This window comes from Streptomyces sp. NPDC051913, from assembly GCF_044593635.1.
In the GTDB taxonomy this organism is placed as follows: Bacteria; Actinomycetota; Actinomycetes; order Streptomycetales; family Streptomycetaceae; genus Streptomyces.
Genome location: NZ_JBIUCI010000005.1, coordinates 283,786 through 399,128 on the forward strand (window position 1 = coordinate 283,786; position 115,343 = coordinate 399,128).

Here is a 115,343-nt window from a genome sequence, read left to right on the forward strand (position 1 = left end):
TTCACGCGGATGCCGTCGCCCGCCCACTCGTCGGACAGGGCCTGGGTGAGGTTCACCATCGCGGCCTTGGTCGAGGAGTAGAGGCTGTACTCGGCGCGGCCTCGGGTGTAGCTGCTGGAGGTGTAGAGGAGCAGCTGGCCCTTGGTCTCCGACAGGTACTTGTACGACGAACGGGCGATCTGCACCGGGGCGAGGTAGTTGACCTTGAGGGCTTCCTCGATGGTCGCGTTGTCCGTCTCGGCCAGCTTGCCGATGCGCAGCACGCCGGCGGTGTTGACGACGTAGTCGATGCGCCCGGTCTCGCCGTACGCCTTGGACAGCGCGTCGTCGACCTCCTCGGGGTTCTCGACGTGCGTGCCGGTGGTGGAGCGGCCCAGTGCGTACACCTTCGCGCCGTAGGACTCGGCGAGTTCGGCGATGTCCTTGCCGATGCCGTACGAACCGCCGAAGACGACCATGGTCTTGCCGGTCAGCAGCTCGCGGTAGGCCTCCTCGGAGACCTGCTCGGGCGCGGCGGTGGAGGCCAGCTGGAAGAGCTTGTCGGCGATGAAGACGTCGACGGGCTGGGTGACCTTCATGTTGTACTCGTCGCCCGCGACGACGTGGATCGGCACGTCCGGCAGGTACTTGAGCACGACCGAGCAGTCGTCCGTGGCCTGGAAGTTGGGGTCACCGGCGGCGACCTCGTAGGCCCGCTTGATGGTGGACAGCTTGAAGGCCTGCGGCGTCTGGCCGCGGCGCAGCCGGGAGCGGTCCGGGATCTCGGTGATGAACTCGCCGTCCTCGCCGTGCGTGCGGGTCACGATGATGGTGTCCGCGGACGGGATGGCGACGTCGACGGCCTGGAAGCGCTCCAGGGCGACCACGCAGTCGTCGATGACGCGCTGCGACAGCAGGGGGCGAACGGCGTCGTGGAACAGGACGTTGAGGTCCTCGCCCGCGGCCAGGCCCTCGCCGAGCGCCTCGATGGCACGCTCGGTGGTCTCGTTGCGCGTGGAGCCGCCCTCGATGATCTTCTTGACCTTCGTGAACCCGGCCTTGGCCACGATCTTCTCTATGTCCGGCACATAGCCGGGCGCCATCAGGACGATGATGTCGTCGATCGAGTCGGCGTTCTCGAAGGTGGTCAGGGTGTGCTCGATGACTGCCTTGCCGGCGATCTTCAGCAGCTGCTTGGGGATCGAGAGACCCACGCGCTGACCGGTACCGCCGGCCAGGATCACTGCGGTGGTACGGGGCTTGGCGATGTGCTGGGACACAGGTGACCTACCTCGGGGCGACAGGGAACTTCGAAATGGTCCCACTTGGGGTTACCGCAGTGCAAGGTGAGCGCCGTCCGCCGCATATGTGCGCGCCATCTGTCATTCACCTTGTACTCCTGGTGATTGAGGAGACCGTTGTGGTGAGCACCCTGGAATTGCTGTGAGTAACTCCACAGCGAGTTGTGTATTGCTGTGTGTGACGACCGTACCGCTTCGCGGCGCCCCGGCCGCTTCGGGCTCAGCCGCGTCGCAGCCGCTTCAGACACCGGTGGCCGAGCACCTTCACGAGTTCCCTGGACGAGGTCTGGTGCACCGTCCGCGACTTGACCGGCGCGGTGTTCCGGATCGGCGCGGCGGCGGCCGCGGCCAGCGCGCCGTACAGCGCCTGAGCGGCCACCTCGGGAGCGATCCGCGGTTCCGCGAGGGTCTCGGTGCCGGGCTTCGCCACGGCGGACAGCAGGGCCGGGTCGCCGAGGACGCGCACGCCCGTCGCGCCGATGGACCGCGCCATCTCGGCGCCGATCTCCGCCGCGGCCTCGACGGCCCACTGCGGGGTGCAGATCTTCACGTCGTGCGGTGTCGGGCTGCACGCGTTCTTCATATGCATGACCGCGCCGTGCCGCACCAGCCTGGAATACAGCTCGTCAGGGAGTCCATTGCCGCGGAATTCCTTATTAAGATTCCGCAGCATTTCGGTCTCGGCGAGAGTCAGGGAACGGTTCGCGGTGTCGGGGACCTCCTGGAGCAGGTCTTCCGGGAGACCGAGGAGCCGCTCGAAGGTGCGCATCAGCCCGTCGCGGTCGCGGTCGTCGACCACGACGACGGTGACCCGCTCGGCGCCGACCGCCCGGACCCAGCGCTCGACCAGCCGGTCGTGCCGGTGGCGGCGCCAGAAGCTGGGGTTGGGCTTCTCGTAGGGGGCCTTGCGGAGCATGTGCTCCAGCCACTCCTCGTACCCCATGCGCAGCCCGTTCTGCACGTACTGCTGCCACTGCGAGGGCATGATCCTCGCCAGCGGGCGCAGGGTGACCAGGACGTGCACACGGTCGCCGCCGAGCTGCTCGACGATCCGGGCGATCGTCGCGTCGTCGGGGGCGTCGGCGAAGAACTCGCTGCTGATGACCGAGGTGGTGTGCCGCCCGGCGCCGTCGACCCGGTCCACCAGCTGTAGCCACTGCTTCTCGCTGGGGCCGGCGTCGCCCATCATCCCGGGCCGGGCGCAGGCCGCGAGGACGGCCTCCATCGGATGCCGGGTGGTCGCCGGCCACAGGACGCCGTGCTCGCCGAGCCGGTCCTTGGCCGCGAACATCGCGCCCTGGATCGACGTCGTGCCGGTTTTGTGGGGGCCGATGTGCAGCAGGCGGGTGCCGGCGGGCAGCGGGGCGATCACGCCGTCGTTCGCCCGGCCTTCATCTCTCGTACAGTCCGTCTCCATGGTCAAGGGACGGTAAGAGGGGTTCCTGAGACTGTGCTGAGAGAGACCTGGGACACAGATGAGTCCCAGGCTCCCGTCACACAGACTTCATACGAGGCCCGGTGTTCACGCGAGTTCGACGCCCGGCCGTCCGGCCTCGACCCGCAGGGCGGCCAGCGTGCTCGCGGTCGCCGTCGGCTGCCGGACCGTGTCCACGACCCTCACCCGGGCGTCGATGCCGTGCTTGTCGATGTCGAAGAGGTGGTAGCCGCGGTGGGCGTCGAGCAGCTTCCAGTGCGGGTTGTCCCCCATCAGCGGGTCCCACTGCTTGCGGAAGGCGTCCTGGTCCTGGTCGCCGTTGCTGGAGATGGACGTGCCGACGAACTCGGCGCCGACGACGTCGGAGTCCGGGTCGGCGAAGTCCTCCTTGAGGTCGCTGATCATCGTCAGATGGCGGTCGCCGGTGAACACGACCGGGTTGCGGACGTCGGCGAACTCCTGCATGAGGGCGTTGCGTTCGGCCTGGTAGCCGTCCCAGGCGTCGTAGTACCAGAGCTTGCCCTCGCCGACCTTGAGGTCGGTCTCGGCCATCATGATCTGCGAGGCGATGAGGTTCCAGCGGGCCGGTGAGTCGTGCAGCCCGTCGAGGAGCCACTCCTTCTGCCGGGCACCGAGCATGGTGAGCGAGGGGTCCTGGGCGCCCTCCTGGGTGGTCGCCTGGTCGCTGCGGAACTGCCGGGTGTCCAGCACGTTGAGCCGGGCGAGGCGGCCGAACTCCAGGCGCCGGTACATCTGGATGTGCGGCCCGTTCGGCACCGAGGTCGCACGGACCGGCATGTGCTCGTAGTACGCCTGGTAGGCCGCGGTGAGACGGGCCACGAAGGCGTCGTGCGTCTGCTTGTCGGGGTCCTGCGGGATCTCGCCGGCGAAGTCGTTGTCGACCTCGTGGTCGTCGAAGGTGACAACCCAGGGCGCGTTCGCGTGCATCGCGGCGAGGTCGGGGTCGCTGCGGTACTGGGCGTAGCGGTTGCGGTACTGGACCAGGCTGTACGGCTCGCCGGTGCCCTCGTGCCGGCGGACCCCCGTCGAGGCGGGCGACGACTCGTAGATGTAGTCGCCGACGAAGAGCACGACGTCGGGGTCCTGGGCGAGCATGTCGGCGTACGGGGTGAAGTAGCCGTGCTGGTAGTTCTGGCAGGACGCGAGCGCGACGCGCAGGCTGCCGCCCTTGCTGTGCGGGTGCGGGGCGGTACGGGTACGGCCGGTGGGCGAGAGCTGGCCGCTGGTGCGGAAGCGGTACCAGTACGCGCGGCCCGGGCGCAGACCCCGTACATCCACGTGAACGCTGTGCCCGTACTCGGGCCGGGCCTGGGCGACACCGCGGCGGACGGGCTTTCTGAAGCGCTCGTCCTCGGCGATCTCCCACTCCACCGGCACCACCCGGTCGGGCATCCCGCCGCCGTTCAGCGGGTCCGGGGCGAGCCGCGTCCACAGCACGATGCCGTCGGGCAGCGGGTCGCCGGAGGTCACGCCAAGGCTGAACACCCCTTCGGGCAGCGGGGTCTCGGCGGCCCGCGCGGCCGTCGGCAGCCACAGCTGGGCGGAGGCGGCGGCGCCGAGCACGGCGGCCCCGGCGGTCAGAAAGCGGCGGCGGTCGGGCGAAACTGCTCCGGTCATCGACGAACTCCCTTGCCTCACTGGCCTCATGGACATCGGAAGCTCACGCCTGTGGAAGGTCCGCCCGCTGAACGGCGGGGTTCCCGTGCGTGACAAGAAGGAGGACAACAGAAGACCCGTCACGGCACACGAACTCATCGTGGCCGCAACGGGTCTGAGGGATGATCAGACGATTCCGCTCAGTAGGCGAAGCCGGACCCCAGCCGCGCGCCCGTCGCCGTGGTGCCCAGCAGTGTGGTGCCGAAGGCGGTCGTGCCGTTCGGCGCCACGATCGTCGCCGGCAGCGGTACCCCGCCCGGCTCGACGACGTAGGACTCCGTGGAGCGGAAGCTCCACACGAACCCGGTGTCCGCGTTCTCCCCCGGCGCCCCGACGGCCGCGTCCGCCAGTCCGTCGCCGTTCGCGTCCCCGAGGTGGACGGCCGTGCCGAACGCGTCGCCCTTCTCGGCGGTGCCCGGCACCATGCCGCTCTCCTGCGTGACCACCTGGTGGGAGCCGACGCCGGTCAGCCCGTCGGCCCGGCCGCTCAGCACGACCACGGCACCGGCGTCGGTGACCGACCCGAGGTCCTCGCCGGGCACCCCGGTGAGGACGTCCAGATAGCCGTCGCCGTCGACGTCCCCGAGCTGGACGTCGGTGCCGAACCGGTCACCCTTCTCGGCGGTGCCGGGCACTCCGGGGCTGTCCTGGTTGAGGAACTGCGCCTTCTCCACCCCGTCCGGCCCGTCGGGAGTGCCGGGGATCCAGGCGACACGGCCGCCCTTGGCGAGATAGGCGTCGTGATCGCTGGCGTAGCCGTCGACGGCCCGGCCCACCACGATGTCGTCGTAGCCGTCCCGGTTCACGTCCCCGACGTCGAGGCTCTCGCCGCCCTGGAGCCCGGCGCCGTCGATGTCGTAGACCAGCGTGAAGGGGTTGAGCCCCGTCCCGTTGCCCAGCCAGTACACGACCCGGCGGGAGTCGAAGGTGTCCGCGTTGTTCTCGGCGCCGACGACGTCGGTGCGGCCGTCGCCGTTGACGTCACCGGTGGCCAGGTCCAGGACGCGGCTGTCGTAGCGGTCCGCCACCAGCTGCTCGCCGCCGTTCGCACCGCCGTGTGTGAAGGGGCCCTTGAGGACCCGCAGGTCGTGCTGGTTCGCCACGGTCACCACGTCCGGGGAGCCGTCGTCGCCGATGTCGCCCACGGTCAGCCGGCCCTTGGCGCCGAGCTTGTCGTACGCCTTCCCGCTCGCCAGGGACGCACCGCCCGCGAGCCCCTGCGCCCCGCCCCACACGACCTCGACCAGCCCGGCGTCGGTACCGGCGCCCGTGTCCTCGCCGCCCGCACCGACCACCAGGTCCGCGTAGCCGTCGCCGTCGAGGTCGGCGGTGGTGAGCGCGGAACCGAAGCCGTCACCGGCCTCGACGCTGCCCGGGATCCCGGCGGAGTTCTGCGTGAACACCTTCCGTCCCGTGGTGGTCAGCCCGTTCCTCGACCCGTACAGCACGGCCACGTACCCGGCCTTGGCCTTGCCGCCCACGGTCGCCACGGGCGCGGCCACCGCGAGGTCGGTGTACCCGTCGCCGTTGAAGTCGTCCTGGAGCCGCGCGCCGGCGGTCCCGGAGTCCGCCGCCGCCGGGACCGCCGCCCCGGTGACGGCCAGGACCACGGCGACGGCCAACCCCCAGGCCTTGGTGCGTCTGTTCATCTCACCCTCCCCTGTTCTGTTTCTACGGTCGTGTCGGCGCCCTCAGTCCCCCAGCGACGCCCCGAACCGCGCCCCCGTCGGCGTCACGCCCACCGTGGCCGCGCCGAAGGTGAAGGCGCCGCTCGTGGTGATGCCGCCGGACGTGGCGGACAGGACCCACACGGAACCGTTGTTCGCGTTCTCGGCCGGGTCGCCCACGACCAGGCCGTACTTCTTGTCGCCGTCGGCGTCGACGAGCGCGGTCGCGGTGCCGAAGCGGTCGTTCTTCTCGGCGGTGCCCGGAACCCCGCTGGTGTTCTGGCTGAACGCCTTGGCGCCGGTGCCGGTCAGGCCGTTCGCGCCGCCGCGCAGCACGAGCACGCTGCCCGCGTCGGCGAGGGTGCCGAGGTCCTCGCCGGGCAGGCCGGTCGCGACGTCCTGGTAGCCGTCGCCGTTGGTGTCGCCGATGGACAGACCGGTGCCCATGCCGTCGCCGCGCTCACCGGCGCCGGGGACACCGGGGGTGTCCTGGTTGATCCACACCGGCTTGCGGGTGGTGGAGGCGCCGTTCGGGCCGCCGTAGACGATGCCCAACGCGCCGCCCTTGGTGGGGAGTTCGACGTCGCTGTCGTAGCCGTCGATGGAGTGGCCGATGACGATCTCGGCGTAGCCGTCCTTGTTGAGGTCGCCGACCGCCAGATCCTCGCCGCCGAAGCGGCGCCCGTTCGGGTCCTTGAGCCAGACCGGCGCGCCCGGGCCCTGCGAACTCCCCAGCAGCAGCGCGGTCTTGCGGGAGTCGGGCTCCTCACTGTCCCGGGCGCCGACCGCGAGGTCCGCGATGCCGTCGCCGTTGACGTCACCGGCCGCGATCGTGGTCGCGGTCTGGAAGTCCTCGGTGTCGATCGTGAACGTGCCGGTGCGCGCGGCCGTGCCGTGACGGTCGAACGGGCCGTACAGGATGTCGCCGTAGCCGTCCTGGACGCCGTACTCGTTGGCCAGCGTGATCACGTCGGGGTGGTGGTCGCCGTCGACGTCCCCGACGGTGAAGCCGGTCGTCCAGGCCGAGTCGGGCAGCCGCACGAGGTTGTCCCGGTCGGCCGAAAGGCCCTTGGGGCCACCCCAGTTGACGGTGACCGTGTTGCCCGGGTCGCCGTCGACGGGCGACCAGTGGATGAACGACATCAGGTCGGCGTAGCCGTCGCCGTCGAGGTCGGCGCTCTGCAGGTCGCTGCCGTAGCCGGTGGGGGTCGACTCGTCGTACACCCTGGAGTCGTCCAGAACCTGTCTGCGGGCCGTGGCCAGGCCGTTCGCGGCGCCGTACAGCACGGTGACCGAGCCCGCCTTGAGCGTGCCGGCGCCGCTCGTCGGCGGGGCGCCGATCGCCAGGTCCGCGTAGCCGTCGCCGTTGAAGTCGTCGTGCAGCCGCTTGCTGCTCGGGGTGGCGGCGGTCGTGGCGGCACCGGCGGCCGGAACCGCCACCGCACCGGCGAGCAGGGCGATGCCGGTGGCGAGGGCGAGGCGTCTGGACATGCGAACTCCGGTTGTCGCAAGGGCAGTTGACCACGGAAGAGTCAAGATCCTCTTCCGTGCTGCCCAGTACGACACACCGGAGTCACCGTTGGTTGCCCTGCCATGGCCAGGGCTTTTCCTGCCGTTAACCGTTCTCGAACACCACTGCCCGACGGCTACTTCTCGACGGCTACTTCTCGACGGCTACTTCTCGAACGGGTCGAAGTCGTCGTACTCGCGCTCCGACTCGTCCCGTTCGGCCTGCTTGTCACGGCGGCGCTGGGCGGCCGGGCGCGGGGCCTCGAAACGGTGGTCCTCACCGCGGCGACCCAGCATCTCGGCACCGGCCATGACGGTCGGCTCCCAGTCGAAGACGACCGCGTTGTCCTCGGGGCCGATGGCGACGCCGTCGCCGGAGCGGGCGCCCGCCTTCATCAGCTTCTCCTCGACACCGAGGCGGTTGAGCCGGTCGGCGAGATAGCCGACGGCCTCGTCGTTGCTGAAGTCGGTCTGGCGCACCCAGCGTTCGGGCTTCTCGCCGCGCACCCGGAACAGCCCGTCTTCCTCGCGGGTGACGGTGAAGCCCGCGTCGTCGACGGCCTTGGGCCGGATGACGATCCGCGTCGCCTCCTCCTTCGGCTTCGCGGCACGCGCCGTGGCGACCACCTCGGCCAGCGCGAAGGACAGCTCCTTGAGCCCCATGTGCGCCACGGCGGACACCTCGAAGACGCGGTAGCCGCGGGCCTCCAGGTCCGGGCGGACCATCTCGGCGAGGTCCTTGCCGTCCGGGACGTCGATCTTGTTCAGGACGACCATGCGGGGCCGCTTGTCGAGCCCGGCGCCGTACTGACGCAGCTCCTCCTCGATGATGTCGAGGTCGGAGACGGGGTCGCGGTCGGACTCCAGGGTCGCCGTGTCCAGCACGTGCACCAGCACGCTGCACCGCTCCACGTGCCGCAGGAACTCCAGACCCAGGCCCTTGCCCTGGCTGGCGCCCGGGATCAGACCCGGCACGTCGGCGATGGTGTAGACGGTCGAGCCGGCGGTGACGACACCGAGGTTCGGCACGAGGGTCGTGAAGGGGTAGTCGGCGATCTTCGGCTTGGCCGCGCTCAGCACCGAGATCAGCGAGGACTTGCCCGCGCTCGGGTAGCCGACCAGCGCCACGTCGGCGACGGTCTTCAGCTCCAGGACGATGTCCTGCATGTCCCCGGGCACACCGAGCAGCGCGAAGCCGGGCGCCTTGCGGCGGGCCGAGGCCAGCGCCGCGTTGCCGAGGCCGCCGCGACCGCCCTGGGCGGCGACGTAGGAGGTGCCGTGGCCGACGAGGTCGGCGAGGACGTTGCCGGCCTTGTCCTGGACGACGGTGCCGTCCGGTACGAACAGGACGAGGTCCTGGCCGTCCTTGCCGGAGCGGTTGCCGCCCTCACCGGGCTTGCCGTTGGTGGCCTTGCGGTGCGGGGAGTGGTGGTACTCCAGGAGGGTCGTCACCGACTGGTCGACGGTCAGGATGACGTCGCCGCCCCGCCCGCCGTTGCCACCGTCGGGGCCGCCGAGCGGCTTGAACTTCTCCCGGTGGACGGAGGCACAGCCGTGACCTCCGTTACCCGCGGCGACATGCAGTTCGACGCGGTCCACGAAGGTGGTCATGTGGGGTGCCTCCAGAAACGTACGGGTTGTTTACTTACGTGCTGTGTCTCATTAGAAACACGCGAAAGGCGGACCCGCCTTCCCACCAGGGAAGTGAGGTCCGCCTCGCGCGAAGCTTCCGATCAGTGCCTGATTCAGGCGACCGGAACGATGTTCACGACCTTGCGGCCACGGTGCGTACCGAACTGCACCGCACCGGCGTTCAGCGCGAACAGCGTGTCGTCGCCGCCACGGCCGACGCCCGCACCGGGGTGGAAGTGGGTGCCGCGCTGGCGGACCAGGATCTCACCGGCGGAAACGACCTGACCGCCGTAGCGCTTCACGCCGAGCCGCTGGGCGTTGGAGTCGCGACCGTTCCGGGTGGACGATGCGCCCTTCTTGTGTGCCATGTCTCCTCAGTCCCTTACTTCGCAGCCGCGGGGATCGACGTGACCTTGATCGCCGTGTACTGCTGGCGGTGGCCCTGACGACGGCGGTAGCCGGTCTTGTTCTTGTAGCGAAGGATGTCGATCTTGACGCCCTTGTGGTGGTCCACGACCTCGGCCTGGACCTTGATGCCGGCCAGCACCCACGGGTCGCTGGTCACAGCGTCGCCGTCGACAACGAGCAGGGTCGAGAGCTCGACCGTGTCGCCAACCTTGGCAGTGGAAATCTTGTCAACCTCAACGATGTCGCCGACAGCAACCTTGTGCTGGCGACCACCGCTGCGCACGATGGCGTACACGCGGATCTCACTCTCTCGCTCGGGAACGGCACCCCCGCAGTCCAGCCGCCCGGCAGAACGAGCGGCCTCTCCCGGCCGTGAGGCCCGAGAGGATGAGGTTTACGGGGATGTGGCGCGCCCATATCCAAGGACACGCCGACGGTCAAGGTTACGGGGCCGCTGCCGAACGGGTCAAACCGGCCCCGTCCAGGTCACCCGCCGAGGCCGGTCCGGTACGCCACGCACTCCTCGTACGAGGGCAGCATCCCCTGCTCACGGGCGTCCGCCAGGCTCGGCGCCTGCTCGTCCTTGGCGGACAGCAGCGGGGCGAGGTCGGCCGGCCACTCGATGGCGAGGTCCGGGTCGAGCGGGTGGATGCCGTGCTCGCGCTCGGGGGCGTACCCCTCGGAGCACAGGTAGACCACGGTGGCGTCGTCGGTCAGCGCCATGAATCCGTGGCCGAGCCCCTCGGAGAGATAGACGGCGTGGTGGTCCTGGTCGTCGAGGCGGACGATCTCCCACTGGCCGAAGGTGGGGGAGCCGACCCGGATGTCCACGATCACGTCGAGGACCGCGCCGCGCACACACTTGACGTACTTGGCCTGGCCGGGCGGCACGTCCGCGAAGTGGATGCCGCGCAGGGTGCCCCGGCTGGAGACGGACATGTTGGCCTGGGCAAGGGTGAGGGGGTGGCCGGCCGCCTCGGTGAAGAGGGGGGCCTTGAACCACTCGTGGAAGCTGCCCCGGCCGTCGGGGAAGACCTTCGGCTCGTGCACCCAGGCGCCGGAAATCGAAAGAGGTCGCATCACAGTCCTCAGCTCTTCTTCTGCACAGGTCGCGTCACAAGCATCGCAACGCGCCCTCAGCTCTTCTTCTGCGGGTTCGTCAGGGCCCGCTTGACGCGTCCGGCGACCCGGCGCCACAGCGGGCGCGGCGGGGCGGGCTGCTTCTTCGGCGCCGGCTTCGGGGCGGGCTCGGCCGACGGGATGTGCCGGTCGATGACCTTGGCGGTACCGTCTGCCGCGACGACCACGTCAACCGGGAGCCGGGTCCACCTCGGCTCGCCCCGGTCGGCGGACGGCAGCCCGATCCGGACCGCCCAGCGCGCCCCGACGAGCCACTCCACCGGCAGCACGGCGGTCACCGCACGACCATCCGCCATCGCCTCGGCGGCGACCTTGCCCGCGTCCTTGCGCTCGAAGCGCAGCTGCACGGCCTCCTCACCGCCCACCGCGAGCGGCAGCGGCAGCGTGACGGCCGTGCCCTCCACGGCCGCCCCGGCCGGATCCACCAGCACCACGGCCTCGCGCTCCAGCTTGCTGGTGTGCTGGTCGACGTCCAGGGACAGATTCCCCGGCCCGTCCGTCCAGTACGGCAGCACCAGCCGGCGCGGCTCACCGGTGAGCGCGGCCAGCCGCCCCGGCTCCACGCCCTCCCCGTGCACGGCACCGATCCGGCACTCCCTGCTCCAGCCGCCGGCCTTGATGCGCAGGTAGAAGTCCCAGATGCCCTTGGCCAGGGGCGCACCCGCGGCGGCGGTCTCCGGGTCGAGCACGGCGGTGGCCGTGATCCGCTGCCGGAAGGCACCTTCCTCTTCGGCGTCCTCGACATCGACCTCGTGCCGCTCGCTCTTCAGCGGCAGATAGAACTGGGTGGCGTCGTCCCGGTTCCGGACCACCAGGTCCACGTCGCTGTCACCCGTCCGCGCGTCCAGCGTGATGCCCTGCCCGGCCAGTGCCTCGCGCGCCTTCTCGGTGAGCGGCAGGTCGAGCACGTCACGTCCGTCGTCGCCGCGGCGGAAGACCAGAGGGCCGCCACCGGACTCGTACTCCGCCCCGAAGCCGATGCTCAGCCGGCCGTTCTCCCAGGTCAGGGAGGTCAGCTCGCCGGTGGGCCGGATCGCGGCCTCCCAGTGGGCGAGCTCGCGGAGGTCGTCGTAGAGGTCGGCGGCGACGAGGCCCGCGACGACCCGCTGCATCGGGGCGACATGGGTGAGGACACCGGGTCCGAAGCGTTCGTTGACGACGCCGCGGATCTCGCGGTAGAGCTGCTCGGCGTAGTCCTCGGGGAGCTTCAGGAACCGCTTGCCGCGCAGCCGCTCGACCATCTCGTTGCGCAGCCAGCGGCTGAACAGCCGGTCGCGCAGGGGGCCGGGCTCGGTCAGCTCCTCGACGACGTCGAGGGCCTCGCGGAGGTTGCCGAAGTAGCCGGCCGGGTCGAAGCGCTGGAAGCCGGCGTTGGAGCCGTCGTCGCGGGCGATGTGGTAGTAGCAGAGGTAGTCGCCGAGGACGGCGACGCTCTTGGCCCGCAGATAGGCCTCGACGACGAAGACATGGTCCTCCAGCCGTCGACGCCCCTCCTTGAAGCGGATGCCGTGCTCGGCCAGGAACTCCCGCCGGAACATCTTGTGCGGGGTGAGGCTGTCGATCAGCGGCGCGTTCCCGACCGTCACCCGCGGCCGGTTGACCCGGAACAGCTCCTGCGGCACCGGCCGTCCGATGCCCGCCATCTTGCCCACGACGACATCGGCGTCGTTCGCCGTGCCGTACGCGTACATCCGCTCCAGCGCCTCGTCGCCGAGCCAGTCGTCGTGGTCGACGAACATGACGTACTCGCCGCGAGCCGCGTCGATGCCGGTGTTGCGGGGCTTGCCCGACCAGCCGGAGGACTCCTGGTGGACGACGTGGAAGTGCGGATGCTCGGCGGCCAGCCGGTCCAGCCGGGCCGGGGTCTCGTCGGTGGAGCCGTCGTCGACGAAGAAGACCTCGAACTCCTCCGGGGGCAGGCTCTGCCGGAGCAGTCCGCCGAGGCAGTCGTCGAAGTACTTGCCGGGGTTGTGCACCGCGATGACGACGCTGACCTTGACGGTCACGCGGGGTTCTCCTTCGTCTGGACCCGGTGGATCTCCGGGAAGGCCTCGGTCAGCGCCGTACGCCAGTCCCGCAGGGGCGTGAGGCCGGCCGCCGCGAAGCGGTCGTGGCCGAGGACGCTGTAGGCCGGGCGGGGCGCGGGGCGGACGAAGGCCTCGCTGGTGGTGGGGCGGACCCGGTCCGGGTCGGCGCCGAGCAGCCGGAAGATCTCCCGGGTGAGGCCGTACCAGGTCGTCTCGCCGGAGCTGGTGCCGTGGTAGACGCCGGCCGGGGCGGTGCCGGCCAGGGCGCCGCGGCCCAGGTCGTACAGCAGCCCGGCGAGGTCGGCGCTCCAGGTGGGCTGGCCGCGCTGGTCGTCGACGACGTCCAGGGTGTCCTTGACGCCCTCCAGCTTGATCATCGTGCGGACGAAGTTGGGGCCGCCCGTGCCGTACAGCCAGGCGGTGCGCACCACGTATCCGCGCTCGATGCCGAGCACGGCCCGCTCCCCGGCGAGCTTGGTGCGGCCGTAGGCGCTGCGCGGGCCGGTGGGGGCGTCCTCGGCGTACGGGGTCGTCGCGTCGCCCGGGAAGACGTAGTCCGTGGAGACGTGCAGGAGAACGGCGCCGGTGGCGGCGCAGGCGGCGGCGAGATGGGCCGGGCCGTCGCCGTTGATCCGCAGGGCGTCCTTCTCCTGGCTCTCGGCGTCGTCCACGGCGGTCCAGGCCGCGCAGTTGACGACGACGGCGGGCAGGTGGGTCTTCAGGGCGCCGCGCACGGCGTCGGCGTCGGTGAGGTCGAGGGCGGCCCGGTCGAGGGCGACGGTCCGCTCCCCCGCCTCGGCGAGCCGGGCCAGGACGTCCTGGCCGAGCATGCCACCGGCGCCGGTGACCAGCCAGATGCGGTTGTCGGTCACAGCGCGGCCCGCTCCTTCAGCGGCTCCCACCAGGCGCGGTTGTCTCTGTACCACTGCACGGTCTCCGCGAGGCCCTGCCGGAAGCTCTTGCGGGGTTCGTACCCGAGCTCCTCGCGGATCTTCGTGCAGTCCACCGAGTAGCGGCGGTCGTGGCCCTTGCGGTCCTCGACGTACTCGACGCTGGTGTCCCAGTCGGCGCCGCAGGCTTCCAGGAGCAGCCCGGTGAGCTCCTTGTTGGAGAGCTCGGTGCCGCCGCCGATGTTGTAGACCTCGCCGGCCCGGCCCTTGGTGCGCACCAGCTCGATGCCCTGCACGTGGTCGTCGATGTGCAGCCAGTCGCGGACGTTGCCGCCGTCGCCGTAGAGCGGGACCTTCTTGCCGTCGAGGAGGTTGGTCACGAAGAGCGGGATGACCTTCTCGGGGAAGTGGTGGTGCCCGTAGTTGTTGGAGCAGCGGGTGACCCGCACGTCCAGGCCGTGGGTGCGGTGGTACGACAGCGCGATCAGGTCGCTGGAGGCCTTCGCGGAGGAGTACGGCGAGTTGGGCTGGAGCGGGTGCGTCTCCGGCCAGGAGCCCTCGTCGATGGAGCCGTAGACCTCGTCGGTGGAGATGTGCACGAAGGTCCTGACACCCGCGCGGTGGGCGGCGTCGATGAGCGTGTGCGTGCCGACGACGTTGGTGCGGACGAACTCGGCGCCGCCGTCGATGGACCGGTCGACGTGCGACTCGGCGGCGAAGTGCACCACCTGGTCGTGCTCGGCCATCAGCTTGCCGACCAGCTCGGGGTCGCAGATGTCGCCCTGCACGAACGAGAACCCGGGGTGCGCGCGGACCTCGTCCAGGTTGGCCGGGTTGCCCGCGTACGTCAGCTTGTCGAGGACGGTGATCTCGACGTCACCGGGGCCCTCGGGGCCGAGCACGGTACGGACGTAGTGCGAGCCGATGAAACCGGCGCCGCCGGTCACCAGGATTCTGGTGGTTGTCATGAGGAGATCTGCACCTTGCTGTGATCACCGAGCACGAGCCGGTGGGCCGACGGGTTACGGGGGGCGGGCGTGACCTCGACGTCACGTCCGATGAGCGAGGCCTCCACCCGGCGCACACCGGTCACGGACGAGCCGCGCAGCACGATGGAGTACTCGATTTCGCTGTCCTCGATACGGCAGTCCTCGGAGACCGAGGTGAACGGGCCGATGTAGGCGTCGTTGACCACCGATCCGGCCCCGATGATCGCGGGCCCGACGATCCGGCTGCCGCTGATCCGGGCGCCCGCCTCGATGCGGACCCGGCCGATGATCTCGCTGTCCGCGTCGACCGTGCCCTCGTTCACCGCGGGGACGGTTTCCAGGACCGAGCGGTTGACCTCCAGCATGTCGGCGACGTTGCCGGTGTCCTTCCAGTAGCCGGAGATCGTGGTGGAACGGACGTCGCGCTTCTCGTCGATCAGCCACTGGATGGCGTGCGTGATCTCCAACTCGCCGCGCCAGGACGGCTCGATGGAGCGCACGGCCTCGTGTATCGCCGGGGTGAAGAGGTAGACGCCGACGAGCGCGAGGTCGCTCTTGGGCTGCTTCGGCTTCTCCTCCAGGCCCACCACCCGCCCCCCGGCGTCGAGTTCGGCGACACCGAAGGAGGTCGGGTTGGGCACCTGGGTCAGCAGGATCTGCGCCTCGGGCCGCTCGGCCCGGAACTCCTCCACCAGACCGGTGATACCGCCGACGATGAAGTTGTCGCCGAGATACATGACGAAGTCGTCGTCACCGAGGAACTCCCGTGCGATCAGCACCGCGTGGGCCAGGCCCAGCGGCGCGTCCTGCGGGATGTAGGTGACCGCGATGCCGAACTGCGAGCCGTCGCCGACCGCTTCGCGGATCTCGTCCGCGGTGTCGCCGACCACGATGCCGACTTCGGTGATCCCGGCGTCGGCGATCGCTTCCAGGCCGTAGAAGAGCACGGGCTTGTTGGCGACCGGCACGAGCTGTTTGGCCGAGGTGTGGGTGATCGGGCGGAGGCGAGTGCCCGCTCCCCCGGAGAGCACGAGTGCCTTCACGTATTGAGCCCCAATGACTGTGCCGAGAGGGGATGAAACCCCAACTGTCAGGATTTGTCGTCGATCTCGGTTTACATCGTAACCATGCCACTTGTAGGACGGCTCGCACTCCATAGGGGTTGCCCATTTGGAGGGAAAAACATGAGCCGCCCCCCGGTCGAAAGACCGGGGGGCGGCTTCATGTGCGCGCGGGTGGCGGAGCGTCAGCCCTCGTCCGCCGCCGTGGAGACGGACGGGACGGACTGCTGCTCGGCCGCCGCCGTCTTCTTCGACGCCGCCTTCTTGGCGGTCGTCTTCTTCGCGGCGGTCTTCTTCGCCACCGTCTTCTTGGCCGCCGTCTTCTTGGTGGCGGCCTTCTTCGCCGTCGCCTTCTTGGCCGTCTTACGGGCCGTCTTCTTGGCGGGGACCTCGGCCTCTTCCGCGGCCACGGTCTCCGTCGCCGTCGGCACGACCACGACGGCCGCTTCCTCGGACGCGGTCGGCGCGGTGGCCTTGCGCACGGCGCGGCGCCGCGGGCGGGCCGGTGCGGCGCTCTCGGCGACCGGCTCGGCCGGCGTCTCGGGCTGCGCGGCCGGCGCCTCCTCCGCCACGGGGGCGGTCTCGGCGACCGTCACCACGGCGGCCTCGGCACCCGCGGGCGACCCGGCCGGCGCGGACACCTTGCGGGTGGCGCGGCGACGGGTACGGCCCTTGGGCGCGGCCTCCTCGACGATCGGGTCCTCGACGGCGACCGGCTCGGCGTGCGCCTCGGCGGCCGGCTCCGGCTGCACCGGACGCTCGACCTCCTGCTCGACGGTGACGTCCTGCGCGGTCGGGGCGGCCGGGACGGTCTCCTCGACCTGCTCCGCCCGCTCGTTCCGCTCGGCCCGCTCGGACCTGTCCGCCCGCTCACGGCGCGGCGCACCGGCAGGCGCCGACGCCCGCCGGCTCGTCCGGCGCCGCGAACGGCCCCGACCGGCCGCGGCCTCCGCCTCGGCGGCGCTGCTGTACAGCTCCTCGTCCGGCTCGAAGACGGGCGCGGGCAGCGCGACCGGCTCGGCGACCTCGGCGACGAGCTCGGCCTCGGTCTCCACGTCGGCGTCGTGGTCGTGGTCGTGGTCCACGGCCTCCGCCGCCACCGCGGCCTCGTGCACGTGCTCGATGCCGCCACGCCCGCGCTTCTTGCGCTTGCCGCCGCCCCCGACGGAGGTCGGCTGCTCCATGTGGACGATGACACCGCGGCCGTTGCAGTGGACGCAGGTCTCGGAGAACGACTCAAGCAGGCCCTGGCCGACCCGCTTACGGGTCATCTGGACCAGGCCCAGCGAGGTGACCTCCGCGACCTGGTGCTTGGTCCGGTCCCGGCCCAGACACTCCAGGAGGCGCCGCAGCACCAGGTCCCGGTTGGACTCAAGGACCATGTCGATGAAGTCGATGACGATGATGCCGCCGAGGTCGCGCAGCCGCAGCTGGCGCACGATCTCCTCGGCCGCCTCCAGGTTGTTCCTGGTGACGGTCTCTTCCAGGTTGCCGCCCTGACCGGTGAACTTGCCGGTGTTGACGTCGACGACGACCATCGCCTCGGTCCGGTCGATCACCAGCGAACCGCCGCTGGGCAGCCAGACCTTGCGGTCCAGCGCCTTGGACAGCTGCTCGTCGATCCGGTAGGTGGCGAAGACGTCGACCTCGGAGGTCCACTTCGACAGCCGGTCGGCCAGGTCGGGCGCGACGTGCGAGACGTATCCGTGGATGGTCTCCCACGCCTCGTCGCCGCTGACGACGACCTTGGTGAAGTCCTCGTTGAAGATGTCGCGGACGACCCGGACGGTCATGTCCGGCTCGCCGTACAGCAGCGTCGGGGCGTTGCCGTTCTTCGACTTCTTCTGGATGTCCTCCCACTGCGCCTGGAGCCGCTCGACGTCGCGGCGCAGCTCGTCCTCGCTGGCGCCCTCGGCGGCGGTGCGCACGATGACGCCCGCGTCCTCGGGGACGATCTTCTTGAGGATCGTCTTCAGCCGGGCCCGCTCGGTGTCGGGCAGCTTGCGGCTGATGCCGGTCATCGAGCCCTCGGGGACGTACACGAGGTAGCGGCCCGGGAGAGAGACCTGGCTGGTCAGGCGCGCGCCCTTGTGGCCGATCGGGTCCTTCGTCACCTGGACGAGGACCGACTGACCGGACTTCAGGGCGGACTCGATGCGCCGCGGCCCGTTGGCCATGCCCAGCGCCTCGAAGTTGACCTCACCGGCGTACAGGACCGCGTTGCGCCCCTTGCCGATGTCGATGAACGCGGCCTCCATGGACGGCAGCACGTTCTGGACCTTGCCCAGGTACACGTTGCCGACGTACGAGGTGGCCTGCTCCTTGTTGACGTAGTGCTCGACGAGCACGCCGTCCTCCAGGACGCCGATCTGCGTGCGCTCACCGCTCTGCCGGACGACCATCACCCGCTCGACGGCCTCACGGCGGGCCAGGAACTCGGCCTCGGTGATGATCGGGACGCGGCGGCGGCCCTGCTCGCGGCCCTCGCGGCGGCGCTGCTTCTTGGCCTCCAGACGGGTCGAGCCCTTGATGGACTGCACCTCGTCGGACGGCTCGGACTTCGGACGCGGCTCGCGGACCTTCACGACGGTGCGCTCGGGGTCGCCGTCGCCGGGCTCGGCGTCGGTGGCGGAGTCACCTGCGCGACGCCGACGGCGACGGCGGCGACGGCTGCTGGAGGACGAGGAACCGCCCTCGTCGTCGTCCTCGCCGTCCTCCTCGACCTGCTCGGCGGTGTCCGCGCCGTCCTGATCGGCCCGCTCGTCCTGATCGGCGGCGAGCTCGTCGCCGTCCTCGGCGTCCGACTCGGCGGACTCACCGCGGCGACGGCGACGGCCACCACGGCGACGGCGACGGCGGGAGCCGCCCTCGTCCGAGTCGTCCGACTCGGAGTCGACGACGTCCTCGGCCGACTCCTCGGCCTCCTCCGGCTCGTCCTCGGCGGGGGTCTCGACGGCCTGCGGCGCCTCGGCCTCCGCGGGCTCACCCCGGCGGCGGCGACGGCGGCGCGCGGCGACCGGCTCCTCCTGGGGCTCCTCGGCGGCGGGCTCCTCGGGCTCCTCGACCTCCGCCTCGGCGGCGGCCGCGGCGGCGGCGCGCTCGGGCGTCTGGAACTGCGGCTCGGCGAACACGGGCGCCTGGAAGACGGCCACCGCGGGCCGCGCGGGCCGACGCGGAGCGTCCTCCTCGGCGGCCTCGTCGCCCGCGGCCCGCGCGGGCTCGGAGAACCCAGTGGCGGCCCGGCGCACGGAACGCCGACGGGCGCGGCGCGGGGCCTCTTCCGCGGCGGGGGCCTCCTCGGCCGGAGCCTCGGCAGCGGTCTCGGCCGGCTTGGAGTCGGCCGTCTTGGTCTCGGCCGTCTTGGTCTCGGCCGTCTTGGTCTCGTCGTCAGCGCTCACGGGCGCCTCCACGGTCTCGGGCGCCTCGGTGGGCGCGGACACTCGACGCGTGGCACGCCGACGGCCCCGACGGGGGGCCTCTTCCTCGGCAGGGGCGGCTTCCTCGGCGACGCTCGTCTCCGGCTCGACGCTCACCGGAGCCTCGGCCTCGGGGGCGGCGTCGGTGTCGGCGGCGGGGGCCCCGGCGGGCGCGGAGGCCCGACGAGTGGCACGACGCCGCGTACGGGGCGCGGGCGCGGCGGCCTCCTCGGTCCCGGACTCCTCGGCGACCGGAACCACGGCTTCGGGCTCGGCAGCGGCGGCCACGACGGTTTCGGCGGCCTCGGGGGCGGGGGCCCCGGCGGGCGCGGACGCCCGACGAGTGGCACGACGCCGCGTACGGGGCGCGGGGGCTTCTTCGGCCGCCGTCGGCTCTTCGGCGGGCGCGACGGACGCGCTCTCCTCGGCCACCGGCACGACGGTCTCGGCGACCGCGGTGTCGGCGGCGGGAGCCCCGGCGGGCGCGGAGGCCCGACGAGTGGCACGACGGCGCGTACGCGCGGCGGGCGCGGGGGCCTCTTCGATCTGGTCGGCCTCGGCGCTCGCCGTCGGCTCCTCGGCAGCGTCCTCGGCGGCCGGTATGGCCGGCGTCACCTCGTCCGGTGCCTCGGCCGCGGCGGCGACCGGCGAACCCGCCGGTCGGGACGCGGCCCTGCGCCGACGGCGCGGCGGCAGGGTGTCGCTGGGGGTGTTGAGTTCGGAACCCTCGGTGGGTTCGGTCGGCTCGAGCATGCGGGCGTTTCTCCCGTCAGGCTCCCGGGCGCCGCGCCTGGTCCGGCGATGCCGGTGACGTCCGCGGCTCGCGCGATGCGCGGTGCCGCCGTCCGGGGCGCGGGCGCCGCACGGGAGCTCTCTGTGTCCTGTCTCGCCGGTTCCGTACACCCTGTTGGGTACGGCCTGGCGAAAGTCTTCTGGTCGGTGCGCTGCCCGACCCAGGTGGCTCCCGGATACGAGGGCGGCGCTACGACGTCCGTCCTTTCGCGGGACCTTCCCTACGCCGGCGCCTTCGCGGCGGCAGCGGCCGTTGTGGGGGCCTCAGCTGCCTCGCGGTCGGGCGCGAGCGGGTCGGTCACCTCGCCGGTCTCTTCATCGAACAGCCCCTGCGCCAGCCTGGTCACCGCTGCGGGGACCGGCGGCGCCAGGTCGGCCACGGCGCGGAGACCGGACAGGACGTCGTCGGGTCGTACGGCAGGCGTCACGTGCCGAACAACCAGCCGCAGTATCGCACAGGGCTGGTCGCTCGGCCTATCAGCAGCCGAACTGTGCGTTTCAAGATCTACGACCGCCGAACGGGCGTCGAAGGTGCGAACGCCGTTCTTGGTCATGCGCTGGACCTCGACGGCCTCGGCGGCGTTGAACACGGCGACGGCCCGATCGGCCTCCGCCGGCTCGACCCCGTCGAGCCGCAGCTCCCACACCGAGGCGGTCAGCCGGTCGGCGAGCCCGGACGTCCGGGCCTCGACCGCGTCGATGATGTCGAGCCCGACAGGCATCGACTCGTCGAGCAGGACCCTGAGCTTCTCGGGGTCCCGCGCCTCGGTGAGGGCGATCTCCAGATATTCCGCCTCACTGCCCGTGCCGGTGGGTGCGGCATTGGCGTACGACACCTTCGGATGCGGCGTGAACCCCGCCGAGTACGCCATCGGCACCTCGGCACGGCGCAGCGCACGCTCGAAGGCGCGCTGGAAGTCACGGTGGCTGGTGAACCGGAGGCGGCCGCGCTTGGTGTAGCGCAGTCGGATGCGCTGCACCGCGGGTGCGGGCGGCGGGCCTTCGGGCTGTCGCTTGCCCAGTGTCGTCAGTCCTTAGTGAGAACGGTCGTACTTCTACCAAGAGTACGTGTCTCGTGCTCCGTCGGTTCCCGCCGGTCCACCGCGACCGGCTCCCGGGGCTCACCGAGCAGCATCCGCCGGAAGTCGGCCCGCGCCTGCCGCGCGGACTCCCGCACGGAGGCGAGCGCCTCCCGCGTGGCCCGGCCCACACCGCGGGCCACCGCGGCGGCGGGCCGCAGCACCAGATCGCGTACGACATGTCCGACCGGCGTGAGCAGCGTCCGGTACACCCATCGCACCGGCTCCACGAAGATCCACCGGAAGAAGGTCCCGAGGAACCGTCCGACGGCGAGCGAGAGGTGCCCGGCGATCCGCCAGGCGTGCCCGAGCGCGTCCCCCACCTCCCGCCCCACGACGGCGAGGAACCGCCCGACGGGCACGAGCACCCACCGCCACAGGGCGAGCACGGGCAGCACGAGCACCACGCGCGTGCTCCAGTACAGGGCGAGCCCGATCCCCCGGAGGATCCAGCGGATGCCGTGTCCGATCGGCGTGAGGATCCAGGCGTACACCCAGCTGGCGGGGACGAGGACGAGGTACCGCGCGAGCCAGGCCGCGGCGGCGTACAGCCCGAGCCCGACCGCGGCGAGCCCGGCGCCGATCCCCCGCAGGACCCACCTGATGCCGTGCCCGATCGGCGTGAGCACGCGCGCGTACACCCAGGCGAGGCCGTGCCCCACAGGGGTGAGGACGTACCGGTAGAGCCACCCGAGGGGTACGACGACGAGAACGTTTCCCAGCCACGCGAGCCCCTTGCCGAGCGGCACGGCGACGTACCGCCACAACCCGACGAGGGGCCACACGAACACCGCCCGCCCCACCCACAGCAGCGCCCTCCCGAACGGCCTGAGCAGCGTGTCGCCGAGGAACCGCCCGGTCACGACGAGCGCGTCCCACACCATCCGTACCGGCACGACCAGCACCAGCACGACGATCCGCACCGGGATGCGGACGGCCGTCACGAGGCACCCCTCCGGCTGTCGGGGTTCGGGCAGCGGCTTCTGCGGTTCCATACCCGACAGGACGCGACGGCCCGCGGCCCGGATGCACCTCTTGGGTTGCGATGCCGTCACAAGGCTTGTGCGCTAGACCGTTTTACCTATTTGACGGCGCGTCCGCCGAGCGCGCGGCGGTTGTCGTGGGTGATCAGGTCACCCTCGCACCGAGGTCCGGGAACTCCCCCGGGCCCGTTTCGCGCCAAGGAGCATGCCCATGAGTCCTCGACCCACTCCCTCGCTGCTGGGGCCACTGGCCCGGGCGAGGTTCCAGAAGGCCGGGGTGCTGACCTCCCTCGCTCTGGTGATCGCCGGCGGAGTGATCACGCCGGCCGCGGCGGCCGCGCGGGCGGTCTCCGACAAACCGGCCGCGACACCGCGGACGGGCGACAAGTGCAAGCCGCACAAGCCCCATCAGTCGAGGGCGGGCGCGGAGGCGTACACCGGCAAGGACAACTGCAAGGGCGCCACCGGGGCGACGGGTCCGAAGGGCGCCACGGGTCCGAAGGGCGCGACGGGTGCGACGGGTGCCACCGGGGCGACGGGTGCGACCGGAGCCACGGGCACTTCGGGCGAGGACGGCACACCGGGTGCCACGGGAGCGACCGGCGCCACGGGTGCCACCGGGGCGACCGGAGCCACGGGCGCCACCGGGGCGACCGGAGCCACGGGCGCGACGGGAGCCACCGGCGCGGCCGGTCCGTGTGTCGACATCGACGCCACCCGGGACGAGAACAACTTCGAGTTGCGGGCCGTGCTGTCCCCGGCGACCGAGAGCGACCCGATCACCAGGGCCTACGCCGGCATTCGCGATCTCCAGCCGGATCCGGGGCCGTATCTGTGGACCGACCTCAGCGGCCTCGACGACTATCCCTCGAACGCCTGCGGAATCTCCATCGCCCAGCAGGCCCTGGGTGGGGGTACGGAAGGAGACGTCAACATCGACGTCATCACCACGACCGGTGCGATCTGGGAGACCACGTGTGATGTGGACACCGGAAGCTCTCCGACGCTGACCTGCGAAGGCGACTGGACCCTCGTGAACAGACAGCCGGCCCCCGGCGCTGTGAACGGCGGGACCGTCGTGCCGTAGGACCGCCGCAAGGGGCTGTCCGGCAGCATGTCAGGACTGCCGGGCACCCCCTGCCGCGTCGTTGCGCTCCAGCAGACTCACCGTCATCCCCGTCACCTGTGTGCTCGTCGAGATCCTGTACCGGCTCCGCAAGGCCCCCGCCTGCGCCGGATCGATCGCGTTGAAGGGGAAGTCGGTCCCCTGCGTCAGCAGCCAGATCCGGCGCTCGCCCCCGAGGCACAGCTCCGGGACAGGGCACTGGACCGCGTAGAGATCGTCGATCTCGGCCGGGGTCCGCGTCAGGAAGACATCCCGCGGTGTCAGTTCACGCGGCAGGTAGTAGCGCACGCCACCGTCGAGCTGCCAGCTGTCGAAGCGGTCGTAGACCACGGCGTCGCCCGGCCGGTGGAGCCGTTCGATCACCTCCGCCGCGGCCGCGTAGTCGAGGGGCACCGGGGCGTTGTGCTCGAAGGGCTGCCGCACCTGCCGCTGGTCGGGCAGCGTGAGCAGGGCCAGCGCCACGACCACCGATGCCGCCGCCTTCCAGGAACGCCTGGCCGAGGCGAGGCCCGAACCGGCGAGCAGGGCCCAGGCCGGGAGGGTGAACAGGACGTAGACGCCGCGGAAGTAGGAGACCTCGCCGTGGGAGGCGGCCCAGACCAGGGCCGGGGGCAGCAGCGCCCAGGTGCCGCACAGCAGCAGCGGTGCCCTGCGCTCCGAGCGGGCCGCCAGGGCCAGGGCGATCAGGGCTCCGGCACAGACCACGGAGACGAAGACCTCGCCGGGGAGGGAGAGCAGCCCCCAGCCGTCGGGCGCGGGAACCCAGTACAGCTGGCGTCCGGCCTGGGAACGGCCGAGCAGGGCGAACGGGACGACCACCGCGGCGACCGCCGCGAGGGCGAAGCCGGCCCGCCACCACAGGAAGCGGTCGCGGCGGGCGTGGGCGGCGACCAGACAGACGTGGGCGGTCACGACGGACAGCGCGACCAGATGCAGCAGTGCGGTGACGGCGAGCGCGAGCGCGTAAGCGGCCCATCGCCAGGGGCCGCGCGGCCGGTCCAGCGCGCGGAGCAGCAGCAGCGTGGCGAGGGCGACGGCGAGCATCACCAGCGCGTAGGAGCGGGCTTCCTGGCCATAGCGGCTCACCGCCGGGACGAGCGCGAAGAGAATGCCGGCCAGAATTCCGGCCCGATATCCGAAGAGCCGGTTCCCGAGGAGCGCCACGACACCCGCCGCCCCGGCCGCCGCGAACAGGGAGGGCAACCGAAGCGAAAGGACGGAATCCCCGAAGAGCTCCACCCAACCGTGCATCAGCAGGTAATAGGTGCCGTGTACGGCGTCGACGTTGCGCACCGTGGCGAGGATCCGGTCCGTGTCGCGGCCGACCATGTCCCAGGTGACCAGCTCGTCGCGGCTGAGCAGCGAGCCGGTGAGCCCGAAGGCGCCCAGGCCCAGGGCGAGGGCGAGCGGCCCCAGCCAGAGCATCACCCGGCCCCGCGCGGGAGCGTCCGCGACATCGGGCCGGAATTCTTCGCGAGGCGGAGGGAGCTGCGCGGCGATGACCATGGGAATACCTATACCTGCCCTTTCGCCGGTGGCTCCTTGCACGCACCCCCGGGGCCGGATAATTTCACCGGGCGGTCCTTTTCTGCAGAGAAAAGAAAATGCCATGAATAACACAAACGCGGTCTGCCTCAATATGATCGTCAAGAACGAGGCGCATGTGATCGGACGCTGCCTGGAGTCCGTACGGCCCCTCGTCGACAGCTGGGTGATCCTGGACACCGGCTCGACCGACGGCACCCAGGACATCGTCCGCGAGACCCTCGCCGACCTGCCGGGAGCGCTGTACGAGAGCCCCTTCCGCGGCTTCGGCGCGAGCCGCACGGAGGCGATCGAGCGGGCCCGGGAACGGGCGGACCATCTGCTCTTCATCGACGCCGACGACGTGCTGGAGACCGAGCCCGGCTTCACCCTGCCGACGCTCACCCACGACTGCTACGACATGCGGGTGCGCCATGGGCCCGTCGTCCACTGGCGCCCGACGCTGGTGTCGACGCGCCTCCCGTGGCGGTACGTCGGCGTACTGCACGAATACCTGGAATGCGACACGGAGTTCAGCCGGGCATCGCTCGCCGGCGTCCATATGGTGATCATGGGCGGCGGCGGCCGGTCGCAGGGCAGCCCGCGCACGAAGTACCTGCGGGACGCGGCGCTCCTCAAGGACGGCCTCGCCAAGGATCCCGGCAACACCCGGTACGCGTTCTATCTCGCCCAGAGCTGGCGGGACGCCGACGAACCGGCGAAGGCCCTGGCCGCCTACGACCGCCGCGCGGCCATGGACGGCTTCGCCGAGGAGGCGTTCTGCTCCCGGCTCTACGCGGCCCGCCTCGCCCTGACGCTGAAGCGCCGTACGCCCGAGGTCATGTCCCGTTTCCTGGAGGCCCACGAACACCGGCCCACCCGTGCCGAACCGCTGGGCGAACTCGCCCATCTGTGCCGGACACGGGGAGAACGCTGGCCGCTCGCCTATCTGTTCGCGCGGCGCGCCGCGGAACTCGCACCGCCCGACGACATCCTCTTCGTCGAGCACGCCTGGTACGACTGGCGGGCCCTGGACGAGCTGGCGGTGGCCGCGTACTGGATGGGCTCCTACCGCGAGTCGCTGGAGGCCTGCGAGCAGCTCCTGGACGGCGGGAAGCTGCCCGCGCAGCACCGCGAGCGCGTGGCCGCCAACCACGACTTCGCCCGCACCAAACTGGCCGTGGCGGGGGACCCTGGACAGGGACCGAGAGGAAGGTGACCTCCGCCATGGCGGCCAGGCGCCGGCGCATGCCCTGGATGAAGGTGGACAAGGCGTACGAGTTCGAGGGCCCCGACGGCCGTGCGACTCTCCGCGACCTGTTCCGGGGCCGCCGCCAGCTGATCGTCTACCGCGCCTTCTTCGAGCCCGGCGTCAACGGCTGGCCGGAGCACGCCTGCGTCGGCTGCTCCATGGTCGCCGACCACGTGGGCGACCTCGCCCACCTCAACGCCCGCGACACCACCCTCGCCTTCGCCTCACGCGCCCCGCAGGCGGACATCGAGCGGGTGAGGACGAGGATGGGCTGGTCCCCGGAGACCTACCCCCAGTCCGACCCGTACACCTGGTGGCGGCTCAGTTCAGTAGCTGGCAGTGCGGTCGAAGCTGGTGATGTTGAGCTTGATGCCCTTCACGCTCTTGAGCGTCGTGGGGTACTCACCCTTGGCCGTCTGGCCGGGCCGCACCTCCGTCTCCAGCTGCGAGCCGTTCTCCAAGCGAGTGCCGCCGGCGTCGACCGCCTCCCACTCCCAGGAGTAGTCGGACTTCTCGCCACTGCTGTTCTTGATCGTCCAGACGAGCCAGATGTCGGTGATACCGGCTTGCGAGCGGTCGTCGAGCCGGAAGCTGACGAGGTCGTCCCGCTCCGTCTCCGGTCCGGGTGTCTCCCCCTGCCGCGTCGCCGGGGTCGTGGTCGCGCGGGGAGCGGGGGTGGTGCTCTCGTCGCTGCCGCTCGCGAGCGCGATCGCCAACACCACGACGACGATGACGACCACCGCGCCCACAGCGCCGGCGCATCCCCAGAGACAGCCACGGCTGCGCGGCTTCTTCTGAGGCGGCCCGGGCGGCGACGCCCACCCCCCGGGAGGCGGCGAGGCTTGACCCGGACTCCCCCAACCAGGACTGCCCCCAGGCGGCTCGCTCACCGACATGCGGCCTCGTCGGTAGCGGATACCGCCACGCTAGGAAGCCATGAGGCACCTCGCGAACCGAGAGCAGCCACTCAGGCGACAGCCACCAAGCCACCCCGGCGGTCAGAGAGTGCTCGGCCAGGGCCTAAGCGACTCGCCGCGTCGCCTCACTCACGTCAGTGAGAGTGACCACTCGCAGCCGGCGTCGGACCCGCGTTCTTGACCGTAAGCGGCAGCAGCTTCTTGCCCGTCGGGCCGATCTGGATGGACGTGTCCATCTGCGGGCAAAGGCGTATGACGGAGCTGCGTGGTCGCGTCAGACAGCAGCCCCCGGGATCAGCGCCACCAGCCCGGAAATAAAGCTGCCCACCGCCGCGAGGGTCACGAGGGCAGCTTTGCCGTCCGAGAACAACCCGGAGCAGAACTCGCGCACGCGGCGCCGGAGGATCAGCATCTTGAGCTTCTGCCAGCGATGTTGATGAATATGGCAGCCCATGAGGATGCCGGTGGCGTTGTTACGGCAGCCGTCGGTCCGTCCTCGGACCGGGGCTCCGCAGGTCACCGGAGCTTGGAAGAAGGACCACAGCAGGACCGCGGCCGACAGGACGATGATCACCACTGGGCCGGCTGCCGCATTGATCCATGCCGCGATGAGAAGCGCCCCGGCCAGGACGCCCCACCACTGCCCCAAACCACCGAACCGACTGCGTCTCGCCCCCGAGGTCGCCATGCCAGTAATCGTGGCTACAGACTTGGCGAATCATGCACCCAGTAGACGATATGACCGAAAGGAGGCCCCGGGGCTCATACCAACTCCACCAAGGAGGCGATCCGCGACGGACCTCCAGGGCCTGGAAGCGGCGTCCGGCGGGACGCCGACAACGCTGCGGGGCGAGAAGTCGAAGCGCCAGCTGCAACTAGCGCCGCCTGCGACTCGCCCTCCCTCGCCCCTGCCAGCGCCTCAATCACCCGATCGAGTGTCTCGCTCACCTCAGTGCGTGTGGCCGCTCGAAGCGGGCGCCGGACCAGCGTTCTTGACCGTCAAGGGCAGCAACTTCTTACCCGGCCCGATTTGTATCGCCGTGCCCATCTACGGTCGAACGCAGGCTTACAGAAGAGCCCAGAGAGGTCACTCAACGTCGATGCCGTAGTCCTTCACGAGTTGCTCCAAGCCCCCCGTGTAGCCCTTGCCGCCGAGCACGAAGTCCCAGTCCCCACCGGGCCTGCGCCGGAAGGACCCGAGCACCAAGGCAGTCTCCCCAGGGCGCCCGTCGGAGACCTCAAGCCGTCCGAGTTCCGCCATCACCGGGTCGAGCAAACGGATACACGCATCAGTGAACCCGGACAGATCCGCCTGCGGATTGACCTCTGGGTCAACGGCCGCCACCAGGACGAGGCGGTCGGCATTCTCCGGCAGCGAGTCGAAGGAGACTCGGATTGCCGCTTTGTCCGGCGCCGTAGCAGGGAGCGCACACACCGAACGATCTGGCGTCTGCTGGTTGTTGAAGAAGACGAAGTGGTTGTCGCTGAGGACTCGATTGCCGGAGCAGACGAGCGCACAAACGTCGAGCGCAACGCGGCCGGACCAGGACATGCCCAACACGTTGTAGTCGTCGGGCGGGGTCGTAGCGCTCGGAGGCGCCGACTGCGGTGCTGGGGCTGCTCGTCCACCCTCCCCCAAGCGTCCGCGCAGTCCATGCCGGTGGAGCAGGTCAATGAGTTCGCCGCCCGAAATGAGTTCCAACGGTTTGCCGTTGGCGAAGGTGTGCGAGCCCGGACCGAACCCCGCTGTCGTCACCAGGACGCCCTTGTTGGCGCCGGCGTCCTGCACGGTGCCGTACAGGTCGCGGACGGCCGTGGGGGGCACGGTGTTGCGGTAGCGCTTCACCTGAACGACGATCTTGCCGCCCCGGATGGGCGTGGGATCAACGGCATCAACATCCACGCCGCCGTCGTTCGAGCGTTGGGTCGTCACAGCTTGCATCCCCATGGCCCGAAAGAGGTCGGCAACAAGGGACTCGAAGGCGATCGGATCCATTTCGAAGAGATCCGGTTCCTCGTCGCCTCCGTGAGCGGCTACGCGGTTTCCGACTTCCTGCGGTTTGCGGGCAGGCCGCACGGGGCCGAGTTGGTCCGGTCGAGTCGCAAGTTGCCCCCGAAGGGCGTCAGTCAAGCAACTGACCGCGTCCACCTGCTCCAAGTGCAACCCGGTGAATACGGATCGCTGCGCCATCACGGTCGCCAGGTAGATGTGCGCAAGTCGCCCCGTCGCCGGATCATGGTCGTCCACGAACCCGTTCAACGCCACGGACTCCAATGCGTTGAACTCATCCGCCGCGAATAGCTCATGCAACACGAGCAGCATGCACTGCGCGAGAACCTCGCGGTACAACGCTCGACGCTGGCCCGCAGGACGTGGCGTTTCCTTGTCCTGATCAACAGATGCCATGTACCGCACCGACTTCGCCTCAGGGACGATCCCGTATCCCGGCAACTCCCAGTCGAGCACCAGCTGTCGTGCCGCTGAGTCGTAAGCTGCGGCAACCTGGCGGGGGAACCCTTCGGGCCACGCCGTCGACGAGTAGAGGGCCGCCGTGAAGTACTCGACGACCGAACCCGGATCCCTTTGTCGAACCCCTTCGGTCACCTCGGTGATGCCGGCGTTGTACCGACGCACCTCCGACCGCTGCTCTTCCGCCCACTGCTCGTATTGACGCTGCTGGGCGGCTAACTGTTGCTGCCGTTGAGCCTCCGCGGCCTGCGCCGCATTCCAGTCACGCTCAAAACGAGCACGCGCCTCGGCCTCCGCATGGGCACGTCGACTCGCGGTCCACCCACCCTGGGCCTGGTACTGATTCGGGTCGGGCATGGGCACTGGCACTGCCAGCGGCCCCGGCGAGAAGGGTTGAAGCGCTTCGGAGCGCATCAACGAAGCCGCCCTGAAGGCCAGAGCACGGCAACCGGCAGCAAGCACCCCTTGCAGCGAAGCCACCTGCGCGTCCAACTCCTCGGTGCGCTGCCTTGCCTCCGCTTGCCGATACTCGCGATGAGCCTGCGCAGTATGTCGCTGGTAGGCGCGCGCTTGCCTCGCCCGCTCCCGCTGCTGTCTGGCCTCAGCCTCAAGCTGCCGCTGTTGCTGACGTTGCATATCAGCCCAGACGCCAACAAAACCGCTAGAACGACGACTCATGCGCTGCAAGCCCTCCCCAGGACGTCGGCACCGCCGACCAGAGCTCTGGTTGCCCCGACAACCAGGAGTGATGAGACGACTGTATCCAGCAACGGCCGCCTCGCCTATGGACTTGCCAAATGCGACCCACTTCGACTATCAGTGCAGGTCACCACCCTTAGAGCGTATCCAAAGGTTCATCAGTCGGCACTGCGGGATCGAAGCCGAAAGCGCTGAGCCCCCTTCCTCTAACGGAAGGAGGCTCAGCAGCTTGCAGGGCCGCGTACCCGAGGCGCGGTCAGCCCCACTCGACTTCAGAATGGATACCCGAGGACCATCCAGGCCCTGGCAGCGGCAATCTCGACCCGGCTCGCCCCCGACAAAGCTTCAACCACCCGATCAAGCGCCTCGCTCACCTCAGTGCGAGTGACCGCTAGGTGCTGGAGCCGCGTTCTTGACCGTAAGAGGCAGCAGCTTCTTCCCGGTCGGCCCGATTTGTATGGCCGTGTCCATCTGCGGGCACACCCCGCAGTCGAAGCAGGGCGTCCAGCGGCAGTCGTCGACCTCTGTTTCGTCGAGGGCGTCCTGCCAGTCCTCCCAGAGCCAGTCCTTGTCGAGGCCCGAGTCGAGGTGGTCCCAGGGGAGGACCTCCTCGTAGGTGCGCTCGCGGGTGGTGTACCAGTCGACGTCCACGCCGAAGGGGGCGAGGGCCTTGTCGGCGGACTGCATCCAGCGGTCGTAGGAGAAGTGCTCGCGCCAGCCGTCGAAGCGGCCGCCGTCCTCGTAGACCGCGCGGATGACCGCGCCGATGCGGCGGTCGCCGCGGGAGAGGAGGCCTTCGACGATGCCGGGCTTGCCGTCGTGGTAGCGGAAGCCGATGGAGCGGCCGTACTTCTTGTCGCCGCGGATCTTGTCGCGGAGCTTCTCCAGGCGGGCGTCCGTCTCCTCGGCGGAGAGCTGGGGCGCCCACTGGAAGGGGGTGTGGGGCTTGGGGACGAAGCCGCCGATCGAGACCGTGCAGCGGATGTCGTTGGAGCGGGAGACCTCACGGCCCTTGGCGATCACGTTCATCGCCATGTCCGCGATCTGGAGGACGTCGTCGTCGGTCTCCGTCGGCAGGCCGCACATGAAGTACAGCTTCACCTGGCGCCAGCCGTTGCCGTAGGCCGTCGCGACGGTGCGGATGAGGTCTTCCTCCGACACCATCTTGTTGATGACCTTGCGCATGCGCTCGCTGCCGCCCTCGGGGGCGAAGGTCAGGCCCGAGCGGCGGCCGTTGCGCGTCAGCTCGTTCGCCAGGTCCACGTTGAAGGCGTCGACCCGGGTGGAGGGGAGCGAGAGGCCGATCTTGTCTTCCTCGTACCGGTCCGCCAGGCCCTTGGCGATGTCGCCGATCTCCGTGTGGTCGGCGGAGGAGAGGGAGAGGAGGCCGACCTCCTCGAAGCCGGTCGCCTTCAGGCCCTTCTCGACCATCTCGCCGATGCCCGTGATGGAACGCTCGCGCACCGGGCGGGTGATCATGCCCGCCTGGCAGAAGCGGCAGCCACGGGTGCAGCCGCGGAAGATCTCCACCGACATGCGCTCGTGGACCGTCTCGGCGAGCGGGACCAGGGGCTGCTTGGGGTAGGGCCACTCGTCCAGATCCATGACCGTGTGCTTGGACACACGCCACGGGACGCCGGACTTGTTGGGGACCACGCGCGCGATACGGCCGTCGGGGAGGTACTCGACGTCGTAGAACGCGGGGATGTAGACGGAACCCGTCTTCGCGAGGCGGAAGAGGACCTCCTCGCGGCCGCCCGGTTGCCCCTGCGCCTTCCACTCGCGGATGATCCGCGTCATGTCGAGCACGGCCTGCTCGCCGTCGCCGATGATCGCGGCGTCGATGAAGTCCGCGATCGGCTCGGGGTTGAACGCGGCGTGCCCGCCGGCCAGCACGATCGGGTCGTCCAGGCCGCGGTCGCGCGACTCCAGCGGAATGCCCGCCAGGTCCAGCGCGGTCAGCATGTTGGTGTAGCCCAGCTCCGTGGAGAAGGACAGGCCGAAGACGTCGAAGGCCTTCACCGGGCGGTGGCTGTCCACCGTGAACTGCGGGACGGCGTGCTCCCGCATCAGCGCCTCCAGGTCCGGCCACACGCTGTACGTGCGCTCGGCGAGGACGCCCTCCTGTTCGTTCAGCACCTCGTAGAGGATCATGACGCCCTGGTTGGGCAGCCCGACCTCGTAGGCGTCCGGGTACATGAGCGCCCAGTGGACGTCACAGGACTCCCAGGGCTTGACCGTGGAGTTGAGCTCGCCGCCGACGTACTGGATCGGCTTCTGCACATGCGGGAGCAGAGCTTCGAGCTGCGGGAACACCGACTCGGCGGTTTCGGCTGACATCTCGCACTTCCGTGGACTGACAGGGGTGACCATCTAGCGTAACGCGAGCGCGGACCGCCCCTGTCCGTCCGTCCACTCCGGCCCGGCCGTTCAGACCTCCATGTCGCCCTTGATCGTCGGCCAGGTGACGGGCAGATCCAGCTCGACCAGCTCGGCACGCCGCTCCTCGTGCCCGTACAGCACGCCGTACGTGAACGTGCTCTCCCCCGCCCCGTACGCCTGACCCGCGAGATCGCGCAGGGCCGCGCGGGCCATCACGCTGTCCTGGTGGTCGCCGAGCAGCCCCTGGAGACTCTTCATCGACCGGGCGAGATCGACGGCGGGCTCCCCGAGCGCCTTGGCCGCCGCCTCCGCCGAGTACCGCGTGCGCTTGCACTTCTTGCGCGCCTCGTGGATCGCGAGGTCCCGGTCGGTGCCGGACGGCAGCTCGATCGCCTGCTCGACCAGCTCCGTCAGCTTCCCGAAGTCCTTCCGTACGGCCTTGGGGAGCACCTTGGACGGCCTCCCGTCGGCCGCCTTCAGCACCGGCGGATCGGCCACCAGCGTGTCCAGGGCGGCGAGCAGGTCCAGGTACCGCTTTCCGTCCAGTACGGCGATCAGCCGGCGGCGCGATCCGCTGCTGCGGGCGTGCGCCCAGGTGCGCAGCCGGGTGCGCACGGGGCCCGTGAGCAGGGTGCGCGGCAGTTCGTCGAGGCGGGCGGTCAGCCGTTCCGTCAGTACCTCCTGGTCGCGGTCCACGCCCAGTTCGCCGGCGAGCCACTTCAGCTCCTCGCCGATCGGGTCGGTGACCGCACGGTCCAGGACCAGGCCGTACGACCTGAACGCGCTGCGCATCCGGCGGGTGGCGACGCGCATGCGGTGCACGGAGTCGTACACGTCCCGCCGTACGGCCGGGTCGAGCTCGACGATCGCGTCCCGCTGGGCGCGGAGATAGGCGAGGACGTGGTCCCCGGCGGTCTCCGGGGCGGCGGGCCGGCCGGCCTTCCTCCTCCGTTTCCTCTTTCCGTCGGTCTCCGCCAGCGCCCGCGCCAGTTTGGACGCCGACCCCGACGGCCGCACGCCCGCCTTCCGCAGCCGTTTCTCCACCTTGTCGAGGAAACCGGGGTCGCCGCCGTCGGCGAGTTCGACCTCGATCTCGGTCCACTGGACGGCGCCGCCGCCCTCGGTGAGCCGTTCGGCGCGCACGGCGTCCACACTGGCCTCGGCCAGGAGTACGCCCTCGGCGTCGACGAGATGACGGACGTCCCGGTCGGAGCGGAGCCGGACGACGGGCCGCAGCTCGGCATCCCGGACCCGGGAGCGGAGGAGTCCGGCGAGGACGCGGGGCACGGTGTCGGACAGCGGCGCCTGGATCTCGTCCCGTACGCCGGGTGCGACGGGGAACTTCAGGTGCCAGCCGGCGTCGGTGCCACCGGTGCGGCGGCGCAGGGTGATCGAGGACGCGGCGAGGCGCTCGTCGTGGGTGTCGTAGTAGGTGGCGTCCAGGTGAGCGACACCCTTGTCGATGACGGCCGCGACCCCGGCGACGCCGGTGAGGTCGGGCAGTCCGCTGTCGTCGGACTCGTACTTCCGCTCGATCTCGCGCTTTGTGTCCGCCATGACCCGAATCTAGACGGAGTCAGGGCGCGACGGCAGAGGGCGCCGACGCCGAATCCCCGGGAAACTCCGGGGAATCAGGAGGTGAGCAGCGCCCGCATCGCCTCGCTGTCCGAGAACGGCGCGTCTTTCGCCGTGCGGGACAGCAGGAGGACATGGGCGTCCTCGAACTGGTCGTACGACAGCGGCTCGGGGCCCTGTCCGACGATCAGTACGTTGTGCTCCAGGCGCCAGCTGACGTACCGGGTGTGGTGTCTGGGCCGGCGTATGTCGTGGTGCGGCAGGCCGAGGCGGTCGGTGAAGCGCTGGACGACGGTGGCGTGGTGGGCGTCGAACTCCGGCCGCCAGGCGCCCTCCTGGCTGGTCCAGCCGGGGACGGGGCCCCAGATGTCCTCGTCGAGCAGGCCGCCGTCGACGGTGTAGAGGTAGGCGAAGGGCAGACAGAGCGTGCCGTCGCCGTCGGCGGTGACGAAATGGCCGTGCGGGGTGACATGGGTGGCCTCGGGGACGTCGGGTGTCTCCTCGTACGCCGGACCGCTCACCGCCTCCGACCAGTCGGGCCACCCGGCCTCGCCGAGCCGGGCCCCGACCGTGTCGGCGTCGGTCAGGTCCAGCTCGGCCAGGGCCAGCAGCCGGTCGACCAGCTCCTCGTCGACCGGGCACAGGGCCACGTACTCCTCGGACATTCCCACTCCCCCGTAGTAAAAGGCACGCGCCGAAGGACCTGGCCCTACGCCGACATCGGCCGCTGCACCTTGATCGACTGCAACAGGCCCACCGCGACCCACACGGCGAACATGGAGGTTCCGCCGTAGGACACGAACGGCAGCGGCAGGCCGGTGACCGGCATGATGCCCAGGGTCATCCCGATGTTCTCGAAGGACTGGAAGGCGAACCAGGCGACGATTCCCGCGGCCACGATCGTGCCGTACAGCTCCGTCGTCTCCCGGGCGATCCGGCAGGCCCGCCACAGCACCACGCCGAGCAGGATGATGATCAGGCCCGCGCCGACGAAGCCGAGTTCCTCGCCCGCGACCGTGAAGACGAAGTCGGTCTGCTGCTCGGGCACGAACTGGCCGGTGGTCTGCGAGCCGTGGAACAGGCCCGAGCCGGTCAGACCGCCCGAACCGATCGCGATCCGCGCCTGGTTGGTGTTGTAGCCGACGCCGGCCGGGTCGAGGCTGGGGTTGGCGAAGGCGGCGAAGCGGGCGATCTGGTAGTCGTCCAGGATGCCGAGCTGCCAGACCGCGATCGCGCCCATCGCCCCGGTGCCGAGCAGTCCGAAGACCCATCGGTTGGAGGCGCCGGAGGCGAGCAGCACGCCCAGCACGATGATGACCATGACCATGACCGACCCGAGGTCGGGCATCAGCATGACGACCAGCATCGGTACGGCGGCCAGGCCCAGGGCCTGGAGCACGGTCCGGTGGTCCGGGTAGGGCTTGTCGCCCGCGTCGACCCGCGCCGCCAGCAGCATCGCCATGCCCAGGATGATCGTGATCTTCACGAACTCCGAGGGCTGGAGGGAGAAGCCGCCGCCGAGCACGATCCAGGAGTGGGCACCGTTGACGGTGGAGCCCAGCGGGGTGAGCACCATCAGGATCAGGAACACCGAGGCGCCGTAGAGGATCGGCACGGCCGTCCTCAGGGCGCGGTGGCCGAGCCAGACCGTGCCGATCATCAGGGCGAACCCGATGCCGGTGTTCATGATGTGCCGGATCAGGAAGTAGTACTGGTCGCCCTGGTTGATCTCGGTGCGGTTGCGGGTGGCCGAGAAGACCAGCAGTGAGCCGATCCCCGACAGGGCGAGGGCCGCGAACAGTATCGGCCAGTCCAGTCGGCGGGCCAGCGAGTCACGGGCGAACAGCCGCGTCCAGCCCGCGCGCTCGGGGCCGTACCCGGAGACGGAGAAGCTGTTGCCGGTCATGTGCACATCCTCCGGCTTCCGCGCTTCCGGCGCCGCCTGCGGGTGTTGCGGTTGCCAGTGGCCGGCTTCTCGACGGTCGCCGCCAGCGTGGTCTCGTCGGGCTCGGGAGCGCCCTGCTGGTTCACCCGCTGCTCCTTGGCCGGGTCCTTGGCGACCTTCGGCGACTTGATGGTGCCGTCCGTGCGGACCTTCGGCAGGCTCTTCTGCGGGGTGGGCAGCAGCGCGTTCTTCTTGGTGATGGTGCCGTCGTCGGCGACGCCGTACAGCGCGTCGTAGATGTTGCGGACGGCCGGACCCGAGGCGCCGGAGCCCGTACCACCCTGGGAGATCGTCATCACGATCGAGTAGTCCTTGGTGTACGTGGCGAACCAGGACGTCGTCTGCTTGCCGTAGACCTCGGCCGTACCGGTCTTGGCGTGCATCGGGATCTTGTCCTGCGGCCAGCCGACCTGGGCGAAGCGCCAGGCGGCCGTACCGCGGGTGGCCACGCCCGCGAGGGCGTCGTCCATCTTGGCCAGCGTGGTCTTGCTTATCGGCAGCTTGCCGTGGGACTTGGGCGCGATCTCGTCGACGCTCTTGCCGTCGGCGCTGACGACGGCCTTGCCGACCGTCGGGTCGTACAGGGTGCCGCCGTTGGAGATCGCCGCGTAGATCGTGGCCATCTGGATCGGGGTGACCATGGTGTCGCCCTGGCCGATGGAGTAGTTGATCTCGTCACCGGCACGCATTTTGTTGCCTTCGAGGCAGTTCTCGTAGGAGATCTTCTCGACGTACGTGCCGTCCTTCTTGCCGGTCTTGCACCAGGCGTCCTTGTTGGCCTCCCAGTACGCCTGCTTCCACTGGCGGTCGGGGACGCGGCCGGTGACCTCGTTGGGCAGGTCGATGCCGGTGGTCTTGCCGAGGCCGAACTGGTGGGCGGCCTTGAAGAAGTAGTCGTTCGGCTCGCCCTTCTTCGGGTTGATGCCGCCGTCCCGCTGCCACTCCTTGTGGGCGAGGCCGTAGAAGACGGTGTCGCAGGACACCTCCAGCGCGCGGCCGAGGTTGATGGGGCCGAAGTTCTCCGACTCGAAGTTCTTGAAGACCTGGCCGCCCACCGAGTAGGAGCTCGTGCAGGGGTAGCGGCCGTCGAAGTCGTAGCCGGCCTCGACGGCGGCGGCCGTGGAGATCACCTTGAAGGTGGAGCCGGGCGCCGACTGGCCCTGGATGGCCCGGTTGAGCAGCGGGTAGTTGGAGCTCTTGCCCGTCAGCTTCTTGTAGTCCTTGGCGGAGATGCCGCCGACCCAGGCGTTGGGGTCGTAGGTCGGGTTGGACGCCATGGCGACGATGCGGCCGGTCTTGGCCTCCATGACGACGACGGCACCGGAGTCCGCCTTGTAGTTCTCGCCGGTGTTGTCGTCGAACTGCTTGCGGGCTTCCTTCATCGCGTCGTTCAGCTCGTACTCGGCGACGCGCTGGACGCGGGAGTCGATGCTGGTGACGAGGTTGGCGCCGGGCTGGGCCTCGTCCGCCTCGGCCTGGCCGATGACGCGGCCGAGGTTGTCCACCTCGTAGCGGGTGACGCCGGCCTTGCCGCGCAGTTCCTTGTCGTACTCCCGCTCAAGCCCCGAGCGGCCGACCTGGTCGGAGCGCAGATAGGGCGAGTCGGTGTCCTGGGCCTTGGTGATCTCCTCGTCGGTGACCGGGGAGAGATAGCCGAGGACCTGGGCGGTGTTGGCGTTGCCGGGGCTCGGGTAGCGGCGCACGGCCTCGGGTTCGGCGGTGATGCCGGGGAAGTCCTCGGCGCGCTCGCGGATCTGTAGCGCCTGCTTGGCGGTGGCCTCGTCGGTGATGGGGATCGGCTGGTACGGCGAGCCGTTCCAGCAGGGTTGGGGGGTCTTGGCGTCGCACAGGCGAACCTTCTGCATGACCTCCGCGGGCTTCATGCCGAGGACCTTGGCCAGCTTGGTGAGGACGGCCTTGCCGTCGTCCTTCATCTTCAGCAGGTCCGTGCGGGAGGCGGAGACCACCAGCCGGGTCTCGTTGTCCGCGATCGGCACGCCGCGCGCGTCCAGGATCGAGCCGCGCACCGCGGGCTCGACGACCTGCTGGACGTGGTTGCCCGACGCCTCCTTGGCGTATTCGTCGCCCTCGCGGATCTGGAGGTACCACAGGCGCCCGCCGAGGGTGCCGAGGAGGGACAGGACGAGGATCTGGATCACGATGAGCCTGATCTGGACCCGTGGAGTCCGACCGGTCTCGGGGATGTTGGTCACTGCGGCTGCCGCCCCCTCTCAGTGCGCCGAGTTGTGTGCGCGTACGAATGATGAACGGCTGACCTGTGAAAGCTCGTTCCGCCCGGGCGAACCCGTTCGAGTGAACTCGTCCGAGGCCACAGCGGCCACCTGATCCGGCCTCAACACACCCGCCCTCACAGCCGCTTGACCCCCTTGATGCGGCCGACCCGCGCGGTGCGCGTCCGCGCCTTGGTCTTCAGCGAGCCGAGCCCGCCCCGCTGACCGCCGATCTTCAGCCCCGTCCCGGACGACAGCCACCCCGAGGAGATGTCGGTGGTCTTCTTGGCGGAGGAGCTGGTCTCCGCGAGCGGGTCGTTCTCGGCGCGGCGGGCGAGCCACATGATGCCGGGGACGACGAAGGGCGCGAGCAGCAGGTCGTAGAGCGCGGCCGTGAACAGCAGGCTGCCGAGGCCGACATGACGGGCGGCGGTGTCGCCGACGAGGGCGCCGACACCGGCGTAGAGCAGTGTCGTGCCGAGGGCGGCGACGACCACGACGACCATCGGGCCGGTGGCCGACTTCAGACGGCCGTTCTCCGGCTTGGCGAGGCCCGCGAGGTAGCCGATGACGCACAGCACCAGCGCGTAGCGGCCGGCGGCGTGGTCCGCGGGGGGCGCGAGGTCGGCGAGGAGTCCCGCGCCGAACCCCACGAGGGCGCCGCCGACATGGCCGTAGACCATGGCGAGGCCCAGGACGGTCAGCAGCAGGATGTCGGGGACGGCGCCTGGGAGATGGAGTCTGGACAGGACGCTGACCTGGAGGACCAGGGCGACGACGACGAGGGAGGTGGAGAGCAGGATCCGGTTGACACGCAAGGGGAATCAGCTCCTACTGCTCTTGCTCGAACTGGCCGTCGGCATTGGTGTTCGCCGATGGGGTGACCGTGACGGTGACGGTCGGGGTGGGGGTCGGCTTCGGCTTCTTCGGCAGCACCGTGTCCCGCGGGTCCTTCTTCGGGGCCTCGACGACCACACCGACGACGTCGAGCTTGGTGAAGCTGACGTACGGCGTGACGTAGAGGGTGCGGGTCAGGCCGCCGCCCGAGGGGTCGACGCGGGCGACGACACCGACCGGGACGCCGGGCACGAAGGGTTTGTCGGCCTGCGAGCCGAAGGTGACCAGGCGGTCGCCCTTCTTCACCTCGGCCTTGCCGTTGAGGAGTTCGACGCGCAGCGGGCGGTCGCCCTGCCCGGAGGCGAAGCCGAGTTCGTCGCCGGCCTCCATGCGGGTGCCGACGGTGAAGTCGGGGTCGTTGGCGAGGAGCACGGTGGCGGTGTTCGGGCCGACCGTGGTCACGCGGCCGACCAGTCCGTCGCCGTTGAGGACGGTCATGTCGCGCTTGATGCCGTCGTGGGAGCCGACGTCGATGGTGATGGTCCAGGAGAAGCCCTGGGCCGCCCCTATGGCGATGACCTCGGCGCCCTTGATGCCGTACTGGCCCTCGGCCGCGATGCCCATCATCTTGTTGAGCTGCTTGAGGCGGCTGGCGTTGCGGTCGTCGCTGCCGAGCTTCGCCTTGAGGGCCGCGTTCTCCTTCTCCAGGGCGGCGAGCCGGTCGTGCCGCTCACCGGAGTCGCGGACGGAGGAGATCGCGTTGCCGACCGGGTTCACCGCGGCGGAGACGCCGTCCTCGATCGGGCCGAAGACCGTGGCCGCGGCCTGACGGGCACCGTCGACCGGTGAGTCCTCCCCGCCGCGGATGTCCACCGTGATCAGTGCGAACGCGATGGCGATCAGCAGCACCAGGAGCAGCCGGCTCTCTCGTGTGTCCCTCACGTGCGGCGGCCGTGCCTTCCTCATAGGAATGTGCAGGTGTTCAGGTACGCGGGTGTACAAACGCTCGCGGATGCCTATGGGCGAGCTTATGTCTCTATATCAACGATCCGCCGTACGAGAGGAGATCATCTCGTACGGCGGAATCGAAGAGTTACGTCATCTGCGCGGCTGGGCGTCCAGGACCTGCTGGAGCGCCTCGAACTCCTCCACGCACTTGCCGGAGCCGAGCGCCACGCTGTCGAGGGGGTCCTCGGCGATGTGGATCGGCATGCCGGTCTCCCGGCGCAGCCGCTCGTCGAGACCGCGCAGCAGGGCTCCGCCGCCGGTCAGAACGATTCCGCGGTCCATGATGTCGCCGGACAGCTCGGGCGGGCACTTGTCGAGGGTCGTCTTCACCGCGTCCACGATCGCGTTGACGGGTTCCTCGATCGCCTTGCGGACTTCGGCGGCCGAGATGACGACGGTCTTGGGCAGCCCGGAGACGAGGTCCCGGCCGCGGATTTCGGTGTGCTCGTCAGCGTCGAGGTCGTACGCCGAACCGATCGTGATCTTGATCTGCTCGGCCGTCCGCTCACCGAGGAGGAGGGAGTACTCCTTCTTGATGTGCTGGATGATCGCGTTGTCCAGTTCGTCGCCCGCGACGCGGATGGACTGGGCGGTGACGATCCCGCCGAGCGAGATGACCGCGACCTCCGTCGTGCCGCCGCCGATGTCGACCACCATGTTGCCCGTGGCCTCGTGGACCGGCAGGCCGGAGCCGATGGCCGCGGCCATGGGCTCCTCGATGATGTGCACCTGACGGGCGCCGGCCTGGGACGACGCCTCGATGACGGCACGGCGCTCGACGCCGGTGATGCCCGAGGGCACACAGACGACGACCCGCGGACGAGCCAGATACCGCCGCTTGTGGATCTTCAGGATGAAGTAGCGGAGCATCCGCTCGGTGATCTCGAAGTCGGCGATCACGCCGTCCTTCAGCGGACGAACGGCAACGATGTTGCCGGGCGTGCGCCCGATCATCTTCTTCGCTTCGGCGCCGACCGCCAGGATGCCACCGGTGTTGGTGTTGATCGCGACGACGGACGGCTCGTTGAGTACGATCCCGCGACCCCTGACGTACACCAGCGTGTTGGCGGTCCCGAGGTCGACAGCCATGTCACGGCCGATGAACGACATTGAGTTCCCCATCAGGATTCGTCTGGCCTTCCTGGGAGCTTTTGAGGGCTTTTCAGGTCGGCGAAGTGGGTGCTGTGACGTGAAGGCTTCCATCGTAGTGGCGCCCGCACGAACACTGCGTAAGGGTCTCCGCCATTGTCAGCAGATGCCGACGCTGTTCGCTTCTGGAGAGGGGCGTTCGGGGGTGCGCGTTCCCTCGATCGGCACGCATATGCCAAGAAAGTCCGGGGAGCACCTCCCCGGACTTTCACCGCCGGCACACTGCCTAGGCGCGGCCCGGGAAGAAGATCTTCACCTCACGCTCCGCGGACTCCTCGGAGTCGGAGGCGTGGATGAGGTTCTCACGGACGATCACACCGAAGTCACCGCGGATCGAACCGGGCGCGGCGGCGATCGGGTCGGTCGGGCCGGCCAGCGCGCGGACGCCCTCGATGACCCGCTCGCCCTCGACGATCAGCGCCACGACCGGGCCGGACGCCATGAACACCATCAGCGGCTCGTAGAAGGGCTTGCCCTTGTGCTCGCCGTAGTGCTGCTCCAGCGTCTCCTGGTCCAGCGTGCGCAGCTCCAGCGCGGTGATCTGCCAGCCGGCCTTGCGCTCGATACGGCTGATGATCTCGCCGGTCAGGCCACGACGGACGGCGTCGGGCTTGAGGAGGACGAGGGTGCGCTGCGTCACGAGGGGACTCCTTAGTCAAGCGTGTCAAGCGGGTGCGGGAAGACCGAGGTTACAGGGCGTGTCCGGCCGCCTGTCACGCAGCGTCAGGTGTGGGGCCCTCGGCCGGTGCCGCTTGGGCCGCTTGGGCCGCGAACCTGGCCTTCGCCTCGTCGACCTTCCGGCCGTAGTGCACCGAGGCCCACCACAGCGCGGCGAAGATCGCGCCCAGGAAGAACATCGTCGGCACCACGAACCCGGAGGCGATCAGCGCGATCTGCAGGGCCCAGCCGAAGGCGACGCCGCCCGGCCGGGTCAGCACGCCGCACAGCGCCAGGCACAGGAACATCGCGATGCCGCTGACCGTCCACACCGTGGACGAGGACAGGTCGTCGTCCTTCATCGCGACCAGCGCGGCGAAGCCGATGACGAAGAACTCGCCGATCAGGGTCGAAGAACAGAGCGTACGCACGGGTGGTCAGCCCCTCCCCAGAAGCAGTCGGGCCTCGCCGACAGTGATGACGGAACCGGTCACGAGCACACCGCCGCCCGCGAACTCGCCCTCCTCCTCGGCCAGCGTGATCGCGGCCTCCAGGGCGTCGGGCAGCCGCGGCTCGACCTGGACGCGCTCCTCGCCGAACACCTCGACGGCGATCGCGGCCAGCTCGTCGGCGTCCATGGCGCGGTGGCTGGAGTTCTGCGTGATCACGATCTCCGCGAAGATCGGCTCGAAGGCCTCGAGCAGCCCCTGTACGTTCTTGTCGCCGCTCGCCCCGACCACGCCGATCAGCCGGCTGAAGTCGAAGGCCTCACCGACCGCCTCGGCGGTGGCGCGGGCGCCCGCGGGGTTGTGGGCGGCGTCGAGGACGACGGTGGGAGACCGCCGTACGACCTCCAGCCGGCCCGGCGAGGACACGGCCGCGAACGCCTTGCGGACGGTGTCGATGTCGAGCGGCTCGGGCCGCTGCGAGCCGACGCCGAAGAACGCCTCCACGGCGGCGAGCGCGACGGCGGCGTTGTGCGCCTGGTAGGGGCCGTGCAGCGGGAGGTAGACCTCCGTGTACTCCCCGCCGAGCCCGCGCAGCGTCAGCAGCTGTCCGCCGACGGCGACCTGCCGCGAGACGACCCCGAACTCGAGCCCTTCCCGAGCCACCGTGGCGTCGACCTCGACCGCCTTCTTGAGCAGCACCTGAGCGGCGTCGACCGGCTGCTGCGCCAGGATCACCGTGGCGTCCTGCTTGACGATGCCCGCCTTCTCCTTGGCGATCTCGCCGGGCGTCTCACCGAGCCGGTCGGTGTGGTCGAGGTCGATGGGCGTGACGACGGCGACGTCCCCGTCGATCACGTTCGTCGCGTCCCAGGTGCCGCCCATGCCGACCTCGACGACGGCCACGTCCACGGGCGCGTCCGCGAAGGCGGCGTACGCCATGCCGGTCAGCACCTCGAAGAAGGACAGGCGGTACTGCTGCTGCGCGTCCACCATCTCGATGTACGGCTTGATGTCCTCGTACGTCTCGATGAACCGCTCGGCGGAGATCGGCGCCCCGTCGAGGCTGATGCGCTCGGTGACGGACTGCACGTGGGGGCTGGTGTAGCGACCCGTACGCAGCTCGAAGGCGCCGAGCAGGGCCTCGATCATGCGGGCCGTGGAGGTCTTGCCGTTCGTCCCCGTGATGTGGATCGAGGGGTACGACCGCTGCGGCTCGCCCAGCACGTCCATCAGCGCGGCGATGCGGCTGACGGAGGGCTCCAGCTTGGTCTCGCCCCAGCGCGTGGCGAGCTCCGCCTCGACGTCCCTGAGGGCCTTGTCGAGCTCGGGGTCCTCGGGGCGGGCCGGTACCTGTGCCTCCGGCGGGGTGCCTTGGGTGCGCAGGGTGCGGCTGCCGGCCTCGATGACCGCGAGGTCGGGGTCGCGGTCTGTCTCTGCCGAGATGATCTCGTCGAAGGGGTCGTCGCTGTCGCTCACGGGGTCAGTCTACGGAGGAGGGCTGACAGCTCGCCTATGGAGTGGGGTGGCTGGGCTTGGCTGGCGGGTGCGGGTGGTGTGGCCGGTCGCGCAGTTCCCCGCGCCCCTGACGGCGATGAGGGTGCCCGGAGCTGAAAACTCCCGACACCCTCATCCACGTACAACCGCTTACGCCTCCGGCAGCTTGTCCAGCTGGGACTGGATCCGCGCGATGTCCTCGTCGGCCTTTGCCAGGCGGCCGCGGATCTTGTCCACGACGTTGTCCGGGGCCTTGGCCAGGAAGGCCTCGTTGCCGAGCTTGGCCTGGGCCTGGGCCTTCTCCTTCTCCGCCGCCGCGAGGTCCTTGGCGAGGCGCTTGCGCTCCGCCGCGACGTCGATCGTGCCGGAGAGGTCGAGGGCGACCGTGGCACCCGCGACCGGGAGGGTGGCCGTCGCCGAGAAGGCCTCGCCCTCCGGCTGGAGGCGGAGGAGCTGGCGGATGGCCGCCTCGTGCGGGGCCAGGGCAGTGCCGTCCAACGTCAGCCGTGCGGGCACGCGCTGGCCGGGCTGGAGGCCCTGGTCGGCGCGGAAGCGACGGACCTCGGTGATGACGGACTGGAGCGACTCGATCTCGCGCTCGGCAGCCGTGTCACGGAAGCCACTGTCCGTCGGCCAGTCGGCGATGACGACCGACTCGCCGCCCGTGAGGGTGGTCCAGAGGGTCTCCGTGACGAACGGGACCACCGGGTGCAGCAGCTTCAGCGTGACGTCGAGGACCTCGCCGAGGACGCGCTTGCTGACCTCGGCCGGTTCGCCGCCCGCCTGGAACGTCGTCTTGGACAGCTCGACGTACCAGTCGAAGACCTCGTCCCACGCGAAGTGGAAGAGGGCGTCGGAGAGCTTCGCGAACTGGTAGTCCTCGTAGAGGGCGTCGACTTCGGCGACGACCGAGTTGAGGCGGGAGAGGATCCAGCGGTCCGTCGCCGACATCTTGGAGGCGTCGGGCAGCGGGCCGTCCACCGTCGCGCCGTTCATCAGCGCGAAGCGGGTCGCGTTCCAGATCTTGTTGGCGAAGTTGCGGGAGCCCTGGACCCAGTCCTCGCCGATCGGGACGTCGACGCCGGGGTTGGCACCGCGCGCGAGGGTGAAGCGCAGGGCGTCGCTGCCGTACTTGTCCATCCAGTCCAGCGGGTTGACCGCGTTGCCGAAGGACTTCGACATCTTCTTGCCGAACTGGTCGCGGACCATGCCGTGCAGGGCGATGGTGTGGAACGGCGGGGTGCCGTCCATCGCGTACAAGCCGAACATCATCATCCGGGCGACCCAGAAGAAGAGGATGTCGTAGCCGGTGACCAGGACGGAGTTCGGGTAGAACTTCGCGAGTGACTCGGTCTGTTCGGGCCAGCCAAGGGTGGAGAAGGGCCACAGGCCGGAGGAGAACCAGGTGTCGAGGACGTCGGTGTCCTGACGCCAGCCCTCGCCGGTCGGAGGCTGCTCGTCCGGCCCGACGCAGACCACTTCGCCGTTGGGGCCGTACCACACGGGAATCCGATGTCCCCACCACAACTGCCGTGAAATACACCAGTCGTGGAGGTTGTCGACCCAGTCGAAGTAGCGCTTCTCCATCTCCTGCGGATGGATCTTGACGCGCCCGTCACGGACAGCGTCACCCGCGGCCTTGGCCAGCGGACCGACCTTGACCCACCACTGCATGGACAGGCGCGGCTCGATGGTGGTCTTGCAGCGCGAGCAGTGGCCGACGGAGTGGACGTACGGCCGCTTCTCGGCGACGATCCGGCCTTCGGCGCGCAGGGCGGCGACGATCGCGGAACGGGCCTCCAGGCGGTCCAGGCCCTGGAAGGGACCGTGGGCCGTGATGACAGCGTGCTCGTCCATGATCGTGATGGCCGGCAGGTCGTGCCGCTGGCCGATCTCGAAGTCGTTCGGGTCGTGGGCCGGGGTGACCTTGACGGCGCCCGTGCCGAACTCGGGGTCGACGTGGGTGTCGGCGACGACGGGGATGGAACGGTCGGTCAGCGGCAGCTTGATGAGCTTGCCGACCAGGTGCTTGTAGCGCTCGTCGTCGGGGTGAACGGCGACGGCGGTGTCGCCGAGCATGGTCTCGGCACGGGTGGTGGCGACGACGATGGTCTCGTCACCCTCCCCGTACTTCATGCTGACCAGCTCGCCGTCGTCGTCCTGGTACTCGACCTCGATGTCCGAGATGGCGGTGAGGCAGCGCGGGCACCAGTTGATGATGCGCTCGGCGCGGTAGATCAGCTCGTCGTCGTAGAGGCGCTTGAAGATGGTCTGAACGGCCTGCGACAGCCCCTCGTCCATCGTGAACCGCTCACGAGACCAGGCGACACCATCACCCAGGCGCCGCATCTGACCGCTGATCTGCCCGCCGGACTCGCCCTTCCACTGCCAGACGCGCTCGACGAAGGCTTCGCGCCCGAGGTCGTGCCGGGACTTGCCCTCCTTGCCGAGTTCGCGCTCGACGACGTTCTGGGTGGCGATGCCGGCGTGGTCCATGCCGGGCTGCCACAGCGTCTCGAAGCCCTGCATGCGCTTACGGCGGGTCAGGGCGTCGATGAGGGTGTGCTCGAAGGCGTGCCCCAAGTGCAGGCTGCCGGTGACGTTCGGCGGCGGGATGACGATGGTGTACGGCGGCTTGTCGCTCTTCTCGTCCGCCTCGAAGTAACCGCGCTCTACCCAGCGCTCGTACAGCGGCCCCTCTACGTCGGCCGGCGCGTACTGGGTCGGCAGTTCGGTGTTGGGCGCTGGAGGCTGCTGCTGAGCGTTCTCGGTCACGGGGTCAGTTTAGGGGTGTCCCGGGCGTGTCCCGAAACGCGTTTGTTCTGTAACGGTGGGCCCCCCGATGCGGTGGCTGTGCCCGGCCTGCGCAAGGATGTCAGGAACACATAAGTATCTGGAGGGGAACCCAGGAAATGAGCTACAACCAGCCGGGCCCGTACGGCGGGCAGCCCCAGCAGCCCGGACCGTACGGCCAGCCGGGTCCGTACGGCCAGCAGCCGCCGCAGGCCCCCCAGCCCGGCTACGGCTACCCCCAGCAGCCGGCCCAGCCCCAGCCGGGGTACGGCTACCCGCAGCAGCCCCCGCAGGGCGTCCCGCCCCAGGGCCAGCCCCCGTACGGCCAGCAGCCCCCCTACGGCCAGGCCCCGTACGGCGTCCCGCAGCCCCCGGCCCCGGGCGGCGGCAAGAAGAAGCTCGGCATCATCATCGGCGCGGTGGCCGTGGTCGCGGCGATCGCGGTGGGGGCGGCGCTGCTGCTCAAGGGCGGCAGTGACGGTGGGTCGGACATCGCCGACGACGGCACGTACAAGCTGACGACGCCGGCGACGGTCATCGGCAGCGAGTACAAGAAGGGCGACGACGCCGAGGCCGACACGCTCACCGAGAGCGATGTGAAGGACGCGGAGTCGTGGGGCGTCAAGGATGCCAAGGACGTCAGCGCGAGCTACACCGCGGGGACGGGCATGACCGCCAAGAACCTGATGTTCGCGGGCGTCTACGGCAGCATCGACGACCCGGAGAAGGTGGTCGACGCGATGTTCGCCCAGCTGAAGAAGGAGTCCCAGAAGGACAAGGACTCCGGCGTCACGCTCAAGGGCAGCCCGCAGGAGTTCAAGCCCTCCGGGTTCGACAACGGCATCATGAAGTGCCAGGAGATGGAGTCCAAGGAGTCCGGCCAGACCGTCACGATGCCGGTCTGCGTCTGGGGTGACCACAGCACGCTGACGTACGTGGTCTCCTACGACATGGCTCTCCTGGTCACGGGCAAGAGCGCCTCGATGGAGGACGCGGCCGAACTGGCCGCCAAGCTCCGCAGCGACGTGCGGGTCAAGGTCTGAGGTTCCTCAACGGCGAAGGGGCCCCGGTCGGTTGACCGGGGCCCCTTCGTTCGCTTCTGTACGGCCGTTACGCCGTCTTCTGCTCCCCCGACCCCCGCCCGCCCCGCGCATCGCGCGGAATCAGCGTCGGGTTGACGTTGGAGTGGACCACGTCTGCCGTGATGACGACCCGCGCCACGTCCTTGCGGGACGGGATCTCGTACATCACGCCCTGGAGGACTTCCTCCATGATGGCGCGCAGGCCTCGGGCGCCGGTCTGGCGGAGGATGGCCTGGTCGGCGATGGCTTCGAGGGCCTCGCGCTCGAAGTCCAGCTCCACGCCGTCGAGTTCGAAGAGGCGCTGGTACTGCTTCACCAGGGCGTTCCTCGGCTCCACCAGGATCTGCAACAACGCCTCGCGGTCGAGGTTGTGGACCGAGGTGATGACGGGGAGGCGGCCGATGAACTCCGGGATCATGCCGAACTTCACCAGGTCCTCGGGCATGACGTCCTCGAACTGGTCCTTGGCCTCGAGCTCCCGCTTCGAGCGGATCGTCGCGCCGAAGCCGATGCCCTTGGCGCCGGCCCGCGATTCGATGAGCTTCTCCAGGCCCGCGAAGGCGCCGCCCACGATGAACAGGACGTTCGTCGTGTCGATCTGGATGAACTCCTGGTGGGGGTGCTTGCGGCCGCCCTGCGGGGGGACCGACGCCGTCGTGCCTTCCAGGATCTTCAGGAGGGCCTGCTGGACGCCCTCGCCGCTCACGTCCCGCGTGATCGACGGGTTTTCACTCTTCCGCGCGACCTTGTCGATCTCATCGATGTAGATGATCCCGGTCTCGGCCTTCTTGACGTCGTAGTCCGCCGCCTGGATGAGCTTGAGGAGGATGTTCTCGACGTCCTCACCGACGTACCCCGCCTCCGTGAGCGCGGTTGCGTCCGCGATCGCGAAGGGGACGTTCAGCATGCGGGCCAGTGTCTGGGCCAACAGCGTCTTGCCCGAGCCCGTGGGGCCCAGCAGCAGGATGTTGGACTTGGCCAACTCGATCGCGTCGTCACGGCCGTTGGCGCCGCCGTTCTCGCCGGCCTGGACGCGCTTGTAGTGGTTGTAGACCGCTACGGAGAGCGCCTTCTTGGCGGCCTCCTGGCCGACCACGTAGCCCTCGAGGAACTCGTAGATCTCGCGGGGCTTGGGGAGTTCCTCCCAGCGCACCTCGCTGGTCTCCGCGAGTTCTTCCTCGATGATCTCGTTGCAGAGATCGATGCACTCGTCGCAGATGTAGACACCGGGCCCTGCGATGAGCTTCTTGACCTGCTTCTGGCTCTTGCCGCAGAACGAGCACTTGAGCAGATCGCCGCCGTCACCGATGCGTGCCACGGTGTGCTTCCCCTTCGCCTGGGAGACGCCTGGACGCTTTCGAATCCAGCGGCTCCTGGTGCTGCCTTATTCCGACGGTACCTTGCCTGGCCCCCCGTTCGGGCCCCCCTTGGCCCGGTTCACTTTGACGTGCAGCGTGTCAAAGCACACGAACCGTGCCAAGGGGCGGCAGACGATACAGCAGTCGCGTCAGCGGACTGCGGCGTTGTTCATCTTCCGGGTGGAGATGATCTGGTCGACCAGACCGTAGGCGAGCGCCTCCTCGGCCGTGAGGATCTTGTCGCGCTCGATGTCCTCGCGGATCTTCTCGATCGGCGTGGTGGAGTGCTTGGCCAGCATCTCCTCGAGCTGCCCGCGCATCCGCAGGATCTCGTTGGCGGCGATCTCCAGGTCGGAGACCTGACCGCGACCCGTCTCGCTGTACGGCTGGTGGATCAGCACGCGCGCGTTCGGCAGCGCCATGCGCTTGCCCGGCGTACCGGCGGCCAGCAGGATCGCGGCGGCGGAGGCCGCCTGGCCCATGCAGACCGTCTGGATGTCGGGCTTCACGAACTGCATCGTGTCGTAGATCGCCGTGAGGGCGGTGAAGGAGCCGCCCGGGCTGTTGATGTAGACCGAGATGTCCCGGTCGGGGTCCATCGACTCCAGGCACAGCAGCTGCGCCATGACGTCGTTGGCGGAGGCGTCGTCGATCTGGACGCCGAGGAAGATCACGCGCTCCTCGAAGAGCTTCGCGTACGGGTCGTACTCGCGGATGCCCTGCGAGGTGCGCTCGACGAAGCGCGGGATCACGTACCGGGACTCCGCCGAGGGGCCCGTGTACTCGGCGCGCGTGCGGTCGTACAGGCCGCTGCCGGGGAAGTCGTTCACTGTCTGTCTCCTAGGAACTGTGGCGGTCGGCTGGGGGCTCTGCGGGGCCTTCACGGGCCCCGCGGCGGGGCTCAGGCCCCGGTGCCGCCGCCGCCCGGCATGTTGACGGCCGCGGTGATGACGTCGTCGATGAGGCCGTACTCCTTGGCCTCCTCGGGGTCGAACCAGCGGTCGCGGTCGGAGTCACGGGTGACCTGCTCGAACGTCTGACCGGTGTGCTGGGCGGTGAGCTCCGCCATCCGCCGCTTGGTGTGCAGCAGCCGCTCGGCGTGGATCTTGATGTCGGAAGCCGAGCCGGCCAGACCCGCGGAGGGCTGGTGGATCAGGATCTCGGCGTTCGGCAGCGCGAAACGCTTGCCCGGGGTACCAGCGCTGAGCAGGAACTGACCCATGGAAGCGGCGAGGCCCATGGCGATGGTCACCACGTCGTTCTTGATGAACTGCATGGTGTCGTAGATCGCCATGCCGGCCGTGATCGAGCCGCCGGGGCTGTTGATGTAGAGGTTGATGTCCTTGTCGGGGTCCGCGGCGGCAAGGAGCAGCAGCTGTGCGGTGATCTTGTTCGCGATGTCGTCGTCGACCGGCTGGCCGAGGAAGATGATCCGCTCGTTGAGCAGCCGGTTGTAGACCTGGTCGCCGAGGCCACCACCGATGGAAGGCTCGCCGGCGGCGGAGGGCATCAGATTCGTCACGTATCCACCTGCTCGTCTTACGACGGCGCCGGGCCGTCTTCACGTTTCCCTGCGTATCCCTGCGGGGCTTGGAGCCACTCGGGGACTCCACTCCCCTCGTATTCATGGACCCTAACGCGCTGGTCCCTTCGGGGAATCCCGGATACAGGGCTGTTCGCCGGGGGCGTAGCGCGGTAGTGCCAAGAAGGGCTCCTGGGGATGTGCATCCCCAGGAGCCCTTCCTACGACCTACGAGGTGCCGTGGGCTCAGCCCTCGGTCTTCTCCGCCTCGGCGTCCGTGGCGTCGGCCTCGGTGGCCTCGCCGGCGATCTCGGCGGCCTCCTCGACCTCTTCCTCGTCGTCCAGGTCGATGACCTCGCCGTTGGTGTCCTTCACCGTGGCGGCCTCGACCACGACGGCCAGGGCCTTGCCGCGGGCGACCTCGCCGACGAGGAGCGGAACCTGGCCGCCCTCGACGACCGCCTGGGCGAACTGGTCGGGGGACATACCGGAGGAAGCGGCACGGCGCATGAGGTGCTCGGTGAGCTCCTCCTGGTTGACGTTCAGCTTCTCGCGCTTGACCAGGGCGTCCAGGACGAACTGGGTCTTGATGCCCTTGACCGCGGCGTCCTTGGTCTCGGTGTCGAACTCCTCGACCGTCTTGCCCTGGATCTCCAGGTACTTCTCGAGGTCCAGGCCCATCTGGCCGAGCTGGTGGTGCTCCAGGTTGTGCTTGCGGGTGTTGATCTCGTCCTCGAGCAGCTTCTCGGGGACGGGCACCTCGACGAGCTCCAGGAGCTTCTCCAGGACGCGCTCCTGGGCCTGGGTGGCCTGGTCGTACTGCTTCATGTTCTCGAGGCGCTTGCGGCTGTCCGCCTTCAGCTCCTCCAGGGTGTCGAACTCGGAGGCGAGCTGCGCGAACTCGTCGTCCAGCTCGGGCAGTTCGCGGGCGGCGACCTGGGTGACCTTGACGGTGACCTCGGACTCCTTGCCGGCCGCGGAGCCGCCCTTGAGCTCGGAGGTGAAGGTGGCCTCGCCACCGGCCTCCAGGCCCTTCACGGCGTCGTCGATGCCCTCGAGGAGCTCGCCGGAGCCGATGGTGTAGGAGACACCGCTGGCGATGCCGTCCTCCAGCACCTCTCCGTCGACCTTGGCCTCCAGGTCGATCGTGACGACGTCGCCGTCCTCGGCGGCGCGCTCGACCGGGGAGGTCGAGGCGAAGCGCTCGCGGAGCTGCTCGACGGACTTGTCGACGTCCTCTTCGGTGACCTCGACGGCGTCGACCTCGACCTCGATGCCGGAGTAGTCCGGGATCTCCAGGGCGGGGCGGATGTCGACCTCGGCGGTGAAGTTCAGCGTGTCGCCGTCCTTCAGCTCCGTGATGTCGACCTCGGGCTGGCCGAGGACGTCCAGGTCGGCCTCGTTGACCGCCTCGGTGTAGAACTTCGGAAGCGCGTCGTTGACCGCCTCCTCCAGGACCGCACCGCGGCCGAACCGCTGGTCGATGACGCGGGCCGGGATCTTGCCCTTGCGGAAGCCCTTCACCGTGACCTGCTGGTTGATCTTCTTGTACGCCGCGTCGAGGCTGTCCTTGAGCTCCTCGAAGGGCACCTCGACAGTGAGCCGAACCCGCGTCGGGTTCAGGTTCTCAACGGCGCTCTTCACGGTTCGGTCTCCTTGTGGCTGACTTCTTGGATTCTGCCGGGGCCAGAACGGCTCCGGCGGATTCGCCGCCCGGAGGACGTCGTCAGGTCCGACGAGAGACACACGGGCATGCAGCTTGCATAGTAACCGCAGCCACGACACGCCCCAAAAGGCGATCAAGGAAGGTGGTCGGGGTGGCGGGATTTGAACCCACGGCCTTCCGCTCCCAAAGCGGACGCGCTACCAAGCTGCGCCACACCCCGTCTGGTGCGACACGTAGGGTACATGCCCGCAGGCCATGGGACCGCCGCATTTACGGGGTGCGCGGCAACGAAGCCCGGGGTGTGCGGCGAGGGGGGCCGACCCGCTACGATGCCTTCTGTGCCGCGGTCACCTGACCTGCGGCGCGTCCTGTGCGGGCGTAGCTCAATGGTAGAGCCCTAGTCTTCCAAACTAGCTACGCGGGTTCGATTCCCGTCGCCCGCTCTGTACGGCTCAGGGCCAGGTCAGAGGATCTTTCCTCGATCTGGCCCTGAGTGTTTTCACAGAGTGCGTACGTCGACCGTGTAGACGGAGCGCAGGCCGTACGGGACGTAGAGCGCGTCGCCCACAAGAGTGAGGGGGGCGCCGGTCGGGGAGCCGTCCACGGCGCCGTCGTCGCGGCCGTCGAGGGTGCCGTCGACCTTGCCGGTGGTCCGGTTCACCGCGGCGAGGCGGCCGCTGGGGGACGCCAGGTACAGGTGGGTGCGGGAGGCGGTGGGCGGGCCGGAGAGCTCGACGCCGGAGTTGCCTTCCCACAGCTGGCGCCCGGTCTCCGGGACGACCGCGCGGATGCTTCCGTTGGAGAGGGTGAAGTAGAGGGTGCCGCCCGCGAGGGTGGGGGCCGCGCCCTCGGGCTGGGGCTCGGCCAGTTTCACCGCCGTCACGATGTGGGTGTCGGTCCTGATCAGGGTCAGGGTGCGGCGGGTTCCGGTGGTGTTGACCAGTACCAGGCGGCCGTCGTGGCGGCCGACGATGTCGACCTCGCCCTTGACCTTCACCGTCCAGCGGGGCCTTCCGGTGGCCGGGTCCAGTTGGCTGACGCTCGTGCTCTCGATGTCCTCGCTCGTGTACTTCGCGGTGAGCAGGTACGCCTGTCCCCCGGCGCTGCGCAGCAGGCTCATGTACCGGTTCGGGTTGGGCAGGGGGCGCTTCCAGCGGACCTGGCCGGTCTCCGCGTCGAGCAGGGCGTACTGGTTGCCGGATCTGCCGTAGACGGTGACGACGCCCGTGGGGACGGCTGCGGAGGCGCCCTGGTCGCTGCTCGGCTCGGTGCCGTCCTCGCTGTCGGCGGTGACCGTCTTCCAGGCCACCTCGCCGGTCCTGGCGTCCAGGGCCTGGACCGAGTAGCGGGTCGGGTACGACGCCTGGTCGCTGGTGGGCCGGTCGTCGGCGCCGTAGACGTACACGCGGCCGTCGCGGGCGCCGATGATCGTGCCCGCGCCGGAGCTGCTGCTGCCGAAGTCGGAGTCCTCGGCGGTCGGGTCGATGGGCCGGCCCCAGGTGTTGGTGCCGTCGGCGAGGGCGAAGCGGGTGGCCATGATCTCGTCGCCCGCGCAGACCAGGGAGGTGCCGGAGGCGACGCAGCGGTTGAAGAGGGCGGTGGGGCCCATCGGGTCCTTGTCGACGCTCGGGTCCTTCGCCTGCCGGTGCCACTCCTGCCAGCCGGCGGGGAGGTTTCCTTGGTCGGCGGCCTCGTCGTCGGTGAGGGCGAGTGTGGTGGTGGCGACGGCCGCGAGGACGGCGGCCCCCGCCGCGGCGGCCAGCCAGAGGCGGGTACGGCGCCGGCGGGGGCGCGGGGCGTCCAGGAGGGTCGGGGGGCCGGTGGTGGGCAGGGTGCCGTCGCGCAGGAGGCGGAGCAACTCGTCCGCCGTGGCGCGGGACTTGGGCTCCTTCTCCAGACAGAGGCGGATGAACGGGAGCAACTCCGCGGGTACGTCGGCGAGTTCCGGGGTGCCCTCGACCACGCGGATCGCCGTCTCGTAGGGGCTCGGGCTGTCGAAGGGGCCCTTGCCCGAGGCGGCGAAGGCGACCACCGCGCCGAGCGAGAAGATGTCCGCCGCCGGGCCCACCTCGTGCGGGGCGGAGAACTGCTCCGGGGACATGAACGGCGGGGTGCCCATCACCCGGCCGGTCTGGGTGAGGGCGTCGGAGGCGGCGAACTCGGTGGCGCGGGAGATACCGAAGTCGATGACGCGGGGGCCGTCGTCGGCGAGCATCACGTTGGCCGGCTTCAGGTCCCGGTGAACGACGCCGGCGCGATGGATGTCGCGGATGGCCTCGGCGAGGCCGGCGGCCAACTCCCTCACCCGCGGCGGCGGCAGAGGGCCCTGGTCGCGTATGTGCGTGCCGAGGTCGGCGCCCGGTATGTAGAGCGTGGCCATCCAGGGGCGCGGCGCGTCGGCGTCCGCGTCCACGACGGGCGCGGTGAAGGCGCCGCTGACCTGGCGGGCGGCGGCCACCTCGCGGCGGAACCGGGCACGGAACTCGTCGTCGTCCGCGTACTGGGCATGCACGACCTTGACCGCGAGCCGACGGCCCGAGGCGGAGCGGGCGAGGTAGACCACGCCCATGCCCCCGCTGCCCAGCCGGTCCTCGATGCGGTAACCGCCCACCTCCGCCGGGTCCGAGTCGCGCAGCGCCATCCCCGTACGTCCCCCCGTCCGTCCCCGGCCCCCGCGACCGGGCTGGCCAGCCTAGGGCCTGCCGTGGTCCGGCCGAGTCAAGGGGGTCAGAACTGGATCGAGTTGATGGTCTCCGCTATCGAGTTGAGGAAGCGCTGGATGTCGTCGGCCATACCCGTCGAGGCGAGGAAGAAGCCGAACAGCACGGCCACGACTGCGGGTCCGGCCTTGAGGGACCCGCCACGGATCAACACCACCATGATGATCGCCAACAGCAGCACCACTGACAGCGAAATGGCCACAACTGATCACACCCTAGGTCGGTCCGCTCTCCCGGCCCGGGGATGCCAGCCCCGCGCACCCCCGCCAGAACCATCGTGCCACCAACCAAGCCGCTGTATGCGGCTGGTGATGCATCGTTGACCACACCTGTGCCCGAACTGTGCGGCGCCGTACGGGTCCGGCGATCGGCCCGTCATCTTCCGCACAGCAATTCGAGAGTGCGGCGCACAGGGAATTCGACGGGATCGTTTCGGTCTCCACACATCCCGTTCGCAGGTAATTCGAAAATTTGCGGCGCCCTCAACCAGCCCACAGGAAGCGGACATTCCGCCGGAGTCGCCTGCTGGTCTTATGCCCTATTTAGTCAGGATGAATCACACCAATACAACCCTTGCAGTGACGACTGCGACGCCCCGTTCGCTGTGTTCACCGTCACGTGCGGAATGGCGAGGGCTTGCCGAAATACCGGGTACCCGAAGCCGATAACCAGGAATGACGTGGCCGGTTTTACGAAATCGCACAGAGAACGCTAGGGTGCCTCAGATGTTCCACGCTGCCTCGCCCCGAGTGCCGCTCCCGCCGGCACAGTCGTCGGCACCCGGAGTGCCGAGCCCGCGCTCACCGCTCGCTCAGCAGAAGCCTCGGCACCAGCCGCAGAGCAAGCAGCGCGACGCGTTCTTCGACAACGCCAAGTACCTGGCGATCGTGCTCGTCGCCATCGGTCACGCCTGGGAGCCCCTCAAGGGCGACAGCCGCATCCTGGAGGGCGCGTACACGGTCGTGTACTCCTTCCACATGCCGGCGTTCATCATCATCTCCGGCTTCTTCTCGCGCAGTTTCGACATGCGCCCCGACCGGCTCAAGCGGCTGATCACGGGTGTCGCGGTGCCGTACGTGCTCTTCGAGACGGCGTACGTCCTCTTCGACCGGACGGTGGGCGGTGACCCCGGCAAGGACATCAGCCTGCTCGACCCCTGGTATCTGACCTGGTTCCTGTGCGCGTTGTTCGTCTGGCGGCTGTGCACGCCGATCCTGAAGCTGATCCGCTGGCCGCTGCCCTTCGCCCTCGGCGTCGCCATGCTGGCGTCCGTCGCGCCGTCGATCGGCAACGACCTGGACCTCCAGCGGGTGCTCCAGTTCTTGCCCTACTTCGTCCTCGGCCTGTGCATGAAGGCCGAGCACTTCCACCGGGTGCGCACCTGGCGCATGCGGATCCTGGCCGTGCCCGTGTTCGCCACCGCGCTCGTCGTGGGCTGGTGGGCGGTGCCGCGGATGAACACCGCGTGGTTCTACCACCGGGACGCCGCCCAGGACCTGGCCGCGCCGTGGTGGGTCGGCCCGGTGATGGTGCTCGCGATGTTCGGCTGCTCGCTCCTGCTGACCGCCTGCTTCTTCGCCTGGGTGCCGCGCCGGAAGATGTGGTTCACGGCGCTGGGCGCCGGCACGCTCTACGGCTATCTGCTGCACGGCTTCCTGGTGAAGGCCGGTGATTACGAGGGCTGGTTCGACCACGCCTGGCTGCACCGGCCGACCGGTGAGATCTTCGTGAGTCTGGTCGCCGCCGCGGTCGTCACCGCGCTGTGCACCAAGCCGGTGCAGCGGGTGTTCCGGTTCGCGATGGAGCCGAAGATGGAGTGGGCGTTCAGGCGGGATGCGGCGGAGCAGGCGAGGGAGCGGCAGCAGCGGGAGCTTCGCGAGAAGGTGCCGGCGTAGCTGCTTGTCGTTCGGGTGCGGCTTCGTCGTGGCTGGTCGCGCCCACGCGGCGGTAGCCGCACATTGATACAGCCCCGCGCCCCTCAGGGGGTCGCAGGACCGGAGTTGAGATCCAGAAGTCTGCGCATACGTGCGTACTTCTCGGTCAGGCGGTTGCGCGTTGGGGCTTCCAGCATCGCCAGGCGGGATGGGTCGGCGTTGTGGGCCAGGTCCGCCTCCTTCACCAGCAAGGCTCCTGGAGTGGTGAGGATGCGGGCTGCGTACGCCTCGGGGGGTTCTCCCTCGTGCTTGGTCACGGCTCGTACGATCGCCTTTGTACGGCTGCTCAGTGCGGCCTCCGTCAGCCATTGCTCGGAGAGTGCCGCGTCCTCGACGGCGTCGTGCAGCCAGGCCGCCGCGATCTGGTCGGGGTCGCCGCCGCGGGCGCGGACGCCCTCGGCGACGGCCTGGAGGTGCTCGGCGTAGGGTCTGCCCGCCTTGTCGGTCTGGCCCTCGTGGGCGGTGCGGGCGAGGGTCTCGATCTCGGCGAGTGTCAGTGGTTCGGTCACTCGTCCAGTGTGTCCCCGCGGAGGGCCGCCTTGGCGGGGAGGGTCGCCGCGGTCAGGCCGAGGGCGACGATCGTGGCGGCGAACGCGCCGTAGGTGAGCGGGGGGATGTAAGGGCCCTGGCCCGTCAGGCCGTTCATCATCGGGACGAGTGTGGCGAGGGCGATCGCGGTGCCGAGGACGATGCCCGCGAGCGCGACCAGCAGGGCCTCCCAGCGGACCATGCGCAGCACCTGGCGGCGGGTGGAGCCGATGAGGCGGAGCGTGCCCAGTTCGCGGCGGCGGTCGAGGACCGTCATCACCAGGGTGTTGACGGCGGCGACGGCCGCGAAGCCGCCGAGGACGGCCGCCATGAGGTTGTTCGCCCAGGCGTTGAGCTCGCGGTCCACGGACTGGGCCGCGGTGTAGCCGTCACGGCCCTGGACCGTGCCGAGCGCCTCCAGACCGGCCGTCGTGCCGCCCCTGGTCCACAGTTCCGTGTCGTAGGCGGAGGTGACGTGGGTGGCCAGATCGGCACGGCTCAGGGTGACTTGGGCGAGGCCCAGGCCGCGGCCGTACGTCGCCACGACCCGCGGAGCGGCCTTCGTGCCGTCGGGAAGGCGGAGGCGGAGACGGTCGCCGACCTTGACGTCGGCGTTGTCGGCGAGGGAGGCGTCGATCGCGATCTCACCCTGCTTCAGGGACAGTTGGCCTGCCTTGACGTCGAGATCCTGTACGGCGGCCAGGGCGCGGGCGGAGCCGGTGACCCCCTGCGCGGTGGCCGGTTCCAGGGCGCCGCCCGTGGCCGGGACCAGCACGGATGTCTTCAACAGGCCCACGGCGGCGGTGACTTCGGGGGCGTTCTCGGCCCGTCGTACGGCATCGGGAGCGAGGCCAGGGGTGTCGTCCGGGGCCGTGACGATGTGGTCGGCGGTGATGCCGTCGCGCTGCTGCTGGGCGGTGACGTGGTCCTCGCTGGTGTGCAGGAAGACCAGGACCGAGGAGAACGCCATCGCGAGCACGATCGGGGTGATCGCGGAGGCCAGACGGCGGGCGTTGGTACGGGAGTTGGCGGCGGCCAGCACGGCGGAGGCGCTCGCGCCGCGCAGCGGGAGGCCGAACAGGGCCGCGCAGACACGGGCGACCAGGGGACCGAGCAGGCCCACGGCGAGCATGAACAGCACGACGACACCGAGGGCCGCGTTGGCCGCGTCCTCGCCGGTCAGGGAGGCGGAAAGGGCCGCGCAGACGATGCCGCCCGCCGCCGCGGCGAGGCCGAGCGGGGTGCGGATCCAGCCGATGCGCAGCCGCTCCACGCTCGCCTCGTTCAGCGCCTGGCCCGGCTTGATGCGGGAGCTGCGGTGGGCGGCCGTGTAGCCGGAGAGCAGGGCGGTGAGGAGGACGGCGCCGCTCGCGGAGACCAGGGGGATCCAGGAGACGGCCAGGTCGACCTGGGCCGGGACCGCGCCACGGTCGCGGAGCTGGTCCAGCCACCAGGCCGCCAGAGCCATGCCGGGGAGGCAGCCGAGGGCGCCCGCGACGGGGGCGACGAGGAGGGTCTCGGTGGCGATGGTGCGGCGGATCTGACGCGGAGTGGTGCCGATGGCGCGCAGCAGGGCGAACTCGCGGGCACGCTGGCCGACGGCCAGGGCGATGGTGCCGGCCGCGGTGAACATCGCGACGACCGTGGCGATGCCGCCGAAGGAGCCGCCGATGCCGATGAGGGTTTCCTTGGCCCCGTCGAGGGTGGGGTCCGCGACGGTGCCGCGGCCGTCCCCGGTGTGGATCCTGGCCTGGCCGCCCAGGGCGTGTGCCACCTGGGCCGCCAGGGTGTCGGTGGCGACGCCGGGCTTCGGGAGGACGGCGACGGCGTCGATGCGGCCGGGGTGCCCTGAGACGCGTACGGCGTCCGGGTCGGCCAGCCACACGCCGGTTCCCGTGGTCGTGCCGGAGACGCGGTAGGTGTGGGTGCCGTCGGGGGTGGTGAGGGTGACGCGGGTGCCGATCCCGGCGTTGCCCAGGACCACTTCGCCGGGGTGCGGGGCCCGGCCCTTGGTGAGGTGTTCGCCGGTGAAGGCGGTGGCGGACCAGTTGTGGGCGGTGAGGGGGCCGTGCGGGCCGGTGACCGGGAAGGTGACGTCGGGCACGGCGGTGCGGGCGCCGGGGGCGGTGGCCGCCCTGGCCACCAGGGAGGCGTCGAGGCGGGCGCGGTCGGGGACGGGCTCGCTGTCGGCGCTGTCGCCCTCGCCGTAGTGGGCCCGTTGGTCGGCGGCGGCCACGACGGGGGCGCCGGCGTAACGGCCCGGCGGGACCTCGGCGCGGACGCCGGTCTCCAGGAGGATGCCGCAGGCCGAGACGATCGCGGCGGCCATGACGAGGGCGACGAAGGTGCCGACGAACGCGGAGGGGCGGAAGCGGACGGCGGCGCGGGCGAGGCCGTTGGGACGCATCAGGCGGCCGCCTTCACGTCGTCCCGGCGGGCCGTCAGGGTCTTCATGCGGGTGGCGATCTGGTCGGGGGTCGGGCGGTCCAGGTGGGTGGTGAGTTCGCCGTCCGCCAGGAACAGGACCCGGTCGGCCCAGGACGCCGCCGTGGGGTCGTGGGTGACCATGACGACCGTGGCGCGCTCCGTGTCGACGGCGCGGCGCAGGAGGGCCAGGATCTCGGCCGCGGTGGTGGTGTCCAGGGCGCCGGTCGGCTCGTCGGCGAAGACCACGTCGGGGCGGGTGACCAGGGCGCGGGCGATGGCGACGCGCTGCTGCTGGCCGCCGGAGAGCTGGCCGGGGCGGCGGCGGGCCTTGTCGGCGAGGCCGACCTGGGCGAGGACCTCGGCGGTGCGGTGGCGGTCGGGGCGGTGGCCTGCCAGGCGCAGCGGGAGGGCGACGTTCTGCTCGACCGTGAGGGACGGGAGCAGGTTGAAGGCCTGGAAGACGAAGCCGAGGCGGGTGCGGCGCAGGGCGGTGAGCTTGTTCTCCTTCATGCCGGTGATCTCCGTGCCGCCGAGGCGGACCGTGCCGGCGGTGGGGCGGTCGAGGCCGGCCGCGCACTGGAGGAACGTGGACTTGCCGGACCCCGAGGGGCCCATGACCGCGGTGAAGGTGCCCGGGGGGAGGGTGAGGTCGATGCCGCGCAGGGCGTGGACGGGGGTGCGGCCGCGGCCGTAGCGACGGGTCACTCCGTGGAGTTCCACGGCCCACTCGCCAGGGGTGGGGGCCGTGAGGGACTTCTTCTTCCGGTCCGAGGTCATGCACTTGACGCTACGGAGCGGAGGGGGTGGGGGCGATGAGGGGCGCTGGCGGATCGGGGCGGGGGAAAACCCCACCCCGGCGGGGCTACGGCAGGGTCGGCTGGGCCGCCGCCGTTGGGCCCTCTCGGCAGATCAGGAGTAGGGCTCGGTCGTCGTTGACGTCCTTTGCCACTGCCTCGATCAGGTGCCAGGCGGCGCCGTGGAAGCCGCCGGCTACGTAGCGGTCGGCTTCGCCGGTGAGGCGGTCTATGCCTTCCACGATGTCGCGGTCGGAGGTTTCCACCAGGCCGTCCGTGAAGAGCATCAGGACGTCGCCGGGGCGCAGCGAGCCCTTCACGGGGTCGAACTGGGCGCCGTCGTAGACGCCGAGGAGGGGGCCTTCCGCCGCTTTCTCCTCCCAGCGGCCACTTCCCGCGCTGAGTTGGAGGCCCGGGGGGTGGCCCGCGGAGTAGAGCTCGTAGTCGCCGGAGTCCAGGTCCAGGACCAGGTGGATGGAGGTCGCGAAGCCCTCGTCCCAGTCCTGGCGGAGGAGGTAGCCGTTGGCGGCGGGCAGGAACGCGTGCGGGGGCAGGGAGCCGAGGAGGCCGCCGAAGGCGCCGGAGAGGAGCAGGGCGCGGCTGCCCGCGTCCATGCCCTTGCCGGAGACGTCCGTCAGGACGACCTCCATCGTGCGGCCGCCGTTCGTGCGGGCCGCCACCACGAAGTCGCCCGAGAACGACTGGCCGCCGGCCGGGCGCAGGGCCATCTCGCGGTGCCAACCGGGCGGGAGCTTGGGGAGCTTGCTCTGGACGCGGATGCGTTCGCGCAGGTCGAAGAGCATGGTGCCGCCGCGCCGCCAGGGCACGCCGACCCGGCTGCGGAACTGGGCGATGAGCAGGCCGAAGAAGCCGCAGGCGGCGACCACGAGCACGATGCCGGGGGTGACCCGGGAGGGGCCTTCCGTGTACGGGCCCAGCTGCACCGACTCCACGATCAGTGCCGTCGCCGCCGCCGCGTACAGACCCAGCAGGCTCGCCGGGCGCAGCAGCAGCCCGCCCGCGACGATCGGCAGGACCAGCGCGGCCGGTGAACACCACACCGAGTTCATCAGCGTGGTGGCCGCGATCAGCGGGATCGTGAGGAGCAGACCGGCCAGTGCGATCCAGTCCGAGCCGTCCCCGCGGAAGTAGTCGACGGCGCTTCTGCGCAGGCCGACGCGGGCCCGGTGCCACTGCATCTTCAACCGGGCCGTGAACGTATCGGCTTCCGCGCGCCGCTCTCGTCCTGCTGCCATTAGTTCGGGACCCTATCCATCGGACCAGCTGCTTGGCACGGGAGGTCCCACTTGTCCCCCGTCCGAGGTTCAACTTCACAGTGAACTTCACGGAAAGCCACCCTGCGGCCACCAAGGAGAAATCCCCTGGCTCGTCCCGCAATGCCCTGGTAGGCATGGTCCATGGCTTCTGACTTCGCGACCGACCTGCGGGTGCTGCGGCAGGACGAATGGGACGAGTGGTACGACAACCTGATCCGGGCCTTCGGCGGGGTCGCGGAGGCGGCCGAGGAACGGGAGCTGTGGAACGGGCTCACCGAGCTCGACCGTTCCCTCGGCGCCTGGGACGGGGAGGTGTGCGTCGGCACGGCCGGGGCGTTCAGCTTCCGGCTGACCGTGCCGGGCGGCGCCTCGGTGCCGGCCGCCGGCGTGACCATGGTCAGTGTGGCGGCGACGCATCGGCGGCGCGGGGTACTGCGCTCGATGATGCGGCGCCAGCTGGACGACGTACGGGAATGGGGCTGGCCGCTGGCCGTGCTGACGGCGAGCGAGCCGGCGATCTACGGACGGTTCGGTTACGCGCCGGCGACGTTCCATGTCAGCGCCGAGATCGACACGACTCGGGTACGGCTGTCCGTCCCGCCCGGTACCGATGACGTACGGGTGCGGTACGCGCGGCCGGCCGAGGTGCTCGACGCGTGTGAGGCGGTGTACGCGCGGCTGGTGCCGCTGCGGCCGGGCATGGTCGCGCGGATTCCCGGGTGGGAGCGGCTCGGACTGCTCGATCCCGAGAGCAGCCGGGAGGGGGCGTCACCGTTGCAGTGCGTGGTCGCGGAGCGGGAGGGCGAGGTCGTCGGGTACGCCCGCTTCCATGTGAAGCCGGAGTGGGACACCGCCGGGCCCAAGGGGACGGTGGCGCTGCGGGACGTACAGGCGCTGGATCCGGCCGCGCACGGCGCGCTGTGGCGGTTCCTGTTCGGGATCGACCTGACGTCGAAGGTGCAGGTGCGGGGGCGGCCGGCCGACGAGGGCTGGCAGCAGTCGGTCTCCGACATCCGGCGGTGCGAGCTGCGGCTGCGGGACTCGCTGCACGTACGGCTGGTGGATGTGGGGGCCGCGCTGGCGGCGCGGACCTATCAGGCGCCGGTGGACGTGGTGTTCGAGGTCGAGGACGACTTCTGCCCCTGGAACGCGGGGCGTTGGCGGCTGAGTGGGGACGCGAAGGGGGCGTCCTGCGAGCGGACCGAGGACGCGGCCGATCTGGCGCTGTCCGTACGGGAGTTGGGGGCCGCGTATCTCGGCGGGGTGAGCCTCGCCGCGCTGGGGGCCGCGGGGCGGGTGCGGGAGCTGCGGCAGGGGGCGCTGACGGAGGCGGCGGTCGGGTTCGGCTCGGCCGTCGCGCCCTGGCTGCCGCACGGGTTCTGACGCCCGCCCTAACGGGTCTGGCAGCCCGGGCACCAGAAGAGGTTGCGGGCGGCGAGGTCGGCGGTGCGGATCTCGCCGCCACAGATGTGGCAGGGCATGGTGGCCCGGCGGTAGACGTACACCTCGCCGCCGTGGTCGTCGACGCGGGGCGGGCGGCCCATCGCCTCCGGGGTGTGCTCGGGCCGGACGGTGTCGATCCGGTTGTGGCGCACGCCCTCGCGCATGAGGTCGACGAGATCCCGCCAGATCGCGTCCCACTCCCGCGCGGTGACATCCTTCCCCGCGCGGTACGGGTCGATGCCGTGCCGGAAGAGGACCTCGGCGCGGTAGACGTTGCCGACGCCGGCGATGACCTTCTGGTCCATCAGGAGCGCGGCGATCGTCGTACGGCTGCGGGAGATGCGGCGGTACGCAGCCTGCGGGTCGGCGTCCTCGCGGAGCGGGTCGGGGCCGAGGCGGTCGTGTATCGCGTGCTTCTCGGCGTCCGTGATGAGGGCGCAGGTGGTCGGGCCGCGCAGATCGACGTACGACGTGGCGTTCGCGAGCCGCAGCCGGACGGTGTCCGTGGGCGGCGGCGCGGGGGCGTCGCCGAAGTTCACCTTGCCGAAGAGGCCGAGGTGGATGTGGACCCAGTCGGTGTCCCGGCCGGTGTCGCGAAAGCCCAGGAAGAGGTGCTTGCCGTGGGCTTCGGTACGGGTGAGTCCGGCGCCGTGGAGCAGGGCGGCGGCGTCGGAGAACTTGCCCTGGGGGCTGGTGACTCGGGGCGCCGTGCCAAAGAAGCGGTCGGCGTAGTCGGCCGCCAACCGGTGGATCGTGTGCCCCTCTGGCACGGTGCCTGTTCCTTCCAGCCCCCGGACCGGGGCGGTCAGCCCTGCTGCGGGTGGTGGGCCGGGATCGGCGGGAGGTCGCCAGTGGTCTCGTAGTCGGCCAGCATGTCGATGCGGCGGATGTGGCGCTCGTCACCGGAGAACGGCGTGGCGAGGAAGGTCTCGACGAACTTGGTCGCCTCGTCCTGCGTGTGCATCCGGGCGCCGACCGCGACGACGTTGGCGTTGTTGTGCTGGCGGCCGAGCGACGCCGTCTCCTCGCTCCAGGCGAGAGCCGCGCGTACGCCCTTGACCTTGTTGGCCGCGATCTGCTCGCCGTTGCCGGAGCCGCCGATCACGATGCCGAGGGCGTCGGGGTCGGCCGCCGTGCGCTCCGCGGCGCGGAGGCAGAACGGCGGGTAGTCGTCCTGGGCGTCGTAGATGTGGGGGCCGCAGTCGACGGCCTCGTGGCCGGCCGCCTTCAGCCACTCGACGAGGTGGTTCTTGAGTTCGAAGCCCGCATGGTCGGAGCCGAGATACACGCGCATGGGATGAGTGTGACATGGCTGTTTCGGGGCAGCAGCCTCGGGTGTCGGCCAGGAAAACAATGACCTGAACCACGGAAGCTCAAGGAAACCTCAAGTAACAATCTGGATTCGAAGGTTCATTTATTTATTTGCCTCTGATTCATTGAGTCGATCCTTATCGCCCCCCACACCTGGCACCAAAGGAACTACCCGTATGACTGGTCTCCAGGCCGGACTCAAGAACCGGCATCTGTCCATGATCGCCATCGGTGGTGTCATCGGTGCCGGACTGTTCGTCGGCTCCAGCTCCGGCATCGCCACCGCGGGACCCGGCATCCTCCTGTCGTACGCGCTCGTCGGCACGCTCGTGGTGCTGGTGATGCGGATGCTCGGTGAGATGTCCGCCGCGAACCCCACGTCCGGCTCCTTCTCCGCGCACGCCGACCGGGCGCTCGGGCGCTGGGCCGGTTTCTCCATCGGCTGGCTCTACTGGTTCTTCTGGGTCGTCGTGCTCGCGGTGGAGGCCACCGCCGGCGCCAAGATCCTCGAAGGGTGGATACCCGCCGTCCCGCAGTGGGGGTGGGCGCTCATCGTGATGGTGGTGCTGACCGCCACCAACCTGGTCTCCGTGGGCTCCTACGGCGAGTTCGAGTTCTGGTTCGCCGGGATCAAGGTCGTCGCCATCGGCGCGTTCATCATCATCGGCGGGCTCGCGGTCTTCGGTGTGCTGCCGGGGGTCGACGCCGACAAGGCGGGCCTGTCCAACCTCACCGACCACGGTGGCTTCCTGCCCAACGGGCCCGGCGCCATCCTCACCGGTGTGCTGCTCGTCGTCTTCTCCTTCATGGGCAGCGAGATCGCCACGCTGGCCGCCGGCGAGTCCGAGAACCCGCAGCGGGCGGTGACCAAGTCGACCAACAGCATCATCTGGCGGATCGGCGTCTTCTACCTCGGCTCGATCTTCGTCGTCGTGACGCTGCTGCCGTGGGACGACCCGTCCATCAAGGAGTCCGGCTCGTACGTCGCCGCCCTCGACTCCCTCGGGATCGCGCACGCCGGTCAGATCATGAACTTCATCGTGCTGACCTCGGTGCTGTCCTGCCTCAACTCCGGGCTCTACACGGCCTCCCGCATGGCCTTCTCGCTGGGCGAGCGGGGGGACGCGCCGAAGGTGTTCGCCCGCACGAACGCGCGGGGCGTGCCGATGGCCGCGATTCTCGCGTCCGTGCTCTTCGGTTTCGTCGCCGTCTTCTTCAACTACCTCTCCCCCGACACGATCTTCCTCTTCCTCGTCAACTCCTCCGGCGCGGTCGCTCTGTTCGTGTGGCTGGTCATCTGCTTCTCGCAGCTGCGGATGCGGAAGATCATCCAGGCCGAGGCGCCGGAGAAGCTGGTCGTGAAGATGTGGCTGTACCCGTATCTGACCTGGGCCACGGCCGGGTTGATCGTCTTCGTGCTCGGTTACATGCTGACCGACACGGAAGGGGCGAGCAGCGGGCGTACGACCGTGCTGCTGTCGTTGCTCGTCGCGGCGTTCGTGCTCGGTGTCGCCGTGGTCAAGGAGCGGATGCGAGGCCGGCGTTCGGACGTCGTCGGTGGAGCTGACGTGCAGGACGAGATCAAGGTGGGTTGAGGCACCTCGGGGTGCTGCTCGTTTCACGGTGCTGTGGATTCTCTACAGCACCGTGAAGCTGTTCTTGACCTTCTCGTACGTCTTGAGCGCCTGCGTCTCCGTCTGCGGCTGGTACCACGTGTTCACCTGGTACGACTTGCCATCCGCGTTGAAGCCGAGCAGGCGGGCGTGCCAGGGGACGCCCTTGAGCGTGAACGTGTACTCCCAGACCACCGCCGGGTGGCCCTGGAACTCCGTGTCCTCCAAGCGGATCTTCCGGTAGTCCTGCCCCTGGTGGGCGTTCTGTTCCGAGGTCCTCCAGGTGTCCATCAGGTCGCCTCGGGCGAGGGAGGACTTCGCGGCGAGTTCCTGGGTGCCGTCGGGTGAGGTGTAGTGCACCTCCGCCCCCGTCTTCACATCTCTGCGCCAGTCCTTGGGGGTTGCCCAGGCGAAGCCGCCGGCTTCTCGGTGGGCGCCGGGTGGGAGGGACTGGGGCCTGGAGGTGCCCTCGACTGTCGGGGGTGGGGAGGTGGGGGCGGTTGGGGTGGGGGTGCCCTGTGCCTCGTGCTTGGTGCCGGGTGAGTTGGCGTTGAGGAGGATCAGGGTCGTGATCACCGCGGCGGCTGTGGTGAGGGCTGCGGCGGTGAGGAGGCGGGTGCGGCGGTGGGGGTGCGGGCAGGGCCGTGGTGAGGGTCGCGGGGTCGGTCGTTGTTCGGTGACGGCTTCTGAGCGGATGAGGGAGATGCCGCCGTGTGCCTCTGAGGAGGCGTTGTGGGTGGGTACCAGTCCCTCGGCCCGGTCTGGGTTCCCACCCGGGCTGCCCGTGCGGCTCTCGTAGTCGGGTGCGGGTTCCCATGTGGGAGCGGACGTGGGTTCCTGTGCGGGCGTCGGGGTGGGTGGGGGCTGGGGGGTGTTCAGGAAGGGGGGTGTGGGGAGTTCCGGTCTGGGCCAGGGGAAGGCCGGGGTTGCCGGGTCCTGGAGGGGGCGCTCGTCCTCGGGGTGGGGCGGGGGTTCCGCCTCCGGTCCTACCTGGACCGTGGGGGTCGGGGCCGGGAACGCCACCGGATGGAGGGCCTCCTCCACCTCGTCCAGGCCCGGGCGCAGTTCCGGCTCCTTCTCCAGGAGGGCGGCGAGGACGGATCGTAGGGCGCCTGCTGTGGTGGGGAGTTGGGGCTCCTCGTAGAGGACCGCGTGGAGGGTTGCCAGCGTGGTGTCCCGGGAGAAGGGGGAGTGGCCGGCCAGGGCCGCGCAGAGGGTCGCGCCCAGGGACCAGATGTCGGACGGTGGGCCCTGTGGGCGGCCCGCGATGCGCTCGGGGGCCATGTAGTCGGGGGAACCGACCAGCATGCCGACCATGGTGAGCGCCTTGGCGTCCTGGATGGCCGCGATGCCGAAGTCCGTGAGGACGACGCGGTGGCCGTTGGCCTCCACCAACACGTTGCCCGGCTTGATGTCCCTGTGCAGGACGCCGCGTGCGTGCACCTGGCGCAGTGCCGTCACCAGGCCGATGCCGATCCGGGCCGCCTGCTGGGGGCCGAGCGGGCCGTCCTCCATCATCATGCGTTCCAGGGAGCGGCCCGCCACCAACTCCATGACGATCCACAGGCGTTCGCCCTCGTCCACGACGTCGTAGACCCGTACGACGTTGGGATGGTCGATGCGGGCCGTGGCGCGCGCCTCGCGCAGGGTGCGTTCACGGCGGGTGCGGGCGTCCTCGGCGTCGAGGCCGTCTATGCGCATTTCCTTGACCGCGACCAGCCGGTCCAGCATTTCGTCGGCGGCTCGCCACACCCGCCCCATTCCCCCCTGGCCGATACTCTCGACCAGGCGATAACGGCCCGCCACCAGGATCCCTGGCGCTCCGCCGCTCCTCGTGTTTCCCGTGTTACCCGTACTTCCCGTGCTTCCCGTATTCCCCGGCAATCCGTCGCACCCCCTCCACCACGCACCGGCCAACGCCTACTTCAACACAATGGTCACACTTCACGCCGTACCAGCATAGTGCGGAGAAATCTTGTGGTAGCTCTTCAAGTACTGCGAATTCAGGCGCAGCCAAGGGGGGCGAACATGAGTTCTCGTCGTATGACGACCATCACGGGATCGCTGGTCACAGCATCTTTCTCGGCCGTACTGATCCTTTCCGGCACCGCCGGCGCGGATGACCAGGGGCCCGGAAGCAGCAAGGGGGGAAAGGTTGTCGACGAGGCGCCGGACGGCGTGAAGCTGACCACGCTGCTGCCCGAACAGATCTCGGTCGACAACAAGTCCGAGAAAACCGACCTCACCGCCACCGTGAAGAACGAAGGGACCAAGGACAGCGGAAAGATCCAGCTTTTGGTCGTCGGTTTCGACGGCCTCACGGTCAATAGCGTTCAAGGATGCTCCTCGATTGCCGAAAGCGATCTGCCGGAGGGTTCGAACAGCGGTTTCGCCTGCCCGATCGACAATCTCGCGGCCGGTAAGTCGAAGTCGTACGCCGTGGACGCGTCGTTCGATCTCGACAAGACCGGAAAGATCTGTCTGCCGGTGCAGACCGGCGACGGGAAGAAGACGTACTGGCAGCAGGGACCGGTTCCGTTCGGTACGACGAATCCGTCGCCGAACGCCCCGGCCACCCCGCTGCTCCTCGGTACCGACAACAAGCCGGTGGCGCCCGGCGGCGACGCGTTGCCGAAGACCGGTGTCGCGCGTGATCTGCTCCCGGCGGGTGCGGCGGGCGCGGCCCTGATGGCGGCCGGTGTGGCCGGGCTGTGGTGGTCGACGCGTCGACCGCGGCAGGAGATCTGATCCACCGGAGGCATGACCTGACGGTGGCTGTCAGGTCATGCCTCCACCATGAGGTCCATCCCGCGGCCCGTACCGTCCGGGTACAGGCGGGTGTGCGGTGGGGGGAGGGTCCGCGCCGGGATCCGCGTTGTACTGGCGCTGCTCGGCGGCGGTCATCGGCTCGGGGTGGTCACCGAGTTGGAGATCGGGCTCGTCCCCGTGCGCACGCTGTACGGCGGTTCGCTCGCGTTCGACGGGCGCGAGGTCGATCCGGCGGACGCGCTGCGGGCGTAGGAGGCCTGGACGCGGACCGTGCCGGACGGGCTGACCTCGTCCTTCACCGCCGTACCGTACCCGGATCCGCCGGCGCTGCCGCCGCGTCTGCGCGGGCGGTACGTGGTGTCCGTGCGGGGCGCCCACACGGGCGAGGCGGAGAGCAACTCGTCGCCCCGCTGCGGGAGATCGGGCCGGTGCTCGACGACTCGCTGCGGGAGCTGCCCTACGCCGAGAGCCGCACATCCACAGCGACCCGGATTTCCCGCACGCCCACTACGGGGACAGCACGGTGGCGAGTGAGCTGCACGGGGAGGGCGCGGGCGCTGCGCCGAGACACGGAAGAGGCTCGCCGAGGTGAAGTCGACGTACGACCCGGCGAACCTCTTCGGTGAGGGTGACGACTCAGCGCTTGACGAGCTTCCACGCGCTCGGCAGCAGGCCCATCGCCAGGGCCGCCTTGAGGGCGTCGCCGAGCAGGAACGGAGTGAGGCCGGCCGCGACGGCGGCGGAGGCGGACATGCCGAGGTCGAGGGCGAGGTAGGGGACGCCGACGGCGTAGATGATCGCCTCGCCGAGCAGCATCGCGCCCGCCGTGCGCAGCACGGAGCGGTCGGCGCCGCGGCGGGCCAGCGCGCCGACGACGGTGGAGGCGAGGATCATGCCGAGGATGTAGCCGAAGGACGGGGCGGCCGAGCCGGAGGTGGCGCCCGCGAACCACGGCATGCCCGCGACGCCCGCGAGGGCGTACAGCGCGAGGGAGAGGAAGCCGCGCCCCGCGCCCAGCGTGGTGCCGACGAGCAGCGCGGCGAAGGTCTGGCCGGTCACCGGCACCGGGGAGCCGGGCACGGGCACGGAGATCTGGGCGGCGAGGCCGGTGAGCGCCGCGCCGCCGACGACCAGCGCGACGTCCCGGACACGGGAGGCCGGCAGCAGGTCGGCGAGGACCTGACCGGGGCGGACGGGGGCGACGGCGGTGCTCATGGGGACTCCGCGAGGTGGTGACGGGGACAGGACATCGCGACGCTATCCCGGGCGCCTCGCGTCGATCACCGTCAGCGGTCGACAAAGGCTGGAGCGGCGACTTGGTGGTCTCCATACAAAGGGTGTCGGTTACACCCGGTACGGCGTGATGCCGGTCACTGAGGCCGGGACGTTTCACTCACGTGTCGAGTGTGAACGGCGTCTGTAGGGTCCCACCAAATGCCGAGACGCGCTCTGGCCGGATCCGGTCGGCGCCCCCTACCCTTCCAGCCATGGTTGCCCAGGCCCTCTTCCTCACGTCGCGTCGCCATGTCGACCTGCGGCGTGTGAGTGCTGCCGCCTGTCGCCGTCCTGGGTGAGGCCCCGTTCCGGTCTCGCCCCTCGCGTACGGCGCAGAGTCGGACCGGCCCCCGAGGTGATCACCATGCCCACCCTTACGTCTACCCTGGCCCGCGCCGCCGACAGCGACCGGCGGCGGACCAGCGCGAGCATCGTCCTGCGGTCCGTGCTGGAGCACGGGCCGGTGGCGCGCTCCACCATCGCCCGGCTGACCGGGCTCTCGCCCGCGTCGGTGACCGACTACTGCGCCCGGTTCGCCCGGCTGGGGCTGATCGAAGAGGCCGCCGCGCCCCGGCGGTCGAACGGCGTGGGCCGGCCCCATGTGCCGGTCGACCTGGACTCGTCGCGGTTCGTCGTGGGCGGCGTCCATGTGGCGGTGCCCTATACGACGGTCGCGCTGCTCGATCTGCGGGGGCGCGTGGTCGCCTCGCGGGAGCTACGGCACACGGACGGCACCGATCCCGGGCCGGTGCTGGCACGGGCCGCCGACGGGCTGGGCGCACTGCTGGCGGCGTCCCCGGGGTGCCGGCCGCTCGGCGTCGGCTTCGCGGCCGGCGGCTGGGTGGACCGGGACACCGGGACCGTCGTCGAGCATCAGCTGCTCGGCTGGCGGGACGTGCCGGTGCGGGAGCTGATCGGCGCGCGCACCGGGCTGCCGGTCCATGTGGACGGGCACGCGCGGGCGTTGGTGAACGCGGAGCGGCTCTTCGGGCGGGCGCGCGGCAGCCTCAGCGTGCTGCATCTGTTCGTCGGCAACGTGGTCGACGCGGCCTTCGCCACCCATGACGAGGTGCACCACGGGCCGCGCTCCCAGGCGGGCGCCATCGCCCATCTGCCGGTGCCTGGCGGTACCGAGCCGTGCGAGTGCGGGCGCACCGGCTGCCTCCAGGCCGAGCTGAGCGAGCGGACGTTGTGCCGCAGGGCGCGGGCGGCCGGGGTGATCGCCGGGGTGAACCCGATGCATCTGGTGCGGGCGGCGGCGGACGGCGACCCGGTGGCCGTACGGCTGCTGGTGGAGCGGTCGCGGATGACGGGCCGGGCGGCGGGGCTGCTGCTGGACATCCTCAATCCGGAGGCCGTCGTCGTCACCGAGGTCGGCGCGATCCATCGGGAGGACTGCCTGGCGGCGCTGCGGGCGGAGGTCGGGACGGGGCGGGCGGGGTCGGTGATCCCGACGAGTTTCCCCGATTCGGTGCTCGCGGTGGCGGGTGGTTCGGTGGCCCTGGACGTGCTCTACCGGGATCCGCTGACCGCGTCACCTGAGGCTATTTAATTCAGAAACTCCGAATGTTGACAGGGGTTCCGTATGGCCGCGAGCATCGTGTTCATGAGCCCTCACCTGCACTGTCGCACCTTCTGTTGCTGACACCCTGCCCCGTGTGACGCGCTCGTTTCCGCCGCGTGAATTTATTTCCCGCCGCGTTTTGCCTTCTCTTTCATGTTTCCCCTGCACCAATTCAGGGAGTCCTCCCATGCCTTTTTCCCGTACGTCCGGCATAGACCGGCGACTCTTCCTCACCTCCGTCCTCGGCGCCGCGGCCGGTGTCGCGGGGCTGAGCGGCTGCGCCGAGTCCAGTGCCGCCACCGGCGGTGAGGGCGCCTCGACCGCGCCGCTCGCCGACAAGGTCCCGGCGGGGACGGCCCTGAAGGTCGCCTCGTATCAGGACACCCAGCAACTTCAGTTCAAGCTGGCCAAGTTGGGCGAACTGCCGTTCAAGGTGTCCAGCTGGGTCAACATCGGAGCCGGCCCCGATGTGATCAACGCGTTCCGCGCCAAGTCCCTGGACCTCGCCAACAACGCGGGTATTCCGCCGATCCAGGCGCACTACCAGGGCTTCGACGCGAAGATCGTCGCGATCAACATCACCCGCAAGCCCAACTACGTCTTCGCCACCAAGCCCGGCAGCGACATCAGGACGGTCGAGGACTTCCGGGGCAGGAAGCTCGCCTTCTCCCAGGGCCAGGCCCAAGGAGTCGTGCTGCTGCGGGCGTTGAAGAAGGCGGGCCTCGCCTACGACGACGTGAAGCTGGTCCCGCTGACCAGCAACCAGTTCCTCACCGCCCTCCAGTCGGGCCAGGTGGACATCGCCCCGCTCGGCAACACCCAGTCGCCCGCCTATCTCTCGCAGTACGAGGCGAAGGGCGCCCGGGTCATCACCACGGACGTGGTCGACCTGCTCAACCTGCTGTGGGCGCCGGCCTCCGTGCTGAACGACGAGGCGAAGGCCGCCGCGGTCGCCGCGTACATCCCGTTCTGGGCGAAGGGCCAGGTCTGGACGTACGAGAACCCCGACGTCTGGAACGAGGAGTTCTACGTCAAGACGCAGAACCTGACCCTCGCGCAGGCCCAGGGGATCACCGCGCTCGCCAACAAGCCGCTGTTCCCGCCGAGTTGGAGCGAGGCCATCAAGTGGGAGCAGGAGACCGCCGATCTGCTGGCGGAGGGCGGCTTCGTGAAGAAGTTCGACGTGGCCTCGCTGTTCGACCACCGCTTCGAGGGCATCGCCGCGAAGTCCGTAGCAGAGGAGTATCGCAAGTGAGCGCTGTGACCACGACGGCGACGGCTCCGGTCGTCACTCAGGCCCCGGAGACGGTACGGCGCCGGCGCCGCGGCCTCTCCCCCGGCAAGCGGCTGCCCGCCGCCCGCCTCGTCGGCCCCGTCCTCCTGCTCGCCCTGTGGGCCGCCGCCTCGGCCGCGGGCCGGCTGGACACCGCCGCGATCCCGGCACCCTGGACGGTCCTGGACACCGGCGCCCATCTGTGGACCGACGGGACCCTGCGCACCGACATCCTGACCTCGCTCCAGCGGGCCGCGTCCGGCTTCGCGATCGGGCTGGTCGCAGGGGTCGCGCTGGCGCTGGCGGCGGGGCTCAGCCGGGTCGGGGAGGCGCTGATCGACGGGACGGTGAACCTCAACCGGGCGATCCCCACCCTCGGTCTGATCCCGCTGTTCATCCTCTGGCTGGGCATCGGCGAGACCTTCAAGATCGCCATCATCGCGATCGTCGTCTACATCCCGATCTACCTCAACACCCATGCCGCGCTGTCCGGCATCGACAGCCGGTTCGTCGAACTCGCCGAGGTGCAGGGGCTGAACCGGTTCCAGTTCGTCCGGCAGATCGTCATCCCCGGCGCGCTGCCCGGATTCTTCGTGGGACTCCGGCTCGGCGTCACCGGCTCCTGGCTCGGCCTGGTCGTCCTGGAACAGATCAACGCCACCAGCGGCCTCGGCTATCTGATGTTCCAGGCCCAGAACTACGGCCAGTCGGACGTCATCCTCGTCGGGCTCGTCGTCTACGGCGTCTTCGGCCTCGCCTCCGACAGCGCGGTCCGCCTCATCGAAAGGAGGGTGCTGTCATGGCGACGCACACTGAGCAACTGACCCGCCCCGCCGTCCAGCTCCGGGGCCTCACCCGGTCGTTCGACGGGCGCACCGTCCTCGACGGCATCGACCTCGACATCCCGGCCGGACAGTTCGTCGCCCTCCTCGGGCACAGCGGCTCCGGCAAGAGCACGCTGCTGCGGGCCGTCGCGGGCCTCGACCACCAGGTGACCGGGAGCGGCCGGCTCGCCGCCCCGGAACGGATATCCGTGGTCTTCCAGGACTCGCGGCTGCTGCCCTGGCGCCGGGTCCTGGACAACGTACTGCTGGGCACCGATGGCGAGGACAAGGGGCGGGCCGCGCTTGAGGAGGTGGGGCTCGGGGGGCGGGAGCGGGCCTGGCCGAGCGAGCTGTCGGGTGGGGAGGCGCAGCGAGCGGCTCTCGCCCGGTCGCTGGTCCGGGAGCCCGAACTGCTGCTCGCGGACGAGCCGTTCGGGGCGCTGGACGCGCTGACCCGGATCAAGATGCACGTCCTGCTGCGGGAGCTGTGGGAGCGGCACCGGCCGTCCGTGCTGCTGGTCACGCACGACGTGGACGAGGCGATCGTGCTGGCGGACCGGGTGCTGGTGCTGGAGGAGGGGCGGATCGGCCTCGATCTGACCGTCGAGCCGCCGCATCCGCGGTCGTACCGCGATCCGCTGCTGAGCGAGTACCGGGAGCGGCTGCTGAAGGCGCTCGGAGTGACGGAGGACCACGCATGACCACCAGACAGCTGCACCTGAACGCGTTCCTGATGACCACCGGGCACCACGAGGCCTCCTGGCGGCTTCCGGAGAGCGATCCGTACGCGCATGTCGAGCTGGACCACTACGTCCGGCTGGCCCGGATCGCCGAGCGCGGCACCTTCGACTCCCTCTTCCTCGCCGACAGCCCCCAGCTGTGGGGCAGTGTCAGCCAGCGGCCCGCGGGCGCCCTTGAGCCGCTGACGCTGCTCACCGCGCTGGCGACGGCCACCGAGCACATCGGCCTGATCGCCACCGCGTCCTCGTCCTACAACTCGCCCTACAACCTGGCCCGCAAGTTCGCCTCGCTCGACATCATCAGCGGTGGCCGGGCGGGCTGGAACATCGTCACCACCGCCGGCGCCGAGGCCGCCCGCAACTTCGGTCTCGACGCGGAACCGGCGCACGCCGAACGGTACGCGCGGGCCGCCGAGTTCCTGGACGTGGCGCTGAAGCTCTGGGACAGCTGGGAGGACGACGCGATCGTCGCCGACAAGGCGACCGGTGTCTGGGGCGACGACACCAAGATCCACCCGCCCCGGCACGAGGGCACGTACTTCAGCGTGGGCGGCGCCCTCAACGTGCCGCGTTCCCCGCAGGGTTACCCGCTGCTGGTGCAGGCGGGGTCGAGCGAGGACGGCAAGGCGTTCGCGGCCCGGTACGCGGAGGCGGTGTTCACCGCCCAGCAGACCCTGAAGGACGCGCAGGACTTCTACGCCGACCTCAAGTCCCGGGTCGTCCAGGCGGGTCGGGACCCCGAGCACCTCAAGGTGCTGCCCGGCATCGTCCCGGTCATCGGCTCGACGGAGGCCGAGGCACGGGCGGCGGAGCAGGAGCTGGAGGACCACATCGTGCACGAGCACGGGGTGGCCAACCTGGAGCGGCTGCTCCAACTGCCGGTCGGCACCCTGGAGTTGGACGCCGAACTCCCCGCCGACCTGCCCTCCGAGGACGCGATCGAGGGCGCCAAGAGCCGGTACACGCTGGTCGTCGGACTCGCCCGCCGCGAGCGGCTCACCGTACGGCAGCTGATCGGCCGACTGGGTGGTGGGCGCGGGCATCTCACCTTCGCCGGAACGCCCGAGCAGGTCGCCGACGCGATCGAGCGGTGGTTCACGCTCGGCGCCGCCGACGGCTTCAACATCATGCCGGCCGTGCTGCCCTCGGGCCTCGACCTCTTCGTCGACCACGTCGTCCCGATCCTGCGCGACCGCGGGCTGCTCCGCGAGGAGTACGGCCCGCGCCGCACCCTGCGGGAGCGCTACGGCCTCCCCCGCCCCGCCAACCAGTACACCGCCACCCTGGTCTGAAAGGACTGACCGTCATGACGATCGACATCCGCAAGGTCACCGCCCACATCGGCGCCCAGGTCTCCGGCGTGGACATCGCCAAGCCGTTGGACGGCGAGACCGTCGCCGCCCTCCGTGAGGCCCTGAACATCCACAAGGCGCTCGTCTTCGACGACGTCGACCTCGACGACGAGGGCCAGCAGGCCTTCGCCCGCCACTTCGGCGACCTCACCACCGCCCACCCGACCGTCCCCGCCGTCGACGGCGCCGCGAACGTGCTGCCCGTCGACAGCGAGCAGGGCAGCGCCAGCCACTGGCACACCGACGTCACCTTCGTCCTCAACCCGCCGCAGGCCAGCACCCTGCGCAGCATCACGCTCCCGCCGTACGGCGGCGAGACCCTGATCACCAACTCCGCGGCGGCGTACCGGAGTCTGCCGGACCCGCTCCGCCGGCTGGCGGACACGCTGTGGGCCGAGCACACCAACGACTACGACTACGCCGTACCGGCCGAGGACATCGACGAGAAGAAGGCCGCCCAGCGCGCCCAGTTCACCTCCATCAAGTACCGCACCGCCCACCCGGTGGTCCGCGTCCACCCGCTCACCGGTGAACGCGGCCTGTTCATCGGCGGGTTCGCGCAGCGCATCGTGGGTCTGTCGGTGACCGAGTCGCGCACCCTGCTCGACCTGCTCCAGTCGTACGTCGTCAGGCCCGAGCACATCCTGCGCCACCGCTGGTCGCCGAACCAGCTGGTCCTCTTCGACAACCGCATCACCCAGCACTACGCCGTCGACAACTACGACCGCCAGGCCCGCCGTCTGCACCGGGTGACCGTCGCCGGGGACATCCCGGTCGGCATCGAGGGCAAGGAGAGCTACTCGGTGGAGGGCGACGCCTCGCACTACACGAGCGTGGCCGCCTAGTCACGGCCTGTACGGACGGTGTCCGCATACTGGGCAGCCTCTCCTCCTGACCGGAGAGGCTGCCCAGACTGTGGGCGTTTTTGCCCCCGCACGCCGTCTCACGCACTGGACGAATCGCTCTCATGTCCCGCACCACCGCCGCCCCGGCCCCACCCGAGCCCGGCGCCTCCCTCTCCCACGGCCTGAAGCAGCGCCATCTGTCGATGATCGCCCTCGGCGGGGTGATCGGCGCTGGTCTGTTCGTGGGCTCCGGCGCCGGTATCGCCGCGGCCGGGCCCTCGATCGTCCTCGCCTACACCCTCTCCGGGCTCCTCGTGATGCTGGTGATGCGGATGCTGGGCGAGATGTCGGCCGCGTATCCGTCCTCGGGCTCCTTCTCCGCCCACGCCGAGCGCGCGATCGGCCCCTGGGCGGGCTTCACCGCCGGCTGGTCGTTCTGGGTCCTGCTCTGCACGGCCGTCGGCCTGGAGGGCATCGGCGCGGCGAAGATCGTGACCGGCTGGCTGCCGGGGACGCCGGAGTGGGCGTGGGTGGCGCTGTTCATGGTGGTGTTCTGCACCACGAACCTCGCCTCCGTGAAGAACTTCGGCGAGTTCGAGTTCTGGTTCGCGGCGCTGAAGGTCGGCGCGATCGGCCTGTTCCTGGTGCTGGGGGTGCTGGCGATCGCGGGCGTCCTCCCGGGCACGGACTCACCGGGCGCCTCGCATCTGGGCGACCTCCTCCCCAACGGCAGCGAGGGCCTGGTCATCGGCATCCTCGCCTCCGTGTTCGCGTACGGCGGTCTGGAGACGGTGACGATCGCGGCGGCGGAGTCGGAGAACCCGGTGCGGGGCGTGGCCACCGCGGTCCGCACCGCCATGTGGCGCATCGCGCTGTTCTACATCGGCTCGATGGCGGTCATCGTGACGCTGGTCCCGTGGGACGCCGAGGCGGTGACGGCCAAGGGCCCGTACGCCGCCGCCCTCGACTCCCTCGGCATCCCGGGCGCCGGACAGCTGATGAACGTGGTCGTGCTGGTCGCCCTGCTGTCCGCGATGAACGCCAACATCTACGGTTCCTCGCGCATCGCCTACTCGCTGGTGCAGCGCGGACAGGGGCCGCGCGCCCTGGGCCGGGTCTCCGGCGGGGTGCCGCGGGTGGCCGTGCTGGTGTCCTCGGTGTTCGGCTTCGCCTGCGTGGTGCTGAGCTACTGGCGCCCGAACGACGTCTTCTCCTGGCTGCTCAACATGATCGGCGCGGTCATCCTGGTCGTCTGGATCTTCATCGCCGCCTCCCAGCTGCGGCTGCGTCGGCAGCTGGAGCGCGAGGCGCCGGAGAAGCTGACGGTACGGATGTGGGCGTTCCCGGTGCTGACGTGGGTGGCGCTGGCCGGGATGGCCGGGATCTTCGTGCTGATGGCACGGGAGGCGGACACGCGGGTGCAGTTGTACTCGACCGGCGTCATGACGGTGGTGCTGGCGGCCGTGGGCCATGCGTGGCAGCGCAGACGGGCCGCGAGCTGACCCGAACCGACCACCCGAAAGCCCCCGCGTGATCCACCCGGGGGCTTTTTGCTGTTAGCTTGTTGTTGCAAGCTACTTGCAACAAGCTCTTGAGGGGACCCTTCATGCCCGTCTACACGCTCCCTGAACTGCCGTACGACTACGCCGCGCTCGCCCCCGTGATCAGCCCGGAGATCATCGAGCTGCACCACGACAAGCACCACGCGGCGTACGTGAAGGGGGCCAACGACACGCTGGAGCAGCTCGCGGAGGCGCGGGACAAGGAGCAGTGGGGGGCGCTCAACGGGCTGGAGAAGAACCTGGCCTTCCACCTCTCCGGGCACATCCTGCACTCGATCTACTGGCACAACATGACCGGCGACGGCGGCGGTGAGCCGCTCGCCGCCGACGGGGTGGGCGACCTCGCCGACGCGATCGCCGAGTCCTTCGGGTCGTACGCCGGGTTCAAGGCACAGCTCACCAAGGCCGCCGCGACCACGCAGGGATCCGGCTGGGGCGTGCTGGCCCACGAGCCGCTGAGCGGCCGTCTCGTCGTGGAGCAGGTCTACGACCACCAGGGCAACGTCGGCCAGGGCTCCGTCCCGATCCTGGTCTTCGACGCCTGGGAGCACGCCTTCTACCTCCAGTACCGGAACCAGAAGGTCGACTTCATCGACGCCATGTGGGCCGTCGTCAACTGGCAGGACGTGGCCCGGCGTTACGAGGCGGCCAGGTCCCGTGCGGATGTGCTGCTGCTCGCGCCCTGACGGGTGTATGAATACGTCCTGCTCGTGATCGTCTTCTCACCCTTCACGTGGCAGGCGGAATGACGGAAGCCCCCGCGAGGACGTGACTCGCGGGGGCTTCCTTCCGTTCCGGCGGCGGCTACGGCTTGCGGCCCACGCCGCCGTGCTGGCCGATCGGCTCCGGGCGGGCGCCGGCGTCCGGGCGCCACAGCGGCACCGAGACGACACCCGGGTCCACCAGTTCCAGCCCCTCGAAGTACGCGGTGATCTGCTCGACCGGGCGCAGGAAGTACGGGACGGCACCGGTCTCGTTGTAGCCGTCCTGGGCCTGCTCGTAGTCCGGGTCGGTGCCGCGCGAGCCGTCGTTGACGCAGAGGTAGCTGCCCGAGGGCAGGCCCGCGAGAAGGCGGGCGACGAGGTCCCGGGCCAGGTCGTGGTCGGCGACGTGGCCGAGGATGCCGCTGAGGATCAGGGCGGTGGGCCGGGAGAGGTCGAGGGTCTTGCCCGCCTGGTCCAGGATGCGCTCCGGCTCGTACAGACTGAGGTCCTCGTAGGCCGTCACGCCCTCCGCGGTGGAGGTGAGCAGGGCGCGGGCGTGGGTCAGGACGAGCGGGTCGTTGTCGACGTAGACGATCCTCGACTCCGGGGCGATCCGCTGGGCGACCTCATGGGTGTTGTCGACGGTCGGCAGGCCGGTGCCGACGTCCAGGAACTGACGTACCCCCGCCTCCTGCACCAGGTACCGGATGCCGCGGCCGAGAAAGGCGCGGCTGCTGCGGGCGATGGTGACGATGCCGGGGAAGACGGCGGTGTACGCGTCGCCCGCCGCCTCGTCGACCGGGTAGTTGTCCTTGCCGCCGAGCCAGTAGTTCCAGATGCGGGCCGAATGGGGTACCGAGGTGTCGATCTCCGTCATGTGCCCATGGTGCTACGGAAGGTGCAGGTCGCACGGCACATTGAGGGAGAGAAGTGCGGCGGATCCCGCGGCGGTCACGCGGAGTTCGGTGATCGCCGCGTTCCGCAACCGCGGGAGGACCCGGCGGTACTCACTGAGCGGGATGGACAGCAGCTCGCACAGGACCAGCCGGAGCAGGGTGTTGTGGGCGACGACGAGGACCCGTTCGCCGGGGTGGTCCCGTGCGATGCGGCGGAGGGTCTCGGTGCCGCGCGCCGCCGCCTCCTTCGGGTCCTCGGCGCCGGGGAACGGGTTCGCCACCGGGTCGGTGCGGAACGCCTCCGCGGCGATCGGGTTCTCCGTGGCGAACTCGGCGAGGGTCCGACCCTCCAGCACCCCGAAGTCGCATTCGCGCAGGCCGTGTTCGGGGTGGGAGGTGAGGCCGAGGGCGCGGCAGGCGGGGGCGGCGGTGGCGATGGCCCGGGACACCGTGGACGTCCGGATCGCGTCCACGGGGTGCGCTGCCGCCCAGCGTCCGAGCGCCTCGGCCTGGGCCCGGCCCTCGTCGGTGAGGGCGATGTCGCTGACACCGGCGTAGCGGTTCTCGGCGTGCCAGACGGTCTGCCCGTGGCGGGCGAGGAGGAGGGTCGCGCTGCTCATGAGTCCGCAGTATCCCGGCCCAGCCGGGCGTGCGCATGCGCCGCGACCGGGGGCGGCAGCCAGCCGCGGGTCGTCAGTTCGTCCACCAGGCGGGTGTACGGCTCGGCGAAACGGGTCGTGCGGTCGGGGCGGGGGGTGACGACCGTGCGGACGCGGACCATGCGGTCGGCGATGTCCGGGAGGGTCTCTCCGGTGACACCGTGGGCCGCCAACGCGGCCATCCCCAGAGCCGGTTCGGTCTGCTCGGGCACCCACGCCTCGCGGCCCAGGACATCGGCGCGGAGCTGGTTCCAGTACGGGCTGCGGGCGGCGCCGCCGGTGAAGGAGAGGGGGCCGTCGAGGCGGGCGCCGAGGTGGTGGAGGTAGTCCAGGCAGAGCCGTTCGGTGAAGGCGACGCCCTGGAGGAGCGCGGCCCACAGGTCGGCCTCGCCCGCGGGCTCGCCGAGGAGCAGGGCCGTCGCCCCGGGGGCCAGGAAGGGGAAGCGTTCACCCGGGGAGACCAACGGGTAGGCGATGGCCCCGGCCGGTTCGTACCGCGCCGCCCGCTGGTCCATCACCGCCGGATCCGCCCCCGCGAACGCCGCCGTCAGCACACCGGCACCCACGCCGGAGGCACCCCCGGGCAGCCAACTCCCGTCGGGGGCACGGTGGTTGTAGACCACGCCGGTCGGGTCGTGGACCGGCGTCGGGGAGGCGCCCTTGAGGACCAGGGTGGTGCCGAGCACCGAGTTCCAGGAGCCCGCGCGCAGGGCGCCGGACGCGATCTGGGCCGCGCAGCCGTCCGTCATCCCGGCGACGACGGGGGTACCGGCGGGGATGCCGGTGGCCTCGGCGGCACCCGCGCAGACCTCGCCGAGGAGGGTGCCGGGGCGTACGACACCGGGCAGCGGCACCGGCGGGCCCGGGACGTCCGGCCAGACCTCGGCCGCCGCGTCGTATCCCGTCTTCAGGGCGTGACTGGAGTCGGTGGGGACGGGGCCGCCCGTGAGGTGGGCGGTGATCACGTCGGACTGGTGGGTGATGCGGCCCGGCCCATGGACCCGGCGGAGCCAGAGCGCCTTCGGCAGCCCCCAGGTGTTCTGCACCGCGAGGCCCGCCCCGCGCAACCGCTCCCCCTCCGCCCAGGCCCGCCCGTCGTCGTACATCAGCGCCGGGCTCACCGGCCGCCCGGCGTCGTCCGCGAGCAGCACGGTCCCGGACGTGCCGCACACCGCGAGGCCGCCGATCCCGCCGGAGTGATCGCGCAGGGCCGCCCGGGACGCCATGCACACCGCCGTCCACCACTCCCCCGGGTCCTGTTCGTGCCGTACGCCGTCACGTCGTCCCCGCAGCGGGGCCGAGCCGCTGCCGAGGACCGTGCCGTCGGCCGTGGCGAGCAGGGCGCGGACGCTCTGGGTCCCGAGGTCGATCCCGAGCCACGTCTCCTGCTCCATCCCGGCCTCCCGCACACAACGATCCGTGAACTTCTCACTCTGCCCCGAGATTTGGGCGCGCGCGAGGGATTGACGGCCATCTTCCGCCGTTACACCCTCTGTTATCGAGTCGACTCGACGTGTTACCCAGCACCTGGCCCAGCCCCACCTGGAGGTCATGGATGGACACGCACGCGCACGACCGACGACGTGTCCTCGCGCTCGGCGCCGCCCTGGCCGCGGGCGCCGAAGGGGACCAGGCCGACTTCTTCCCCGACCTCCTCCAGGCCGACCAGTGGTCGCTGAAGGCGGGCGCGCCGCTCGGCCGGGGCGATCCGGTACGGCCGACGGTCCGGCCTGAGAACCTGCTGCTGTTCGAGGCCGACCGGCCGCAGCGCCCAGGACGACGGATCGGGAAACGATGAACAACAGCGCACAGCAGGGTCCCGCGGCCCGCCAGTCCGCCATGGCCGAGCAGGTCCTCGCCGACGGCTCGGCGACCGCCGCGGAACTCGCCGAGCGGTTCGGGGTGAGCCTGATGACGATCCACCGGGACCTCGACGAGCTCGAACGGCAGGGAATCGTCCGGAAGTTCAGGGGAGGCGTGACGGCCCAGCCGTCCGGTGTCTTCGAGTCCAACGTGCAGTACCGCCTCAAGGCCATGCGCGCCGAGAAGGCCGCCGTCGCCGCACACGCGGTGGGGCTGATAGAGCCCGGCATGGCGATCATGCTGGACGACTCGACCTCGACCCTGGAGATAGCGCGGACGCTGCGCCTCGGCGAGATCACGCCCCTCACCGTCGTCACCAACTTCCTGGAGGCCATCAACCTCCTCTCCGACCAGCGTGGCATCCACCTCATGGCCCTGGGCGGCGACTACGACCCCCTGCACTCCTCCTTCCTCGGCGTCTCCTGCGTCGAGGCGATCGAGGCCCTGCGGGTGGACGTCTGCTTCGCGTCCACGTCGGCCGTGCACGGGGGGTACGCCTACCACCAGGAACAGCACATCGTGTCGGTGAAGCGGGCGATGCTCGACTCCGCCGCCCGCAACGTCCTGCTGATCGACCACACCAAGCTCGCCCGGGCCGCCCTGCACCGCGTCGCCCCCCTCTCCCGCTTCGACCTGCTCCTGGTCGACGACGGGGCACCAGCGGACGCGCTGCGCGACCTGGACGAGCACAAGGTTCGTTACGAGGTCTGTGTGACGAGGGGCGGCCATGACCTGGCTGGAACTACGTGAGTGGCGTGCGAGAACTACGCGCTGTACCCGCTGCTGACGGTGGCGGAGAACGGCCCACGGCGACCGGGTGCGGGTCGTGGCGGACCGGGATCTGACGCACGTCTTCGACGCCGAGACGGGAGACAGCCTGCGATGAGTGACCCCCTGCGGATCGTCGCGGCCGGCGACCACTTCGTACAGCCCCGGCTGATCGCCCGGGCCCTTGCCCATGAACTGCCCGAACAGGCCGTTGCCGTACGAGAACTGACCCTGGGCCGGCCCCTGGAGCCGTTCGGTCCGGTGGCCGAGGTCCAGGAGGCGTGCGGTACGCAGGACCAGGTCATCGCGGCCCTGGAGGACGGCGCGGAGGTGCTGGTCACCCAGATGGCGCCGGTCACCGAACGGGTGCTGGACCGCGCCGGGCGGCTGCGGCTGGTCGTGGTCTGCCGGGGCGGCCCGGTCAACGTCAACGTGGACGCAGCCAGGACGCGTGACGTTGGTCTACGACCCCTATGTGCGGGGCGAGATCCACGGGCTGCGCATGACGTCCCTGGACGAACTCCTCACCCGGTCCGGGGCGATCACCCTGCACGCCCGTCTCACCCCGGAGCCCCGGGGCCTGATCGGCGCCCGCGAACTGTCCCTCCTCCCGCCCGGCGCGATGGTGGTGAACGCGGCCCGCGGTCCCCGCTCGGCGACCGTGTCGTCCTCACCCCGCATCTGGGCGGCGCGAGCCGTGCGGTGGCCGAAAAGGCGGCGGCGACGGCAGCGGCGGAGGTAGGGCGCTGGGCCAGGGGGGAACCATTGGCGCACTCGCTGAGCTGACGGACCGAGCCATAGGGAGCCTTCGATGTACATCGGGATCGACGTCGGTACGTCCACGGTGAAGGCCGCCGCGTTCGACGGAGAGGGGCGGCAGCTGAAGGTCGCCGCACGGTCGGTGGGCCTCGGGATGCGTGACGGGTTCGTGGAGCAGGACATGCGGGAGGTGTACGCGGCCGTCGTCGCCGTCCTGGAGGAAGTGGGCGGTGAGGAGGTGGAGCTGGCCGGGCTCACCGGCCAGGGCGACGGTGTGTGGCTGCTGGACCGGGACGGGCGGCCCGTTCGGCCCGCCGTCTCCTGGATGGACGGGCGGGCCGCCGAGCTCGTCGACCGCTGGCTGGCGGACGGCACCTTCGAGACCGTCTTCCGCCGCACCGGCAGCGCGATGTTCCCCGGCTGTCCCGGCCCCCTGCTCGCCTGGCTGGACAGCCACGACCCGAAGCCCCTCGACAGGGCGACGGCGGCCGTCTACTGCAAGGACATGGTGTTCCAGCGGCTGACCGGGGCGCCCCGCGCGACGACCGACGTCTCGGACGCGTCGATGCCGTTCCTGGACCCGAGGACCCGTGCCTACGACAACCGGGTCGTGGAACTCCTCGGCCTGACCCACCGCCGCGGCCTGCTCGCCCCGGTCAGCGACCCGGTGGCGACGGGCGGGGCGAAGGGCGAGGGCCTGCCCGCCGGCACCCCCCTCGCCAACGGCCCCTACGACCTGGCGGCCTGCGCCCTCGGCGCCGGTGTCACCCGCCCCGGCGACGGCCTGCTCATCGTCGGCACCTGTCTGGCCGGCCTGGTCGCCACGACCGGCCTCGACCTGTCCGGCGAACCGGCCGGCCTCCACATCTCCACCGACCGCCCCGGCCACTGGCTGCGCGCGATGCCGGCGATGGTCGGCACGGCCGCCCTGGACTGGGTGCTGAAGACGACAGGCGTGGCCCACGACGAGGTCGACACCCTCCTCGCCGACACCCCGCCCGGCGCGCACGGCGTCCGCGTCCTCCCCTACTTCGCGCCCTCCGGCGAACGCGCCCCCTTCGTCGAACCCCGCCTCCGCGCCGAACTCAGCGGCGTCTGCCTGGAGTCGACCCCGGCCGATCTCGTCCGGGCCACCTGTGAGGGCATCGGCTACGCGGCCCGGCACTGCCTGGAGGCTGCGGGCCTGACCGGCACGCTGGCCGTGTGCGGCGGCGGCACCCGCAGCCCCGCCTGGATGCGGCTGCTGGCGGACGTACTGGGCCGGCCGCTACGGGTCGTCGAGGGTGAAGTGGGCGCGCGGGGCGCGGTGTTGGCGGCGGCGGAGCGGTACGGCATCGCCCTGGACACCGCCACATGGACCCGGCCGACGGCGGTCGTGGAGCCGGACGCGGGGCGGGCGGCGTACTACGCGAAGGGCTACGCCGACCATCTGGCACGGCTGGCCGTGGCCCGTGACCGGGCGCGCCGTTGAACAGTCCGCCGACGAAAGGGAATCACATGCGCCTGAGACGCCGCTGCCTGCTGCTCGCGGCGGTACCGGAGCCGGTGATTTCGGGGACGCGTTCGCCGAATACGCGCTGTACTACGGACTCGGGGTCGACGCGGTGGTGACCGCCCGCCACGGAGCCGCTGTCCCACGCGGTCCGGATCTGGCGGTGATGGCGAGGAGGGGTCTGTGACGATCAGCCGGTACTGCCGGACCTGCCGTGGCATGCAGGAGTTCGAGAAGCTCGACGAGGCCGAGAAGGCCTGGGCCCGCGCGGAAGGGGGCCGCACCTATGTGCACGACCTCTGGCGGTGCACGGCCGCCGGCTGTCTGACCTACTTCCGCATCGGCCATATCCACGACAGCGGGCTCCTCCCCGAGAAGTTCAAGAAGGAGCCCGCCGCCGACGCGGATCGACCGTGACCTACAGGTTGCTGAAGTCCGGGCCCTTGGTCCGGGTGCGCTTGATCTCGTAGAAGCCGGGGACCGAGGCGACGGCGAGGGTGCCGTCCCAGAGGCGGGCCGCGGCCTCGCCCTTGGGGGCCGGGGTGACGACCGGGCCGAAGAAGGCGATCTGCTCGCCGTCGTCGCCGGGGACGGCGATGACCGGGGTGCCGACCTCCTGGCCGACCTTGTCGATGCCCTCCTTGTGGGAGGCGCGCAGCTCGGCGTCGAACTCGAAGTCCTTCTGGTCGAAGTACTCGATCAGGTCGGCGGGCAGGCCGACGTCCGCCAGGGCGCCCTCGACGGCCTCGCGGGTCGGGCCCTGGCCCTCGTTGTGGATACGGGTGCCGAGCGCGGTGTACAGCGGGCCGAGGATGTCGGAGCCGTGCTTCTGCCAGGCCGCGGTGACCACCCGGATCGGCTGCCAGGCCTTGGTCTCAAGCAGCTCGCGGTACTCCTCGGGCAGCTCGTCGATCTTGGGCTCGTTCAGCACGGCCAGGCTCATGATGTGCCAGCGCACCTCGATGTTCCGGACCTTCTCCACCTCGAGGACCCACCGGGAGGTCATCCAGGCCCAGGGGCACAGCGGGTCGAACCAGAAGTCGACGGGCGTCTTCGCGGAGCTGGTCTCGGACATGCGTCTCCTCAGGAAAGTGTTCGATTCCCTGGGACAACGTCGTCCCCACCCCACCTCATTCCCTCCTCCCGCCCGTCAGGGGCACATGGCAGGATCGGTGCTGTCCACATACCGAACACCGCTCGCTGTCGATCTGAGGGAGTGCCGCCTGTGCCCGGTGAGAATCTGTCCCGCGACGAGGCCCGGGAGCGGGCCGCCCTGCTGTCCGTCGACGGGTACGAGGTGTCCCTCGACGTCCGCTCGGCCGTCGGGGAGGGCGACGAGTCTCCGCGCACCTTCCGTTCCGTGACGACGCTCCGGTTCCGCTGCAACGAGCCCGGCGCCACCAGTTTCGCCGATCTGATCGCGCCGAGTGTGACCTCGGTCTCGCTCAACGGCCGTGATCTCGATCCGGGCGAGGTCTTCGACGGCTCCCGGATCACCCTGGAGGACCTCGCCGCCGAGAACGAGCTGATCGTCGACGCCCAGTGCGCCTACTCCCGCACGGGTGAGGGCCTGCACCGCTTCGTCGACCCCGAGGACGGCGAGGTCTACCTCTACACGCAGTACGAGCCGGCCGACTCCCGTCGTGTCCTCGCGTGCTTCGAGCAGCCCGACCTCAAGGCCCCGTTCCGCTTCGAGGTGCGGGCGCCCGAGGGGTGGACGGTGTGGAGCAACGGGGTCGCCACGCACACGGACGGCGTGTGGCGCTTCGCGGAGACGAAGCCGATCTCGACGTACATCACCTGTGTCGTGGCGGGTCCGTACCACTATGTGACGGACTCCTACGAGCGGGTGCTGGAGGACGGGACCCGCCTGGAGATCCCGCTGGGCGCGATGTGCCGCAAGGGTCTGGCCCCGCACTTCGACGCCGACGACGTCTTCCTCGTCACCAAGCAGGGCCTGGACTTCTTCCACGACCACTTCGACTACCCGTACCCCTTCGGGAAGTACGACCAGGCGTTCGTGCCCGAGTACAACCTGGGCGCGATGGAGAACCCGGGCCTGGTGACCTTCCGCGAGGAGTTCATCTTCCGGGGCAAGGTGACACAGGCGTCCTACGAGGGCCGGGCCAACGTCATCCTGCACGAGATGGCGCACATGTGGTTCGGCGACCTGGTCACCATGGTGTGGTGGGACGACCTGTGGCTGAAGGAGTCCTTCGCGGACTTCATGGGCACGTTCGCCAACGTCGGCGCGACCCGCTTCAAGGACGCCTGGATCACCTTCGCCAACCGCCGCAAGGCCTGGGCCTACCGCGCGGACCAGCTGCCCTCCACGCACCCCATCACCGCCGACATCCGCGACCTCCAGGACGCCAAGCTCAACTTCGACGGCATCACGTACGCCAAGGGCGCCTCGGTGCTCAAGCAGCTGGTGGCGTACGTCGGCCAGGACGCGTTCCTGGAGGGGGCGCGGCGCTACTTCAAGCGGCACGCGTACGGCAACACCCGCCTCGGTGACCTGCTGTCGGTCCTTGAGGAGACCAGCGGCCGGGACATGGCGGCGTGGTCGAGGTCATGGCTCCAGACGGCGGGCGTCAACTCCCTCACCCCGCAGGTGCTGTTGAGCGCCGAGGGCCGGATCACCGAGCTGGCGGTGCTCCAGGAGGCCGCGGAGTCGCACCCCGAACTGCGCCCGCACCGCGTCGCGGTGGGCCTGTACCGGCGTACCCCCGAGGGCGCCGTGGAGCGGTACGCGCGCGTGGAGGTCGACGTCGACGGCCCGCGCACGATCGTGACCGAGCTGGCGGGCGCGGAGGCGCCGGAGCTGGTGCTGGTCAACGACGACGACCTGACCTTCTGCAAGACCCGCTTCGACGCGGAGTCGCTGGACACGCTGAAGCGGCAGCTGGGCGATCTGACGGACCCCCTGGCCCGTGCCCTGTGCTGGTCGGCGCTGTGGAACATGACGCGGGACGCGCTGCTGCCGGCCCGGGACTTCATGGACCTGGTGCTGCGCTTCGCGGGCCGCGAGTCCGACATCGGTGTGCTCCAGATGCTGCACGCGTGGGCGAACTCGTCGCTCGTCAACTACGCGGCGCCGGGGTGGCGGCCGACGGGCGAGCGGCTGCTCGCCGAGGGGGCGCTGAAGGAGCTGCGGCTGGCGGAGCCGGGCAGCGAGCACCAGTTGGCGTGGGCGCGGTTCTTCGCGTCGGTGGCCTCTTCCCCGGCCGATCTCCAGCTGCTCCAGGGCCTGTTGGAGGGCACGGCGAAGATCGACGGTCTGACGGTGGACCAGGAGTTGCGCTGGGCGTTCCTCGGCCCGCTGACCTCGCACGGCCTCGCGGACGAGGAGGTCCTCGCGGCCGAACTGGCCCGCGACGACACGGCGTCCGGCAAGCGCCACCAGGTCCGCTGCCTGGCCTCCCGGCCGTCGGCGGCGGTGAAGGCACAGGCGTGGGCACAGGTGGTCGAGTCGGACGCGCTGTCCAACGCGCTGGTGGAGGCGACGATCGGGGGGTGGAACCAGTCCTCGCAACGGGAGTTGCTGGCGCCGTACGCGCAGAAGTACTTCGCGGCGATCGAGCGGGTGTGGGCGGACCGGTCGATCCAGATCGGCATGGACGTGGTGCGCGGACTGTTCCCGTCCTTGCAGGACTCCCCGGACACCCTGGACGCGACGGACGCGTGGCTGTCGGCGCACGAGGACGCGCCCCCGGCGCTGCGGCGGCTGGTGCTGGAGGCGAGGGACGATCTGGCGAGGGCGTTGCGAGGCCAGGAGTGCGACGCGAAGACGGGCTGATCTCTGGCCAAAGCCTGGGCGGTCCGTAGCCGTTACGGAATTCAGTCAATTATGACCGTAACCCCTGGTCCCACCCATTCGGACCAGGGGTTTTCGCCGCCTACTCGGCATCCGAACACCCGTCCTTTAGTACCGGCTTGTCCGCATTTATCGACAGGCGCGTAACAGCGGTTAGAGGGGCGGCGGTCGGCGGGCATCCCCGCTGCATGAACCACAACACCCCGGTCCCCCCGCTCTCCCCCCGCCCGGTCCGCCACCTCTCCGAGGTGCACCGCCGGGTGATGACGACGGCGCAGCTGCGTACGCACGGTGTCTCGCCGGCCGACGTGAACGAGCAGTGCCGTCCCGGCGGCCCCTGGCAGCAGATCCTCCCGGGCGTGATCCTGCTCCACCCCGGCCCGCCGACCAGCGAGGAGCGGCTGCACGCGGTCCTGATGTACGCGGCGAAGGAGCGTCCGGCCGGGGTTCCGGCCCAGCCCGGCGCGGAGGACGCGCACGCCCCGACGTACACGGAGGCGATGCTGACCGGCCTCGCGGCCCTGACCCTGCACGGCTTCACCTCCTCCCCGCCGCTGATGTCCGTCGACAGGATCGACGTCCTGGTCCCCCGGCTGCGCCGGCTGCGCTCGACGGGCAGCGCACGGATCGTCCGTACGGCGTCCCTCCCGACCCCGCAGCAGGTGACGGGCGTCCCGGTGGCGCCGGTGCCGCGCGCCCTGGCGGACGCGGTGTCGGAGCTGACGGACGCGGGCGCCGTACGCCGTCTGCTCACCGAGGCCGTCCGGGGCGGGCACTGCGAACCGGCGGCCGTGGTCCGTGAGTTGAACCAGGCGAAGCTCCTGTCCCGCCCTCATGTGGTGGACGCGGTGGACTCCCTGCTCGCCGAGGGGCGGGCGATCGCGGAGGACCGTCTGTACCGGATGGTGCGCGAGCACGGCCTGCCGGACCCGGTGTGGAACGTGGACCTGCGCCTGCCCGGCGGCCCGCACCTCGGCGGCCTGGACGCGTACTGGCCCGAGCAGGCGGTAGCCGTCGAACTGGACACCCGCGCCCCCCGCCAGGACGAGGACGCGCTGTGGTCCGAGTACGCCCGCAAGCGCGAGCACCTGGAGCGCCTCGGCATCACGGTCGTCCACATCACCCCGAAGAAGCTGAGGGAGTCCATGGAGCAACAGGCGGCCGTGGTCCGTACGGCGCTCATGGCGTCCGGCGACCGCGACCCGGCCGCGTACGTGGTCGTCCTCCCCCGGTAGTGACGGACCGGGGGGATCAAGGGGGGAGAGGGGGGGCCGCCGGGCGGAGGGGACCGGGCGGCCCCTCCTCGTGTGCCGCGCTAGCCGAGCCGGGGCGGCACGAACGCCGCCGCGTCCCCCTGCCACTGCCGGTGCACCCAGAGCGGCTCACCGGCCAGTTCGATGCGTGCCCAGGTCCCGGACAGCGGCCCGATCTCCGTTCCCAGCGGCAGCCGCGCCAGCACCCGGGTCGGCTTGACCGCCCCGAAGCGGCCGTACTGAAGCACCACGACAGCCCGGTCGGTCACGAGCACCACCCGTCGGCTCGTGAACGCGTTGGCGAGAAGCACCCCGGCAAGACCGCCGAGGGCGCCCCGGAATCCCGCGTACCCGCCCACCGGAACCAGCTGGAACGCCATCGCCCCGACCAGGAAGAACCCGGCCCGCCACCAGGGACTGACCCCGCCCTGCGCCAGCATGACCCGCCGGGTCCGCTCACCGGGTTCCAGAAGACCCTGCGAGACGGCCCTGACTCGCTCCGCCGACCGTGGCATCACACATCCCGACCCGAAAGATCACCGCTGGCGACGCAGATCTTCCGCCGGTCGCCGACTCGCTGTCAATGACCGGCATGCGTACAGGTGGTCCCCAGGAGTGCGGAGCGAGCGCTACCTTCCGCAGAACTCCGCCTCGATCACCGCGTCACTGTCTCCCGACCAGTCGCCGTTGAAGTTGAAGGCCAGGGTGTGACGGCCGTCAGCCGTGGTGACCGCCTCCGACCGGGAGCCGTGGATGCCGCCGCCGTGGCCCCAGACGTGGACGCCGCAGCTCAGTTCGCGGTCGATGAGGCCCAGGCCGTAGCCGGCGTCCGGCCAGCCCACCGCCGTGACCGTCGTCTTCATCTCCGCCAGCTGCTTCGGCGGGAGCAGCCTGCCGCGCAGGAGAGCCGAGTAGAAGCGGCCGAGGTCCGCGGAGTCGGAGATCATGCCGCCCGCCGAACCCGCCAGGGACGGGTTGAGCTTCGTGACGTCGTACGTCGGGCCCGTCGTCGTCTCGGCGAGCTTGGAGTAGGCGCGACCGGAGGGCTGCGGGACGGTGACGCGGGTGCCGGGGACGGACGTGGCGCGCAGGCCGAGCGGTTCGATGATCCGGTCACGGATCTCGGCGGCGTACGGCCGTCCCGTCGCCTTCTCGATGACCATCCCCGCCAGGATGTAGTTGGTGTTGGAGTAGCTCCACGACGCACCCGGCTCGAACTCCGGCGCGTGCCGCATCGCGATCGCCACGAGGTCCCGCGGCGACTTGGTGTCGTAGCGGTGCTTCAGGAAGCCGTCGGCCAGGAAGTACGTCCGGCCGAAGTCGTCGTCGGACGTGTAGTCGTAGATGCCGCTGGTGTGGTTCAGCAGCCGGCGGAGGGTGATCCCACGGCCGTCGTGGCCGTGGCCGCGCACCACGTCCGGCAGCCACTTGTCCACCGTGTCGTCCAGCGACAGCCGCCCCTCCGACTCCAGTTGGAGCAGCACCGTCGACACGAAGGTCTTGGTGATGCTGCCGACGCGGTAGTGGTCGTACGGCGAGCGCGGGGAGCCGGTCCGCAGGTCGCCGACGCCCGCCGTCGCCGACCAGCGGCCCACCGTGGCCGTGACGCCGGGCACGCCGTCCTTCACCGCGGCCTCGATCGCCTCCCGGGTAGCGCCGTGCTCGCCGCCGTCTCTCGGGGCGGCCAGGGCGGGGCCCGCCAGTGCCGCCGACAGCACCACCGCCGTCACCGCCACGAGAGTCGTCCGTACGGTCCTCATGTACTTCCCCTTCCGGCCCTTCGTACTGGTCGGAGGAGGAGACACGGCCGGTATCGCCGAGGTTGACCGGTGTACTCCGGTTGAGCGGCTTTCAGCCCTTCTTCAGCACCAGCTCCGTGTTGCGGTCCCGCGCCGCGCCGCCCAGCGTCGTGCTGGCGCCCGGGGCGTTGAACGACAGCTCGCGGTACAGCGCCGCGAGGCCGGTCTGGGAGAGGTCGGCGAAGTCCGTGCGGTGCGGGGCGGAGGACTCGACGCAGGTGGTGAAGAGGGAGAGCGTGCCGTCCTTGTTGTCCACCAGCTCGACGACCCGGGCGAGCTGGGGGTAGTCGACGTGGGAGGCGGTGGAGATCTCCCAGAAGCCGGGGCCGCCGCCGGAGCCCGCGTGGGCGGTGATGTCGTTGCGGTGGATGTGACCGTTGACCCACGCCAGGACGTTGCGGTGGCGGGCCAGCAGGGCGACGACCTCGGCACCGCTGTGGCGGCGCTCGCCGGGGCGGGCCGGGTCGGGTCGGGTGTTGTCCATCGACTGGCTGGTGTGGTGGCTGAAGACGATCGCGTACGAGTCCTTGTTGTCCGTCAGCGTCTTCTCCAGCCACTTCAACTGGGCCGTGCCGACGGAGCCTTCGTAGTGGCCGCCCGCGTCGGTGGTGTCGAGGCTGATGCCGATGACGTCGTCGGCGATGCGGAAGGAGTAGTACTGGGTGCCCGCGTCGAGGTTGGCGGTGGAGTAGCCGTGGCCGACCGGGCCGACACCGCGGTGGGCCGGGTCGAGGTGGGCCCTGACGTACTCGGTCGGCGTGTACGGTGCCCGCTTCTCGTCCGGCGTCACCGCGCGCATGTCTCGGGCGTGGGCCTTGAGCAGGTCGCGGAAGCCGGCGCCCTTGGGGTCCTTGGCCGTCTTGATGGCGTTCTGGAGCTTCTTCGCCTCGGCGGCCGGCAGGCTCATGAGCTTCTTGCCGCCGACCGCGTACTCGGTGAGCCAGGGGTCGGCGTGGGAGCCGTAGCAGCCGAGCGGCATGGCGTCGTGGTTGCCGACCGTGGAGTACCAGGGCAGGTTCAGACCGGGGCTGTTGAGCTCGCGGATCGCGGCGGCGAGGAAGCCGTCGAGGTGCGGGAAGCCGAGCTGCTTGTCGGCGTCGCGGACCGTGGCGTCGGGCTGCCAGTACTGCTTGAGGCCGCTGTTCTGGACGCCCTCGTACCGCCGCGGGTCACCGGAGTTGGGGCTGATCCGGCCGCCGCTCATCACCTTCAGGAACCACTCCAGCTCGGACTTGGCGTTGTTGTCCGTGTTGTCGCCGGTGGTCATCGCGAAGTGCAGCGGGGCTCCGGTGACGGGGCCGCCGCGCAGCGCGTTGATGCGCTCGACGAGGGCGACCGCGCCGTGCACGGTCAGCGCCTCCTGCGGACGCCAGGCGTGCACGTCGGTCGAGCGCAGGTATTCGAGCCGCATCGGGTGCTGGGCGTCGATGAGGTGCATGTCGGTGAGCTGCACGAACGCGGCGAGCGCGGTACGGCGGCCGGCGCGGCCGGTCTTCGGCGCGGCGAGGTCACCGCGGACGACCCGCGCCCAGCCGGGGCCGTTGCCGAGGCGGCGGAAGCCGGAGGAGGTGCGGGCGGCGGCGACGGTGGCGACGGTGGTGCCGCGGGTGTAGGGCGCGAGGGGGGTGGTGGCCGGAGCCTGCCGGGACTGGGCGACGGGCGCCTCGGCCGCGATGCCGGAGCCGGCGGCGGTGGACGTCGAGGTGGCGGTGGCGGCCTGGCTGTCGGTCGGCCGCAGGGCGTAGCCGACGCCGGCGGAGACGGCTGCAGCGCCGGTGGCGGCGAGGACGGTGCGGCGGTTGACCGCGAGGGCGGAGGTGGCGACAGAGCGTGTGCGCGACATGGCGCGGTCTCCCCGAGTGCGAACGCGTCGGCAGTGGTCGCGGGTCGCTCGCTGACGCGAATTCCCCGCTCGCTCTGGATGCTTGGCAGCGAGGATGACCTGTGCGTGAACGAGACGGCAACGCGCAACACCGATCACCGTACGTGGATCTTGGGGGACCCTGGGTGTCTACGAGGGCTCGTCCGGTGGGCGGATGGTGGTCACAGGCTGTTCATCTGGCGGGGTAGTCGAGGGTTCCGACGGCAGCAAGGTGAAGCTCGCCCGGACCTTCTCGTAGGTCTTCGTCGGCTGGGTCGCGGTCGGCTGGTACCAGGTGTTGATCTGGTACGTCCGCCCCTCCACCGTGAAGCCCAGGAGCACCGCGTGCCAGGGCTTGCCCTGGAGCGTGAAGGTGTACTCCCACAGGACCGCGGGCCAGCCCTCGAAGCGGGCCGGGTCGAGCCGGATCTTCCGGTAGTCCTCCCCCTGCCGGGCGTTCTTCTCCGATGCCTTCCAGGTCTTCATGAGGTCGCCCCGGGCCAGGGCGGACTTCACGGCGACCTCCTGGTCGCCTTCAGGAGAGGTGTAGTGCACCTCTGCACCGGTCTTCACGTCCCGGCGCCAGCCCTGGGGCGGGACCCAGGCGAACCCGCCGGCCTCCTCACGTGCCGCGGGCGGCGGGCTCGTACGGGGGGCGCCGCCGATCTCGATGACCGGGACGACCTGCTGCCGGGCACCGAAGTGGAGCGAGAAACCGAGGACGGCCACGCCGACGAAGACCACCGCGAGCGCCCAGCCGGCCATCACCCGGCCGAACCCGCGCGCGGGCACGGGCCGCCCGAGGTCGATGTCCGTGTCGAGGGTGTAGGAGAAGGTGGATGCGGGCGGTTCCGATACCCCAGCCGCATCCCCCTCCCCCACCCGCATGTCCGCGCCGCCGTCGAGGGCGAGCGGCTCGACGTCCAGCAGCGACGCCACGTACCGCCGCCACAGCGGCAGGTCCCGGCGGCGGCCGTGTTCGACGAGGTGGTCCAGGGCCTCGGGGTGGGAGTCCGTCAGGGAGGCCCAGTAGCGTTCCGCGAGGCGGCGGGTCATGACTCGAGGACTTCCTCACCGGCCGGCGTCGCGGGTTCCGCCTGCGTCCCGGCGATCGCCGCCTGGAGCGTGCGCGCACTCCCCAGCTGCCGCAGCAGCGCCGGTGCCGACGCCCCCACCGCCACCGTGGCGAGGGCGCCGGTCAGTTGGGGGGCGAAGAGCCAGCCGGCGCCGGCGCCGAGGCAGATCCGCGTCAGGGCGGCCAGCGCGTCGGAGGGCGGGTCGATGTACTTGTCGAAGCGCGGCAGCTTGTCGCGGCGACGGTTCCGCGACAGCGCGCGGTGCCTGGCCGCCTGCCAGGTCGCGATCCGGCCGTAGAAGACCACGATCTCCACGACCAGGCCACCCAGCGCCCCGTATGTGATGGACATCGACCATTCCATGGCCGTCCCCCTCGGCAATGGCGATGCCGTTCAGCATTCCAGACAAGCGCCCCGTCCGGGAGGGAATCGGCAGCGGCGACCCAAAGGCCTAATCCCGGACGCCCGCCACCCGCCCCGTCGCCGGTCGCTCCCGCCACAACGCCAGCCCCACGTCCACCAGTCCGACCCGGTTCAGCTCGGGCACCTCCGCCAGGGGATGCCAGGCCGCCATGTCGGTGGAGCCGCCGATCTCGGGGCGCAGCTCGCCGCCGGTGACCCGGGCCTCGTAGACGAGGCGCAGGCCCTGGCGGTCGACGCCGCGGCCCCAACGCCGTTCCTGTGCAAGGCGGATGGAGTCGACCCCGAGCAGGTCCGTGATCTCGACGGTGTACCCGGTCTCCTCCTCCACCTCGCGCAGCACCGTGTCGTAGGGATCCTCGCCGTGCTCCATGCCGCCGCCCGGCAGGGTCCACTCCGGCCTGCCGTCGTCGCCGATCCAGCGGGCGAGCAGGAGGTGATCGTCTCGGACGCACAGGGCGTAGGCCGCCACCCTCAACTTCTTGCGCATAGGGGGACGTTAGGGCCTGTCCGGCGGATTGGCCGGTGAGTATTCGGGCGCCGACCAGCGCAGGGGCAGCGCCTCCGGTGTCTCGACGACCTCCCGGATCGCCAGCCGCACCCGGCGACCGCCCGCCGCGTCGAACTCCGTGTGCGCCTCCCCCGTCAGCTGGAGCGTCGTACCCGTCGTCCAGTCCAGGAGGAGCAGGCCCGCGCGCGGGTCCGCCGCGAGGTTGCCCAGGGTGAGGAACATCGAGTTGCCCGGATAGTCCCGCCAGCTCAGCTCCCCCGGCGAAGCCACCCTCACGAAGCCTGGGTTGCCGCCCCGATGGCTGGTGTCGGCGCCGCCCGGGTGCACGGTCGTCAGGAAGAAGGTGTCGGACGTGGCGATGAACTCCGCCTGGTCCGAGGAGAGTTCCCGCCCCCGTCGCGGCGTCCCGCCACCCCGGCCGGCCACCACCTCGTACGCCTCTCTCCGCTGGAGATACTTCGGGCAGTTGGCGAAGACCCGGTCCGCCGTCACCGCGAATCCCCGTTCCGTGGGCCGGAGTCGGCCGTTGAGGCGCATACGGCGGCGGGTGCGGGGGTCGAGGGCGATCGTGCCGACGAGCGTGCCGTCCTCGGCGAGGGCCGTGGCGAGCGGGTCCGACGCCGGGACCCCTCCCGTCACCGACATCTGGCGCGGGCCCGTCGCCCGTACGAAGCCCGGCGGGCCGGTGAGCGGGGACGCCCACACGGCGCCCGTCGACGGGTCCGCGGCGCCCACGGTCAGCAGGGGCTGCGCCTCCAGGAACGCGGCGGCGATCGGCTTGATGCCCTCCCCGATCGAGGCACCCACGTGATCTGCCCGCTCCCGCACCCCCACCCGTTCCTGCACCGCCCGCGAGCCCGCGTGATAGACGCCCATGGCTAGAAGAACCCGCAGGTCGGGGCCGACTCCACCGGCGCCGGCGCCCCCTCCGCCCCGCTCGGCACGGAGATCTCCAGCCGGGTGCCGTCCGGGTCGTGGAAGAAGATGCCGCCCGACGCGGCGCCCTCGCGATGGGCGACGACTCCCTCGTAGGCGAAGTCCACGCCGTACGTCCGCAGCGCCTCCTCGTACGCGCGCACCCGCTCGATCGAGTCCGCCTCGAAGGCGAGGTGGTGCAGGCCCGCGCGGTCGCTCGCGTACGGCCCTTCCGCCTGCTGCCAGAGCGTGAGGACCAGGGCCGTGCCGTCGCCCAGGAACGCGTACCGGCGGCCTTCCTCCTTGCCCTCGGCGATCAGGGTGAAGCCCAGGACGTCCCGGTAGAAGGCGAGCGAGCGGTCGAGATCGGTGACGTTCAGGCCGATGTGGCCGGTGCGCAAGGTCATGACGCGTCCCTTCGGATGACTAACCTCTCTCAATAAAGTTAAAGGTTAGGCGCGGTCGACGCAACCCCTCACGTACCCTTGAGTGGTTAGCATCGAAGGAGACCCGCATGTCAGCCGACCCGCGCCCGCTCACCGGCGAGCCGCTCGCCCTCGATCTGCTCAACACGCGGTGGATGCGGGAAGGGGCCGTCCAGGATCTGCTCCAGGACGCCGACGGGCTCGCCGTATGGCTGGCGGCCAACGCGCTCGACGGGCGGTTCGCGGCGGACGCGGCCACCCTGCGGCACACCCTCCAGGCGCGGGACGCGCTGCGCAAGGCGGTCGACGGGGGCGAGACGGCTCCGCTGGACGCCGTGCTCGATCATGGCCGTATCCGGGCCACCCTCACCGCCGAAGGGCCGGGCGAGATCCCCGAGTTCCGCGACCCCGCCTGGGGGCCCGCGTGGCTCGCCGCCCGGGGCTATCTGGAACTGCTCGCCACCGCGCCCGACCGCATCCGCGGCTGCGCCCACGAGGCGTGCATCCTGCACTTCTTCGACACCTCACGGAACGGGACGCGCCGCTGGTGCTCGATGGCGGCGTGCGGGAACCGGGCGAAGGCGTCGCGCCATTACGCGCGGACACAGAAGCCCTGACGCGCGAAGGGCGGGCCCCCTGCCGGGAACCCGCCCTCGCCGTGTCCGGACGCCGTTCAGCCGTCCGCGGCGCGCACCCCACCGATGTTGATGGCGTCGCAACTGCGCTCGATGAACTCGCCCACGGCGAAGCTCGCCGCACGCGCGTCGTTCTCGTCCTGCGGATCGAAGTGGTCGTACCAGTCCAGGAGCGTGGCGAAGTCGTCGTGGACGCCGTCGGGCGCCTGCTCGCTCAGATCCTCGAGGATGTGGTGCTTGTCGTGCAGACCCAGATCGTTCACGGTCTGGAGATCCAGCGGCTCCGCCGTACGGCAGAAGGCCGCCTGCGCCTTGGCGTCGGCGAAGTCGTCCGCCGTCGCCCACCGGTAGCCGAGCAGTCCGCCGCCGAGGCCGACGACGAGCACCGCCGCGCCCACGCCGATACGGGTCCGCCTGGATATCACGTCCCCGCCTTGATGGCGTTGAGGTCGTGCTGGTCGAACCTGTAGTAGGCCGCCGTCGTGGAGCGCATGCACGAGTTGTTGTCGGTGTCGTTCGACGCCTTGCGGTGCCCGAGGTCGCCGGTGTGCCCGAACTCGTGGCAGCCCATGGTGAGCCACTCGAAGTCGTCGTGGTACATGGCGGTGTTGAACTGGATGGTGATGACGTCACACGACGTGAAGAGCGCGTTCCAGTCCTTGCACCTGGTCTGCCCCGCCCACGTCACGTTCTCCGTCTTGTAGTCGTGGACCTCGATGTCACCGCCACCCCACGAGGTGGTGATGACACTCCGTTCGAGCTGCTCCTTGCCCCATTCCATGGCCCCCTTGCCCTTGACCGTCAGGTTGAAGCCCTTGACGGCCTGCTGCCTGTTGTCCGGGTCCATGCCGGAGTCGTCGTGACTCGCGTGGGCCGGCGAGGAGAGGGAGGCCAGGAGCACCGCCGCCAGCGCGACCCACAACGGGCGCGTCGTACGTGACATTTGCTCTCTCATTTCAGCTGGAGACGGTTCAGGTGGAGGAGGGGTACGGGGTGGGTTCCGAGCCGTCGTTGGTGCCCAGGTCGGTGGGCTCCGCGGTGGCGCCGGCCGTCGGAAGCGGCGAGTTCTCGTACCCGGAGGGGCCGGCGACCGGCATCTCGGCGGCGGTCGGCAGATCCGGCGGCGGGTTCTTGGTGTCGTAGATCCGCTTGAGGTAGATCGAGAGGTCGAGCATGTCGTAGCTCTCGATGCTCTGCTTCAGCGCCGAGCCCTCCTCGGCCGACGAGGAGAGGAAGCCGTCGGCGAGGATCTCCGCCCGGCCCTCCGTGCTGATGACGTTCCAGCCGGTGGTCGCGGAGCCGCGCAGGAAGAACACGTACTCCTTGCCGACCTCGCTCCACTTGTAGTTGTTGACCTGGTAGCCGTCGCCGCTGGCGTCCCAGCCCCATTCCTCGACCTTGATCGGGGCCGGGAAGGTGGTGCGGCCGTTCGGCGAGAACGCCTGGTTGACCTGGAGTGTCACCTCTCGGGCCTGGGTGGCCGCGGTCTCCTCGCCCGGCTCGGCGGTCTCGTCGGCGCCGACGATGCGTCCCGGGTTCACCGCGGTCACGGTCGCGCGGACCACGGCGGGCGAGGTCACGGCCATCTGCCCGACGCTCTCGAACTCCACGCTCTCCAGGGCGTGGGCGATCACCTCGGGTTCCGAGTCCAGGGTCCTGGTGTCGGCCTCGGCGACCGGCAGCAGGGTCGCGCCCCCGGCCACCGCCGCCACCGCGACGGCCGCGGCGGCCCAGACCCCCCATTTCGGGAAGTGGAAGTCCAGCATGGTCAAGGCACGCTCCGCCCTGTGAAAGCCCTGTGATCTTGGTCGGAGCAGATCGTAAAGGTTTGACCAGGCCATGGCAACAAGGATCTAAAGCACCGCCGGGGCGGGGTAACCCCGCTGCCCGTGACGCCGGATGGACCGGTATGCCGGTTAACTCACCAATGACCTAGGGGGTTTTCCCCACGCGTCCATATCGATTCGGTCAACTCTCCCTAAACATCCTTCCCATGCGTAAAGCTGTGCGATCACCCGGAACCTCGTTCCGGACCCCCGCGGTCAGGACCGATCGGTCCCGGTCGCCACCGCACGTTCCTTTACCTACAAGGGATGCCGATGACCCTCACCCCCCAGCGCGAACCGATACCGAGCGCGAGACGCGTGGTGCGTATAGCCGTGGCCGCCGGTCTCGTGGCCGCGCTCTCCGCGGCCGGGCCGATACCCATGGCCTTCTCGGCCGACTCCGGTACGCCCGCCGCGGCCGACCCGGGCGTCAAGTCCGCCCACGAGAAGCTCGGTTCGGACGACGCGGACCTGCTCGCCGAGGCCAAGGCCGACGGCGACAAGAACGTCACGCTGATGGTCGCCACCGCCCCCGGCAAGACCGAGCAGGTCACCGAGGAGCTGGACGCGGTCAAGGGCGGCTACGTGGGCAAGACCTACGACAAGCTCGGGTACGTCCGTGCGACCGTCCCGACCGCCAAGGCGGACGCGGCCATCGCCGCCGCCGCGAAGCTCTCCTCCGTGCACGGCATCGACCTGCGGCAGGAGATCGCACTGGACGATCCCACGCCCGCCGCGGACACCGCGAAGGGCGCCGCCTCGACCGCGAGCGCCACGGGCACCTACACGGGGCCGAACAAGAAGACCCCCGCCAAGAACCCGTACAACCCGTCCTTCGAGACGGGCGCCGTCGACTTCGTGCAGGACCACCCGAAGGCGGACGGCCGCGGCATCACCATCGGCATCCTCGACTCCGGCGTCGACCTCGGCCACCCCGCGCTGCAGAAGACCACCACCGGTGAGCGCAAGATCGTCGACTGGGTCACCTCGACCGACCCCGTCTCCGACGGCGACGGCACCTGGCGGCGGATGACCACCGCGGTCGCCGGCCCGACGTTCTCGATCACCACGACCAGCCAGGGCACCGAGACGTTCAAGGCGCCCGAGGGTTCGTACAAGTTCAGCTACATGTCCGAGTCCGCCACCACCGGCGGCGACATGGCGGGCGACCTGAACCGCGACGGCGACAAGACGGACGTCTGGGGTGTGCTGTACGACGCGGCCGCCGGCACCGTCCGCGTCGACCTGAACGACAACCTCGACTTCACCGACGACGTGGCCATGAAGCCGTACAAGGACGGCTACCAGATCGGCTACTTCGGCACCGACGACCCCACCACCGAGGTCGTCGAGCGCATTCCGTTCGTCGTCGAGATCCGCAAGGACGTCGTCTACAACTCCTCGGGCGCCAAGGCCGATTACGTCAACATCGGCGTCATCGAGTCCGAGCACGGCACCCACGTCGCCGGCATCACCTCCGCCAACGGCCTGTTCGGCGGGAAGATGAACGGCGCGGCCCCGGGCGCGAAGATCGTCTCGTCCCGTGCCTGCACCTGGTCCGGCGGCTGCACCAACGTCGCGCTCACCGAGGGCATGATCGACCTCGTCACCAACCGCGGTGTCGACATCGTCAACATGTCCATCGGCGGTCTGCCGGCGCTCAACGACGGCAACAACGCGCGCGCCGAGCTCTACACGCGCCTCATCGACACCTACGGCGTCCAGCTGGTCATCTCGGCCGGCAACTCCGGCCCGGGTGCCAACACCATCGGCGACCCCGGTCTGGCCGACAAGGTGATCTCCGTCGGCGCGGCCATCTCCAAGGCGACGTGGGCCTCCAACTACGGCTCCGCGGTGACGAAGTCGTACGCGATGATGCCGTTCTCCTCGCGCGGTCCGCGTGAGGACGGCGGGTTCACCCCGACGCTGTCCGCGCCGGGCGCCTCCATCAACACCACGCAGACCTGGCTGCCGGGCTCCCCGGTCGCCGAGTCGGGCTACACGCTGCCGGCCGGCTACTCGATGCTCCAGGGCACCTCGATGGCCTCCCCGCAGGCCGCGGGCGCCTCGGCGCTGCTGCTCTCCGCCGCGAAGCAGAAGGGCATCACGCTCACCCCGGCGACCCTGCGCACGGCCCTGACCTCGACCGCCGACCACATCAAGGGTGTGCAGGCGTACGAGGAGGGCGCGGGCCTCATCGACATCGTGGACGCCTGGGACGCCATCAAGGACGGCGCGACCGCCCACGACTACACGGTCAAGGCGCCGGTCGACACCGCGATCGACCAGTTCCTGAAGACCCCGGGCTTCGGCACCGGCATCTACGACCGTGAGGGCGGCCTGAAGGCCGGCGTGAAGAAGTCGTACGAGGTCACCATCACCCGTACGACCGGCGCCGACCGTCCGCTCCGCCACGAGCTGAGCCTGGAGAACAACGCCTCCGGCACCTTCTCCATCGTCGGCTCCGACGACATCAAGCTGGAGCTGAACAAGCCGGTCACCGTGAAGATCGCCGCCAAGTCGCCGTCCGCCGGCGTCAAGAGCGCGATCCTGGAGGTCGACGACCCGCGCACCGAGGGCGTCGACAAGCAGATCCTGAACACGGTCGTCGTCTCGTCGCCGGTGAAGTACACCTACTCCGCGTCGAACACAGTCCAGCGCAACAGCACGCAGTCGTACTTCGTGACCGTCCCCGAGGGCGCCAAGTCCCTGGAGGTCGCGATCGGCGGGCTGAAGGACAAGAGCCAGACCCGGTTCATCGCGATCCACCCGTACGGCACTCCGGTCGACAACACCGGCACCCCGTACTGCTACAACAACTACCTCGACGGCAACGGCTGCAAGCCCGACGTGCGTGCGTACGCGGACCCGCAGGCCGGCGTCTGGGAGATCGAGGTCGAGTCGCGCCGTACGTCGCCGCTGCTCGACAACCCGTACAAGCTGGACGTCGCCGTCCTCGGCGCCGCCTTCGACCCCGAGGTCGTGACGGTTCCCGAGGCCAAGGTCGGCACCCCGGTCGCCGCCTCCTGGAAGGTGACGAACAACTTCGCAGCCCTGGACGGCAAGCTCGTCGGCGGTCCGCTCGGCTCGGCCAAGTCGGCCCGCCCGTCCATCACCGAGGGTGTCACCCAGACCACCACGGTCGACGTGCCCGAGGGCGCCAAGTCCCTCGACGTGGTCATCGGCAACGTCTCCGACGCCGCCGCCGACCTCGACCTGGTCGTCTACGGCCCCGACGGCAGCGAGGCCGGCACCTCGGCCGACGGCGACTCGGAGGAGGCCGTCTCGGTCGCCGCCCCGGCCGCCGGCACCTACACCATCGAGGTCATCGGCTACTCGGTGCCGTCCGGTACCACCGCGTACGACTACCAGGACGTGTTCTTCTCCAACGCCCTGGGCACCGTCACCGTCGACGACACCGCCGCCGTCAAGCTCGGCACCGGCGACTCGACGAACGTCTCCGCGAACGTGACCGCCCTGGCGGCCGCTCCGGAGGGCCGTGAGTTCTTCGGCCAGGTCCAGCTGGTCAACGCCCGCGGCACGGCCGCCGGCATCGGCAGCGTGACGATCGAGAAGGTCACGCCGTAACGGCTGTACGGCAGTAAAGGGGCGGGCGTTCCCATGGAACGCCCGCCCTTCTGCGTTCTCCGTCCCCGCGGGTCAGGCCCCGCCCTCGCAGGTCAGACCCCGCGCGGCGGGCAGCGCCCGCTCGATCCGCAGGCGCCCCTCCGCCAGCGCGTCCTGGGCGGCACCGGTCCGGTCCTCGGCGTACGGCGGATCGCCCGCGCGATAGGTCTCGGGCCCCTCGCCCGGCAGGCTGGAGACCAGGACCAGCATCCGCGCCCCGGTCCGGTAGTACGCCGGCACGTTCGCACCCTGGTCGACGAAGGTGACCGTCCGCTCCCCGCTCGCCGGCTTGTAGTGACGCTCCACCTCCAGCACCACCCGGTACCGGTCGTCGCCGCCCGCCGCCTCGACCCGTGCCACCGTGCCCTCGACGACCGTGCTGGAGCAGGCGATGAGCCCCTCGACGGTGAGCAGGGCCTGGGATCCCTCGCCCTCGACCCCGTTGTGGGCGACGAGATACGCCGCCCCCGTCCCCAGCGACGCGACGGCCACGGCCGCGGCGAGAGCCACGAGCCCGAGACGCCCACGCCACCGCCGGCGCACGGGGACGGGTTCGGGCACGGACACGGGTGCCGGCACCGGTTCCGGCGCCTGCGCGGCCGCGCGGGCCAGCCCGTCCCCGATCCGCCGGAGCTGCTCGCGTACGGCGGCCATGTCGCGTTCCGCCGTCCCGTACTCCTCCGTCTCCCGGTGCGCGGGTTCGCCCAGCAGGACCGCCATCAGCTCGTCGTGCTTCTCCACCGTCACACCGTCTCTTCCACGTGCAGCCGGTCACGCAGGTGCTTCGCCGCGGCGTACAGCCTGCTCTTGACCGTTCCCAAGGGGATCCCGAGCTGTTCGGCGATCTGCGGAACCGAGAGATCCGCGTAGTAGCGCAGGATCAGGACCTGCCGCTGCGCGCCCGGCAGGGCGTCGAGCCCTTCGGCGACGGCGAGCGCCTGGATGCTGTTCTCGGTGTCGTCCTGGACACGTTCGTCCGGCGTACCGAGCAGGGAGAGCCGCTCGCTGACGCGCTCCTGCCGGTGTCTGGCGCGGTGCCAGTCCACCGCGAGGTTCGAGGCCACCACCGCGGCCCAGGCGCCCGGGTCACGCGGTGGGTCGTCGCCGCGGGCCCGGCGTTCCAGCAGGCGCAGCCGCACCTGCTGGAGCCCGTCCTGGAGGTCGTCCTGAGGGACCCCGCCGAGCGCCAGGACGGCACGGACCCGGTCGGCCTGCGCCGCGTCCAGCGGGTCCGTGCCTGCCTCCGCGCCGCCAGGTCTCCTGATCTGCACCCGCGTTCTCCCTCGTCCGTGTTTCTCCTATGACGCGGGAGCATCGCAGATCGTTCGATCCTCATGCGCAGGCGAGCCGCCGTGACTCCGGCAGCGAGGCCTGGACCCAGGCCCGTTCGCGGGCCACCTCCCGCTCGCCGACCACCCAGTGGTCGGGCACGGCGTCCCCCTTCAGGACCCCGAACAGCACCGGGTCACCCTTGCGCAGACCGTCGACGAAGGTGTCGTCGACGACGTACGTCAGCCGCTCGGGCCCCTTCATGTCCTGCTTGTAGTAGCGGACCACGTCCACGGTGATCCGCAACTGCACCTGGTCCGAGAGGCGTTCGACCGAGGAGACCGTCCCCTCGACGACCAGCCGGGTGCAGGCGAGGTAGTGCGGGCTGCCGAAGCGGGTGTCCACGTCGGACTGGGACTTCTCGGCGCTGCTCGCGTCGCCCCCGGAGTCCGTGAGGCTGTCGCCGTTCGTCGCGATCAGCCAGCCCATGCCGGTGACCACGGCGGCCACCGCGGCCGTCGCGAGGGTGCCGAAGGCGAGCCTCGGGACCCAGCGCCGGGCCCGTGCGGGACGTACCGGAGCGGGCCGCGGCGCGGGACGCGGCTCCTGGGCCAACGCGTCGCCGATGAGGCCGAGTTGCTCCCGCAGGAGGGCGATGTCGGAGGTGGCCTCGCGGTGTTCCGCCAGCAGATCCGCGTCGGCCCCTTCGGGCAGTGGTTCGCCGGTGAGCGCCGCCATCAGCGCGTCGGCATCCCGGTCCCGGTGTTCGGCGGTCATGTCACACCACCTCGTCCTCGTGCAGACGGGCGCGCAGCGCGCGGACCGCCGTGTGCAGCCTGCTCTTGACCGTGCCCTCCGGGACACCGAGTTCCTGGGCGATGTCCCGCACCGGAAGATCGGCGTAGAACCGCAGGACGAGGACCTGGCGCTGGTTGTCGGGCAGTTCGTCCAGTCCCTGGGCGACGGCGAGCGAGAGCACGCTGGTGTCCTCGCCGGAGGGGTGCTCCAACTGGCGCAGAGAGGCCAGGCGTTCGCCGATCCGCTCCTGCCGGCGCTTGGCGCGGTGCCAGTCCATGGCGAGGTTGGAGGCGACGACGGCCGCCCACGCGGAGACGTCGCGCGGCGCCTCGTACCCCTTGGCCGCCCGCTCCAGCAACCGCAGGCGGACCTGCTGCACCCCGTCCGGCAGGTCCGCCTGCGGTACGCCGCCGAGCGCGAGCACGGCTCGTACCCGACGTTCCTGGGCCGCGTCGAGCGGGTCGTCGGGCCCGTCATGAATGCTGTCCCCCTGGCCGCGGCGGGCCTTTCTGCGCAGCACAGCCACCCCTCTCCTCGCCGCGTTTCCTCTATGACGCCGGCTCGGGCGGAAACGTTCGGTCCGATCTCCGGAATTGTTTCTTCACGTGATCTTCGCTGCCACCATGAGCCCCATGACGCACATCGTGAAGGGGGCCAACGCCCCTGTCCCCGCTGGTCTCCTGAGGGTTGCCGTCTCCCGCCGGAAGGTGCCGGGGACGCCGGTCGTGGATGTCTCGGCGCTGCTGCTCGACGCGGCGGGCAAGGTGCGCGGCGACGCCGACCTCGTCTTCCACAACCAGCCCGCGCATCCCTCTGGCGCGGTGCGGCACCTCGGCACCGGGGACGGCGTGGACCAGCTCGCCGAGTGGCTGGAGCTGGACCTGCCCCGGGTGGAACCGGCGGTGCAGCGGGTGCTGGTCGCCGCGTCCTGCGACGACGGCACCTTCGGGGCGGTGCCGGGGCTCGCGCTCCAGACCGTCGCGGGCGACGGCACGATCGTCGTGCACTACGACGTGACGGACGCCGCCGGTGAGACGGCCTTCGTGCTCGGGGAGTTCTACCGGCGCAACGGGGAGTGGAAGTTCCGGGCGGTCGGGCAGGGCTGGGACTCGGGGCTCGCGGGGCTGGCGACGGACTTCGGGATCGTGGTGGAGGCGGAGCCGGTGGCGCCGGTGATGCACACCGGGGTGACCAAGGCGGCCGGGCCGCCGACAGCCGATGCCGTACCGGCGCCCGCCCCGATCCCCGCGTACACCCCGGCACCCGCGCCCATGGCCGCCCCCATGGCCACGCCCGCTCCCCTCGGCACCGACTTCCCGCCCCACACCCAGAGCGGTCGCGGCAACGGCGTCGTCTCCGTGGACGTACCGCTGCCGCCCGGGCCGGTGATCGTGGAGGCACAGGTCCGGGGCGACGAATGGCTCCTCGTCGAGACGCTGAACCGGCGCAACAAGGACGAGGACACCGTCTTCAACACCACCCTGCGCGACTTCCACGGCCGCGCCCTGGTGCAGCCCCCGCGCGACCGTCCGCTGCGGATGAAGGTCAACTACGACGGCGACTGGACGATCAGGGTCCTGCCGCTGTCGGCGGCGCGTCCGCTGGGCACCCGGACCCTGACGGGACGCGGCCCCGACGTCCTCGCCTACCCGGGCACGATGGCCGATGTGAAGGTCCGCTTCGACGGGGGCGCCGACCGCGGCGAGTGGTTCGTGCTCAACTGCCACGAGGCCGAGCACTTCGACGACCTCGACGAGCACGAGATGCTGTGCAACGAGACCGGGAAGCTCAAGCAGACCGTCCCGGTCCCGGACGGCCCCCTGCTGCTGGTGATCGAGCACGGCGACGGCAACTGGGAGCTCACCGCCAAGCCGCTCCCCGTCCGCGACCCCTCGGCGGGCCGGACGACCGGCGCCTACGAGGGCCGCGGCGACCGGACGATCACCCTGCTGAACCCCCGTCCCGGGCGCCCGGCGCTGGTCCAGTACGACTTCCCCGGCGCCAAGGCCGACTACAGCCTCGAAGTGAAGCGCGTCGACGAGTACGGCGACGAGGACGAGTGGCTCACCGGCCGCCAGCACGGCACCCGCGGCATGGCGGTGCTGTTCGCCGACGGCAGGGCCGAGCAGGCCGTGCACGTCAAGTGCGCCGGCGACTGGACGCTGCGGCTGCTGCCCGAGGAACAGGCGCCGCTGTTCACCGGCCCGACCGAGGGCCGCGGCAGCACCGTCCTGCGCTACCAGGGCCCGCCGACCCTGATGACGGTGACCCGGACCTCGCGCGGCGACGACGAGCACCTGAGCGCGTGGTCCCTGAACCATCCCTACGGCAAGTCGACGACCATCGCCGACACGCTGGGCCGGCGGCGCCCCACCCTCGGGCCGGTGTGGGTCGACCCCGGCGGCAGCTGCTTCCTCACGGTGCGTGCCGGCGAGGACACGAAGTGGCGTCTGGAGCCGGCCCCGCTCAGCGCGGCCCCCGTGCTGGGCGCAAGGACGCCGGGTGGCTGGTATGGAGTCGTACGTCACACCGGGCCCGAGGCCGAGCTGGTGGTCGTCGGGACGGCCCTGATCCATGTCTTCGAACTGGACGAAAACCTCTTCCCGCACCGGAAACTCACCGCTTCTTCCGGTCCGTACCGCATCTCGGGCTCGATCCTCCACGTCCGCTGCCTCGGCGAGTGGACCCTCGAACTGCGCCCCTGACCCGCATGGCGTCCCATCCCTCGGGCAAACGATTGGACACACCGGCCGGTAAGAGACGCATCATGGAAACGTCCAGGCCACGCACCCGCCATGTAGAAGGAGTCGTCGTGAAGGTAGGAATCGTCGGAGCCACCGGCCAGGTCGGCACGGTCATGCGCAGGATCCTCGTGGAGCGGGACTTCCCGGTCACCGAGCTGCGTCTGTTCGCCTCGGCCCGCTCGGCGGGGACGGTCCTGGACGGCGTGACGATCGAGGACGCGGCGACGGCGGACTACACGGGCCTGGACATCGTGCTGTTCTCCGCGGGCGGCTCGACCTCGAAGGCGCTGGCCGAGAAGGTCGCCGCGCAGGGCGCGGTCGTGATCGACAACTCCTCGGCCTGGCGCAAGGACCCCGAGGTGCCCCTGGTGGTCTCCGAGGTGAACCCGCACGCCATCGCGGACCGCCCCAAGGGCATCATCGCCAACCCGAACTGCACCACGATGGCCGCGATGCCGGTCCTGAAGGTGCTGGACGCCGAGGCGGGCCTCGAAGCGCTCGTCGCCACCACCTACCAGGCGGTCTCCGGCTCCGGCCTCGCGGGCGTGGCGGAGTTGCAGGGCCAGGTCCAGAAGGTCGTCGCCGACGCCGACAAGCTGACCCACGACGGCGAGGCGGTCGACTTCCCCGAGCCGCAGGTCTACAAGCGCCCCATCGCCTTCAACGTGCTGCCCTTCGCCGGCAACCTCGTCGAGGACGGGCTGAACGAGACCGACGAGGAGCAGAAGCTCCGCAACGAGTCCCGCAAGATCCTGGAGCTCCCCGAGCTGAAGGTCTCCGGCACCTGTGTGCGCGTCCCGGTCTTCTCCGGCCACTCCCTCCAGATCAACGCCCGCTTCGCGCGTCCGATCAGCCCGGAGCGCGCCACGGAGCTGCTCGCCGGCGCCCCCGGGGTCGCGCTCTCCGACATCCCGACCCCGCTCCAGGCCGCCGGCAAGGACGTCTCCTACGTCGGCCGCATCCGCGGCGACGAGACCGTCGACAACGGCCTCGCCCTGTTCGTCTCGGGTGACAACCTCCGCAAGGGCGCGGCCCTGAACGCGGTGCAGATCGCGGAGCTGGTGGCGGCGGAGCTGAAGGGCTAGACCCCCAGGGTTCAGGGCCTTGTGACCTCGTAGAGGAAACAGCCGTACTCGACGGCCCGGACGTGGACGAGCGCCACGGCCGGGTCGTCGAACGCGTTCCGGAAGGCGTCGTCGTCGGGCGCGTCGACCAGCTCGCCGCCGAGGATGTGCCCGTCGGCGGAGTAGCGGCGGACCGTCCGGTGCGCGTTCGCGAAGGGGTAGCCGGTGGAGTCCGGCCCCGCGCACTCCTCGGCGTGGATGAAGACGGGGCCCTGCTCGTCGTAGGCCCCCGGCTCGGCGCCCGTCGCGGCGGCCCAGCGGCGCAGCGGGGCGTACGACACGAGGGCGATCCGTTCGCCGGGCGCGCTGCGCCGCAGACAGCACCTGAGCGGCGCACCGCCCTCGTCGTCGGTCACGGGAACCGTCTTGCGCCCCGCGTCGTCGGTGGAACGGAGTTCCTTCAGAGCGGACGGGGGGATGGGGCGTGCGATGTGGGTGGTCATGTGTTCCACCCTCCTCGGAGTCCTCCCCGGTCACCGGCGGGTTCCGGACATCGCGTTTCGCGCGGCTCCCATGGAAGGATGGCGGAACCGCCGAACCCACCCATAACGAGGAGATGACCGCGTGCCTGGCACAAACCTGACTCGCGAAGAGGCTCAGCAGCGGGCAAAGCTGCTCACCGTCGAGTCGTACGAGATCGATCTCGACCTCTCCGGCGCGCAAGAGGGCGGTACCTACAGGTCCGTGACCACGGTGCGCTTCGACGTGTCCGAGAACGGGGCCGAGTCGTTCATCGACCTGGTGGCCCCGGAGGTCCACGAGGTCACCCTGAACGGTGACTCGCTCGACCCGGCGGAGGTCTTCAAGGACTCCCGCATCGCGCTCCCGGCCCTGCTGGCGGGCCGCAACGTCCTGCGCGTGGTGGCGGACTGCGCCTACACCAACACGGGTGAGGGCCTCCACCGTTTCGTCGACCCGGTCGACCAGCAGGCGTACCTGTACACCCAGTTCGAGGTGCCGGACGCCCGCCGCGTCTTCGCCTCCTTCGAGCAGCCGGACCTGAAGGCCACGTTCCAGTTCACCGTGAAGGCGCCGTCCGGCTGGACCGTCATCTCCAACTCCCCGACCCCGGAGCCCAAGGACGACGTCTGGGAGTTCGAGCCGACCCCGCGGATCTCGTCGTACATCACGGCCCTGATCGTCGGCCCGTACCACTCGGTGCACAGCGTCTACGAGAAGGACGGCCAGTCCGTCCCGCTCGGCATCTACTGCCGCCCCTCGCTCGCCGAGTTCCTCGACTCGGACGCGATCTTCGAGGTCACGCGGCAGGGCTTCGACTGGTTCCAGGAGAAGTTCGACTACGCGTACCCGTTCAAGAAGTACGACCAGCTGTTCGTGCCGGAGTTCAACGCGGGCGCGATGGAGAACGCCGGTGCGGTGACCATCCGGGACCAGTACGTGTTCCGCTCCAAGGTCACCGACGCCGCCTACGAGCTGCGCGCCGAGACCATCCTCCATGAGCTGGCCCACATGTGGTTCGGCGACCTGGTCACCATGGAGTGGTGGAACGACCTGTGGCTGAACGAGTCGTTCGCCACGTACACCTCGATCGCCTGCCAGGCGTACGCCCCGGACAGCCGGTGGCCGCACTCCTGGACCACCTTCGCCAACTCCATGAAGACGTGGGCGTACCGGCAGGACCAGCTCCCGTCGACGCACCCGATCATGGCCGAGATCCGCGACCTGGACGACGTCCTGGTCAACTTCGACGGCATCACCTACGCCAAGGGCGCCTCCGTCCTCAAGCAGCTCGTGGCGTACGTCGGCATGGACGAGTTCTTCGCGGGCGTGCAGGCGTACTTCAAGCGCCACGCGTTCGGCAACACCCGGCTGTCCGACCTGCTGGGCGCGCTGGAGGAGACGTCCGGGCGTGACCTGAGCACCTGGTCGCAGAAGTGGCTCCAGACGGCCGGTATCAACATCCTGCGCCCCGAGATCGAGACGGACGCGGACGGTGTCATCACGTCCTTCGCGATCCGCCAGGAGGCCCCGGCGCTCCCCGCGGGCGCGAAGGGGGAGCCGACGCTCCGTCCGCACCGCATCGCGGTCGGCCTGTACGAACTCGACGAGGACAGCGGCAAGCTGGTCCGCGACGAGCGCGTCGAGCTGGACGTCGACGGCGAGCTGACGGCCGTACCGCAGCTGGTCGGCAAGCGCCGCCCGGCGGTGGTGCTGCTGAACGACGACGACCTGTCGTACGCGAAGGTCCGCCTGGACGAGCAGAGCCTGGCGTTCGTCACGGAGCACCTGGGCGACTTCGAGTCGTCGTTGCCGAGGGCCCTGTGCTGGGCGTCGGCGTGGGACATGACGCGAGACGCCGAACTGGCCACCCGCGACTACCTCTCCCTCGTCCTCTCGGGCATCGGCAAGGAGTCGGACATCGGTGTCGTGCAGTCCCTGCACCGCCAGGTGAAGCTGGCGATCGAGCTGTACGCCGACCCGACCGCCCGCGAGGCCCTGCTGACCCGCTGGACGGACGCCACGCTGGCCCACCTGCGGTCCGCCTCGGCCGGCAGCGACCACCAGCTGGCGTGGGCGCGCGCGTTCGCGGCGACGGCCCGTACGCCGGAGCAGCTGGACCTCCTGGACGCCCTGCTGGACGGCTCGCAGACGATCGAGGGCCTGGCGGTGGACACCGAGCTGCGCTGGGCGTTCGTGGAGCGCCTCGCGTCGGTCGGCCGCTTCGACGAGACGGAGATCGCGGGCGAGTACGAGCGGGACAAGACGGCGGCGGGCGAGCGTCACGCGGCGACGGCCCGCGCGGCGCGTCCGACGGCGGAGGCGAAGGCGGAGGCCTGGGCCCAGGTCGTGGAGTCCGACAAGCTCCCTAACGCGGTGCAGGAGGCTGTCATCGGCGGCTTCGTCCAGACCGACCAGCGCGAACTCCTCGCCCCGTACACGGACCAGTACTTCGAGGTGGTCAAGGGCATCTGGGACACCCGCTCCCACGAGATCGCCCAGCAGGTCGCGGTCGGCCTCTACCCGTCGATCCAGGTCTCCCAGGAGACCCTGGACAAGACGGACGAGTGGCTGACGTCGGCCGAGCCCAACGCGGCCCTGCGCCGCCTGGTCTCGGAGTCCCGGTCAGGCGTCGAACGCGCCCTGAAGGCCCAGGCGGCGGACGCGGCGGCGGAGTAGCGATCACGACGACGAGGGGCGCCCGGCGCGATGCGGGGCGCCCCTTGTCATGCCTGGGGACGACAGCTCGTGGATCAGGTGCGGGCCGGTGGGGGCTGATCGCGCAGTTCCCCGCGCCCCTGAAACCCGCTTAGCTGCGGGCAGTCGTGCAGCACCGGCGCCCGCCTACCCGCCCCAGCCGCGGGCACTCGCATGCCGCCCTGGCTGCGGGCAGTCGTGCCGCTGGGGCGGCACGGGTGGGCGCAGCGGCACCCCGCAAGCGCGGGCGAGCGACACCCACCCCCGGCCGGCCCACACGCCGGGCCACCGTCAGCCCAGCCCCGCAGCAACGCCTGCCAACGCCTCCATCACCCGCCTCACCACAACCCCCGCCTCGCTCCCCCGCCGTACCGCCGCCACCACATGCCGCACCGGCCGGTCCGCGCCCAGCCCCCGCATCACCACCCCACCCCTCCCCGCCGCGGCCATCCGCGGCACCAACGCCACCCCCATCCCGGCCTCCACCATCGCCAGGATCGCCGTCCACCCCGCCGCGGAATGCCCCTGTCGCGGCGTGAACCCGGCCGCCTCGCACGCCCCCCGCGTGATGTCCGACCACGGCCCGCTCCCCCCGAAGATCCACGCCTCCCCGGCGAGATCGGCCAACCGCAGCCCCTCCACGTCCGCCAGCTCATGCCCCCGCGGCAGCGCGACATCCAACGGGTCCGCCAGCAGCTCCACCCGCGTGAACCGCCCGTCCCCCACCACCGGCGCCTGCGCGGCCAGCGACAGCGCGAGGTCGACCTCCCCGGCGGCCAGCAGCTCGTACGCCTCCCCCGCCTCCGCCTCCCGCACCCGCACACTCACCCCGGGCGACGAGACCCGCAGCGCCCGCACGGCGGGGACGACCAGCGCGGGCACCGCGGTCGAGAAGGCACCGACCCGCACCTCCCCCACCTCGCCGCGCACATGCGCCGCCAACTCCGCGTCCGCCCGCTCCAGTTGCTCGAAGACGACCTCGGCGTGCCGCAGCACCAGGCGGGCCGCGTCGGTGAGCCGCACCCGTCGCCCCTGCGCCTCCAGGAGCGGCACCCCCACCTGCTTCGCCAGATTCGTCAGCTGCTGCGACACCGCGGACGGTGTCATCCGCAACGCGTCGGCCGTCGCGGTCACGGTGCCCTGTTCCCGCAGCGTCCGCAGGATGTGCAGTTTTCGGATGTCCCACTCGGCCATGAGGGCAACCTACGCACGCCGGCCGGCGGCGCCCCACATCACCCCGCCGAGGATCAGTCCCATGCACAGCACCTGCACCGGCCCGAACGTCTCCCCGAGCAGCGCCCAGGACAGCAGGGCCACGCACACCGGCTGGAGGTAGTACACGACCCCGGCACGGGCCGCGCCGACCAGCGCGATCGCCTTGTTCCAGGCGAAGAAGGCGATCGCGGAGGAGGCGACCCCGACGTACACCAGCGGCAGCACGGTCGCGGTGGTCGGCGTGAAGCCTCCCTGGACCGCGAGACTCACCCCCTGCGCGGGGAGCAGCAGCCCGGCGCCGACGAGAAACGTGGTGAACAGGAAGGCGGCGCCGCCGAGTTCGGCGGGCCTGCGCCGCAGCAGCGCGCTGTACCCGGCGAAGCAGCAGGCCGCGCCGATCATCCACAGGTCCCCGGCCGCGAATCCGGCGCCCCCGCCCATCAACAGCAGCACCCCGGCGCAGGCGATGAGCAGCCCGGCGACCCGGCGCCGCCCCAGCCGTACGCCGGAAGCCCGCTCGAACACCGCCATCAGCACCGGTGACGCGGCCATGATCAGGCCCATGGTGGCGGCGGGGGTGGTCAACCCGGCCTGGTTGACGAGGGTGTTGTAGACGGTGACGCCGAGGAGCGAGGCGAGGACGACGAAACCGAGCCGGCGCCGGATCAGCGCCCGCTGCCGCCAGGCCTGCCGCGCCCCGAACGGGGCGACCGCCACGAGCGCGACGATCCAGCGCCAGAACGCCTGCTGCACCGGCGGGACGCTGTCGTGCAGGGCACGGGAGGCGACGAAGCTGCCGGACCAGACGACGGTCGCGAGGGCGGCGCAGACGACCCCGAGGGCGGCGGTCTGCGCGGCCCTCGGGGTCGTACGGGTGGGGGTCCTTTCGAGGACGTCGGTCACACAGGTCCTTCCGCCGGTCTTACGTCGGTGATCTCGGTGGATCTACCGTCGCAGCGCCGCACCTGTCAGGTCCATCGAATCTTTTCGAGCGTTCTTTTCAGTAGAACTGAACGATTGCCCCGGAGCGGCAGGAGGACGCTGGCGGAGCTGCCCGGCCACCGTCGCCCCGAACGCCAGCGCCATGCCCGCCAGTTGGAGCGGCGTCAGCGTCTGGCCGAGCGCCGCCCAGCCGACGACCGCGGCGGTCAGCGGGGAGAGCGGGCCGAGGAAGGTGACCTGGGTGGCGGTGAGCCGGCCGATGCCGCGGAACCAGAGCCAGTACGCGACGGCCGTGTTGGCGAGCGCGAGGTAGAGGTAGCCGCCGATCGCCCGCCCGTCCAGCGCCGGCGGGGCGCCCTCGACGAGGAAGGCGAGGGGCGCGATGAACAGCCCTCCCGCGGTCAGCTGCCAGGCGGT

At 70.5% G+C, this 115,343-nt stretch carries 96 protein-coding genes, 2 tRNA genes and 3 pseudogenes (2 of these 101 only partly in view); 31 read left to right on the forward strand and 70 right to left on the reverse strand.

All coding sequences use genetic code 11. From position 1 onward, the window contains the following. The 16 genes from ACIHIX_RS17315 to ACIHIX_RS17390 all read right to left on the reverse strand — a co-directional run. A protein-coding gene (locus tag ACIHIX_RS17315) for a D-ribitol-5-phosphate cytidylyltransferase (protein WP_399956233.1) crosses the window boundary here: on the reverse strand, positions 1–1,259 show its 5' portion. It extends 241 nt beyond the left edge of the window; 1,259 of the gene's 1,500 nt are visible here — the first part of the coding sequence; the start codon lies at positions 1,257–1,259; its stop codon lies off the left edge, out of view. A gap of 241 nt (positions 1,260–1,500) precedes the next feature. After that, entirely contained in the window at positions 1,501–2,697 is a 1,197-nt protein-coding gene (locus ACIHIX_RS17320) for a hypothetical protein (RefSeq protein ID WP_399956235.1), read from the reverse strand. A gap of 105 nt (positions 2,698–2,802) precedes the next feature. Beyond that, entirely contained in the window at positions 2,803–4,353 is a 1,551-nt protein-coding gene (locus tag ACIHIX_RS17325; protein ID WP_399956237.1) for an alkaline phosphatase D family protein, read from the reverse strand. A gap of 179 nt (positions 4,354–4,532) precedes the next feature. Further along, positions 4,533–6,041: an FG-GAP-like repeat-containing protein gene (locus ACIHIX_RS17330; protein WP_399956239.1), complete on the reverse strand. Its 1,509-nt coding sequence runs from the start codon at positions 6,039–6,041 to the stop codon at positions 4,533–4,535. Positions 6,042–6,083: 42 nt separating this feature from the next. Beyond that, positions 6,084–7,550, reverse strand: a complete 1,467-nt coding sequence (locus ACIHIX_RS17335) for an FG-GAP-like repeat-containing protein (protein WP_399956242.1) — start codon at positions 7,548–7,550, stop codon at positions 6,084–6,086. Between the two features lie 183 nt (positions 7,551–7,733). After that, positions 7,734–9,179: a GTPase ObgE gene (obgE, locus tag ACIHIX_RS17340; RefSeq protein ID WP_399956245.1), complete on the reverse strand. Its 1,446-nt coding sequence runs from the start codon at positions 9,177–9,179 to the stop codon at positions 7,734–7,736. Positions 9,180–9,313: 134 nt separating this feature from the next. Then, positions 9,314–9,568, reverse strand: a complete 255-nt coding sequence (gene rpmA, locus ACIHIX_RS17345) for a 50S ribosomal protein L27 (protein WP_164435564.1) — start codon at positions 9,566–9,568, stop codon at positions 9,314–9,316. Between the two features lie 14 nt (positions 9,569–9,582). Next, complete coding sequence (gene rplU, locus ACIHIX_RS17350; protein WP_399956248.1) at positions 9,583–9,903, reverse strand: 50S ribosomal protein L21; 321 nt, start codon at positions 9,901–9,903, stop codon at positions 9,583–9,585. A 191-nt stretch (positions 9,904–10,094) separates the two neighbouring features. Beyond that, the gene (gene rfbC / locus ACIHIX_RS17355) at positions 10,095–10,688 is read right to left on the reverse strand and encodes a dTDP-4-dehydrorhamnose 3,5-epimerase (RefSeq protein ID WP_399956251.1); all 594 of its coding nucleotides are present in this window, start codon (positions 10,686–10,688) and stop codon (positions 10,095–10,097) included. A 56-nt stretch (positions 10,689–10,744) separates the two neighbouring features. Continuing rightward, positions 10,745–12,754 (reverse strand): glycosyltransferase, encoded by a 2,010-nt coding sequence (locus tag ACIHIX_RS17360; protein ID WP_399956254.1) that lies wholly within the window; start codon positions 12,752–12,754, stop codon positions 10,745–10,747. Next, positions 12,751–13,647 carry a dTDP-4-dehydrorhamnose reductase gene (rfbD, locus tag ACIHIX_RS17365; RefSeq protein WP_399956256.1) on the reverse strand — a complete coding sequence of 299 codons (897 nt, stop codon included), beginning with the start codon at positions 13,645–13,647 and terminating at the stop codon, positions 12,751–12,753. Before rfbD ends, ACIHIX_RS17360 begins: the two co-directional genes overlap by 4 nt. After that, a complete protein-coding gene (rfbB, locus tag ACIHIX_RS17370) occupies positions 13,644–14,633 on the reverse strand; it encodes a dTDP-glucose 4,6-dehydratase (RefSeq protein ID WP_399956259.1) in 990 nt (329 codons plus the stop codon). Before rfbB ends, rfbD begins: the two co-directional genes overlap by 4 nt. Continuing rightward, positions 14,630–15,697: a glucose-1-phosphate thymidylyltransferase gene (locus tag ACIHIX_RS17375; protein ID WP_399956262.1), complete on the reverse strand. Its 1,068-nt coding sequence runs from the start codon at positions 15,695–15,697 to the stop codon at positions 14,630–14,632. The genes rfbB and ACIHIX_RS17375 overlap by 4 nt, the downstream gene beginning before the upstream one ends. Before the next feature lie 203 nt (positions 15,698–15,900). Continuing rightward, positions 15,901–19,884, reverse strand: coding sequence for an Rne/Rng family ribonuclease (locus ACIHIX_RS17380; protein ID WP_399956265.1), 3,984 nt, complete (start codon positions 19,882–19,884; stop codon positions 15,901–15,903). 260 nt (positions 19,885–20,144) lie between these two features. Next, positions 20,145–20,903 (reverse strand): TIGR03936 family radical SAM-associated protein, encoded by a 759-nt coding sequence (locus ACIHIX_RS17385; protein ID WP_399956268.1) that lies wholly within the window; start codon positions 20,901–20,903, stop codon positions 20,145–20,147. 47 nt (positions 20,904–20,950) lie between these two features. Then, a complete protein-coding gene (locus tag ACIHIX_RS17390; protein WP_399956271.1) occupies positions 20,951–21,997 on the reverse strand; it encodes a hypothetical protein in 1,047 nt (348 codons plus the stop codon). A 199-nt stretch (positions 21,998–22,196) separates the two neighbouring features. Between ACIHIX_RS17390 and ACIHIX_RS17395 the strand changes: the two genes are divergently transcribed. After that, the gene (locus ACIHIX_RS17395; RefSeq protein WP_399956274.1) at positions 22,197–23,072 is read left to right on the forward strand and encodes a hypothetical protein; all 876 of its coding nucleotides are present in this window, start codon (positions 22,197–22,199) and stop codon (positions 23,070–23,072) included. A 30-nt stretch (positions 23,073–23,102) separates the two neighbouring features. Here ACIHIX_RS17395 and ACIHIX_RS17400 read toward each other — a convergent pair whose 3' ends face one another. Next, the gene (locus tag ACIHIX_RS17400; protein ID WP_399956277.1) at positions 23,103–24,617 is read right to left on the reverse strand and encodes a glycosyltransferase family 39 protein; all 1,515 of its coding nucleotides are present in this window, start codon (positions 24,615–24,617) and stop codon (positions 23,103–23,105) included. 103 nt (positions 24,618–24,720) lie between these two features. On the opposite strand from ACIHIX_RS17400, the gene ACIHIX_RS17405 reads away from it, so the two are divergent. Beyond that, positions 24,721–25,854, forward strand: coding sequence for a glycosyltransferase (locus tag ACIHIX_RS17405; protein ID WP_399956280.1), 1,134 nt, complete (start codon positions 24,721–24,723; stop codon positions 25,852–25,854). 38 nt (positions 25,855–25,892) lie between these two features. Further along, positions 25,893–26,120 (forward strand): annotated as a pseudogene (locus ACIHIX_RS17410) (DUF899 family protein); the annotation flags it as partial. Positions 26,121–26,213: 93 nt separating this feature from the next. Here the strand turns inward: ACIHIX_RS17410 and ACIHIX_RS17415 are convergent. The 15 genes from ACIHIX_RS17415 to ACIHIX_RS17485 form a co-directional block, all read right to left on the reverse strand. Then, positions 26,214–26,636, reverse strand: coding sequence for a hypothetical protein (locus ACIHIX_RS17415; protein WP_399956282.1), 423 nt, complete (start codon positions 26,634–26,636; stop codon positions 26,214–26,216). 442 nt (positions 26,637–27,078) lie between these two features. Then, entirely contained in the window at positions 27,079–27,492 is a 414-nt protein-coding gene (locus ACIHIX_RS17420) for a hypothetical protein (protein ID WP_399956284.1), read from the reverse strand. Between the two features lie 399 nt (positions 27,493–27,891). Then, on the reverse strand, positions 27,892–29,952 hold the full coding sequence (locus ACIHIX_RS17425) for a restriction endonuclease (protein WP_399956287.1): 2,061 nt from the start codon (positions 29,950–29,952) through the stop codon (positions 27,892–27,894). 396 nt (positions 29,953–30,348) lie between these two features. After that, entirely contained in the window at positions 30,349–32,313 is a 1,965-nt protein-coding gene (locus ACIHIX_RS17430) for a TIGR03960 family B12-binding radical SAM protein (protein ID WP_399956290.1), read from the reverse strand. A gap of 90 nt (positions 32,314–32,403) precedes the next feature. After that, positions 32,404–33,912, reverse strand: coding sequence for a CHAD domain-containing protein (locus ACIHIX_RS17435; RefSeq protein WP_399956293.1), 1,509 nt, complete (start codon positions 33,910–33,912; stop codon positions 32,404–32,406). A 74-nt stretch (positions 33,913–33,986) separates the two neighbouring features. Beyond that, positions 33,987–34,595 (reverse strand): hypothetical protein, encoded by a 609-nt coding sequence (locus ACIHIX_RS17440; RefSeq protein ID WP_399956295.1) that lies wholly within the window; start codon positions 34,593–34,595, stop codon positions 33,987–33,989. 44 nt (positions 34,596–34,639) lie between these two features. Further along, entirely contained in the window at positions 34,640–35,836 is a 1,197-nt protein-coding gene (gene rodA, locus ACIHIX_RS17445; protein ID WP_399956298.1) for a rod shape-determining protein RodA, read from the reverse strand. Beyond that, positions 35,833–38,088, reverse strand: coding sequence for a penicillin-binding protein 2 (mrdA, locus tag ACIHIX_RS17450; protein ID WP_399956300.1), 2,256 nt, complete (start codon positions 38,086–38,088; stop codon positions 35,833–35,835). The genes rodA and mrdA overlap by 4 nt, the downstream gene beginning before the upstream one ends. 155 nt (positions 38,089–38,243) lie before the next feature. Further along, complete coding sequence (gene mreD / locus ACIHIX_RS17455) at positions 38,244–38,924, reverse strand: rod shape-determining protein MreD (protein ID WP_399956303.1); 681 nt, start codon at positions 38,922–38,924, stop codon at positions 38,244–38,246. Between the two features lie 13 nt (positions 38,925–38,937). Continuing rightward, the gene (gene mreC / locus ACIHIX_RS17460; protein ID WP_399956306.1) at positions 38,938–39,885 is read right to left on the reverse strand and encodes a rod shape-determining protein MreC; all 948 of its coding nucleotides are present in this window, start codon (positions 39,883–39,885) and stop codon (positions 38,938–38,940) included. A gap of 156 nt (positions 39,886–40,041) precedes the next feature. Further along, the gene (locus tag ACIHIX_RS17465; protein ID WP_004931372.1) at positions 40,042–41,061 is read right to left on the reverse strand and encodes a rod shape-determining protein; all 1,020 of its coding nucleotides are present in this window, start codon (positions 41,059–41,061) and stop codon (positions 40,042–40,044) included. 265 nt (positions 41,062–41,326) lie between these two features. After that, entirely contained in the window at positions 41,327–41,740 is a 414-nt protein-coding gene (ndk, locus tag ACIHIX_RS17470) for a nucleoside-diphosphate kinase (RefSeq protein WP_399956309.1), read from the reverse strand. Between the two features lie 73 nt (positions 41,741–41,813). Continuing rightward, on the reverse strand, positions 41,814–42,188 hold the full coding sequence (locus ACIHIX_RS17475) for a DUF4233 domain-containing protein (RefSeq protein WP_399956312.1): 375 nt from the start codon (positions 42,186–42,188) through the stop codon (positions 41,814–41,816). Between the two features lie 6 nt (positions 42,189–42,194). Beyond that, positions 42,195–43,682: a bifunctional folylpolyglutamate synthase/dihydrofolate synthase gene (locus ACIHIX_RS17480; RefSeq protein WP_399956315.1), complete on the reverse strand. Its 1,488-nt coding sequence runs from the start codon at positions 43,680–43,682 to the stop codon at positions 42,195–42,197. 168 nt (positions 43,683–43,850) lie between these two features. Then, positions 43,851–46,475, reverse strand: a complete 2,625-nt coding sequence (locus tag ACIHIX_RS17485) for a valine--tRNA ligase (RefSeq protein WP_399956318.1) — start codon at positions 46,473–46,475, stop codon at positions 43,851–43,853. A 137-nt stretch (positions 46,476–46,612) separates the two neighbouring features. Between ACIHIX_RS17485 and ACIHIX_RS17490 the strand changes: the two genes are divergently transcribed. After that, positions 46,613–47,536: a hypothetical protein gene (locus ACIHIX_RS17490; RefSeq protein WP_399956321.1), complete on the forward strand. Its 924-nt coding sequence runs from the start codon at positions 46,613–46,615 to the stop codon at positions 47,534–47,536. A 67-nt stretch (positions 47,537–47,603) separates the two neighbouring features. Here ACIHIX_RS17490 and clpX read toward each other — a convergent pair whose 3' ends face one another. The 5 genes from clpX to ACIHIX_RS17515 all read right to left on the reverse strand — a co-directional run bounded on the left by clpX (position 47,604) and on the right by ACIHIX_RS17515 (position 52,341). Then, positions 47,604–48,893 (reverse strand): ATP-dependent Clp protease ATP-binding subunit ClpX, encoded by a 1,290-nt coding sequence (clpX, locus tag ACIHIX_RS17495; protein ID WP_126271894.1) that lies wholly within the window; start codon positions 48,891–48,893, stop codon positions 47,604–47,606. 189 nt (positions 48,894–49,082) lie between these two features. Beyond that, positions 49,083–49,763 (reverse strand): ATP-dependent Clp protease proteolytic subunit, encoded by a 681-nt coding sequence (locus ACIHIX_RS17500; protein ID WP_399956324.1) that lies wholly within the window; start codon positions 49,761–49,763, stop codon positions 49,083–49,085. Positions 49,764–49,834: 71 nt separating this feature from the next. Beyond that, positions 49,835–50,455, reverse strand: coding sequence for an ATP-dependent Clp protease proteolytic subunit (locus ACIHIX_RS17505; protein ID WP_329339246.1), 621 nt, complete (start codon positions 50,453–50,455; stop codon positions 49,835–49,837). A gap of 246 nt (positions 50,456–50,701) precedes the next feature. Continuing rightward, complete coding sequence (tig, locus tag ACIHIX_RS17510) at positions 50,702–52,099, reverse strand: trigger factor (RefSeq protein WP_399956328.1); 1,398 nt, start codon at positions 52,097–52,099, stop codon at positions 50,702–50,704. Between the two features lie 165 nt (positions 52,100–52,264). Beyond that, positions 52,265–52,341, reverse strand: a tRNA-Pro gene (locus ACIHIX_RS17515). A gap of 152 nt (positions 52,342–52,493) precedes the next feature. Between ACIHIX_RS17515 and ACIHIX_RS17520 the strand changes: the two genes are divergently transcribed. Next, positions 52,494–52,564 (forward strand) — tRNA-Gly (locus ACIHIX_RS17520). Positions 52,565–52,620: 56 nt separating this feature from the next. Here the strand turns inward: ACIHIX_RS17520 and ACIHIX_RS17525 are convergent. Continuing rightward, complete coding sequence (locus ACIHIX_RS17525) at positions 52,621–54,762, reverse strand: protein kinase (RefSeq protein WP_399956331.1); 2,142 nt, start codon at positions 54,760–54,762, stop codon at positions 52,621–52,623. An 86-nt stretch (positions 54,763–54,848) separates the two neighbouring features. Beyond that, positions 54,849–55,043 carry a hypothetical protein gene (locus ACIHIX_RS17530; RefSeq protein WP_059191782.1) on the reverse strand — a complete coding sequence of 65 codons (195 nt, stop codon included), beginning with the start codon at positions 55,041–55,043 and terminating at the stop codon, positions 54,849–54,851. Positions 55,044–55,566: 523 nt separating this feature from the next. Here ACIHIX_RS17530 and ACIHIX_RS17535 point away from each other — a divergent pair. After that, on the forward strand, positions 55,567–56,736 hold the full coding sequence (locus ACIHIX_RS17535; RefSeq protein ID WP_399956334.1) for an acyltransferase family protein: 1,170 nt from the start codon (positions 55,567–55,569) through the stop codon (positions 56,734–56,736). Positions 56,737–56,819: 83 nt separating this feature from the next. On the opposite strand, the gene ACIHIX_RS17540 is transcribed toward ACIHIX_RS17535, so the two are convergent. The 4 genes from ACIHIX_RS17540 to ACIHIX_RS17555 all read right to left on the reverse strand — a co-directional run bounded on the left by ACIHIX_RS17540 (position 56,820) and on the right by ACIHIX_RS17555 (position 61,780). Then, positions 56,820–57,284: an HD domain-containing protein gene (locus ACIHIX_RS17540; RefSeq protein WP_399956337.1), complete on the reverse strand. Its 465-nt coding sequence runs from the start codon at positions 57,282–57,284 to the stop codon at positions 56,820–56,822. After that, positions 57,281–59,710 (reverse strand): FtsX-like permease family protein, encoded by a 2,430-nt coding sequence (locus ACIHIX_RS17545; RefSeq protein WP_399956340.1) that lies wholly within the window; start codon positions 59,708–59,710, stop codon positions 57,281–57,283. Before ACIHIX_RS17545 ends, ACIHIX_RS17540 begins: the two co-directional genes overlap by 4 nt. Continuing rightward, positions 59,710–60,507, reverse strand: coding sequence for an ABC transporter ATP-binding protein (locus ACIHIX_RS17550; RefSeq protein WP_399956343.1), 798 nt, complete (start codon positions 60,505–60,507; stop codon positions 59,710–59,712). Before ACIHIX_RS17550 ends, ACIHIX_RS17545 begins: the two co-directional genes overlap by 1 nt. A gap of 85 nt (positions 60,508–60,592) precedes the next feature. Beyond that, on the reverse strand, positions 60,593–61,780 hold the full coding sequence (locus ACIHIX_RS17555; protein WP_399956346.1) for a PP2C family protein-serine/threonine phosphatase: 1,188 nt from the start codon (positions 61,778–61,780) through the stop codon (positions 60,593–60,595). Between the two features lie 162 nt (positions 61,781–61,942). Here ACIHIX_RS17555 and ACIHIX_RS17560 point away from each other — a divergent pair, with 162 nt between their 5' ends. Then, the gene (locus ACIHIX_RS17560; protein WP_399956348.1) at positions 61,943–63,184 is read left to right on the forward strand and encodes a GNAT family N-acetyltransferase; all 1,242 of its coding nucleotides are present in this window, start codon (positions 61,943–61,945) and stop codon (positions 63,182–63,184) included. Between the two features lie 8 nt (positions 63,185–63,192). On the opposite strand, the gene ACIHIX_RS17565 is transcribed toward ACIHIX_RS17560, so the two are convergent. Then, complete coding sequence (locus ACIHIX_RS17565) at positions 63,193–64,014, reverse strand: Fpg/Nei family DNA glycosylase (protein ID WP_399956351.1); 822 nt, start codon at positions 64,012–64,014, stop codon at positions 63,193–63,195. 35 nt (positions 64,015–64,049) lie between these two features. Next, positions 64,050–64,538, reverse strand: coding sequence for a ribose-5-phosphate isomerase (locus ACIHIX_RS17570; RefSeq protein WP_194076359.1), 489 nt, complete (start codon positions 64,536–64,538; stop codon positions 64,050–64,052). A 193-nt stretch (positions 64,539–64,731) separates the two neighbouring features. On the opposite strand from ACIHIX_RS17570, the gene ACIHIX_RS17575 reads away from it, so the two are divergent. After that, positions 64,732–66,150, forward strand: a complete 1,419-nt coding sequence (locus ACIHIX_RS17575) for an amino acid permease (protein WP_399956355.1) — start codon at positions 64,732–64,734, stop codon at positions 66,148–66,150. A gap of 42 nt (positions 66,151–66,192) precedes the next feature. Here ACIHIX_RS17575 and ACIHIX_RS17580 read toward each other — a convergent pair whose 3' ends face one another. Beyond that, on the reverse strand, positions 66,193–67,977 hold the full coding sequence (locus ACIHIX_RS17580; RefSeq protein ID WP_399957311.1) for a protein kinase: 1,785 nt from the start codon (positions 67,975–67,977) through the stop codon (positions 66,193–66,195). A 219-nt stretch (positions 67,978–68,196) separates the two neighbouring features. On the opposite strand from ACIHIX_RS17580, the gene ACIHIX_RS17585 reads away from it, so the two are divergent. After that, a complete protein-coding gene (locus tag ACIHIX_RS17585; RefSeq protein WP_399956358.1) occupies positions 68,197–68,916 on the forward strand; it encodes a hypothetical protein in 720 nt (239 codons plus the stop codon). A 138-nt stretch (positions 68,917–69,054) separates the two neighbouring features. Continuing rightward, positions 69,055–69,502, forward strand: a pseudogene (locus ACIHIX_RS17590) (FAD-binding protein); the annotation flags it as partial. 71 nt (positions 69,503–69,573) lie between these two features. On the opposite strand, the gene ACIHIX_RS17595 reads toward ACIHIX_RS17590, so the two are convergent. Further along, positions 69,574–70,152 carry a biotin transporter BioY gene (locus ACIHIX_RS17595; RefSeq protein WP_399956361.1) on the reverse strand — a complete coding sequence of 193 codons (579 nt, stop codon included), beginning with the start codon at positions 70,150–70,152 and terminating at the stop codon, positions 69,574–69,576. 272 nt (positions 70,153–70,424) lie between these two features. Between ACIHIX_RS17595 and ACIHIX_RS17600 the strand changes: the two genes are divergently transcribed. From ACIHIX_RS17600 to ACIHIX_RS17640, 9 genes are all read left to right on the forward strand, one after another. Further along, on the forward strand, positions 70,425–70,511 hold the full coding sequence (locus ACIHIX_RS17600; protein WP_399957314.1) for a putative leader peptide: 87 nt from the start codon (positions 70,425–70,427) through the stop codon (positions 70,509–70,511). 65 nt (positions 70,512–70,576) lie between these two features. After that, on the forward strand, positions 70,577–71,764 hold the full coding sequence (locus ACIHIX_RS17605; RefSeq protein WP_399956364.1) for an ROK family protein: 1,188 nt from the start codon (positions 70,577–70,579) through the stop codon (positions 71,762–71,764). 199 nt (positions 71,765–71,963) lie between these two features. Further along, on the forward strand, positions 71,964–73,031 hold the full coding sequence (locus tag ACIHIX_RS17610) for an ABC transporter substrate-binding protein (protein ID WP_399956367.1): 1,068 nt from the start codon (positions 71,964–71,966) through the stop codon (positions 73,029–73,031). Continuing rightward, on the forward strand, positions 73,028–73,873 hold the full coding sequence (locus ACIHIX_RS17615; RefSeq protein WP_399956370.1) for an ABC transporter permease: 846 nt from the start codon (positions 73,028–73,030) through the stop codon (positions 73,871–73,873). Before ACIHIX_RS17610 ends, ACIHIX_RS17615 begins: the two co-directional genes overlap by 4 nt. Further along, positions 73,849–74,574 carry an ABC transporter ATP-binding protein gene (locus tag ACIHIX_RS17620; protein WP_399956373.1) on the forward strand — a complete coding sequence of 242 codons (726 nt, stop codon included), beginning with the start codon at positions 73,849–73,851 and terminating at the stop codon, positions 74,572–74,574. The genes ACIHIX_RS17615 and ACIHIX_RS17620 overlap by 25 nt, the downstream gene beginning before the upstream one ends. Continuing rightward, entirely contained in the window at positions 74,571–75,905 is a 1,335-nt protein-coding gene (locus tag ACIHIX_RS17625; RefSeq protein WP_399956376.1) for an LLM class flavin-dependent oxidoreductase, read from the forward strand. Before ACIHIX_RS17620 ends, ACIHIX_RS17625 begins: the two co-directional genes overlap by 4 nt. 14 nt (positions 75,906–75,919) lie before the next feature. Next, a complete protein-coding gene (locus ACIHIX_RS17630; protein WP_399956379.1) occupies positions 75,920–76,810 on the forward strand; it encodes a TauD/TfdA dioxygenase family protein in 891 nt (296 codons plus the stop codon). Positions 76,811–76,932: 122 nt separating this feature from the next. Beyond that, on the forward strand, positions 76,933–78,312 hold the full coding sequence (locus ACIHIX_RS17635) for an amino acid permease (RefSeq protein ID WP_399956382.1): 1,380 nt from the start codon (positions 76,933–76,935) through the stop codon (positions 78,310–78,312). A 104-nt stretch (positions 78,313–78,416) separates the two neighbouring features. Further along, positions 78,417–79,058: a superoxide dismutase gene (locus tag ACIHIX_RS17640; protein ID WP_399956385.1), complete on the forward strand. Its 642-nt coding sequence runs from the start codon at positions 78,417–78,419 to the stop codon at positions 79,056–79,058. 118 nt (positions 79,059–79,176) lie between these two features. On the opposite strand, the gene ACIHIX_RS17645 is transcribed toward ACIHIX_RS17640, so the two are convergent. Genes ACIHIX_RS17645 through ACIHIX_RS17655 form a run of 3 tightly spaced genes read right to left on the reverse strand, consistent with a single transcriptional unit; the run spans position 79,177 to position 82,025 of the window. Continuing rightward, a complete protein-coding gene (locus ACIHIX_RS17645) occupies positions 79,177–79,953 on the reverse strand; it encodes an SAM-dependent methyltransferase (RefSeq protein ID WP_399956388.1) in 777 nt (258 codons plus the stop codon). Between the two features lie 12 nt (positions 79,954–79,965). Next, entirely contained in the window at positions 79,966–80,592 is a 627-nt protein-coding gene (locus tag ACIHIX_RS17650; protein ID WP_399956391.1) for a histidine phosphatase family protein, read from the reverse strand. After that, positions 80,589–82,025: an FGGY-family carbohydrate kinase gene (locus ACIHIX_RS17655; RefSeq protein WP_399956393.1), complete on the reverse strand. Its 1,437-nt coding sequence runs from the start codon at positions 82,023–82,025 to the stop codon at positions 80,589–80,591. Before ACIHIX_RS17655 ends, ACIHIX_RS17650 begins: the two co-directional genes overlap by 4 nt. Positions 82,026–82,186: 161 nt before the next feature. On the opposite strand from ACIHIX_RS17655, the gene ACIHIX_RS17660 reads away from it, so the two are divergent. From ACIHIX_RS17660 to ACIHIX_RS17680, 5 genes and pseudogenes are all read left to right on the forward strand, one after another. Then, complete coding sequence (locus tag ACIHIX_RS17660) at positions 82,187–82,429, forward strand: hypothetical protein (RefSeq protein ID WP_399956396.1); 243 nt, start codon at positions 82,187–82,189, stop codon at positions 82,427–82,429. Beyond that, entirely contained in the window at positions 82,426–83,244 is an 819-nt protein-coding gene (locus ACIHIX_RS17665; RefSeq protein WP_399956399.1) for a DeoR/GlpR family DNA-binding transcription regulator, read from the forward strand. Before ACIHIX_RS17660 ends, ACIHIX_RS17665 begins: the two co-directional genes overlap by 4 nt. A gap of 132 nt (positions 83,245–83,376) precedes the next feature. Continuing rightward, a pseudogene (locus tag ACIHIX_RS17670) lies at positions 83,377–84,048 on the forward strand (NAD(P)-dependent oxidoreductase). 25 nt (positions 84,049–84,073) lie between these two features. Then, positions 84,074–85,492 carry an FGGY family carbohydrate kinase gene (locus ACIHIX_RS17675; protein WP_399956402.1) on the forward strand — a complete coding sequence of 473 codons (1,419 nt, stop codon included), beginning with the start codon at positions 84,074–84,076 and terminating at the stop codon, positions 85,490–85,492. A gap of 204 nt (positions 85,493–85,696) precedes the next feature. Beyond that, the gene (locus ACIHIX_RS17680) at positions 85,697–85,930 is read left to right on the forward strand and encodes a hypothetical protein (RefSeq protein WP_399956405.1); all 234 of its coding nucleotides are present in this window, start codon (positions 85,697–85,699) and stop codon (positions 85,928–85,930) included. 1 nt (position 85,931) lies between these two features. Here the strand turns inward: ACIHIX_RS17680 and ACIHIX_RS17685 are convergent, their stop codons facing one another. Next, complete coding sequence (locus ACIHIX_RS17685; RefSeq protein ID WP_399956408.1) at positions 85,932–86,588, reverse strand: DsbA family protein; 657 nt, start codon at positions 86,586–86,588, stop codon at positions 85,932–85,934. 150 nt (positions 86,589–86,738) lie between these two features. Between ACIHIX_RS17685 and pepN (ACIHIX_RS17690) the strand changes: the two genes are divergently transcribed. Both pepN (ACIHIX_RS17690) and ACIHIX_RS17695 read left to right on the forward strand, forming a co-directional pair. Beyond that, positions 86,739–89,312 carry an aminopeptidase N gene (gene pepN, locus ACIHIX_RS17690; protein ID WP_399956412.1) on the forward strand — a complete coding sequence of 858 codons (2,574 nt, stop codon included), beginning with the start codon at positions 86,739–86,741 and terminating at the stop codon, positions 89,310–89,312. A gap of 206 nt (positions 89,313–89,518) precedes the next feature. Beyond that, positions 89,519–90,565 (forward strand): hypothetical protein, encoded by a 1,047-nt coding sequence (locus ACIHIX_RS17695; RefSeq protein WP_399956415.1) that lies wholly within the window; start codon positions 89,519–89,521, stop codon positions 90,563–90,565. An 80-nt stretch (positions 90,566–90,645) separates the two neighbouring features. On the opposite strand, the gene ACIHIX_RS17700 is transcribed toward ACIHIX_RS17695, so the two are convergent. The 8 genes from ACIHIX_RS17700 to ACIHIX_RS17735 form a co-directional block, all read right to left on the reverse strand. Continuing rightward, a complete protein-coding gene (locus ACIHIX_RS17700) occupies positions 90,646–91,098 on the reverse strand; it encodes a hypothetical protein (RefSeq protein ID WP_399956418.1) in 453 nt (150 codons plus the stop codon). A 114-nt stretch (positions 91,099–91,212) separates the two neighbouring features. After that, positions 91,213–92,343, reverse strand: a complete 1,131-nt coding sequence (locus ACIHIX_RS17705; RefSeq protein WP_399956420.1) for a serine hydrolase domain-containing protein — start codon at positions 92,341–92,343, stop codon at positions 91,213–91,215. 91 nt (positions 92,344–92,434) lie between these two features. Beyond that, positions 92,435–94,225, reverse strand: coding sequence for a TIGR03767 family metallophosphoesterase (locus ACIHIX_RS17710; protein ID WP_399956423.1), 1,791 nt, complete (start codon positions 94,223–94,225; stop codon positions 92,435–92,437). A gap of 168 nt (positions 94,226–94,393) precedes the next feature. Beyond that, positions 94,394–95,299 carry a hypothetical protein gene (locus ACIHIX_RS17715; protein WP_399956426.1) on the reverse strand — a complete coding sequence of 302 codons (906 nt, stop codon included), beginning with the start codon at positions 95,297–95,299 and terminating at the stop codon, positions 94,394–94,396. Further along, positions 95,296–95,670, reverse strand: coding sequence for a hypothetical protein (locus tag ACIHIX_RS17720; RefSeq protein ID WP_399956429.1), 375 nt, complete (start codon positions 95,668–95,670; stop codon positions 95,296–95,298). Before ACIHIX_RS17720 ends, ACIHIX_RS17715 begins: the two co-directional genes overlap by 4 nt. A gap of 100 nt (positions 95,671–95,770) precedes the next feature. After that, positions 95,771–96,229 (reverse strand): NUDIX hydrolase, encoded by a 459-nt coding sequence (locus tag ACIHIX_RS17725; protein ID WP_399956431.1) that lies wholly within the window; start codon positions 96,227–96,229, stop codon positions 95,771–95,773. A gap of 9 nt (positions 96,230–96,238) precedes the next feature. Next, positions 96,239–97,126, reverse strand: a complete 888-nt coding sequence (locus tag ACIHIX_RS17730; RefSeq protein ID WP_399956434.1) for a pyridoxamine 5'-phosphate oxidase family protein — start codon at positions 97,124–97,126, stop codon at positions 96,239–96,241. Between the two features lie 2 nt (positions 97,127–97,128). Next, positions 97,129–97,572, reverse strand: a complete 444-nt coding sequence (locus tag ACIHIX_RS17735; RefSeq protein ID WP_399956436.1) for a VOC family protein — start codon at positions 97,570–97,572, stop codon at positions 97,129–97,131. A 107-nt stretch (positions 97,573–97,679) separates the two neighbouring features. Between ACIHIX_RS17735 and ACIHIX_RS17740 the strand changes: the two genes are divergently transcribed. After that, positions 97,680–98,207, forward strand: coding sequence for a CGNR zinc finger domain-containing protein (locus tag ACIHIX_RS17740; protein ID WP_399956438.1), 528 nt, complete (start codon positions 97,680–97,682; stop codon positions 98,205–98,207). A 56-nt stretch (positions 98,208–98,263) separates the two neighbouring features. Here the strand turns inward: ACIHIX_RS17740 and ACIHIX_RS17745 are convergent, their stop codons facing one another. From ACIHIX_RS17745 to ACIHIX_RS17755, 3 genes are read right to left on the reverse strand one after another with little or no spacing between them, the layout of a single operon-like run. Beyond that, positions 98,264–98,650: a hypothetical protein gene (locus tag ACIHIX_RS17745; RefSeq protein ID WP_399956441.1), complete on the reverse strand. Its 387-nt coding sequence runs from the start codon at positions 98,648–98,650 to the stop codon at positions 98,264–98,266. Further along, positions 98,647–99,168 carry a hypothetical protein gene (locus ACIHIX_RS17750; protein WP_399956444.1) on the reverse strand — a complete coding sequence of 174 codons (522 nt, stop codon included), beginning with the start codon at positions 99,166–99,168 and terminating at the stop codon, positions 98,647–98,649. Before ACIHIX_RS17750 ends, ACIHIX_RS17745 begins: the two co-directional genes overlap by 4 nt. 28 nt (positions 99,169–99,196) lie before the next feature. Further along, the gene (locus ACIHIX_RS17755; protein ID WP_399956447.1) at positions 99,197–99,997 is read right to left on the reverse strand and encodes a hypothetical protein; all 801 of its coding nucleotides are present in this window, start codon (positions 99,995–99,997) and stop codon (positions 99,197–99,199) included. Between the two features lie 327 nt (positions 99,998–100,324). On the opposite strand from ACIHIX_RS17755, the gene ACIHIX_RS17760 reads away from it, so the two are divergent. Continuing rightward, positions 100,325–103,639, forward strand: coding sequence for a S8 family serine peptidase (locus ACIHIX_RS17760; RefSeq protein WP_399956450.1), 3,315 nt, complete (start codon positions 100,325–100,327; stop codon positions 103,637–103,639). A 72-nt stretch (positions 103,640–103,711) separates the two neighbouring features. Here ACIHIX_RS17760 and ACIHIX_RS17765 read toward each other — a convergent pair whose 3' ends face one another. The 4 genes from ACIHIX_RS17765 to ACIHIX_RS17780 form a co-directional block, all read right to left on the reverse strand. After that, entirely contained in the window at positions 103,712–104,419 is a 708-nt protein-coding gene (locus ACIHIX_RS17765; RefSeq protein ID WP_399956452.1) for a hypothetical protein, read from the reverse strand. 2 nt (positions 104,420–104,421) lie between these two features. Next, a complete protein-coding gene (locus tag ACIHIX_RS17770; protein ID WP_399956455.1) occupies positions 104,422–104,949 on the reverse strand; it encodes an RNA polymerase sigma factor in 528 nt (175 codons plus the stop codon). A gap of 61 nt (positions 104,950–105,010) precedes the next feature. Next, on the reverse strand, positions 105,011–105,724 hold the full coding sequence (locus ACIHIX_RS17775; protein ID WP_399956457.1) for a hypothetical protein: 714 nt from the start codon (positions 105,722–105,724) through the stop codon (positions 105,011–105,013). A gap of 1 nt (position 105,725) precedes the next feature. Further along, positions 105,726–106,271 carry a sigma-70 family RNA polymerase sigma factor gene (locus ACIHIX_RS17780; RefSeq protein ID WP_399956460.1) on the reverse strand — a complete coding sequence of 182 codons (546 nt, stop codon included), beginning with the start codon at positions 106,269–106,271 and terminating at the stop codon, positions 105,726–105,728. A gap of 106 nt (positions 106,272–106,377) precedes the next feature. Between ACIHIX_RS17780 and ACIHIX_RS17785 the strand changes: the two genes are divergently transcribed. Both ACIHIX_RS17785 and ACIHIX_RS17790 read left to right on the forward strand, forming a co-directional pair. Next, positions 106,378–108,450, forward strand: a complete 2,073-nt coding sequence (locus tag ACIHIX_RS17785) for a TerD family protein (protein ID WP_399956463.1) — start codon at positions 106,378–106,380, stop codon at positions 108,448–108,450. 107 nt (positions 108,451–108,557) lie between these two features. Next, a complete protein-coding gene (locus ACIHIX_RS17790) occupies positions 108,558–109,574 on the forward strand; it encodes an aspartate-semialdehyde dehydrogenase (RefSeq protein WP_399956466.1) in 1,017 nt (338 codons plus the stop codon). An 11-nt stretch (positions 109,575–109,585) separates the two neighbouring features. Here ACIHIX_RS17790 and ACIHIX_RS17795 read toward each other — a convergent pair whose 3' ends face one another. Next, entirely contained in the window at positions 109,586–110,056 is a 471-nt protein-coding gene (locus tag ACIHIX_RS17795; RefSeq protein ID WP_399956469.1) for a DUF1203 domain-containing protein, read from the reverse strand. A gap of 121 nt (positions 110,057–110,177) precedes the next feature. Here ACIHIX_RS17795 and pepN (ACIHIX_RS17800) point away from each other — a divergent pair, with 121 nt between their 5' ends. Continuing rightward, on the forward strand, positions 110,178–112,751 hold the full coding sequence (gene pepN, locus ACIHIX_RS17800; RefSeq protein ID WP_399956472.1) for an aminopeptidase N: 2,574 nt from the start codon (positions 110,178–110,180) through the stop codon (positions 112,749–112,751). Positions 112,752–113,060: 309 nt separating this feature from the next. Here pepN (ACIHIX_RS17800) and ACIHIX_RS17805 read toward each other — a convergent pair whose 3' ends face one another. The 3 genes in view from ACIHIX_RS17805 to ACIHIX_RS17815 are tightly spaced (at most 42 nt apart) and all read right to left on the reverse strand, a layout consistent with a single transcriptional unit that may run on beyond the window. Next, the gene (locus ACIHIX_RS17805; protein WP_399956475.1) at positions 113,061–113,963 is read right to left on the reverse strand and encodes a LysR family transcriptional regulator; all 903 of its coding nucleotides are present in this window, start codon (positions 113,961–113,963) and stop codon (positions 113,061–113,063) included. A gap of 9 nt (positions 113,964–113,972) precedes the next feature. After that, on the reverse strand, positions 113,973–114,887 hold the full coding sequence (locus tag ACIHIX_RS17810; RefSeq protein WP_399956477.1) for a DMT family transporter: 915 nt from the start codon (positions 114,885–114,887) through the stop codon (positions 113,973–113,975). Between the two features lie 42 nt (positions 114,888–114,929). After that, positions 114,930–115,343, reverse strand: the end of a protein-coding gene (locus ACIHIX_RS17815; RefSeq protein ID WP_399956479.1) for an EamA family transporter. It continues 528 nt past the right edge of the window; 414 of the gene's 942 nt are visible here — the last part of the coding sequence; its start codon lies beyond the right edge, outside the window — the gene reads right to left on this strand; the stop codon is at positions 114,930–114,932.

Bases quoted from the DNA above. Each gene is read 5' to 3' on its own strand.
- ACIHIX_RS17400 (WP_399956277.1), bottom strand. From the start codon at position 24,617: ATGGTCATCGCCGCGCAGCTCCCTCCGCCTCGCGAAGAATTCCGGCCC.
- ACIHIX_RS17650 (WP_399956391.1), bottom strand. From the start codon at position 80,592: ATGAGCAGCGCGACCCTCCTCCTCGCCCGCCACGGGCAGACCGTCTGG.
- ACIHIX_RS17560 (WP_399956348.1), top strand. From the start codon at position 61,943: ATGGCTTCTGACTTCGCGACCGACCTGCGGGTGCTGCGGCAGGACGAA.
- ACIHIX_RS17605 (WP_399956364.1), top strand. From the start codon at position 70,577: ATGCCCACCCTTACGTCTACCCTGGCCCGCGCCGCCGACAGCGACCGG.
- ACIHIX_RS17435 (WP_399956293.1), bottom strand. From the start codon at position 33,912: ATGGCGGACACAAAGCGCGAGATCGAGCGGAAGTACGAGTCCGACGAC.
- ACIHIX_RS17405 (WP_399956280.1), top strand. From the start codon at position 24,721: ATGAATAACACAAACGCGGTCTGCCTCAATATGATCGTCAAGAACGAG.
- rfbB (WP_399956259.1), bottom strand. From the start codon at position 14,633: ATGACAACCACCAGAATCCTGGTGACCGGCGGCGCCGGTTTCATCGGC.
- ACIHIX_RS17420 (WP_399956284.1), bottom strand. From the start codon at position 27,492: ATGGCGACCTCGGGGGCGAGACGCAGTCGGTTCGGTGGTTTGGGGCAG.
- ACIHIX_RS17785 (WP_399956463.1), top strand. From the start codon at position 106,378: ATGACGCACATCGTGAAGGGGGCCAACGCCCCTGTCCCCGCTGGTCTC.
- ACIHIX_RS17545 (WP_399956340.1), bottom strand. From the start codon at position 59,710: ATGCGTCCCAACGGCCTCGCCCGCGCCGCCGTCCGCTTCCGCCCCTCC.
- ACIHIX_RS17705 (WP_399956420.1), bottom strand. From the start codon at position 92,343: ATGAGGACCGTACGGACGACTCTCGTGGCGGTGACGGCGGTGGTGCTG.
- ACIHIX_RS17700 (WP_399956418.1), bottom strand. From the start codon at position 91,098: ATGCCACGGTCGGCGGAGCGAGTCAGGGCCGTCTCGCAGGGTCTTCTG.
- ACIHIX_RS17725 (WP_399956431.1), bottom strand. From the start codon at position 96,229: ATGCGCAAGAAGTTGAGGGTGGCGGCCTACGCCCTGTGCGTCCGAGAC.
- ACIHIX_RS17600 (WP_399957314.1), top strand. From the start codon at position 70,425: ATGGTTGCCCAGGCCCTCTTCCTCACGTCGCGTCGCCATGTCGACCTG.
- ACIHIX_RS17625 (WP_399956376.1), top strand. From the start codon at position 74,571: ATGACCACCAGACAGCTGCACCTGAACGCGTTCCTGATGACCACCGGG.
- ACIHIX_RS17575 (WP_399956355.1), top strand. From the start codon at position 64,732: ATGACTGGTCTCCAGGCCGGACTCAAGAACCGGCATCTGTCCATGATC.
- ACIHIX_RS17550 (WP_399956343.1), bottom strand. From the start codon at position 60,507: ATGACCTCGGACCGGAAGAAGAAGTCCCTCACGGCCCCCACCCCTGGC.
- ACIHIX_RS17715 (WP_399956426.1), bottom strand. From the start codon at position 95,299: ATGACCCGCCGCCTCGCGGAACGCTACTGGGCCTCCCTGACGGACTCC.
- ACIHIX_RS17490 (WP_399956321.1), top strand. From the start codon at position 46,613: ATGAGCTACAACCAGCCGGGCCCGTACGGCGGGCAGCCCCAGCAGCCC.
- rodA (WP_399956298.1), bottom strand. From the start codon at position 35,836: ATGACCGGCAACAGCTTCTCCGTCTCCGGGTACGGCCCCGAGCGCGCG.
- ACIHIX_RS17760 (WP_399956450.1), top strand. From the start codon at position 100,325: ATGACCCTCACCCCCCAGCGCGAACCGATACCGAGCGCGAGACGCGTG.
- ACIHIX_RS17330 (WP_399956239.1), bottom strand. From the start codon at position 6,041: ATGAACAGACGCACCAAGGCCTGGGGGTTGGCCGTCGCCGTGGTCCTG.
- ACIHIX_RS17525 (WP_399956331.1), bottom strand. From the start codon at position 54,762: ATGGCGCTGCGCGACTCGGACCCGGCGGAGGTGGGCGGTTACCGCATC.
- ACIHIX_RS17795 (WP_399956469.1), bottom strand. From the start codon at position 110,056: ATGACCACCCACATCGCACGCCCCATCCCCCCGTCCGCTCTGAAGGAA.
- ACIHIX_RS17595 (WP_399956361.1), bottom strand. From the start codon at position 70,152: ATGAGCACCGCCGTCGCCCCCGTCCGCCCCGGTCAGGTCCTCGCCGAC.
- ACIHIX_RS17640 (WP_399956385.1), top strand. From the start codon at position 78,417: ATGCCCGTCTACACGCTCCCTGAACTGCCGTACGACTACGCCGCGCTC.
- ACIHIX_RS17335 (WP_399956242.1), bottom strand. From the start codon at position 7,550: ATGTCCAGACGCCTCGCCCTCGCCACCGGCATCGCCCTGCTCGCCGGT.
- ACIHIX_RS17390 (WP_399956271.1), bottom strand. From the start codon at position 21,997: ATGGAACCGCAGAAGCCGCTGCCCGAACCCCGACAGCCGGAGGGGTGC.
- ACIHIX_RS17610 (WP_399956367.1), top strand. From the start codon at position 71,964: ATGCCTTTTTCCCGTACGTCCGGCATAGACCGGCGACTCTTCCTCACC.
- ACIHIX_RS17740 (WP_399956438.1), top strand. From the start codon at position 97,680: ATGTCAGCCGACCCGCGCCCGCTCACCGGCGAGCCGCTCGCCCTCGAT.
- ACIHIX_RS17440 (WP_399956295.1), bottom strand. From the start codon at position 34,595: ATGTCCGAGGAGTACGTGGCCCTGTGCCCGGTCGACGAGGAGCTGGTC.
- ACIHIX_RS17665 (WP_399956399.1), top strand. From the start codon at position 82,426: ATGAACAACAGCGCACAGCAGGGTCCCGCGGCCCGCCAGTCCGCCATG.
- ACIHIX_RS17570 (WP_194076359.1), bottom strand. From the start codon at position 64,538: ATGCGCGTGTATCTCGGCTCCGACCATGCGGGCTTCGAACTCAAGAAC.
- ACIHIX_RS17630 (WP_399956379.1), top strand. From the start codon at position 75,920: ATGACGATCGACATCCGCAAGGTCACCGCCCACATCGGCGCCCAGGTC.
- ACIHIX_RS17635 (WP_399956382.1), top strand. From the start codon at position 76,933: ATGTCCCGCACCACCGCCGCCCCGGCCCCACCCGAGCCCGGCGCCTCC.
- ACIHIX_RS17555 (WP_399956346.1), bottom strand. From the start codon at position 61,780: ATGGCAGCAGGACGAGAGCGGCGCGCGGAAGCCGATACGTTCACGGCC.
- ACIHIX_RS17655 (WP_399956393.1), bottom strand. From the start codon at position 82,025: ATGGAGCAGGAGACGTGGCTCGGGATCGACCTCGGGACCCAGAGCGTC.
- ACIHIX_RS17805 (WP_399956475.1), bottom strand. From the start codon at position 113,963: ATGGCCGAGTGGGACATCCGAAAACTGCACATCCTGCGGACGCTGCGG.
- ACIHIX_RS17325 (WP_399956237.1), bottom strand. From the start codon at position 4,353: ATGACCGGAGCAGTTTCGCCCGACCGCCGCCGCTTTCTGACCGCCGGG.
- rfbC (WP_399956251.1), bottom strand. From the start codon at position 10,688: ATGCGACCTCTTTCGATTTCCGGCGCCTGGGTGCACGAGCCGAAGGTC.
- obgE (WP_399956245.1), bottom strand. From the start codon at position 9,179: ATGACCACCTTCGTGGACCGCGTCGAACTGCATGTCGCCGCGGGTAAC.
- ACIHIX_RS17585 (WP_399956358.1), top strand. From the start codon at position 68,197: ATGAGTTCTCGTCGTATGACGACCATCACGGGATCGCTGGTCACAGCA.
- ACIHIX_RS17675 (WP_399956402.1), top strand. From the start codon at position 84,074: ATGTACATCGGGATCGACGTCGGTACGTCCACGGTGAAGGCCGCCGCG.
- ACIHIX_RS17695 (WP_399956415.1), top strand. From the start codon at position 89,519: ATGAACCACAACACCCCGGTCCCCCCGCTCTCCCCCCGCCCGGTCCGC.
- ACIHIX_RS17430 (WP_399956290.1), bottom strand. From the start codon at position 32,313: ATGTCAGCCGAAACCGCCGAGTCGGTGTTCCCGCAGCTCGAAGCTCTG.
- ACIHIX_RS17425 (WP_399956287.1), bottom strand. From the start codon at position 29,952: ATGAGTCGTCGTTCTAGCGGTTTTGTTGGCGTCTGGGCTGATATGCAA.
- ACIHIX_RS17685 (WP_399956408.1), bottom strand. From the start codon at position 86,588: ATGTCCGAGACCAGCTCCGCGAAGACGCCCGTCGACTTCTGGTTCGAC.
- ACIHIX_RS17395 (WP_399956274.1), top strand. From the start codon at position 22,197: ATGAGTCCTCGACCCACTCCCTCGCTGCTGGGGCCACTGGCCCGGGCG.
- ACIHIX_RS17730 (WP_399956434.1), bottom strand. From the start codon at position 97,126: ATGGGCGTCTATCACGCGGGCTCGCGGGCGGTGCAGGAACGGGTGGGG.
- ACIHIX_RS17620 (WP_399956373.1), top strand. From the start codon at position 73,849: ATGGCGACGCACACTGAGCAACTGACCCGCCCCGCCGTCCAGCTCCGG.
- ACIHIX_RS17735 (WP_399956436.1), bottom strand. From the start codon at position 97,572: ATGACCTTGCGCACCGGCCACATCGGCCTGAACGTCACCGATCTCGAC.
- ACIHIX_RS17380 (WP_399956265.1), bottom strand. From the start codon at position 19,884: ATGCTCGAGCCGACCGAACCCACCGAGGGTTCCGAACTCAACACCCCC.
- ACIHIX_RS17320 (WP_399956235.1), bottom strand. From the start codon at position 2,697: ATGGAGACGGACTGTACGAGAGATGAAGGCCGGGCGAACGACGGCGTG.
- ACIHIX_RS17710 (WP_399956423.1), bottom strand. From the start codon at position 94,225: ATGTCGCGCACACGCTCTGTCGCCACCTCCGCCCTCGCGGTCAACCGC.
- ACIHIX_RS17750 (WP_399956444.1), bottom strand. From the start codon at position 99,168: ATGTCACGTACGACGCGCCCGTTGTGGGTCGCGCTGGCGGCGGTGCTC.
- ACIHIX_RS17660 (WP_399956396.1), top strand. From the start codon at position 82,187: ATGGACACGCACGCGCACGACCGACGACGTGTCCTCGCGCTCGGCGCC.
- ACIHIX_RS17645 (WP_399956388.1), bottom strand. From the start codon at position 79,953: ATGACGGAGATCGACACCTCGGTACCCCATTCGGCCCGCATCTGGAAC.
- ACIHIX_RS17775 (WP_399956457.1), bottom strand. From the start codon at position 105,724: ATGACCGCCGAACACCGGGACCGGGATGCCGACGCGCTGATGGCGGCG.
- ACIHIX_RS17535 (WP_399956334.1), top strand. From the start codon at position 55,567: ATGTTCCACGCTGCCTCGCCCCGAGTGCCGCTCCCGCCGGCACAGTCG.
- ACIHIX_RS17720 (WP_399956429.1), bottom strand. From the start codon at position 95,670: ATGTCCATCACATACGGGGCGCTGGGTGGCCTGGTCGTGGAGATCGTG.
- ACIHIX_RS17465 (WP_004931372.1), bottom strand. From the start codon at position 41,061: ATGTCGTTCATCGGCCGTGACATGGCTGTCGACCTCGGGACCGCCAAC.
- rpmA (WP_164435564.1), bottom strand. From the start codon at position 9,568: ATGGCACACAAGAAGGGCGCATCGTCCACCCGGAACGGTCGCGACTCC.